The sequence below is a fragment of the Hyphomicrobiales bacterium genome (assembly GCA_016710435.1).
Classification (GTDB): domain Bacteria; phylum Pseudomonadota; class Alphaproteobacteria; order Rhizobiales; family Aestuariivirgaceae; genus Aestuariivirga.
Genome location: JADJVV010000001.1, coordinates 1464274 through 1577343, shown reverse-complemented (window position 1 = coordinate 1577343; position 113070 = coordinate 1464274). Strand labels below are relative to the sequence as shown.

Sequence of the window (113070 nt, the reverse complement as noted above, 5' to 3'; positions counted from 1 at the left end):
TGAGGTGCTGGAGCGAATCTATATCGGTCGACGGTTCAAGAATGACACCGAGCGGCTCGAAAAGCTGTTCGAGCTTTACACCAAGATGGCTGCGACACCGAACAAAGCCACCAAAGCTCGCAAGGTGGCGACAGCATGAGCGACTATGTGCTGTTTCAGATGTGGGGGCCATTTCGCAAATCGCTGATTGCCGGCCACATGTTCTATGTCGAACAGGCGCGGAAGCGGTTGCTCTCTCAGTTTGAAGACATCGAGGCGGAAGCCGACAAGGCAGCCGAGGACTGGCTCCAGAAAAGCAGTGGCAGGTTCGATCCTGAGCGGCACGATCCTGGCGATTTCTATGAAGCTGCCAACGAAGCGGGCATCGAGTTTTATACCCTTCTCAGCGACATGCGTGATCAGACGCGCCTCAGCGTCGTCGCCGGCATGTTCCACGAGTGGGACAAGCAAGTGCGCGATTGGCTAGTTCGGGAAATTCAGCACTGGCACCATGGCGATGCGGCGGCATTGAAGGTGTGGTCGGCAGATTTTCCGCAAATCGCTGAACTACTGGAAAGCCTCGGCTGGCCGATAAGTAGCGCTGAATACTTCCAGCGACTTGATGCCTGCCGCTTGGTGGTCAACGTCTACAAACACGGCAAAGGCAAATCTCTCGACGACTTGAAGCTGAAATATCCCGAGTATCTGCACGACCCGTTCAGCGGCGCTGGCGGTGGGTTCTCCAGCCTAGAATATCGCGATCACACGCATCTGAAAATCAGTGACGCGCAGTTTCAGGCATTTTCAGATGCCATCGTTTTGTTCTGGCAGGGGGTGCCGGAAAACATATTTGAGTCAGAGGTCAAAGACGTGCCCGACTGGTTTGGCAAGGCCATCCTGAAAGACCGCACCGGCCAAAAACAGGCAAGCAAACAATGAGCGACAACAATCCAAAATCCGTCCCCTCTGTTTCAGTCCGATATGCCTCGAACGGCAGCTCGACCAAGGCCAACGAGTTCGGGATGCGGCCGATGCAGGAGCGCGCCTTTGAAAAGCGCGGTGAGCAATATCTGCTGATAAAATCGCCACCGGCCTCGGGCAAAAGCCGCGCGCTGATGTTCATCGCGCTCGACAAGCTGGCCAATCAGGGCGTGAAGCAGGCCATCATCGTCGTGCCGGAAAAGTCCATCGGCGCCAGCTTCCATGACGAACCGCTTGGCAAGCATGGCTTTTGGGCTGACTGGCACGTCGAGCCGAAATGGAACCTGTGTGACGCACCCGGCAACGACAATGGCGGCAAGGTCAATTCGCTCGGCGCGTTTCTAGAAAGCGCCGACAAAGTGCTGGTCTGCACCCATGCGACGTTCCGCTTCGCCATCGACAAATTCGGGGTTGCGGCTTTTGACGACCGGCTGATCGCTGTGGATGAGTTCCACCACGTCTCCGCCAATCCCGACAACAAACTCGGCATCCATCTGGGTGATTTCATCACCCGCGACCGCGTACATATCGTCGCAATGACCGGGTCCTATTTCAGGGGCGACGCCGAGGCGGTGCTGGCGCCGCAGGACGAAGGCAAGTTCGAGAGTGTTACCTACACCTACTATGAGCAGCTCAATGGCTATCAATATCTGAAGCAGCTCGACATCGGTTACTTTTTCTATTCGGACTCCTACGCCGACGACATTTTGAAGGTACTGAACCCGGCCGAGAAGACGATCATCCACATCCCCAACGTCAATTCGCGCGAGAGCACGAAGGACAAGATCAAGGAGGTGGAGCACATCATCGAGACGCTAGGCGCCTGGCAAGGGACCGATCCCGCCACGGGCTTCCAATTGGTCAAGGCTGCCGACGGGCGGATTTTGCGCATCGCCGATCTGGTCGATGACGATCCGGCCAAGCGGGACCGTGTGTCCGCCGCGCTGAAAGATTCGGCGCAGAAAAACAATCGTGACCACGTCGACATCATCATCGCGCTGGGCATGGCGAAGGAAGGCTTTGATTGGATCTGGTGCGAACATGCGCTGACAGTGGGCTACCGCTCTAGCCTCACTGAAATCGTGCAAATCATCGGTCGAGCAACCCGCGATGCGCCGGGCAAGACCCGCGCCCGCTTCTCGAACCTGATCGCCGAACCTGCCGCCGCCGATGACATCGTGACCGAGGCTGTCAACGATACGTTGAAAGCCATCGCCGCCAGCCTGCTCATGGAGCAGGTGCTGGCGCCGCGCTTCGAGTTCAAGCCGAAGAACCCGCAGAACGGGCCGACACCGGGTTTCGACTATGGCGAGGGCGGCTACGATCCGAACAAGTGCAACGTCGGCTTCAACGAGGAATCCGGTAAGTTCCAGATCGAGATCAAGGGTCTGGCTACGCCCAAGAGCGAGGAAGCGACGCGGATCTGCCAGGAGGATCTGAACGAGGTGATCGCTGCCTTTGTGCAGGACAAGACCACAATCGAGCGTGGCCTGTTCGACGAGGAGCTGGTGCCCGAGGAACTGACCCAGGTGCGCATGGGCAAGATCATCAAGGACAAGTTCCCACAGCTCGACGCCGAGGATCAGGAAGCCGTTCGCCAGCACGCCGTCGCGGCGCTTAACCTGACCCAGAAGGCGAAGGAAGTGGCGTCCGGCAGTTCGCTTGGCGAGGAGAGCGCCAATACGGCGTTTGTCGATGGCGTCCGCAAGTTCGCGATGGACGTGCGGGAGCTGGACATCGACCTGATCGACCGGGTCAATCCATTCGGCGAAGCCTATGCGATCCTCGCCAAGACGATGAGCGAGGAGAGCCTGAAGCAGGTTGCCGCAGCGATCGCCGCCAAGCGCACCAGCCTGACGCCAGAAGAGGCCAAGGTGATCGCCAAGCGCGCCGTAGAGTTTAAGCGCGAGCGCGGAAGGCTGCCGTCGATCAGTTCCGCCGATGCCTGGGAAAAGCACCTGGCTGAGGGAGCCGCCGCATTCGTCCGCTTCAAGGATGAGGGCCGCTATGAGTGACTTCGATCTTGACGAACTGCGCGACGAACTGGCGGATTTCGCCCAACCGGAAAAGAAGGGTGGCCGTTCGCCCCGCGAGGAACGCATCATCGCGGGCTTCGAGGAAATTCAGCGGTTCGTCGAAAAGAACGGCCATGCGCCCCGACATGGCGAGGACGGCGACATTTTCGAGCGGCTCTACGCCGTGCGGCTCGACCGCCTGCGCGCGCTGGACGATTGCCGGTCCCTGCTCACGCCGTTTGATCATCAGGGATTGCTGACGGGCGCGCCTGCGGCGTCCGTCGCGCCTGCGGACTCGATGGACGAGGATGAACTACTCGCCGAACTGGAAGGTGCGGCGGGTTCATCTGACATCACCCAACTGCGCCACGTGCGCACCAGCGCGGAAAAGCGCGAAGCCGAGGAAATCGCGAGCCGGGAAAAATGCCTTGATTTCGAGACGTTCAAGCCCCTGTTCCAACAGGTGCAAAGCGACCTTGAAAGCGGGCTTCGCACGACAAGGCGCTTTGTCAAAGATGCGGGCTTCCTCAAAGCCGATATTCAAATCGGCCAGTTTTTCATCCTTGGCGGTCAGACTGCCTATGTCGCCGAGGTCGGCGATCCGATAAAGGCGCCGAACGGGGAAACCGACGCGCGGCTCCGGGTGATCTATTCCAACGGCACCGAGAGCGATCTGCTGCTGCGGTCGCTCCAGCGTGCCCTTTACAAGGATGATGCCGGTCGGCGGATCACAGAGCCCAGCGCCGGGCCGCTTTTCGACGACCAGACCGGTGACGGCGATCAGGCCAGCGGCACGATCTACGTGTTGCGTAGCAAATCTGACCATCCGTTGGTGGTCGCCAACCGGGAAATTCTGCACAAGATCGGCGTGACAGGCGGCAGTGTGGAACGCCGCATCGCCAATGCGCGCCTCGACCCCACCTATCTCATGGCCGATGTCGAGATCGTCGCCACCTATGAACTCTTCAACGTCAATCGGGCGAAGCTCGAATCCTTGATCCATAAGGTCTTTGGCGCGGCGCGCCTTGATGTCGAAATCAAGGATCGCTTCGGCCAACCGATCGTGCCCAAGGAATGGTTTCTAGCTCCACTTTTCGCCGTCGATGAGGCGGTCAGCCGAATCAGGGACGGGACGATAACCGGATACGTCTACGACCCGAAGACAGCGAAACTGGCGCTCGCCTCGGCGCTTGATCGGTGAGGCCATCAGTTTGCCGGTACAAGTCCGCCACATCCAATATGTGATTGCTGCGGCAGACCATGGCAGCTTTCGGCGCGCTGCCGCAGTTTTGGGCGTTCAAGAATCGGCGATCAGCCGCCGCATCCGCGAGCTGGAGGACCGGCTTGGGACGGCGTTCTTCATCCGCTCTCCAAGCGGCGTCATGCTCACGCATGCCGGGAAACAGTTCGTCCAACGCGGCCGCAAGGCTCTGATGGAAATCGGCCTCGCAAAGGCCGAGGCGACGGCGATCGGCCGCGGTGAAGACGGTCACGTTCATATCGGAATATTCTCGTCACTGGCGTCGGGATTTCTATCCGACCTGATCGAATCGTTTGGCGCCCGCCACGCCGCCGTCAAACTCACGTTCATCGACGGCAATCCCGCAGATCATGTGGCCGCCATCCGGAAGCACCAACTCGATGTCGCGTTCATAACCGGGGAGGCGGATTGGCCTGGCTGCGATGGCCTACAACTCTGGACAGAACGCATCTACGTCGTACTGCCGACAGGGCATCGACTCGGCGGCGACGGGGAAGTCGATTTCGCTGAACTTGCCGGCGAACCCTTCATCGTCAGTGAGAGCGCGCCCGGCGAGGAAATTCACGACTACCTTGTGAAGCGGCTGGCCGATCTTGGCCGCCACCCTGAAATCCACCATCAGGCCGTCGGCCGGGACAACCTGATGCGCCTCGTGGCGCTCGGCCGCGGTTTGACGGTCACGAGCGAAGCGACAACGGCCGCGCAATTTCCGGGTGTCATGTTCCGACCCATCGTCGGCGAACTCCTGCCCTTTTGCGCGGTTTGGTCGCCGCAAAACGACAACCCGGCGTTGCATCGACTTCTTGAGATGGCGAGGTACATGGCTGGTATCGGGAAATCGCAGGAGATCAGCGAGTTTCCCCGTGAACTGGCCGTCCCTGCTTTGCTTTCGCAAAACCCCGATCCGTCGCAATGAATCGCGCCAGCATGGGAACGATCAGTCGAACCGGATCAGTCTTCGGATGGCCGGATTCACGGCCAAGGATCTCCGCGTAGGCGATGAGATCGCGATGCAGGCTGGTCGGCAGTTCGACAACGACCTTCACGGGCTTGTCGTCGGCAATGGGAGATAGTTTCAGCTTCGCCATTTCAGCCTCCATAGGGTTCGAGCACGAGATCGCGCGTAACGATGACGCGAACCGGAAATCCGGGCCGGACCGTCAATGTCGGCGCGATATTGAGCTGGCGGCTGACTATTTGCTGGCCAGTCTGGCTAATGCTGTTGGATGCGCCTGAGCGCAGCGCCTGAACGAGGCTGTTTTCGTTCTGGCTGGTCCCGGCCTCGGCCCCGACGCTGAGGAGCGTTGAAAGGGCGGCCGCCTTGAAGAGTTCCCCCCAATGATAATCGACGCCGTCTTCAAGTCCGGCGTAACCCTCGGCGTCCGCGCCGGGTTGGCGTTCCAGCACTATGGATCGGCCATTGGGAAACATCAGCCGGTTCCAGACGAGGAGGACGCGGCGCTGTCCGAAGCCGACGCCTGCGTCATACTGACCGATAACCCGCGTGCCCTGCGGGATGAGTAGGATCTTGCCCGTCGGGCTGTCGTAGATGTTCTCCGTCACCTGCGCGGTGATCTGGCCGGGCAGATCGGAACGGATGCCGGTGATCAGCGCAGCGGAAATCACCGCGCCCGCCTGAAGCACATTGGCCGATGCCGGCGCCGCAACACGATCCGGCGAGACCGTGCGCTTGTCGGGCGTCTGGTTGAGGAAAGCGAGCTGGCGATCCTGGGCGGAAGGCGTCGACGGCTGCGGCGCCAGGCCGAGGCTGGCAAGGTCTGTCGCGGACGGCGCTGTCGTCGCGGCGGGCGCTGTCGTTGCAGTATTGCCTGGCCGCGTTTCCGTGGGGGCAAACAGCCGAGCAGTTCGCGCCGATTCCAGCTCCTGCGCCCGCCGCTGTTCTTCCGGGCTGGGACCGGAGACCGTGGCGATCCCAGGCGCCGCACCAGCTTGGCTGCCGTTCGGTCCATTGAGAATCGGCCGGCCGAGATCGCCTGGTAGCGCCGGGCCGAGCTTGGGCACGCCGCTATAGTCCTTCGGCAGGCCCGACAGTCCGTCCGGAGTCGTGCGGTTGTCGGTGGAAAAGAGTTCCTGGCCTTGATTGCCTAAGTGCCGGGTCTGGAGCGCGTAGATCAGCGCACCGCCGACACCCAGACTGGCCGCCAGGCCGAGACCGGCAAGAACTTTGCGTGACAGGCGGGTGACTCGCGGCGGTTCAGGGCGCAGCCGCATCGGCGCCACTGGCTCGCCGGTGAGGGGACGAGAGTCATCCTCTGCCGTTTCGGGTGGCGATGCCGCTTCAGGCCTCACCCCTGCTTCGTTCTCGGGATCACGTTCGGTGCTCACGACGCGGGCCTCCCATCAGTGCGGGAGATGCGAACGCGCTTCTGGTTCTTATCTGCTCCGAAGCGCAGTTCCGCGGCCGCAAACAAGCGGTCGACGATCATGTAATTGCCGCGCACGCGATAGTTGACCAGTTCCGAGGTATTGCCCTCTGGACCGACGACGAACAGCGGCGGCATCTCGCCCTGGCCGATGCCGCGCGGAAACTCGATGAACACCTGTTGTCCATCGTCGAAGGCGCGCAGTGGCCGCCAGGGTGCGCGGTCGCCGGCCACCTCATACCGGAAATTGACGCGAGACAGGTCAATGCCGTTGGCGACCGGCTGTTGTGCTTCGGCTTGGCTGTTCTGGCGGCGCAGCGCGATGAGCTGGTCCTGCGGATATTGCCACGAGACAGAGGCCATATAGGTCGAGGGCGTCGAGCGCAGTTCCATATGATAGGTGCGCCGGTCGGTGTTGATGACGAGATTGGTCATCAGTTCGGCGCGGGTCGGCTTGACGAGAATATGGATTTGTTTCGTCGCGCCGATGCCGCTTTCGGTATCGCCGATGATCCAGCGCACGGTGTCGCCGGCGGCGACGGGACCGGAGCCGACGAGTTGTTCGCCCGGCTGGAGGCTTATGTCGGTTATCTGTCCCGGCGAAGCATAGACCTGATAGAGCGCGCTATCGACGAAGGGATAGACCTGCATCGAATTGATGAATCCGTTACGCACCGGCTGCATCCGGGCCGCGGCGTTCGCCTGATTGACGCGCACGGTCGGATCGGCGGCTTCAGGTTCGGGTTTGCCGTCCTTTCCCACCGGCTTCAACTGACCAGGAAGCGGCAGCGGTTGCGGCAGCGCGACCACCCTGACCGGCGCGGGCGGATCGACTGTCTGCACAGCAGGCGCGGCATCGTCATAGGAAATTTCAGGTGGGGGTATGTGACCGGCGCACCCGGCAAGCGCGGATGCGGAAAACAGCAGAGCCGCGAGTGAGGCATTACGGAAAGCCGGCTTCCCGGCTGTGCGGAAGGTCGGCGTCATTGTCCAAGCTCCTTCGACCAGTTGATTGCGTTGATGTAGATTCCGAGCGGGTTCTTGCGCAGCGTGTCTGCGTCGCGCGGCGGCTGCACGGCAACAGTGAGGATGGCGGACCAGCGCGCCGTTTCGGCGAGGCTGCCGTCCTGATAGCGGCGCTCGATCCAGGCGACGCGGAAGCTCGTCGGCGACGCCCGGATCACGCTGGAGACTTCTACTGCGATCTGTTGCTTGCCGACCTTGGCGAATGGGTCGTTGGCGCGGGCATAGTCGTTGAGAGCCAGCGCGCCGCCCTGCGTGGTGAAGTCATAGGCGCGCAACCAGTTCTGCCGCACGATGATCGCATCGGCGGGGATGGACCGGACCTGTTCGATGAAGCGCGCGAGGTAGAAGGCGATCTGCGCGTCATTGGGCTGATAGTCGGCGGTTGCGGGTGCAACGGCTTGCGCCTGGCCCAACCGATCGACCTGCACCACCCACGGCACGATCGAACCGTTCATCGACTGCCAGAACAACCCCGCCGACAAACCGGCAGACAGCGCCAGAGAACCAAATGCCATCAATCGCCAGTTCCGCGCCTGCACGCGGGACGAACCGATGCGCTCGTCCCAGATTTGCGCGGCGCGTTGATAAGGCGTCTCGGGCTGCGGGGATTTGCCGTAGTGGGTGGAAGGTCGTTTGAACATGGTCAGTCGCTTTCGGAGAGGTTGACGGAAGAGCCGCCGCCGTGGCTGTCGCCGCTGCGCACCGCATGGGCGGCGGCCTGAACGCCGTGGGTCATTTGCTGCGAGCGTTTCATGCGCTTGGCCCAGGCGGGCGGGCCGTCGGTGGCGGCTGATGCGGCAGGTGCCGACGCGGTGTCAGCAGCATCGCCGCCGATAGTTCCTGCGGTCGACGATCCGCCCGACACCTCAAACGCTGCACGCGCACCGGACTGGTAGCTCTGCTTCATACTGTCGGCTGCGCGGCTGGCTGCGCGCTTCAGGGGTGAGACGGCCGCCTGTGCGCCTGTGCTAGCGACATTGCCGAGACCAGAGGCGACGCCCGATGCGCCGCTCTGACCGGCAGCACCAAGGCTGTAGGCAGTCGACGCGCCACCGGCGAGCGCCGCACCGCCACGTGCTGCCGCTGCGGCGCCACCCACGAGGGCAGCGCCACCGGACGCGACAGCGCCAACCGTCGCCGCACCCGCTGCCACCATGCCGCCGGCGGCGAGACCCGTGCCGATCGCCGCGCCTGCGCCGAGTTGCGGACCACCGGAAACGAGACCGTTGGCAATGCCGGGACCGAAGATGCCGAGGCCCAGGAGCGTCAGCGCCGCGAGAACGATGGCCATCGCATCGTCGATCGACGGCGTGGCTCCGCCGAAACCAGCGGTGAACTCGGAGAAGAGTGTCGAGCCGATACCGATAATGACGGCCAGCACCATGACCTTGATGCCCGATGAGATGACATTGCCGAGCACCCGTTCGGCCATGAAAGCGGATTTGCCGAACAGGCCGAACGGAATGAGGACGAAACCGGCGAGTGTCGAAAGCTTGAACTCGATCAGCGTCACGAAGAGCTGGATGGCGAGCACGAAGAAAGCGAGGAGCACGAGCGCCCAGGCGAACAGCATGCAGGCGATCTGGATGAAATTCTCGAAGAAGGACCAGTAGCCCATCAGGTTCGAGATGGATTCGAGCAGTGGGTGCCCGGCATCGAGTCCGGTCTGCGCGACCTTGCCCGGGCGCAGGAGATCGGAGACGGTGAAGCCGGTGCCGGAGGCCTTCAGGCCGAGACCAGCGAAGCTCTCGAAGATGATGCGGGCAAGGTTGTTCCAGTTGCCGATGATGTAAGCGAAGACGCCGACGAACAGCGTTTTCTTGACCAAGCGAGCGATGATGTCGTCGTCTGCCCCCCACGACCAGAATAGCGCGGCCAGGGTCACGTCGATGACGATCAACGTGGTGGCGATAAACGCCACCTCGCCCTGCAACAGGCCGAAGCCGCCGTCGATGTAGCGGGTGAAGACCTCAAGGAAATGGTCGATGACGCCGGTGCCCTGCATAGTCAGCGTCCTTCCCGGTCGGGGCCGAGAAACCGGCGGCGGTTGTCAGCCCAGGCTTTCAGGCAGGACGGATCGCGCGCGCCGGCCTCACCGATCCCGCTGCACCGGGTGAGTTCCGCATCCAGCGGATCTCGCTCCGTGACAGGACGCGCCTGTGTCGCAACATTATCCGGCGCAACCTCATGGCGGTTCATCTCGATCGTAGTCGCGGTGATCGCAACCGCGACGAAGATGACGGCGCCGATGCGCGCGAGGCTCTTGCCGTCCATCGCCCGTTCCTCAGTTGCCGCTGCTGGGGAACATCCGGGCATTGCCCGGCTGATAGCCCGCACCGGGTGTCAGGAATCGGCGGCGTTGTTCGCGCCCCTGTTCGGCGGCGGCTGCCTGTTCGGCATCTCGCAGCGCCTGCGCTCGCCCGTTGGCGGCGACGACAGCGGTGAGGTCGGCGAGCTGCTGGGCCTGCAACGCGAGAAGCTGGTTGCCGGCCTGCGTTGCCTGCAATGCCCCCGTCGCCGATTGGCTCGATCCGACCAACGCCGACATCTGCGTGCGGTTGGTGTCGATGTTGCCGACCACGGTGGCTTGCACGCGCATGGCATCCTGCAAGCTGCCGACCGTGTTCTGCCAGCGGGTCTTGGCATCGGCGATCAGTTGCGTGTCCGACGCTGACATCGACACGTTGGCGTATTTGCTCTGGAACACCTGATCGATCTGCTGAACATTATAAGCGATGTTCTGCGCCTGACTGAGAAGCTGCTGCGTCCGCTGAACGGACTGCTGGAGCTGTTGCAGTGAGGAATAAGGCAGGCTCGCGAGATTGCGGGCCTGGTTGATGAGCGACTGCGCCTGGTTTTGCAGGCTGGTGATCTGATTGTTGATCTGCTGGAGCGACCGCGCCGCAGTCAGCAGGTTCTGCGCGTAGTTGGACGGATCAAACACGGTCCATTGCGCCTGCGCGGGCGTCGCCAGCATCGGGGCGATGGCGAACGGAGCGATGAGCAGCGCGGCAGCGAGCCGCGCCGCACGAGTGCGGCGTAGTTTCATTTCAGTTTCTCCAGGTTGGTCAGGTTGGGAATGAGATCGGCGGCCCAGTCGACGCCGCGAAGACGCAGCCATGCGTCGAGGAAGCCTTCGGGTCCGTGTTCCGCGATAATGTTGGCGATCGCGGTCTGGTCGGTCTTCGCCGAGGCAGCGCACAGCGCCAGCGCCACTTGGCTGAGACCCAGCTCGAACAGGCGGTTGCCACGCCGCGACTGGCAGTAGTAATCGCGCTTGGGCATGGCCCGCGCGACGATCTCGATCTGCCGGTCGTTGAGGCCGAAGCGGCGATAGATGGCGGTGATCTGGGGTTCGATCGCCCGCTCGTTCGGGAGCAGAATCCGGGTCTGGCAGCTTTCGATGATGGCGGGAGCGATCGCCGAGCCGTCGATGTCGGACAGGCTTTGCGTGGCGAAGATGACGCTCGCGTTCTTCTTGCGCAGCGTCTTTAGCCATTCGCGGAGTTGGCCGGCGAAGCCCTCGTCGTCGAGCGCGAGCCATCCTTCATCGACGATGATGAGCGTGGGGGATCCGTCGAGCCGATCTTCGATCCGGTGGAACAGATAGGCGAGCACGGCGGGTGCAGCTTCCGTGCCGATCAGCCCCTCGGTCTCGAAAGCTTGGACTGTCGCCGTGCCGAGATGTTCGCTCTCCGCGTCGAGCAACCGCCCCCATGCCCCGCCGATGCAATAGGGTCGCAATGCCTGCTTGAGGTCGTTGGACTGCAAGAGGACACATAGGCCCGTGATCGTGCGTTCCTCGATCGGCGCAGACGCCAGTGAGGTCAGCGCCGTCCAGAGGTGCTCTTTCACCTCTGGCGTGAGCGCGACGCTCTCACGGGACAGGATCGCGGCGAGCCAGTCGGCCGCCCATGCCCGTTCGGCGGGGTCATCGACGCGGGCGAGTGGCTGAAGCGATACGCTGTCGGCGCTGCCTTCGGTGAGACCGCCACCCAGATCATGCCAGTCGCCCCGCATGGCGAGTGCGGCAGCGCGGATCGAGCCGCCGAAATCGAAGGCGAACACCTGCGCGCCGGCATAGCGCCGGAACTGCATCGCTATCAGAGCCAGCAGGACGGACTTGCCCGCACCGGTCGGCCCGACGATCAGCGTGTGGCCGACATCGCCGACGTGCAGGGAAAACCGGAACGGGGTCGAGCCTTCAGTCTTTCCGAAGAGCAGCGGGGGCGCTGCGAGATGCTCGTCCCGTTCCGGCCCCGCCCACACGGCGCTCAGGGGAATCATGTGGGCGAGGTTGAGCGTGGAGATCGGCGGTTGCCGGACGTTGGCATAGACATGCCCCGGCAGTGATCCGAGCCAGGCGTCCACGGCATTGATGGTCTCGGCCATCGCCGTGAAGTCACGGCCCTGAATGACCTTCTCGACGAGGCGCAGTTTTTCGTCGGCGGTACGCGGATCGGCGTCCCACACCGTCACCGTCGCGGTGACGTAGGCGATCCCGGCATAGTCGGCGCCGAGTTCCTGCAACGCGAGGTCAGCGTCTGCCGCCTTGTTCGAGGCGTCCGTATCGACCAGCGCCGACGCTTCATTGGTCATCACTTCCTTGAGGATCGCGGCGATCGACTTGCGCTTTGCGAACCACTGGCGGCGGATCTTGGTGAGGAGCTTCGTCGCGTCAGTCTTGTCGAGCAGGATCGCGCGCGTGCTCCAGCGATAGGGGAACGCCATCCGGTTCAACTCGTCGAGTAGGCCGGGCGTCGTCGCGGTCGGAAAGCCGGTGATGGTCAGCACACGGATGTGCTGGTTGCCGAGCATTGGTTCGAGGCCGCCAGTCAGCGGCTGATCGGCGAGTAGAGCGTCGAGATACATCGGCGTTTCTGGCACGCGAACCCGGTGCCGCTTGGTCGAGACGCAAGCGTGCAGATAGGTCAGTGTCTCGGCATCATCGAGCCAGACACATTCCGGCATGAAGGCTTCGACGAGACGCAGGATGCGATCGATACGGTCGGCGAAGCCGGTCAGCGCCTCGTGCGGATCGACGCCCGACCGGTCGCGGCCTTCGTAAAGCCAGGTCTCGGCGCGGGCTGCGTCTTCCGCCGGCGGCAGATAACAGAAGGTCAGGAAGTAGCTGGACTCGAAATGTGCGCCGGCTTCCTCGAAGTCGGCCTTGCGCTCGGCTTCGACCAGCGCCGACGCCGAATCCGGGAATATGCTTTTGGGATAGCGGTTCGAGACATGCCGCTGCGCTTCGACGAAGATCGCCCAGCCTGAGCCGAGACGGCGGAAGGCGTTGTTGAGGCGGCCGGCGACAGCGACCAATTCGGCGGGCACGGCGCTGTCGAGGTCCGGCCCACGGAACTGCGCCGTCCGCTGAAAACTGCCGTCCTTGTTGAGGACGATGCCTTCACCGATCAGCGCCACCCACGGCAGGAAGTCGGCGAGGCGACCATTCTTGTTGCGATATTCGGCGAGGTTCATCACGGCCAGGTCCTCGCTCAAACCGAAAGGTGCGCGGGAATGCGCAGATGGCGGCGCACGACATCGACGAAGAGCGGATCGCGCTTGGCGGCCCATACCGCCGCGAAATGACCAATCGCCCAGATGGCAAGGCCGACCAGCCAGAGGCGAAGTCCCAAGCCGACAGCGCCCGCGAGCGTGCCGTTCATGATCGCGATGGCGCGCGGTGCGCCGCCGAGCAAGATCGGTTCGGACAGCGCCCGGTGCAGCGGGACCGTGTAGCCGGGAACTTCCCCGCCCTGATCGACGACGCCCGCCATCAAACCAGCGCTCCGCCGCCGAACGAGAAGAACGACAGGAAGAAACTCGACGCGGCGAAGGCGATGCTAAGGCCGAACACGATCTGGATGAGGCGGCGGAAGCCGCCCGACGTATCGCCGAACGCCAGCGCCAGGCCGGTAGAGATGATGACGATGACGGCGATGATCTTGGCGACCGGGCCTTCGATCGACTGGAGGATCGATTGCAGTGGGGCTTCCCACGGCATGGACGAGCCGGAGGCGTAGGCGGGCGCAGCCATCACCACACTGAGCGTCGCGACCGATACGGTCATGGCGAGACGGTGGCGCAGGTGGGATAGGCGCATAGTGCGCAGGCGTTGGATCACAGGTTTTCTCCTTCGTGGCTAGGGTTGAGAGTGGCAGGGTCGCCGCCGTCACCCTCGAAAACCGGGGTGCTGATGGCGGGTGTGACGCGGTAATCGCCGTCGGGGCCGAGGCCCTCGACGCGGGCGAGTTCGCCGAGCCGGCGTGCAGAACCGCGGCCCGACAGCACGGCGACGAGATCGATCGTGTCGGCGATCAGCGGGCGCGGAACCGTGACCACGGCTTCCTGAATGAGCTGCTCCATGCGACGCAGCGCGCCGATCGCCGAACCGGCGTGGATCGTGCCGACGCCGCCTGGATGGCCGGTGCCCCATGCCTTGAGGAGGTCCAGCGCTTCCGCCCCTCGCACCTCACCAATCGGGATACGGTCAGGGCGTAGGCGCAGCGACGAGCGGACGAGATCGGACAACGAGGCGACGCCATCCTTTGTGCGCATGGCGACGAGATTGGGCGCAGCGCATTGCAGCTCGCGCGTATCCTCGATGATGACGACGCGATCGGAGGTCTTCGCCACCTCGGCGAGCAGCGCATTGGTCAGCGTGGTCTTACCGGTCGAGGTGCCGCCGGCGACGAGGATGTTGGCGCGAGACGCAACGCCTTGGCGAAGCGCCTCGGCCTGTCCCCCTAACATGATCCCGGCCGCGACATAATCGTCGAGCGTGAACACCGCCACGGCGGGCTTACGGATCGCAAAGGCTGGCGCGGCGACTACGGGGGGAAGAAGCCCCTCGAACCGCTCTCCCGTCTCGGGCAGTTCTGCCGAGACGCGCGGCGCGTCGGCATGAACCTCGGCGCCGACATGGTGCGCGACCAGGCGCACGATCCGTTCGCCATCGGCGGGCGATAGCCGCTCACCCGTATCGGACAATCCTTCGGACAGCCGGTCGATCCAGATGCGCCCGTCCGGGTTCAGCATCACCTCGACGACGGTGGCGTCTTCCAGAAACCGCGCGATGGCCGGGCCGAGCGCCGTGCGCAGCATCCGTGCGCCGCGCGCCAAGCCTTCCGAATTATGATGTGAAGCCTTCATGTCGCCCCGAGTTCAGCGGGGATCGACAGACCTTCCCCTTGCGGGGTTGAGTAAAAGAGCCTGATTTAGGGCGGATTCAACAAGGATTTATCGGCGTAGTAGTGTGGCGTGCAAATACAGGAGATCGGCGGCACCGGCCTTATCTTGAATGACGTCGTCCGATGATTATTCGTCCCGCGCGTGGGAATCATCGCCGTTTGGGACGCCTACATCCTCCGCGATCTCCTGCCGCAGCTTTGGCCCCTTGGCGAGACGTCGCCCAAGCGCAGTCACGAAGGCACCATAGCGTTCGGCCGTCTTCGCATGGGCGGCTTTCGCGACGGGTTCGGACAGCGTGGGCGTGGTGGCGAGCCAAAAGCGGACGAACACCGCCAGCATCTCGACGGAAATCCCGACATCGCGCTCAAGCCGAACCATGCGTCGGTCGAACTGGTCGAGCCGCTTGGTGAGGGCGGCTTCCTGTCGCTCGGCCGCGTCGGGCGACAGGAAGGATTCGATGGCAGCCTCCGCGATCAGCGATCGGGAATGATCCCGCCGCGCGGCATGATCGGCGAGACGGGTCATCACGGCGGGATCGAGATAGACGGACAGACGCTGCTTGCGGGCGGGTTTGCTCATCGCGGCCTCACATATCCATGTCATCGGCGGGATCGAGTGACGCCTGACGGGCGACGCTTTGCATGAGCCGGTTCATGCGGCTGTTGCGGGCAGCGTCATCCTCGTCGTCTTCGTTGAGGCCGATCTCGAACTCATTCTCAATCGTCTCCTTCTTCTCGACCGGCTGCGCGCGGTTGAGTTCGGGCTGACGGCGGCGCTCGGATTCGGTCGGATCGTCGTCCTCGGCTCCCGGCGCGGACTTCTGTGGCGCGATCTGCGGGCGCGGCGGCACAGGCAGCGATGTCCAGTCGTCGGGGCGACCCTGCGCCGCCTTCAAAGTCGGCGGCGGCAGGATGCGCTCCTGCAAACGCCGATCCTCGAAGTAGCGTGCCTTCTTCGCCCGGATCGGCGGCGTGCCAGCGATCATGACGATCTCGTCGGTCGCGGGAAGCTGCATCACCTCGCCCGGTGTGAGCAGCGGCCGGGCGGTTTCAGAGCGCGACACCATCAGATGCCCGAGCCAGGGGGACAACCGGCTCCCGGCATAGTTCTTCATCGCCTTCATTTCGGTCGCGGTGCCGAGCGCGTCCGACACACGCTTGGCGGTGCGCTCGTCGTTGGTGGCGAAGCTGACGCGCACATGGCAGTTGTCGAGGATCGAGTTGTTGGCGCCGTAGGCTTTCTCGATCTGATTCAGCGACTGCGCGATCAGGAAGGACTTCAGCCCGTAGCCGGCCATGAAGGCGAGCGCCGACTCGAAGAAGTCGAGCCGTCCCAGCGCCGGAAACTCGTCCAGCATGAGCAGCAGCCGGTGGCGCCCGGCCTTGGCCTGCAAATCCTCGGTCAGGCGACGACCGACCTGATTGAGGATCAGGCGGATCAACGGCTTGGTGCGGTTGATGTCGGAGGGCGGGACGACGAGGTAGAGCGTCGTCGGCTGTTTGCCCTCTACGATGTCAGTGATGCGCCAATCGCAGCGGCGCGTCACCTCGGCTACAACGGGATCGCGATAGAGGCCGAGGAACGACATGGCGGTGGAGAGTACGCCCGAGCGTTCGTTGTCGGATTTGTTGAGCAGCTCGCGGGCAGCGCTGGCGATGACGGGATGCGGCCCGGCATCGCCGAGATGTGCAGTTTTCATCATGGCGTTGAGCGTCGACTCGATCGGGCGCTTCGGATCTGAGAGGAAAGCGGCGACGCCGGCCAGCGTCTTGTCCGCCTCGGCGTAGAGGACATGCAGGATCGCACCGACCAGCAGGGCGTGACTGGTCTTCTCCCAATGGCTGCGCTTTTCGAGGCTGCCCTCGGGATCGACCAGGATGTCGGCGATGTTCTGGACGTCGCGGACTTCCCACTCGCCGCGCCGCACTTCGAGCAGCGGATTGTAGGCGGAGGACCTCGCGTTGGTCGGGTCGAACAGCAGGACGCGGCCGTGCCGGGCGCGGAAACCGGCGGTGAGCTGCCAGTTCTCGCCCTTGATGTCGTGGACGATGGCCGAGCCCGGCCAGGTCAGCAGCGAGGGGATGACGAGGCCGACGCCCTTGCCCGAGCGGGTCGGCGCGAAGCACAGCACATGCTCCGGCCCGTCGTGGCGAAGATAGTCGTGGGTAAAACGACCGAGCACCACCCCATTGGGACCAAGCAGCCCGGCAGCCTTCACTTCCGCCGTATCGGCCCAGCGCGCCGAACCATAGGTCTCGACCTTCTTGGCTTCGCGCGCCCGCCAGACCGACATGCCGATCGCCACGGCGGCGGCGATCAGACCGCCTGATGCCGCGATATAGGCGCCCTCAATGAAGATCGACGGGGCGTAGGCATCATACCCATACCACCACCAGAAGAAGGACGGCGGATAGTAGAAGGGGAAGCCCAGTAAAGTGAACCAGGGGTGTCCGAGTTCGGGCTGGAAGGCGAGCCGCCACGCAACCCATTCGGTAGCGCCCCAGATGCAAAGAAAGACGATGGTGAAGACGGCGAGGATCTGGCCCCAGAGGATTTTGGTCGCGGACATAGGCAATTCCTTTTTGGGCAAAGGGTCTTGGAGAAAATCAGAGGCCCAGGCCGCGCTTGCGCCCGAAGCTCCAGTCGATGCCGCCGTCATCGCGGGCGACGCCGGAGACATGACGGCCGAGCTGCTTTTCGAGGGACGGCGTCCACGGCACGAGCTGGAAGCCAAGGCCGTCGTCGATCATGGCGAAGCGGCCGGAGGCGAGCGTGATGCGCTGGCGATAGGAGCCGGCGACATATTCGCCGTTGCCCGCGCGGTTGAAGGGTTGGCCAGTCTCGGCAGCGAGCTTCTCGCCGAGCGCGTCCAGTTCTCGGCGGCGCAGCGTATCGATCAGGTTGCGGCCAAAAGTGACTCGCTGACCGTGCCGTTCGCCGAAGCCCTGTTCGACCAGATGGGCGGCGCGGGCGCTCATGGCGTGGCGCACCTCGGCGCCGAAGCCGCCTTCCGATAGCGCCACCGACTCGCGGGAAATATTCTGCCGGTCGAGCCAGGTCGCGCCTGTCGCGGTAATCTGGCGGTCGATGTCAAGATCGGAACGGACAGCGAGCGCGACGCGACGCTCGCCCTTGGCGTCCTCGAACCTGCGAAGCTCGACGATTGATCCTGTCACGCTGTCGCCGGCGGCGTCGAGATCGCGCAGCCTGACGTGGTGGGTGCGGCCGTCGACGCCATCGATCACAGCGTAGGCCGTGCCCTTCAGCTCATCGTCGAGACCACGATCGACCAGCCGGCCGATGATCGGCGTATCGAGATTTTCAGCGGCGAGGACATAGCCCGCCGAACTTCGCTCGATGCCGCGTTCGGTCAGCGCGCGGTGCATCCGCTTGATGATGTCGCCGCGCTCGCCCATCTCGCGCAGCGTCGGCTCGGCATCATCGGCGATAATCCATTGGCCGGGGCCGACCTGATCGGCGAGGCCGAGCGATTCCAGCTTGCGAAGACGGCCAACCTTCAAGGCATGATATTCGTCGGGCGTGGCGTGGCGGTCGGGCGCTATGTCGATGACGCCGGTGTCGTGTCCGTCGCGCACGAGTTGGCGGTCGAGTTGGGTCCAGCGCTCGGCCTCGACCTGCCGGTCTAGATTGCGGCGGATGTCGAGATCGGTGCGCGGCCCGAGATCCTGCGTGACGAGATCGGCGGCGCGGGCGCGCATTCCCTCCTTGATGTAGTCGCGGGCGATGACGAGATCCTGGCCATCGTCGGTGCGGCCGCGCACGATGATGTGGACGTGGGGATTGTCGGTGTTCCAGTGATCGACGCCGGCCCAATCGAGCTTCGTGCCAAGATCGCTTTCCATCTGGCTCATCAGTTCGCGGGTGAAGCCACGGAGGTCGGTCATCTCCACGGCGTCCTCCGGCGAGACGATGAAGCGGAAATGATGCCGATCCTCCTCGCAGTGCTCCGCGAAAGCCCGGCCATCCACGTCGTCACTACCCGGCCCGAATAGCAGGGCCTTCTCCCCGTCACGGGTCACGCCCTCGCGGCGCAGATAGTTGAGGTGGGCCTTGAGCGGCGTTGCGTGCTGATGGTGGCGCACTACCCGCGTCTTGATGACGACGATGCGGGAACGGCCTGTCAGGAGGCGATTGGCGCGAACGCTCGCCGTGCGGCCACGGCCGAAGGTCGAGCGATTGCCGGAGGTGATGCGGCCCGAGCGCGATATGCGCGCGCCAGCCTTCTGCGCGGCGGCGAGCGCCTGCGCGATGAAGGGGCGCGCGGCTTGTTTGCCGGATGAGCGGATGCGGCCTGGGCGGACGCGAAAATCGCTGTCGCCGGTCATGGCCGAGACCCCGCACATCGCGTCAGGCCACGGAAATCATGGAGAAATGCGGGTTTCCGCGAGGTGCGGGGAAAATCCGCACCTCGCGAAATCGCTCCATAACCCCTTGAAACCAAACGACCGCCAACCGCCGCACCTCGCGGCTTTTTATCTCGCCATCCTTCGGTCGTGTTGCCCGTGCTCCCCCTTCGCGCCCCCCATGACACGCTGGAATGCGCTATCGTGCGAACAGGAACCCGCGCGCTCATTGCGCCGTTCCGCCGTTTGCCCGCGCGACGAACAGGCCATTCGACTGCGGCACGATGGCGGAGACATCGCGCACGATGGGCGTCGCCGAAGCATCGCTCGACGGACGCTCGGCCGACACGGACTCGGCAGCCGGTCTGCGATCGGGCTGCCGATCAGAAACGAGCACGAACAATGAGGAGCGGGTCCAGGCCAGTGGATCTACCGACGCGACGACGGTGATGCCGGGATCGCCGGCACTGTCGAGATTGGGCGCGACGGTGGCGACATAGGCGCGCGTTTCGGACGGTAGCGGGCGCCCCTTCAGCGACGCCTCGTAGCGGCCCGGTCCGGCGTTGTAGGCGGCAATCCAGCCGGGCGATCCGTAGCGGTCATAAAGCAGCCGGATGTAGGCCGCGCCCGCGATGATGCTGTCGTGCGGATCGTAGGGATCGCTGCCGAGACGATGGCGGATGCGCAGATCACTCCATGTCGCGGGCATGATCTGCATCAGGCCCATCGCGCCTTTGGGCGATAGGGCACGCGCATCGCCGTTGCTTTCGGCGGCAAGGATGGCGCGTATCCATGCGGCGGGAAGTTGGAAACGCTGCGCCGCCTCGGCGATGTAGTCGCCATAGGGATCGCGCGGCGACGGGCGGATGACGCCTGGCGCTTGTGCGAAGGCCGGCCCCGAAACCCCGCAAGCGAGCGAGATGCCGGAAAGGAGAAGGAAGGCGGCGCAGCGCATGGCGTCACTCCTTTCCGTCGTGCTTGGGCTGACGGCTCCAGTGCAGCGACCAGGCATTGCCGGTCTCGTCGTCACGGAACAGGTTGGCGCGGATCGGCTGCGGCAGCGCCGGATCGTCGATGACCAGCGCGAGGTATTCGCCCGCGCGCTCGCCGGTGCGCCTCCAGGCCGCGCCGATCTCTGCGCCCGGCTCGCCGGTCTCACCGTCGACGATGTGGACGCGATACTGCGGCGTGTTGTCGGTTTCCGATGGTTCGGCCGTGACGATGAGCACGTCCTGGGCCATCATCAATGTCGTCAGATGTCCGACGAAGCCTGCTTCATCGCGAGTGAATGTGCCGATCTGTGGCATGGCGGTTCCTTGGCGGTGGCGTTGAAGGAATCATCGGCGAGCACCGCTCCCGCCGATGGGGAAGCGGTCAGCGCGTGGCGGCGCGCCAGATGAAGCGGCCATCGCCGGCTTCGTCTGTGTAGAGGGGCGTCGCCTTGCCGATGACGTCGCGTCCGGGAAGCGGGCCGAAATAGCGACCGTCGAGGCTGTCGGGCACGGATGGGTTCATCAGGAAGATCTCGCCGTTCGCGATGCGACGGCAGCCCTGCCAGACGGGCAGCGGACGGCCGCGCCTGTCATGGTCGAGCGCGTCGCCGAAGGGCACCGCATCGACCGTCACGGCGTTGCCGGTGCGGCAGACTTCCTGCCCCGGCAGCGCGGCGATGTGCTTGAGCAGCGGCACGCCGCGCCCGATATAGCCGCGCCCGACCATGAAGTCGGCGAGCGGCATGTCGGGCATGACCGCGACCAGATCGCCAACCTGGAGAGGACTTGGACGTTCCAGATCATAGAAGCCGATGGGCACGCTGGCCGAAGCGTTCCAGAGCAGCTTTACCGGCAGGGAAACGCAGGAACCGATGGCAATGGCCATCAACGAAAAATACGTCACCATGACATAGCCGAAGCGGGTCATCCTTCGACCCTCCGCCGCTTGAGCCATGCCTGATGACGTTCCATCGTGTAGGCGCGCGGCTCCTGGCCGGCGCTCAGACGGTGATGAACGTGGCGCCAGTGATCGGGACAAACCTCGCAGGCGTCAATGTCTGCGGCTTCCACCGCGTCGACGTGACGGAACACCTGTTCAACGTTGGGCCAGCCTTCGATCTTCAGCAGGATTTCGCCGCCGGGGCTCACAAAGGGCAGCGTCTGATAGGACTCGCCCGGCATCACCGCGCGCACGATGTCCATGCGCGAGATGATCGTGCCGAAGTCGTTGGCCGCCCAACGAACGAAGGCGAAGACGCTGCCGGGGAGATATGAAAAGACACGACGGCGGCGATCGAGCACATGCTCGCGCGCTTCGCGGCCGAACCTGATCCAGTTCTCGATGCGCTTCTCCACCCAGGTCAGTTCGACATGGGTGAGATTGTCGGACGCTTGCGTGATCGGCACGGCCGCGCCGCGCACGCGGAGGGCCGCGTTGCCGGTCATGATGGGTCTCCAGAGGTTGCGGGAAATTCGCGCGCGAGGAGATCGCGCAGCATGTCGGCGACGGTGACGCCGCGCTTGAACGCGGCGATCTTGATCCGGCCGCGCAGATCCGGCGTCACGTCGATGGTCAGCCGCGCGGTGAAACCAGCGGCCTCGCCATTACGCGGCGGAGCGTCAGCCGCCTTGATCCAGTGTTCGGGATCGGCGGGCCGGGCGGCGAAGCCGCGGCGGATCGGGCGCTGGCTCATAGCGCGGCCCTCCCGATGCCCAGGTGTTCGATTTCGTCGGCCAGCGCCGCGATTTCGCGTGCGGCGGGCGTTTCGCCATCCAGTTCGGACACCAGTCGGCCAGATTGCGCCGCTGCCGCAAAGGCGATGCGCTGGCCGATGGTGGCGGCGAGCACCGGCGGGTCATGGTCCGCCAGGTTCTCGGCCGTCTCGCGGGCCAGCACGGTGCGCGCGGCGCAACGGTTGAGCACGAAGCGCGCAACGAGATCGGGTCGATAGATGCGCGCTTCGGCGACGAGCGCCAGCATTTCGGCTGAGGCCCAGCCATCGAGCGGTGATGGCTGGACGGGGATCAGCACGAGGTCGGCGGCAAGAAGCGCCGAGCGCATCAGCGCGGCGACACGCGGCGGCCCGTCGATGACGACGTGATCGGCATCACGGGCAAGCTCGGGGGCTTCTCGGTGCAGCGTATTGCGCGCCAGGCCGACGACGCCGAACAGGCGCGTCAGGCCTTCGCGGCTGCGCTGCTGCGACCAGTCGAGCGCCGAAGCTTGCGGGTCCGCGTCGATCAGCGTGACCCGCTTTCCCTTACCGGCCCATTCGCCAGCAAGATTCAGCGCCAGCGTCGTCTTGCCGACGCCGCCCTTCTGGTTGAGGAACGCCACGATCATGGCCTGCCTCCCGAGCGACTGGCGAAGGGAAGCTGAGGGACGTCGGACGCGGCTTGCGGGGAGCGGTTTCGGCGCGTTTTCGCGGTCGAACCGAGGGCGTCGGCGGCCTCCCGAATGAGGTTCTCCACCTCGCGCGCGCGCGCTAAAAAGTTAGATTCTTTGTTAGACTCTAAGTTAAGGGCAGGATTTTTCGTTTTGGCATATGGGGTTACACCCCGTTTGGGTTCCTGCTGGCACGATAGGGCGGTTCCCGATAGCACGGGCCTGAGGGTTCCCGATGGCACGAGGCCATCCACAGGTTTTCCACAGGGCGGAAAAGGCTCGAAGGCAAGCAGCGTTCGGCCACCGATCTCGACCTCCAGAAACAGCCTGTAGCCGGGCAAAGGCTGGCGACGGATGATGTCGCGCAGCTCGAAGGCGAAGCGCTTGAACGGGGACAGCGCGCCGGATTTCTGGTGCAGATGGCGAAAGTCGAAGCGCCAGCCCTTGCGCTGGCTACCACCATGCTTGCGCACGATGCGGTAGAGCCAGCGTTCGAGGCCGCCCGCGAGATTGAAATAGGCGCGGTCGATGGTGAGGATGAGCGCGTCATCGAGCACCGCCTGGTAGAACCAGTCGGGCAGGATCATCTCGATGCCGTCCGGCCTGCCGTTGCGGTCGGTGCGCTCCTTCCACTCGTTGATCCACGAGAAGCGGTGACGACGACCCTCGGCGGGCTGGCGGATCGATGTGCAGACGGTCGTGGACTGAAGCCGGTCCAGCGCCGCCTTCAGGCGCTGATAGTCGCGCAAAGACGTGCCGCGACCGATGAAGCGCAGGATTTCGTAGGGAGTGGCCGCCATCAGACGCGAGGTGCGAAGGCCCGCGTCACGAGCCTCGACGATCTGGCTCGCGGCCCAGATCAGGATGTCGGCATCCCAGATCGTCGCCATGCCGTGATCGGGCACGGACTCGACGCGGATCGTCACTGCGCCGCCGATGAAATCGATCGGCGCGACGCGATGGGATTTGGAGAGGGAGAAAAACGGATAGGCCATGAGATCCTGCGCATCTCGAACGGCGAACTCACCCGGCAGCGCCCGGAACAGGTCGAGTTGTCCGCGCTCTGAGGAAGAATGTTGCCGCGTCGCCATTGGTGACCCGCCCGCGATCAGCGTGCGAAGCGGCCGGACTGCGCCGCTACCGCAAGGGGCTGGCGTTTGGCGGGCAAGACCATGCCACGCGGATCGGAGGTGGAGGTGACCGCGCCGCGCTCGGCCCAGGCTTGCAGGTCATCGACGGCGTAAACGACGCGGCCACCGAGTTTCTTGTAAGCTGGCCCCGTCCCGTAGGTGCGGTGCTTTTCGAGCGTGCGAGCCGATAGGCTGAGGAAATCGGCGGCTTCCTTGGTGCGCAGAAAGCGCGGCGGCAAAACGGCGAGATCGGGGCGCATGGGTCGGCCTTTCGTGGGTTGCTTGCGGCTGCCGATGATCGGCGGCGGGCAATGGCCACGATGGCGAAGGACAAGATGCGAGTTGCAGGGCGAAGTTGGGGGGTATCAAAATCGCCCACCAGCGGGGTGATGCGGAATGATCAGGGGCGTCGGTGATGTCCGAGCAAACCGCGGTAGCCGCCCGCAATCATGGCGCGGGCGTCGCGCAGCATTGATTTGATTGCATGACGGGCGCTGGAAGCCTGCCACTCGTCGCGAGCCAAATGGCCTGTACGGAAAAGGGTCTGCGCGATGTCCTGCTGGGTGGCGCCATCGCGAACGCCGTCGAAAGCGCGCAGCATGCGTCGCATGCGCACCCGTTGCTGCTGAGTTATGCGGGTGTCCGGCGGCACGGCGCGGCCGTGAATGGCGGCGAGCAGGCGATAAACAGCGTCGAGCCTGCTGAACCCCTCGCGGTCGAGCGGCACTACGGCGGCAATGGGCGCAGCGCCGATGGCGAGAATTTGCATCTGCGCGCCATCGCGGAGCGCAACCATGGCATGGGCGCCCTGTCCATCGATCTTCTCGCTCGTGCGTTCGAGCCTATCGGGCTGATCGCCGGAATGAACGAGGACGGCCGGCGCGGAGGTCAGGACGACGACGCTGGTGTCATCCTGAGGCAGCCAGAAGACGGGTTCGATCTGGGGTTCGATCTCTGGATTTGCCGGGAAATCGCAACCTCCAGCGCTGACGGATTTCCGCCGTGAGCGCGGCCTGGTCCGCGCCGGGCGCGGCATAGGCCTCGAAATCCTGATCATAGGCTTCGTTGCGGCGCAGCCATTCCCATGCGAGCCCGGACGCTGTCAGCTTCTCGACATGATCATAGCGCGCCGACGAGCGCCAAACGGACGCATCTGGCAACATTGCTATCCTCCCCATATCAATCGATTGCGGGAGAAGCAGGATTCCCGGATGGGTTGATCGATGGAAGCCGGAATCTCGGCAACGGGTGATGCCGCCGTGGCATCACGGCGTTACCCGGATTTGCCTCCGCTGAGCAATTGGCGGTAGCCCTGCTCGGTCATCCACCGGGCGCGCGCCAGATGCGCGTCATGAATTTTGCGGCAACGCGCTGGGTCATGTTCCGGGTCGAGGTCAAACAGGATTTGCACGGCTTCGCGCCAGTCGGCGTGATCGCGTTCAGCATCCAGGAGCCGCAGATAGAGGGTCATATGCTCACGATCATAGGGCGTGAGCGTCGGGCCTTGCGGCGGTTCCTCCATAAATGTCGGTGTAGAATGCCTCATCACCGATGACCTTATTCCTCTTCGCCAATCCTGTTAACCAATTCCGGTTTTGTCATTGATCCATGACATACCGGCCTGGAAGCACGGGAAGAGAAGCGGCGGTGATCGCAGCTGCTAAAGCTTGCCTTGCCGATCGTTCGGCTCGTGAAGTCGCAGAACACCTTCGCCCTTTTCCGTGGACAAGAGGACGATACCGGCTGCTTCCAAGGCTCTGCGTATCTGATCGCGCGTGGTCTCGTACACATCGAGTCGGCTCTCGGACTCAAGGCGCTTGAGCGCGGTCAGCGATACTCTGGCCCTGTCAGCGAGCGTCTCCTGTGTCCATCCCAGCAACGCGCGTGCGGCCCGCGATTGTCGAGCGGTGATCATGCATGATCACCTCCCACCGGCACAAACGCGCACGCCAGAACTACGACTATATTAGTCGTCCTTGGACGCAATGCCACTGAAAATCTATCCGGCGTCTCCCTTTGGGACCGTGATCGGGTGGCGCTGCGGGTCGAACTGATTCGGTCGCCGGACGATGAAGGCCCCGGCCGTTGTGGCCGGGGCCTTGCTCCGGGGCCTCAGTCCCCCCGGCGTCCGTTGGGGCGGGACCAGATGAGCGAGAAGCCCTCGCCATCCTCGTCGTCGAAGAGGTTAGCGTAGATGGGGGCGTTGAAACTCGGATCGTCGAGCTTGAGGCCCAGATAGTCGCGGCCCTCATTGGAGCGCTTGGACCAGGCGGCGCCGATCTCGGCGCGGCCAACCAACACGCGGTGGCTGGGGGCGTTTTCGCCGGTGGAGCGCAGGTCGGGGACGATGCGCACGCCCTTGGCCAGGACGCTGAGGGTGACGATGTCGCCGGTGAACTCGTTCGAGCCGGTCTTCTTGAAGGTGCCGATGGTCGCCATGACTAAATCTCCGTTTTTCGTGTTCGAGCCCGCACCATGCGGCCTCGATGGCGATCGACGGGCCGGAGGCGACCGACGGCGCATCGCTTGCGACCGAAGCAAAGCGGAGGACGGCGCAGGCGCGGCTTTCTTGCCTCGCGAGGAATGGGTGAAACCCAGGGGAAGAAAGTCGTGACGCGCCGTTGCGGCATAGGCGGTCGAGGCTTCAGCCGTCCTTCGGTCAGATCAGCCCATTGAAGAGGCCGTTTGGAGCGCTCGCTCACAGATAGGGAACGGAGACAATGGCGGCCCTCCTAAACCAAAAAAGACGTGTGCCGATGAACCGCCGACTTGGTTGTCCCTCCCTCCCGGCTGGCCTGCGTATGCTTCGCCACCGCATTCTTCACCACCGGAACGCCCTCTACCGTGTGCTGCCCGGCCCAGTGACAGGTCATTCAGCCGCAGTGTCAGACGCTCTGCCGGGGACGCCGATCGGGATTCTGCTCGATCCGCCTTCATCGCCCCTTCGACATCCCGTTGACGATGAGACTGACGCAGACATCGCCCTGTCTCCACCCGCCGACGGAGATCACGAACGTCAGGCCCGAGCAAGCCTCTGGCCCGCAGGGGCGGCGGCCGCCATCGCCGCCACGCGCATGAAGGCCGTGGCGCCGACCGCAACAGCGCCGATGATCGAGAACACGATCTGCCAGGGTTCGGAGGGCATGGTGTGTTTCACGATGCCATGAGTGGCGTGATAGCCGGCAAGTGCAGCGGGCGCGACGAAGGCGAGCGTGATCAGCATCCGCGCCCATAGCGGTTGCACGACGATCAGAAGGAATTGCCCGATGCCGAGGGTGAGCGCCGCGCAGACGAGTCCGACGATGATGGCTCCGAGCCAGCCTGCGCCAGTGTGATAGGCCCATAGGCCCGCACTGACGCCGGCAAAGAACGGTAGCGCGAAGACGGCGAGCGTGAAGAGCAGCCAGCAGAAGAAGCCGATGACTGCGAATGACAGAAGAATGCCGAGGATGATCATGGTGGTTCCTTCCGAGAGAATGCTCTGACGGTCGCGCCACCACCACCACCACGGCGCGGCTACGAGCATAGCAAAAGATGAAGTGCGACGGGAGTGGAAACCGGCAAGGTTTCCAGCCCGTGCGCGATGATCTTCGCCCTGTCACGAGGCGAAGGGATCGATTTCGACGACAACCGCAGACGGCTCGCCGTCGTATTCGTTGGCGGGAGAAACCGACAACGTGCCGTCGCCGGCGCGGAAAATGACGATGACGGCCATCAGCGTGGTGGCGAGGCTGAAAGCGAAGGCGTGAGCGTCGTTGAGGGACATCGATCCGGCTCCTGTTTCGAGCGGAGGATCATCCCCCGCTGACAGGCGCCCGATGTGTTCGGCCGAGGGCCGCAATCACCGTGAAGGCGAAGCCGCAGCGGCGGCACGCGCATGCGTAGTCCGACCCTTTACGGGTTGATGGCGTCAGGCCCTGGGCTGGACCAAGGATCAGCGTCTTGAAGTGGGGGTGGTCGTCCGGTCAGGAGCCGACATGCTCGATTGTCACGACGGTCATTTCCGTCAGCCTATCCGATCCAACCCGAGGCAGTTCGTCAGCGCCCGGCTTTCCAGGGATCGATCACTTCGACGCCCGCAGCATCGAATGCGCTGGTGTCGCGCGTGGCGACGACGAACCCCTTGGAGGCCGCGATCGCCGCGATGTAGCCGTCGGGTGTCGGAAAACCCTTGCCTGCGGCGCGGGCTTTGACGGCGAGGTCGGCGTAGTGTCGCGCGGCATCGATGTCGAACGGCAGGACGCGATCAGCGAACAACTCCATCACGCCGTCCAGAGCGCTGGCGAGCTTGTCCTTGCGCTTGCCCTTGGGAAGCGCGCCAATGCCGAACATCAACTCGGCGATGGTGACACTCGATAGGTAGAGCGTTTCCGCCGCTTGCTCGTCGAGCCACCCTCGCACGGCATCGTCGGGGACGGGTTTCATCGCCTCCGACACGACATTGGTGTCGAGGAGGATCATTCGAAGCTCATCGGCTTGGCCGGGGCCTGGTCGCGAGCCTGTTCGAGGGCTGCAACGTCCTCATTGGTCAGGCCGAGCTTGCGGCTGCGTTCCGCGAGCGCGCTGCCGAGCCGGAGGCGCGTGTCGGGACGGACAGCCGTTTCGAGGATGTCGCGCATTTCGGCCTCGGCGCTGCGGCCGTGCTGGGCCGCCCGCACCTTGAGGGCGCGGTGCGTCGCGTCAGGCAGGTTTCGGATCGTCACTGCGGGCATGATAGCGCCTCCATCAAATCTGATAGCGATGATGGCATAATACGGAAAATGCCATCATTTTTCAAGAGGGCAGTTCGGCGGCGCTTACGCGCCGCCTTTATCGAACCGATAGACCGGGATGCCCATCTTGCGGGCCTTGTCGCCGAGATTGTCCTGAATGCCGGTGCCGGGGAAGATGATGACGCCGATCGGCATGACGGCCAGCATCTGGTCGTTGCGTTTGAAGGGCGCGGCCTTGGCGTGTTTTGTCCAATCCGGCTTGAAGGCGATCTGCGGCACCTTGCGGGTATCGGCCCAACGCGCTGCGATCTTCTCGGCGCCTTTGGGCGAACCGCCGTGCATCAGCACCATGTCGCGGTGCTTGGCGTGGATCTGATCGAGCTTGGCCCAGATGAGCTTGTGGTCGGTGCTGTCGCCGCCGGAGAAGGCGATCTTTGGTCCTGCCGGCAGCATGATTTCGGTCTCAGCGCGGCGCTTGGCGGCGATGAAGTCGCGGCTGTCGATCATCGCGGCGGTCATATTGCGGTGGTTGACCTTCGAGCCGCTGCGCGGTTTCCAGCTCGATCCGGTCTGGCGCTCGAAGTGATCGACGGCCTGGTCGCGCATCAGCTCGAAGGCGTCGCGGCGTTCGATCAGGGTCTGGCCTTCGGCGAGGAGGCGCTCCAGTTCGACGGATTTGACCTCGCTGCCATCCTGTTCGCGCTGAAGGCGGCGCTGCCCCTGCTCATTGTCGTCTAGTTCGCGTTCGATCCGCTCAGTGGCGCGATGAAAGAGGTTGACGGTCGACCAGAGGAGATCGTCGAGGTCGGGTTCGAGGCGCGTGTCCTCCATCGTCGAGACCAGGGCGTCAAAGATGTCGGCGATGGCGCCGGCGACGCGGTCGCCCTCGGGGAGTGGCCGGGGATCGGGTTCGTCCTCGAAGGGACGATAGCCGTAGAGCTGAAGCTCCTGCAAAACGTGATCGGTCGGGGAAGAATCGTGGTGAGGCTCAAAGTCGTCATGCCCGCTCATGGGATGCTCCGTCGTTTGGACCGCGACCATCGCGGCCTTCTGGCGATGAAAGCCCACGGGCGGCGTGGCCCTGCACCCGGAGCAAGGCGCAGGGCCGAAGCGCAGCGGAGGATGGCGAAGACCGGCTATTTTGCTTCGCGATGGAAAGCGGCCCAGAGGGACGCGCCGGAAAATAGCCGGACGCAGCCATTGCCGGGACGGGTCGTTCGTGGGCCGATCGCCCTCTCGAAGGCCGTGGTGCGGTCCTTTTTCGACGGATGAACGCATCTGGGCATGATGATGAGCGGTGCTCACCGCCTTTCCCGTTGTCGGCTATGTCGCCCGAGCCATGAAGCGGGCGACGTCCTGCGGAGCGAGCTGGACCCGGACAATCGCCCGGAGCGCGTCGATGCCGAGCTGCCGGAGATCCTCGTTGAAGTCCCCGAACGTCGGCGAGAGCGCTATCGCCTCGATCCCGGCCGCATTCGCCCGTTCGATCAGGCTGTCCCGCGCGCCGTCACCGGCCGGATCGTTGTCGCGGACGATGTAGAGCCGCCGCAGCGCGTCTGGGAACAGGATGGCGGCGAGATGTGGCGCCGACAATGCGGCTGCCGTCGCCATGCCCGGAATGATCTCACGCACCGACAGGACGCTTTCGATGCCTTCGCCTGCCGCCATCACGTCGCCAGGGGTGCCGAAGCGGACCGCGTGCCCGAGCAGGTCGCCCATCGCCTTGCGCTGTATGTCGATCGGCGCCTTGTCGGAGCCGTCTGGCGCGAGCCAGGTGCGGTGTGCGCCGGTGATCTTGCTATTCAGATCGGTGACGGCGGCAATCAACGCCGGCCATTTCTCGGTCGGGCTGTGCTCATCAGGCCGATAATAGCAGCGGGGATGAAAGCGGAGATTTCCGGTTCCGTGCAAAGACATGATGCCGCGTCTGCGCAAATACGTTTCCGCGATCGTGCCACCGATCGGCTGCGACATGGCGAACAGCCGCCGCGCCGCTTCTGAAGAGCCGAGTTGCGCCGGTGTGCTGGCGTGCTTCTTTGGCGGCGGCTCAGGTTCGGGATGCGGCAAGCTGAGAAAGCGCCGAGCTTCTTCGGCCACATCTTTGAAGTCGACGAGGCCGAGAGATTCGCGGATTACGTCGAGCAGATCGCCATGCTCACCCGTCGCGGCGTCGGTGAACTTGCCGGCCTGGCCTTTGGGCGTATCCCTCAGCCGCACGAACATCGAGCGGCCGGGCGTGTTGCGCACGTCGCCGACCTGCCAGTAATTGCCCTGGCGACGGCCGGCGTCGAGATAATGACGGCACACCGCCTCGGCCTGTCGGCCGAGACGCTGCGCCAGATCGGAAGCGTCGAGACGCGCCATCATGCCGCCTCCCGATCCGAGATGCGCGTCAACGCATAGGTGTCGAGCAGCTTGCCGAGGACGGTGGGACCGGCGGCGTCGATGGGGACGAAGAAGCGCAATTTCCACGAGATGATCTCGGTAAAGAGGCCATAGGCGCGCAGCCGCTCGCGCATTGCTTCGGTGAAACCGGAGAGTTCGATGCGGTTGGCGCCCATGACGCGGACGCGGCGAAGCTGGAGACCCTCGGTGAGATCGAGAATGGTCCGCCCGTCGATCAGCGCGGCATAGGCGTCTTCGGCAGACAGCTTCGCCGTGCCGGTGGTCGATGCTGCATTCGCCGCCCATGCCGGCGACACACGCCGCCCGATGATGCGCTCGCCGTCATCGGTCTGGAGCCGATAGACCCGCGTCGACTCGTTCGGCAGGCGCTTCCAGACCGGCAGGAGCAAGCCAGCGACGATGTGCAGCGTGCTTTCCGTAAAGGCCGGCACGTCATCCAGTTCACTGCTCCAGGCCAGTGCGAAGGTCTGGCGGTCGGCGTCCTCCCAATGGCTGTCCGCCATCATCTGGAACGAGGCGTGATGGTGCTCCATCGGCCGGATCAACCGTACTCGGCGTTCGATCTCGCCATCGTCGAGCATCAGCGAGGGTGCTGCAACCTGCACGGCGGCGCGGCCCGATTTGGCGTTCACCAGCAGCTTGCCCTGACCATCGGCGAGCCAGGCCAGCGCATCGTCGAGCATCATCGGTCGGTTGCGGCGCTGCTCGGCGACGGTCAGCAGCCGCGTCTCTGCGCCGGTCGCCGAATGTGTGTAGATCGTCTTGCGCTCGGTGACTTTGAGGCTCTCCGCCGTCAGCGTTTCCAGCCCGACGTCATAGACGCCGCTGGCGATGGCGCCCTGCACCTTGGCGTCGAGCAACTGCTCGAAGGCGGTGAACAGGATGCCCTGAAGTTCGATGGTCAGCGCCAGCAAGCGGTTGAGGAAGGTTGTGATCGGCGGCAACTCGTCCTTGATGCCGTTCGTGTCCATCAGCTTGAGGCCGGTAGCGCTCTCGAAGCGGGTGAGCGAGCAGCCGTCGATCTTGCCACGCACGATCAGCAGATAGAGCTGCCGCAAGGCGGCGCGAGCATAGGGGCTTTCGAGGTTGTCCTCGGGCCGGAATAGTCCTTGCCCGCCGGTCTGGCGTTGCCCTCGCGTGATGGCGCCGAGCGTGTCGAGCCGCCGGGCGATGGTCGAGAGGAAGCGTTTCTCGGCCTTCACATCGGTGGCGATCGGTCGGAATAGCGGCGGCTGCGCCTGATTGGTGCGGTTGGTCCGGCCAAGGCCTTGAATGGCGGCATCGGCTTTCCAGCCCGGTTCGAGCAGGTAGTGGATACGCAGGCGCTGGTTCTTCACCGACAGGTCCGCATGATAGCTGCGGCCGGTGCCACCGGCGTCGGAGAAGACGAGGATGCGCTTTGCGTCATCCATGAAGGCGGCGGTCTCGGCGAGGTTTGCGGAGGGTGCGCGGTTCTCGACAGCTAGGCGGTCGCCGCTGCCTCCCGCGCCGAGTTTGCGCACGATACGACGCGATCGGCCCGTGACCTCGGCCACCATATCCGTGCCGAAGCGCTGCACGATCTGGTCGAGCGCGCCGGGGACCGGCGGCAAGGACGCGAGCCGTTCGATCAGCTCATCACGGCGGGCGACAGCGTCGCGGCTTTCGACCGGCTGACCATCGCGGAAGACCGGCCGCGACGACAGGTTGCCCTCGCTGTCGGTGAAGGGCTCATAGAGCTGCACCGGGAAGGAATGGGCGAGGTAGTCAAGCACGTATTCGCGCGGCGTGATGTCGACGCGGATGTCGTTCCACTCTTCGGTGGGGATGTCGGCGAGCCGCCGTTCCATCAGCGCTTCGCCGGTGGAAACGATCTGCACCACGGCGGCGTGGCCGTCCGCCAGATCACGGTCGATCGAGCGGATCAGCGTCGGCGTCTTCATGCTGGTGAGCAGATGGCCGAAGAAGCGCTGCTTGGTCGACTCGAAGGCTGAACGCGCGGCGGACTTGGCCTGACGGTTCAGCGTCCCGTCGCTGCCGGTAATGTTGGCGGCTTCCATCGCCGCGTCGAGATGGTTGTGAATGATCGAGAACGCCCCGGCATAGGCGTCGTAGATGCGGCGCTGTTCATCGGTTAACGCGTGCTCGACCAGCTCGTATTCCACGCCGTCATAGGAGAGCGAGCGCGAAGTATAGAGGCCGAGGGAGCGCAGATCGCGCGCCAGCACCTCCATCGCCGCGACGCCGCCATCCTCGATCGCTTCGACGAACTCGGCGCGGGTGGCGAAGGGGAAATCCTCGCCGCCCCACAAGCCTAGCCGCTGGGCATAGGCGAGATTGTGGACGCTCGTTGCGCCGGTCGCCGAGACATAGACAATGCGGGCGTCGGGTAGCGCATGTTGCAGGCGCAGACCGGCGCGCCCCTGTTGCGAGGGAGCAACGTCACCGCGGTCGCTCTTGCCGCCACCGGCATTCTGCATGGCATGGCTTTCGTCGAAAATGATCACCCCGTTGAAATCGGAGCCTAACCAATCAACGATTTGCCGGACCCGCGAAACCTTCTCTCCACGCTCGTCGGAGCGCAGCGTGGCGTAGGTTGCAAATAGGACGCCTTCCGACAGTGTGATCGGCTTGCCCTGGGCGAAGCGCGACAGTGGCGTCACCAGCAGGCGCTCCATGCCGAGCGCCGACCAGTCCCGCTGCGCATCCTCGATCAGCTTGTCGGATTTACTGATCCAGATCGCCTTGCGGCGGCCCTGCATCCAGTTGTCGAGGATGATCCCGGCTGACTGGCGGCCCTTTCCCGCGCCGGTGCCATCGCCGAGCATGAAGCCGCGCCGGAAGCGGACGGCGTTCGCCGCGTCGGTAGGCGCTGCGCTCACGTTGTCAAAAGTCTCGTCGACCGTCCACGATCCGGCGAGAAGATCGCCATGCGCTTCGCCGGCGTAGATGACGGTCTCCAACTGGGCGTCGGAAAGAAGCGCGGTGATGTTCGCTGGCAGCATTGGCCGATAGCTGGGCTTGGGCGGCGAGACGCTCGCCATCGCCGCCGATTGCACCAGCTTGGTCGGATGGGCCTGAGAGCCGGGAATACGGATCGACTGCAATCCGTATTCCTCATAGATCGCCTCGGTCAGGCGTGCGCCCTCAGGCGGCGACCAGTCCACGATGTCATAGGCCAGCGGGATGCCTTCGGGATCGATGCTGGCAGGGGCATCGGGGCGAGTGGTTGTCGTGCGCGTGAGATAGCCGCTCACGGTCTTCAGTGGCGCCGAGATCGGCACGGATATTGCGGGCAGCGTGACCGGCAACCGGGGCGGCACATGCGTGCCGATCCAGTCGAGCAGCGTAGTGGCGTCGGGCGCCATGCCCGGCGAGGCCGGGAACAGTGTCGGATCGTCGGCGGGCAGCTTGTCGATGACCGTCAGCCGCGTTGGAAAGGTCGTGCCGTGTTTGGCATAGACCGCGCCGGCAATCGCGGCGCTGAACACGACGCGGCCGGACGCCTGCAAGCGGACGAAGGCCTCGCGCCAGTCGGGCATATCAGGGCCGACGTTCGCGCCGGTGATGGCGACGAGACGCCCGCCGGGCGCGAGCCGGTTCAGCGCTGAAGCGATGTGGCGAAAGCCTGCGTCAGCCGAGCGCCCCGCAACATGCGCCAGTGCCGAGAAGGGCGGGTTCATTAACGCCACGGAGGGCACGGCGGTGGCGTCCAGATAATCGTCGATCTGCGCGGCGTCGAAACGGGTGACGGGGGTTGCCGGAAAGAGCGATGCCAGCAATTCGACACGGGTCTCGGCCAGTTCATTGAGGATCAGCGCGCCGCTTGCCGTTGCCGCGAGGATGGCGAGCAGGCCGGTGCCTGCCGACGGCTCCAGCACACGGTCAGCCGGCGTGATCGCCGCCGCTGTCAGTGCCGCAAGCCCCAATGGCAGCGGCGTCGAAAATTGCTGGAATGCCTCGCTTTCCTCGGATCGGCGCGTGTGCGTCGGCAACAGAGCCGCGATCTTCGCCAGCACGGAAAGACGTGTAGCGGGAGAGGCGGCTTTGCGGAAAAGTGCTTTTCCGTATTTGTGCAGGAACAGGACGGTCGCGACCTCGCACGCCTCGTAGGCTGCTTTCCAGTCCCAGGCGCCGGCGGCGTCGGACGCGCCGAACGCGGTTTCCATGGCGCGGCGCAGGATAGCGGCGTCGATCTGATTGCCACGTTCGAGATGGGTGAGCAGCACATTGGCGGCGGCGAGAATGGCTGCCGACGGGGCGAGCGGAAGCGGCGCGGCCGATGCGGCGGTAACGGAAGACAGAATGTTCATGGGTGAAACCTCGAAAGAGCGTGACGGGACGAGCCCGCGCGGCGCTCTCTCTCGACCGCCCGGACTCAATCCCGTCCCGGCGGACCTCTTCCTCTCAAGGGCCTGGCATGAAAAAAGCGCCCAACCTTGAGGCGGGCGCTTTCGTTCAGCCGAAACGGCGGCCAGCGTCTGTGAAGGTGTAGGCTTTCGCGGCTATGGCCTCATCGACGCATTCATCGGAGATTTGATAGCGCATTCATCAGGGGCTCCTTGTTGCGGCCGGCTACAGAATGCCTAGCGCGCGTTCCGGCGGGATGAAACCATCTGGCCGGAAAGAACGCGCGCCAGTGTTAAAGCCGATGCGTGTTCTTAACGCTAGGGCAGTTTCTGCTTTGGCTGAATATGCACGAGGCGGCGGCAATCACCCCTGCATGATGGCCAGCGCCTCGTCGAGAAGGGGGCGCGAACCGGCGGTGACGACATTGCCGCCCTTGGCGAGGTCGCCGCCCGTCCATTCGGCCGCGAAGCCGCCCGCCCCGGTGACGATGGGCAACAGCGGCGTGATATCATAGGGCTGGAGGCCGCAATCCATGGCGATGTCGATATGGCCCGCCGCCATCAGGCAGAAGAAATAGGCGTCGCCGCCATAGCGGGTGAGTTGGGCCGCGGCGCGGAGCTTCTGGAAGCGCTGCTGATTCTCCGCACTGCGATAGAGTTCCGGCGCCGTGGTGCCGACCGTGGCGCGGGCCAGCGGGATGCCGGAGCGGGCGCGAATCGGCTGGAGATTGCCGCGATGGTCATGCCAGGCCCCGGCCGGGTTGCCGAGGAACATGTCGCCCACCACCGGCTGGTTCATGACGCCGACCACCGGGCGGCCCTCGTAGCTCAGCCCGATGAGGGTGGCCCAGGTGGGCATGCCGCAGACGAAGGAGCGGGTGCCGTCCACCGGGTCCAGCACCCAGGTGAAGGGTGAACGGCTGTCCTTGATGCCGTATTCCTCGCCGTGGATGCCATGGTCCGGATAGTGTTCTTCAATGAGTTTCCGGATGGCGCGCTCGCCGGCGCGGTCGCCTTCCGTCACCGGGTCCCAAACCGGCCCATCCTTTACGTCAACTTCCGCATTCCGCCGGAAGTAGGGGAGAATGGCGCGTGCCGCGTCGTCCGCGAGCAGGCGTGCAAAACGGGTGAGTTCAGTCCAGTCCGGAGCGGCCATTGATCGGTTCCCTCTGCACATCCTTCCTATTTGACCCGACATTCCCCAAGTGGCCTGCCGCTTGACTTCAAGATCGCCTGATTTTGCTCGCTGGGCAAGCGTTTTTCGCCCCGAGCGGTGTCTGTCGTCGCGCAAACGGCCGAAGTCGGGTGGATCAAGCCTCGAACCCGCAGCATTCTGGCCCGGCAGAGCCGCTTTTCCGCGCGGCAGACGGACCTGTCCTGCCGCTTTCGTTCAGCTTGGGCATGGATCGTGGTCATGCGCATGACGGAGGCGTTCGAAGACGGCGGATGGCGGCAAGGACGGCCCGCACCATCGGGCCGGTGACGGCGACCTCGGCCAACTGGAAGGTAATGGCGCGGGCGTGGCGGACGACGCGGGCGCCGATCTTGATCAGCTTGAGTTGCAGGCTGGTCAACGACCAGTCCGCCATGGCCTCGGGCAGTTCGATGCAGCGCAGGAAGGTTGCCAGGTTGTAGGCCAGCGCGTGCAGTTGCAGCCGCACCTCGTTGTGCCGGAACTTCCGGCATGACAGCCGCGTCCAGCGAAAGGCATATTTGCCTTCCTTGATGTGCTGCTCTGCGGTGCCGCGCTGGTTGTAGAACCTCACCACCCAGTCTGGCTCCATCGGCAGGTTGGTGACGATGAAGCCGACTTTGGGGAACAGCTCGCCCGGATGCCATTCGATCTTGGCGATGACGCGGCGCGGCTTGTCCCAGGACGCCGCCTGATACTCGAAGTCCTCGAAGAACCGTTTGACCTTGGTCAGCGAAGGCCGTCCCACGGGCCGTGTCAGCCGATGCGCGATCTTCTCGCGCAAGACGGCGTTGGCGGGCAGACGGATGGCGTAGAAGAACCTGGCTTCTTCCAGCCGCATATAGATCGCGGGGATCGCGTAGGCAGCGTCGGCCCGGAAGAAGCGTCCACCAAGGTCGCGGCCAGCATATCGGGCAATGACGGGATCAAGGACATCCCGCCAGCCATCGGCGCTGTGGACATTGCCGTTACGCAGGGCGCAGCGCTCCAGCATGCCAAACTGGTTGAACAAGAAGATGGGGTGATAGCAGGTGCAGTCGAAATGCCCGTTCCAGGCAGCACCTTCCTGATCGCCGTGGGTGGGGCTGACCGAGCTGTCCATGTCCAGCACGATGTATTTCAACCCGTTGCGGTCATGAAACCGGTCGATCCATTGGCCGTTCAGATCGGCCAGCGCCGCCCGGTTCGCGGCCAGAGCCAGCGTCTCGGTCTCGAACCGTCCCATCTGCGATGCCGAAGCAGCTTGCGCCTCGACGGCCCTGCCGCCAACGACCTGACGCATCACGGGATCGAGGGCCAAGCGGTCGGCATCGTTCACATCCTCGTATCCGGCCAGTCGTCCGAACACCGATTGCCGGAACAATCCGTCAAGCCGATGGAGCGTGTTCTTCCCGGTGCGGCTGTCTCGCAGCGCCTCCGACGCCAGATTGGACAGGCCGAGCACGTCATCAAGCTCGCGCATCACCAGCAGGCCACCGTCTGAACTGATCTGCGCACCACGGAACTCCAGACGCACACGGCGGTCGAAATCAACCCGATCTCCCCGCGCCAAGCCCGCACCCTCCAGGTGATCCATGAAACGCGCCCCTCGCAGCCGTCAACGCCATGATTTATATGCGAAATATCACGATTACGACAGCGAAATCAGCGACTTACTTGGAGAATGTGGGGTGAATTGTTTTTTCCTCATCGCGGAATGCCTGACCATGCCGATGCATTGGCGAGTGGGCCGAGAAGATATCTACCGGGGAAATTCGGTGGCACCGCCTGCTCCATGAGGCACTGGCACGCTCTAGGGCCAGCTTTTCGTCGCATCGATGGGGGGCGCCATCTCGCGCTTGCGGCTTGGTCGGCCTCCCTCCCTCCCCCCCCCCCCCCTCGCCGCCCCCGCTCTGAATCAAAAAACACCAACATGATATTGTTATTTCCACAATCATGTTGTTAATTCCACAAGCATGCGACCGATCCCGGTCAGGCGCATGCAGAAATGAGACCGGTGGAGCTGCCATGTCGAAGGAATTGCCGAAGCACAGCCAAATCGTTGTCATTGGCGGAGGAATCCTGGGCTGTTCGACGGCCTATCACCTCGTCCGCCGGGGATGGCAGGATGTCGTGCTCCTCGAAAAGGCCCAGCTCACATCCGGCACCAGCTGGCATGCGGCCGGCTCCATCGGCCAGCTGCGCAGCAGCGCGGGCATCACGGAGATGATCGGCTATTCCACGCGACTCTACGGCACGCTGGAAGCCGAGACCGGACAGCCCACTGGCTGGCGGCAGTGCGGCTCGATCCGGCTGGCCTGCACGCCGGAGCGCAAGGACGAGCTCGAGCGCTCGGTCATCATCGGCCGTTCCTTTGGCCTCGAAATCAAGATGATCCCGCTCGACGAGGTAAAGGCGCGGATTCCGGTCATCTCGCTTGAGGGCGTGCTTGCCGCCGCCCATATTCCAACCGATGGCATGATCAATCCGAGCGATGTGACGATGTCGCTCGCCAAGGGGGCCCGGATGAAGGGCGCCAGGATCTTCGAGGATACCAAGGTCACCGGTTTCGTCCGCAACGATGGCAGGGTGACGGCGATCGAAACATCGCGCGGCACCATCACCTGCGACAAGATCGTGCTGTGCGCCGGCGTTTGGGCTCGCGAGCTGGGGCGGCTTGCCGGTGTCAATGTCCCGCTGCAGCCCAACTACAATCAGTATGCGATTACCGATGTCATCCCCGGCCTGCCGCGCGATACGCCGGATCTCCGCGATCCCGACAACTACGTCTACTTCAAGGAGGAAGTCGGCGGCTATGCCTATGGCAATTACGATCAGAATCCGAAAGCCTATGAGGTGTCGCCCATTCCGGAGAGCAATGTCTTCCACCTCTTCGAGCCCGATCTCGACGGTTTTGCGGTAACAGTGGAAGATGCCGTCCGGCGCATCCCTGCCATGGCGGAGGTCGGCATCAAGCGCTTCATTCACGGCCTGGAATCCTTCACCGAGGATGGCATGCCGATCATGGGCGAGGCGCCGCAGCTCAAGGACTTCTATGTGGCCTGCGGGTTCAACGGCTTCGGCATCGCCTCGGGCGGCGGTGCTGGCAAAGCCATGGCCGACTGGGTGACCGATGGCCAGCCGCCCTATGATCTCAGCGCCGCCGACATCCGCCGCTTCGGTCCCCACCACGGGTCGGACCGCATGGTGAAGGCGCTGGCGATCGACGGCCAGCGCCGCCACTATGCGCTGGCGCGGCCCGGCGACGAGGCACGCGTGGCGCGGATGCTGCGGCGCGGCCCTGTCCATTCCCGCCTTGCCGCGGCGGGCGCGCATTTCTCTCCCGTCATCGGCTGGGAAATAGCCGATTATTTCCGCCTGACGGACAGCGCATCACCAGCCGACATTGCCGCCGCCGAATATGCCGCCGCCAAAAATACAGCGGTCCTTGCCGATGACAGTGCACGCGCCAAGATGTCGGTTGCCGGCCCGGAGGCCGAAGCCGCCCTGCGCAGCATCTGCGCGGGCTTCAACGGCATGCCTTCCGATCAGTATACCCCGGCCTTCCTTCTCAACACGGCAGGCGGTATCGATTGCCCGGTGACGATCCAGAAATACGGCGAGTTCAATTTTCTTCTGGCCGCTCCGGCGGCACGCGCCGCCTATCTTCATACGCACCTTCAACACGGTCTGGCGAAATTCCCCGGTGTTCAACTGCTCGACGTTACGGCCGCGGGCGCGGTGTTCATCCTCGCGGGCCCGAATGCCCGGAAAATCCTGGCATCCGATTTCGAGGGTGAGCTCGCCGCACCGGATGGGCACATCGCGCCGGGATATCTGGCCGGCGCGCCGGTCCGGATCATCGGCACGACATCCTTCGGCAGCGGATTTGAAATTCACGTCAGCACGGAATATGCCGCCCATATCTTCGAGACCCTTGAACAATCCGGAGCCTCGCATGGGCTTCGCCTTGCGGGGGCGCTGGCGCTCGATATGCTGCGCATCGAAAACGGCATTCCGGCCATCGGCCGCGAGATGAGCGCAAAAACGAAACCGCAGGAGATTGTTGCGGCAGCGGGTGGCACGAGCCGGCTGAAACAGCTCTTCGTGCGCGGCAGCGCCATCCGTCCCAGGGGCCATGAAAGCGTGCTGTGCCGGGGGAAGCGCGTGGGGACCGTCACCAGCTCGACCTATTCGCCGGTCGCGGACGGCAGCTTCCTCCTCGCCTTCATGGATTCCGCTGCGCCTGCGGCCGATCTTGAAATCGAAGCCCATACGGGCGTGGCCCCCGCGCTCGTCTGCGAGCGCATTCATTCCGAGGCATGAGACGATGACGGGGGACGCACGCCGATCCAAATGGATGACCTGGCGCTCGCAACAGGTCTTCATTGCGGTTTGCCTTGTGCCGGTTCTCCTGTTTCTGTTTCTGACGTCGGTGCTTCCAACCATCGTGGCGCTGGGCGACAGCCTCACCAACTGGAACCTTACGGGCTTCGCCAACCGGCCGCGCATCATCGGCCTTGCCAACTATCAGGAACTGCTCCGGAAGGACCCGCAATTCTGGAGCGCCCTTGGCCGGACGGTGCTGTTTGTGATCATCGTCGTCCCTGTCGAACTGGTGCTCGGGCTGGGAGCTGCCCTGTGTTTCGACCGCATGTTTACCGGGCGGCGGCTTGCCATGACATTGGTGATGATCCCCACCATGATCGCCCCCGTCGTGGTTGCGATGATCTGGCGTTTCATTCTCGCCCCCAGCTTTGGCGCGGGAACCTATCTCCTGCAGGGCATGGGCCTGTTTGTGGATGTTCCTGTCTTCTCCGATCCGATCACGGCCTGGGCCGCGATCATGCTGATCGACATCTGGGAATGGACGCCCTTCATGATGCTGATCATGATCGCCGGATTGTCCAGCCTGCCGTCAGAGCCGATCGAGGCTGCGTGGATCGACGGTGCCAGGCCGGCTCAGATTCTGTGGCATGTGCAGATTCCCATGCTCAAGCCGCTGATCATCGTGGCCGTCCTGTTCCGCACCGTCGACGCCTCCAAGCTGTTCGATTCCATCTATGTTCTGACTGGCGGCGGGCCGGGCGCCGATGCTACCTCGACCATCACGTTCTTCGCCAACAAGGCGATCTTCGGATCATGGCGGCTCGGCTATGGATCCGCCATCTGCATGGTGCTGGGCCTTCTCTCGCTCATTGCCGCCGCGGCCTTCCACAAATTCATCTCGACGCAGAAGGAAGTCTGATGAGCCAGGTTACAGTTCAGCTCCGCCGCCGGCGCACGGTCAGGCACTGGCTGCGCACCGCGTCCTGGGTCGTTCCGCTTCTCCTCCTCCTCGCGGTGGCACTGCTTCCCTATCTGTGGATCCTGCTGACCAGCTTCAAGCCGAAGGACCAGATCTTCGTAACACCCCCCAGCCTGTTCTTCGATCCGGCGTTCGACAGCTACAGGTCGGTTTTCATCAACAAGGGATTCGGGCGCTATCTACTGAACTCGGTGGTGATCGGGCTGTCGAGCACGCTCCTTGCCGTCACCATCGGAACGCTGGCCGCCTATGCGCTGGCGCGGCACAAGATTCCGGGCTCCAATCACCTGCTGTTCTTCATCCTGTCGACCAGGCTAGGCCCGCCGGTGGCTTTCGCGCTTCCCATGTATCTGATCTTCTACAAGCTCGGCATGCTCGATCTCGGTGTCGCGGTGGTGCTTGCACATGCGAGCTTCAACCTGGTTCTCGTGGTCTGGATGATGAAATCCTTCTTCGAGGACGTCCCGCGCGAAGTGGAGGAGGCAGCCTATCTTGATGGCTGCAGCCATTTTGGCGTATTTTTCCGTATCAGCCTGCGGATGGCATGGCCCGGAGTCGTGACGGTCGCGATCTTCGTTCTCCTGTTTTCGTGGAACGAACTGCTGTTTTCGCTCATCCTGTCCGCCGGGCAGTGGCGGACGATGACGGTCATGATCCCGACGCTTGTCGTCCAGACAAGCACTCTCTGGGGCGAGGTTGCTGCGGCCTGCGTGGTGCAAAGCATCCCCGTCATCATATTTACATTCCTGGGGCAAAAGCATTTGGTACGGGGACTGACCTTCGGCGCGGTGAAGGGCTAACATGGGCCGGGAGACACGTGCGTGAGCGACGATGCGGCAGAAAGCGAAGGTGGACGGCGTCTGGATCGCGAGGGCCGTCTGAACGCCTATACGGCGAACTATCTCGGAACGGCGCAGGGAGCATTCAACAACGTCGTCAAATATCTTCAATCGAAACCGGACCTGCTGGAAGATGATACCGTCTGCATGATGGTCTACGAGATGGATTCGGCCCTGCAGGCGGCACGCACATCACTGTGGTATGCCTGCTGGCTGTGGGAACAGAAAGACTACGCCGCAGCCGAGCTGGCAGCATTGCGCGTCAACAGCAGCGCCAAGCAGGCCGCCCTGATGGTCACCAACAAGGCGTTCGAAGTCTGTGGCGCACGTTCCGCCTTTCGCGACATGCCGTTTGAGCGTGCGTGGCGCGACGCACGCATGTTCAGCCTTCATACCCGCGAATCGAAGAACGCCCGGCTGCATGCGAAAGCCATCGTCACAGGGGATTTCCACGCCAAGCGGGAATACTCCAAATCAGCCGAGCGTCGCCGCTGGGAGGACTACGGCGTTACGCCCCCAGCCTCGCACCAGTGACGGCGCCTCTCTGCGCCGTTCAAAGCGGGCGTTTCATTGCACACAGACGAGAGTGCGAACTTCGCGGTGAGCAATCCGGCAATTGCTATCATCGGCACGATAGGCGAAGCGGCCGAATTCAAATACAGGCGCCAGAGATAGATCTGCTCCGACCATCCCGCCGTCGAGAGACAAACTATTGCAGCCGGTTGCCGTCGCCATCGAAGATGTGATGGTGTTTGAGAGGGGCCGCGACGGAGAGCTGGTCGCCGTCGTGCAGTCCATCGGTGCGCGGAATGCGAGCGGTTACAAGCGGCCCGGAGGTCTGAAGCTCGATGATGGTTTCAGCCCCAAGATGCTCCACGACTCCCACCGTGCCCGCAATCGCGCCCTCGGATTCCGGCGGCACGATGCGCAGATGCTCCGGCCTTATGCCGAGATGCACCGTTCCCGAAGCCACAACCGGACATGCGATCGCGATGTCATTCACCCGGAACATGCCGTCGGTGACCACGCCCTTGATGATATTCATGCTGGGCGAACCGATGAACGTTGCGACGAACAGATTGGCTGGCGTATCGTAAACCTCGAGCGGGGTGCCGATCTGCTGGGCGATGCCGCCATGCATGACCACGATCCGGTCTCCCATCGTCATCGCCTCCACCTGATCATGGGTCACATAGATCATCGTAGCCTTGAGCGATTTGTGGAGCCTGATGATTTCATTGCGCATCACGGTGCGCAGCTTGGCATCAAGGTTGGACAAGGGTTCATCGAACAGGAATACGTCCGGCTCGCGGATGATGGCGCGCCCCAATGCCACGCGCTGGCGCTGGCCGCCCGACAGGGTACGCGGCTTGGCGCCGAGATAGCGCTCGATATCGAGGGTGGCGGCCACGGAAGATACCCGATGCTTGATCTCGTCCCTGGAAACGCCCGCCAGCTTGAGCGCGAAGCCCAGATTCTCGGCGATCGTCATGTGCGGATAGAGGGCGTAGGACTGAAAAACCATGGCGATCTTCCGGTCGGGAGGATCGAGATCGGTCACGTCGCGATCGCCGATCATGATGGTGCCGCCGCTCGGCATCTCGAGGCCGGCGATCATGCGGAGCGTGGTCGTCTTGCCGCATCCAGATGGGCCGACGAGCACAATGAATTCGCCTTCGGCGACCTCAAGGTCAATGCCCTGCACAACAGTATAGCCGGCAAACCGCTTGCTGAGGTTCTGCAAGCTGACACTCTTCATTGCATGGCTCCGAGATAGATCATTTCAGCGACGAGGAAGATGACCATTCCCCAGAATCCGACTTCCCCGCTGTCGAATAGATGGCGCCTGTTGTTCCACCAGCCCAGCGCGAGCTGCAACGGAAACACGGCAAAGACAATGATGAGATGCGGTATCATCGGGGCTCAGTACCGAGGCGCCTGGCAAGCCAGAGAACGAGTGAAGCTAGCCCCGGCAGAACCACCAGTCCCGCCGCCGCCACGGCATAGCGCGAGATGCCGAACTGGAGGGCTGCAGGCGAGATTACCACGACCATGAGGCCATAGAGGAAGGCCCACAGGCTGCCCCGGAAACTGTCATTGGATAGGCTGAAGAAGCGGTTCTGCATGGCGCCTGCCTGTGGAAGATAAGCGGGTCCGTGAAAGCCAGCTCACGCCGGCTCCCACGGACCGGCGGTCACTGTTGCTGCAGAACTTCGTTGAAGCCGTCCTGCAGGTTTTTCAGCGTCGTATCCGCATCCTGCTGATCGGCACCGGCGGCACTCAGCTGATCGAGAACGATGGGTTGCAGTTCAACCCATTGCGGCAAGGTCGGACGGGGATAGACAAGGTTCGGGTCGGCCAGCAATTTCCGGAACGCCATTGTGGCACCGTCATTGTCAAGCGAGGGGTCGGAAAGAACGTCCTTGCGAAAGCTGAGGCATCCCAGCGGATGGCAGCGTTTCTGCACGTCGAACGAACCGAGGAACTGGGCCAGCAGGAAGGCTGCTTCCTTGTTCTTTGACTTGGCGGGGATCACCCATGATGATCCATCCGAAACGGTGTGCGGACCGGGGTGAAGAAAATAGCCGATCTTGCCGGCGACGGCCGGGCACTCCTCCGGCTTTTCTTCCATTGCCGTCGAGTCGGCCCAGCCCGGCGTCGAGAAGAGCTTGCCGGTGCAGAAATCCGAATATTCCTCGTCCCAAGTATATTCCCTATAGGACGGCGGTGCGAATTTTCGCCAGCCGAGGAAATAGTCGAGCGCCTTCTTGGCTTCCGGCTTGTCGAACTGGGGAACACCCTTGTCGTCGATCATGACGCCGCCCATGCCCAGCAGGATGCGCTCATAGTCATAGAACACGGTAACATGCCGCTTGAACGCAGTGGCCGTGCCCCACAAATTGTTTTCAAGCACCTGGCCGCCAGCCTTCTCGCCCTTCTTGCGATTGTAGAACTCGGCAACATCCAGCCACTTCTGCCAGCTGTCGACGGTGATCCACTTGTCGCCGTTGAACGGCGTATCGTAGCCGTACTTCGCCTTGAAAGCGGCCTGCTCTGCCGGGTCAGCGGCGATATCCTTGCGATAGATGCCGAAGGGGGAATTCAGCATATAGGGCAAGCCGAGCAACTCACCCTTGTAGGTGCCGGTGCTGGCGATCACGCCGGGCGCCATATCTTCCAGCTTGTAGCCAGGATCGCGCAGGGCCGGATTATCAAGGAGAGGCTGAATGGGCGTGGCGAAGCCGTGCTCGCCCCAGGCGCCGATAACGAGATTGGTTGTCTGCACCAGATCGTAGACCTGAGTCCCGGTCAGTGCATCGGTCATGGTCAGCTGCTGAAGCTGTCCCAGATCGCCGGCCTCCACTGTTACCTTGATGCCGGTGCGCTGCTCGAATTCGGGGATGAATTTCTGAAACGCGATGCAGGGCGCGTAGGCTTCGCAGGCGAGGTGTATAGTCTGGTCCTTGTAGGGGGCGGCGGCCTCCTCCAATGTCCAGGCGGCGGCGGGACCACCGGCGGCAGCAAACAGGCCAAGGGCCGCGGCCGCCGCTAGGGTTGTTCGATGTGTACCCTTCCATAACTTCATGTTGGTTCCTCCTTCTCAGCGCGTTTGAAAAAGCGCATCCAGCCGGCGCAGATCAGCTGGGACGCTTCAAGCCCGTATTTCGATCGCCCCGAAAATGTCGACGTGTTCGGCGAGTACAGTTCTGAACCGGCCGCCGTTGAGTTCGCTGTAACCTTCATATGACGGGGCATAAGCGCCATAGGTCGAGGCCATCGACGCGGCGACGGTGTCCTGCGGCAGATCGGAGACGATTTCCTGAACCGGAGCCCACAGATATTCCATGAGCGAGACGATCACGCAGAAAAGCGAGAACAGTTTTTTCTCGGCGGCATCCGGAGCCTGCCCTGAATAGGCGAAGAGAATGTCGTCCCATTGCGCGCGCGGGATGTCGCCGTTAACCGCCATGCTGGCGAGGTCAGCCATCGGATGGCCGATCCCCGAATAGTCCCAGTCGATGAGTTTGAGCGATCCATCAGAATCGCGCACAAAATTCTGTGGCAGCACGTCGGTGTGCGCGATGGTCGGAATGAAAGGGGGTACCTGAACTTCGATCGCCTGGCAGAGTCCCTCATATTCCGGAATCTCGGCGGCGATCCTGCTCCCGGCGCTTTTCAGGAAAGCACAATACCGGCTGACCTTTTGAAACGGATAGCTGTACCGCAACGGTCCGGGGAGATTGCTTCCCAGCGCATGCAGCCGCTTGAGAAGGTGAACGCTTGCGGTCAGCAATGCGGGATCGGAAAACAGGCCGGCGCGGAGCGCTCCTCCCGGCGCGAAATCCATGACGGTGATAGCACCGTTCATGTAATGCAGGCGCGGCGAAATGCCGGCAGCGGCGGCGGCGGCCATCGCCGTCGCAACATGGCTCTGATAGATGTCATGCACCGGATTGTCGAACGCAACGCGCGTCACATAGACACCGGCATCGTCACGGACCGTGAAGTTGAGATTGGTCAGGCCGCCGATCAGGGGTTCGACCCGCGGCGTTCCGCGCCACAGGTCGAGCGAGGCGATATGCGCCATGACGCGATCGGTTCCCCAGGTCTTTTCAATCACTCCCCGGTTTCCTTGTTGTTTTTTACAACGTAAGTTTTGTATTTTACACAGCTTTGCACATAAATTCCAATATGTGAAGCGACACGCCCCAGGACTCGCGCATGACTTATGTCGTCACCGAAAACTGCATCCGCTGCAAATACATGGATTGCGTGAACGTCTGCCCCGTCGACTGCTTCTACGAGGGTGAGAACATGCTCGTTATTCATCCCGACGAATGTATCGACTGCGGTGTCTGCGAGCCGGAATGTCCGGCCGAAGCCATCGTGCCCGACAGCGATCCCGCCGCCAGCGACTGGATCGGCCTCAATGAGCGCTATGCCGCTCTGTGGCCAAACATTTCGGTTGCAAAGCCGCCCCCGACCGATGCTGCGGCGATGGATGGGGCGCCTGACAAGCGGCGTCTCTATTTTTCCGAACGGCCGGGAGAAGGCGATGTCTGAGCCGACATTCCCCAAGTGGCCTGCCGCTTGACTTCAAGATCGCCTGATTTTGCTCGCTGGGCAAGCGTTTTTCGCCCCGAGCGGTGTCTGTCGTCGCGCAAACGGCCGAAGTCGGGTGGATCAAGCCTCGAACCCGCAGCATTCTGGCCCGGCAGAGCCGCTTTTCCGCGCGGCAGACGGACCTGTCCTGCCGCTTTCGTTCAGCTTGGGCATGGATCGTGGTCATGCGCATGACGGAGGCGTTCGAAGACGGCGGATGGCGGCAAGGACGGCCCGCACCATCGGGCCGGTGACGGCGACCTCGGCCAACTGGAAGGTAATGGCGCGGGCGTGGCGGACGACGCGGGCGCCGATCTTGATCAGCTTGAGTTGCAGGCTGGTCAACGACCAGTCCGCCATGGCCTCGGGCAGTTCGATGCAGCGCAGGAAGGTTGCCAGGTTGTAGGCCAGCGCGTGCAGTTGCAGCCGCACCTCGTTGTGCCGGAACTTCCGGCATGACAGCCGCGTCCAGCGAAAGGCATATTTGCCTTCCTTGATGTGCTGCTCTGCGGTGCCGCGCTGGTTGTAGAACCTCACCACCCAGCCTGGCTCCATCGGCAGGTTGGTGACGATGAAGCCGACTTTGGGGAACAGCTCGCCCGGATGCCATTCGATCTTGGCGATGACGCGGCGCGGCTTGTCCCAGGACGCCGCCTGATACTCGAAGTCCTCGAAGAACCGTTTGACCTTGGTCAGCGAAGGCCGTCCCACGGGCCGTGTCAGCCGATGCGCGATCTTCTCGCGCAAGACGGCGTTGGCGGGCAGACGGATGGCGTAGAAGAACCTGGCTTCTTCCAGCCGCATATAGATCGCGGGGATCGCGTAGGCAGCGTCGGCCCGGAAGAAGCGTCCACCAAGGTCGCGGCCAGCATATCGGGCAATGACGGGATCAAGGACATCCCGCCAGCCATCGGCGCTGTGGACATTGCCGTTACGCAGGGCGCAGCGCTCCAGCATGCCAAACTGGTTGAACAAGAAGATGGGGTGATAGCAGGTGCAGTCGAAATGCCCGTTCCAGGCAGCACCTTCCTGATCGCCGTGGGTGGGGCTGACCGAGCTGTCCATGTCCAGCACGATGTATTTCAACCCGTTGCGGTCATGAAACCGGTCGATCCATTGGCCGTTCAGATCGGCCAGCGCCGCCCGGTTCGCGGCCAGAGCCAGCGTCTCGGTCTCGAACCGTCCCATCTGCGATGCCGAAGCAGCTTGCGCCTCGACGGCCCTGCCGCCAACGACCTGACGCATCACGGGATCGAGGGCCAAGCGGTCGGCATCGTTCACATCCTCGTATCCGGCCAGTCGTCCGAACACCGATTGCCGGAACAATCCGTCAAGCCGATGGAGCGTGTTCTTCCCGGTGCGGCTGTCTCGCAGCGCCTCCGACGCCAGATTGGACAGGCCGAGCACGTCATCAAGCTCGCGCATCACCAGCAGGCCACCGTCTGAACTGATCTGCGCACCACGGAACTCCAGACGCACACGGCGGTCGAAATCAACCCGATCTCCCCGCGCCAAGCCCGCACCCTCCAGGTGATCCATGAAACGCGCCCCTCGCAGCCGTCAACGCCATGATTTATATGCGAAATATCACGATTACGACAGCGAAATCAGCGACTTACTTGGGGGATTTGATGTTTAAATTAGTCGCGTTCGAGCTGCCGGTAGAGCCATCGGGCCAGTTCGCGCAGGGCTTCAGCGACAATGTTGTCAGCATCACGCGTCATGTCCTGCATGGTGGGGCTGTCGCGCTCGACCGCTATTTCCATGCAATATTCGTGGGTATAGCGCCTACGGTGGCGAATATCGGCGCGAAGCTGGTAGAAATTTCGTCGCTGAATGGCCTGCAAGGCATCCGCGATCTCGTGCAGATCCGTGTCCATCGGCGCGTATTGCCTGATCTTCGCGGCGGCGTGACGCCCGTGAGCGTATTGGCCCTCGAAGCAGGCGCCATCGCCCTGACTCCAGAATCCACGAAAATAGATACATGGCTCCGAACGTGATCCCCCGCCCATGAGCCGGACGGCATTGGTTCGCAACGTCACGCCGAGGATGGCGCAGATGCTTTCAAAATCGACATAGACGGCGTCGTGCCAGTCGTGGTCGAAGGCGCCGTCACGATACCAGGCGCGCGCCTTGTCCTTGGCGTCGCCCGATAATTCCTCAAGCCGATAGACGGTGGTTTCGATGATCTCAGGCATCGCCGTCACCTCCGTCGAGAACCGAAGCCAGCCAGCCATCGGTATAGATCCAGCCAACGGTCTCGCCGGTGGCGAGGTCGAGCACATGCGCGCCGCCGCCAAAACCATCGAGCCGCGGTTTCGAGCAGGTGTTGGCGTATTGAAATCCCCATAGGCCGCTCAAATGAAATGCAGTGGCGCAGCGTTTGACGAACTGGATGACGCGCTCGGGATCGCCAGCGCCATCGTCGCGCATCCACAGATTCGTGCCGCCGTGCTCCGGCTGGATCGACAGCAGGAACCCTTCGGAAGGTGGGTCTTCTGATGCACCTTCTGCGGAAAGAGCGTTGTAGAGGTCGAGCGCAAGAGCGGCTTTCTCGGGTGCGCCGACATCGAGCAGGCACGAGAAGTGGGTGAAATAGTCGGCCATATCAGGCTCCTGAAACAAAAATGCCCGGCGCGAGGCCGGGCAAGTACGGGAATGTAGGTGAGATTGGCGGGGAGCGTCGCGCCACTCCCCGCCGGGATCGCTCACTCGGCGGCGATCATGCTTTCCTCGTCCTCCTCAGTGTCGGCGTGATCTTCCTCGTCGTCCTCTTCGGTAAGGAAAGCGGGAAGCGCTTCATCGCCGCCGGCCTGATCGGCAGGTGCGGCAGCGCTGTCGCCATCGGCACCGGCCAGGCGCAGCGGCTCGGGCAACCAGCCGGTGTCGGCCAGCAGACGTTCGGCCTCCTTGGCCATGTCGCCCTTCTTCATGTGGTCGATGAGCTGCGCGGCCCGCTCGCCGGCGGCCTCGCGGACGGCCTCCACGATGCGGGTCTTGGTGACGCGGCCGAGATAATTGCCGACCGTCGGCCGCCATCCGACTTGCGCCATGTCGAGGCCCGTCGCCCGCGCCAGTCGGTCGGCCTGTGCGAGGCGGACCTTCAGCCCGTGCTCGCTGACACCGGAGCCGCTATAGGGATTGGGCCGTTCGTAGAGCGCGTTGATGCCATAGCTGACGCAATGGGCGAGCAACTCCATGCGATTGTCGTCGTCGAGCGCGACGAGCCAATCCCACAGCGCCTCGTCATCGGCCGGAACATGGTCGCCCCAGCGATCATGCCGGTCGGTGACGGATTTTGCCGAAGGGCTGTCTTTCAACTCCTCGGCCTGTGCGGCGAAGTGAACCTCCCGGACATTGGCTTCCAGCGCGCCCGTCGCCGGGCGGTGCAGGAAGGTGTCCGAGACCAGCTTGTGCAGCAGCGCGGTCATGGCGATATGCGGGTGGTCCGCCACGGCGTCGCGCAGGGCGAGCGTGCGATGCGCCGTCAGTTCAGTGACGAGGCGCTCGGGCAGCGGCTTGATGCCATCCTCCTCGTCTTCCTCCGCCGCTGCCGGGGCAGGCTGGCCGCCGATGGTGATGGCGGCACGCTGGATGGCAGGAGCTTTCCCGGTCTCATGATCGCCGCCCTCCTGGACATCGTCACCTTCCAGCTGGGCGGGTCGTTCGTCCTCCGGGCGGACATAGCCGCGATCGACGACCAGCTTGCCTTTGGCGTCGAGGGTTGCGAAGACGCCGGCAATGGCGATCTCGGCGGGATCGTAGTGGACGGGCCGATTGTCGAGTTCCTCCATCGCCGCCTCGATCTCGCCAAGGCGTTGATCGATCTCGTCCGGCAGCTCGTCGGCATCTTCATATTCAGCGACCAAGCGATCAAATTCCACCTGCAAGGCGTCGCGCGTTGCCTGTTCCGCCTCGCTCATATCGAGCGGCGTCCCGGCAATCTCCCGCATTCCGTGGGTGACACCGTAGGGAATGCTCAACGCGGCCTCGACCCATTTCCAGCCCTCAGTAGCGATCTCGTCGGCGATGACCTTGAGCTTCTCGGCAACCAGGCGATCGAGCAGGCCGACATCCTGAAGCCATCCGCCGTCGTCGGACTGGAAGAGGTCGCGCAGCATCATGCCGCCGGCCGCCTCGTAGGCGTCGATGCCGACGAACACGGCGCGCTTGTCGGACGCGCGCACGGTGGTTTCGGTCAGCATCCGCCGGATCTGCCACGGCTCCTTCTGCCAACCGGCGCTGATCGCCTCCCAGACCTGTTTCTGCCGAGCGTGATCGGCCGACACGGTGAAGGCCATCAGCATTTCGAGCGTCATGTCGTCCTCGGCATAGATGTCGAGCAGCGTGGGCGAGACCGACGCCAGGCGCAGGCGCTGCTTCACCACGTTGACGCCGACGAAGAAGGCGGCGGCGATCGCTTCCTCGGTCATGCCCTTGTCGCGCATGGCCTGGAACGCCCGGAACTGGTCGAGCGGATGCAGCGGCGCCCGGTCGATGTTCTCGACCAGCGAGATTTCGTCGATCAGGATACCGCTGGCGGCGTCGCCGACGACGCATGGGACGGGCGTGGTTTTGGCGAGGCGCTTCTGCTTGGCGAGCAGTTCGAGCGCGCGATAGCGCCGACCGCCGGCGGGCACCTCGAACATGCCAGTCTCTACGCCCTCGGCGTCGAGGACGGGGCGAACATGCAGGGACTGGATGAGGCCGCGCCGGGCGATGGACTCGGCCAGCTCGTCGATCGACACGCCGGATTTCACGCGCCGGACGTTGGCCTGGCTGAGCACCAGCTTGTTGAAGGGAATGTCGCGCGACGACGAGAGGGTGATTTTCTGGATGGCAGTTGCCATTGTCATTACTCCGCGACGGGCAGCCGGGAGACTCTCTCTCGACCTCCAACCCGTCACGAAGCGAAGCGCCGCCCTCTTCCTCTGAAGGGGCAGCGCACGAGTACAGTGATCGGTAAGGGGAAACGGAACGCCGATTCCCAATCAGCGGGCTTCTGACTCCCAATCAGCCGGACTCGCGGCCGAGGGTGAAAGCCGGAAATACGGCAAACCGCATCTCCGGCTTTGATGAGATCAGGCAGCCCGATCGAGCAGCTTCTTCGCCTTGGCTTCCATGTCGAGGCGGGCGTCCTGATGCGGCTTTTCGCGCGCGACCGCGGTGATGCCCTGCACGAAATCGAAGATGCTCTCGGGCGGGCGACCTTCCTCGACCAGCACCGCGTCGATGATCTTTCCGGTCTCGGCCTTGGAGAAGCCCCGCTTGCGCAGGAAATCGCTGCGGTCCTCATCCGTGCGCGCCACTATCCGCTCACGCGCCGTCTTGATCCCGTTGATGAACGGCAGCGGTGACGAGTTGGCGAAATTCAGCAGCGCCGGTTCGGCTTCATGGGCGAAGCGCGACGCGGCATATTTGCTGTGGCGGATGCTGATCTCCTCGAAATCCTCCACGCCCCACAGATTGCGGTTCTGGCACACAGCGCGCAGATAGAAGCTCGCCATGCCGAGCGTCTTGGCGCCGACCTCCGAGTTCCAGGCGTAGAAGCCGCGGAAGAACAGGTCGGGTGAGCCGTCCGGCAGGCGACCGGCCTCGATGGGGTTCATATCATCGACGAGGAACACGAACACGTCGCGATCGCTGGCGTAGAGCGTCGTCGTGTCCTTCGAGATGTCGACGCGGGGATTGTAGATCCCGGTCGACCAGTCGAGCACGCCCGGCACCTTCCAGCGCGTGTCTCCCGTGCCGTTGCCGGCGATGCGTTGCACAGCCTCGATCAGTTCGTGGTCGTAGATGCGGCCATAGTCCGGGCCGGTGACGGCGCGCAGTTCAACGCGGCCGTTCTCGGTTTCCAGCGTTTTGATCTGCTCGGCGCGGTTCGAGGTCAGGCCGTATTGCAGATTGATGCCGGCGAGCGCCGCCGGAAGATTGCGCAGATAGGCAGCGGGAGCGCCGACCTGGCTCGCCAACTGGCCGAAGCTCCAGTGTGTAGGAGCCACAGGCGCCTCGGCGCCGGGCAGGATCAGCGACAGCCGCTCGGGATCTGTGCGGCTTGCCTCGACATGGATCAGCGCGGTTTCCACCACGCGGGTCCGGCTGCGCTCGGACCGATCGCGCACCGAGCGGGCCAGCTCGCCGAGTGACAGGAAGCGCTCATCGTCGGGCCGCGAGAACCACTCCGATGACACCCGGCCGACGCGCTCGCCGCGCGTGACATCCACCTTGTAGCCGCCGCTGAGATCGCGGCGCGCATCGAGTACCTGCATGTTCATGGGAAAAACTCCATGACGGGCGCCGAAAGCCTCTCTCTCGGCACTTTACCCGTCACGGAAATCCCTTCCGCCCTCTCACTCTAAAGGGGGTGTTGCGGGGGCTCCCCGCAGAAGGGGTCGGCCGAGACCGTGGCTCGGACGCAGGGGAAGACCTTCCCCGTATCGGCCTCGCCCACACGACTTCCTTGAAAACTGTCAGAAAATCGCGTATGTTTCTAACAGGAGAATGACATGACTCGCCTGACCGAACAGATTTTGATGCATGCAACGGGCTTGCCTGAAGGTGTGCCGTTGTCTGCCAAAGGGTTGCTGCATCTCGGAAATCGGGCGGCGGTAGATCAGGCATTGTCGCGTTTGGCCGAGCGCGGACAGCTCATTCGCGCGGGCCGTGGCGTCTATTTGCGGCCCATCACCAGCCGGTTCGGTACGCGCACGCCTTCGGTCGAACAGGCTGTCGAGGCCCTTGCGAGCCAAAAGGGAGAGATCATCGTCTCGAACGGCGCCGCTGCCGCGAACGCCCTTGGCTTGACGACGCAAGTGCCCGTCCGTTCGGTTTATCTGACCTCCGGGCGCAGCCGAAAGATGCACCTCGGCAAGCAGGTCGTAGAATTGAAGCACGCCCCGCGTTGGCAATTGGCCTTGGCCCACCGCCCGGCTGGGGAAGCTGTGCGTGCGCTGGCCTGGCTCGGCCCGGAAAAGGCGGAAACCGCACTCAAGACGCTAAAGCGTAAGATGCCACCTGGCGCTTTCGGCGAACTGGTCGCCGCCGCGTCGCAACTTCCGACATGGCTCGCGCAAAGCGTCGGAAAGGCAGCCTATGGCTGACATCTTTCTCAAGCTTTCCGACCAGGATCGGCGCGACGCGCTGGGCGTCGCCGCCGATCGTTCGGGTCGTCCTACCCATCTTCTTGAAAAAGATGTGTGGGTGGTATGGGCGCTGGCGACCCTTTACGCTGCGCCGCTCGGCGAACATCTGGTTTTCAAGGGCGGCACGTCGCTGTCGAAAGCCTATCAGGTCATTCGCCGGTTTTCCGAGGACGTGGATCTGACCTACGACATTCGGGCGATTGCGCCCGATCTGGTCGGGGACAATGGCGAGGGGTTGCCCAAAACCCGAAGCGAGGAAAAGCGCTGGTCCAGTGAGGTGCGTCGGCGGCTGCCTGCGTGGGTCGCGGAAACGGTGCAGCCGGTCATCGCGACCGCACTGGCAGCCGAAGGTCTGGCGGCGACCATCCGCATCGAGGATGAGAAGCTCTTTATCGACTACGAGGCGACTGCGGCCGGGTCCGGCTATGTCGCACCCAGCGTCATGCTGGAGTTTGGCGCTCGCTCGACAGGCGAGCCAGCGAGCCTGCGCGAAGTCGCCTGCGATGCAGATAGCCTGATCGACGGGCTGATATTTCCGACCGCGCGACCGCGCGTCATGCACGCGGAGCGAACCTTTTGGGAGAAGGCGACCGCCATTCACGTCTTTTGCCTTCAGGATCGGCTGCGCGGCGATCGCTTCGCGCGACACTGGCACGATGTTGTAAGGCTGGATGAAGCCGGCTTCGCAGAAGCTGCTTTCGCCGATCGCGAACTGGCCAACGCTGTCGCCCGGCACAAGTCGATGTTCTTCGCGGAAAAGGCCGCCGACCGCACGCCGGTCGACTACGCAGCGGCGGTCAACGGAGGCTTGCAACTCGTGCCGGTGGGGGATGTCGCGAAGGCCCTCGAAGACGACTATGCCCGCATGGTCGAGGACGGACTGCTATTCGACGACGCGGAACCGTTTAATGCGCTCATGGCGCGATGCGCAGACATAGCGGCGCAGGCCAATCGAACGTCGGAATATTCGCGATGATGTTGGTTGAAGTTGGGCAGCACCTTGGCGCGGTGCGGCAGGAAGGATGGAGGGGCAATTGGTAACTCCACTCAGAAAAAAGAGGCTCCGCACGGAAGAACTCTATACGCGCATTCCGGAGGTCGAAGCCAAACTGGCCGAGCTGGAGGGCTTATCAGGGGATGATCTCTTGGCTCGCGTTCAAATTCGCCGCCGGGATGATCTCGGTTATGTACCAAGCGAATGTCTGGTCTATTTAGTGCGGGCCAGTCGCGCGGACAATTCCGCTGCCGGGTTCGACCGGCTGTACAAGGTTTTAGCCGAGCGGGTTTTGCGATCTCTGCCGAGGGCCGAGAGTGCGGACGGCACGACAACGTCACTGACCAACAGCGTTATTCGTGACAGGGTGTTCGGGCGATTTATTGAGCTTTTGTCGGCTGACCGCGGCGAATATTCTGAAAAACTGGACTATTTTGAAGTGCGCTTCGATGGCGCGCTGGCAAGCTTGCGACGCGATGCCCAGGAGCAGGCCTGGCGCGATGAAAACCGCTCAACTTCGCTGGATTTCGACGAAGAGACAGGTGAGCCTTCTGAAGAGGTTGAGAGGGCGGCTGGCAGCTTCGATTGGTCCTCGGATTTGGAAATCGACGGTGCGGATTACCGGTTTCGTCTGGATGCGGCGATTGATGCTCTACCACCAGAACAAATGAGGATCATCGAAATGTTGCGAAAGGGCGTCCCCATCGACTCGAAGGAGGCTGATGCTGTCACTATCGCCAAGGCGCTCGGCAAATCGGAGAAAACCATCCGGACACATAGGGACAAGGCCTTTGCGGCAATACGAGCGGCCATGTCAGGAGAAGAGCCATGAACCCCAACGCTCATCAACCATCGCGGGAAGATGTGCTCGACGCCTTTGCGGTCGAACCCAGCCATGGCCGCGAAATCCTTGAGCGCTACCTGCGTGAGTACCCGCATTTTTCGAACGAGTTAGTGGACTTGTCGAGAGAGCTATCTCGCGTTCCTGATGGAGCCGAGAGGCCGATGTCTCTCCAAGAGCAGGCCATGATTGACGCGGCATGGCAGCAGCATATGCCGATCGAAACGAAATCTGCAAAAGACCCTCTGGCAGATTTGTCGGTTTCCCAACTTCGCGAGATCGCCGTGCAATTGGATGTGCCCCGGCAAGTGGTGACAGCCTTTCGGGAGCGTCGCATTGTGGCAACTTCTGTCCCAAGGCGCTTCCTCACGCGCATGGCAGCCGCTCTGAATTGTACGGTTGATTTGTTGGTGAGCACGCTCACCCTGCCATCAGGGCCCGTGCTTGCGCGCAGCTACAAATCAGACGGAAAGCCGTCGGCGGAAACTGCCGCAACATTTGAGCGGCTGCTGATCGACGCTGGAGTGTCTGAAGAAAAGCGGACGGCCCTGCTGGTGGACGACAACTAGGATGGACGCGGTCGAGCTGGCGAGACAGATTGCAGCCGACCTTCACCGGCAGGCCGTTGCGAAGGGCCATGATCCTTGGCGACCTTATGAGTTTGCCGTTACCGAAGCTCAGCGGCGCGGGTTGGATGTCGAGCCGACCGCGGCAGGCTCGGTGATGCTCGACGGTGGCCGCGCAACCGTCGTTGCCGCAGACAGCCTCATCTTGCACGAAAATATTGGGACGGTGTTCGAGCAGGCATTTCTCGTCGCCCATGAAATAGGTCACATCGAACTTGGTGACGACGTTGCCGATGAGCCGGCGCGCGACATCGATCTGGCAAGGGCGGCAGAACCTTCGCCCGTCGGCGTTGATCGGGTTGTTGACTACGGACGCCGGCAGAGGCGCGAGGTCCAGATGGATCTGTTCGCGCGCGAGTTTCTTCTGCCGCGCGGACTCGTCCGCAAACTTCACCTTGAAGATGGTCAGACCGCGACCGAGATTGCAGCGCGGTTTGGGGCGCCGTTCGATCTGGTTGCCCAGCAACTCTTCGATGCTCTCTTGCTGCCGGAAATAGTGGCTGCGGTCGAAGCTGAAACCATCGAACGTCCCCTGAATCCGCTTCAGGCAACCGCAGCCGCGCATCGTGGCGAGGCATTTCTGCTTGAAGCAGGACCCGGCACCGGCAAGACCCAGACGCTGACGGCCCGTGTCGAGGGGCTCCTGGCGGAAGGCGTCGATCCGCGACGGATATTGCTCCTCACTTTCTCCAACAAGGCCGCTGGTGAGATGGCGGAACGGATCGGCCGCAGGCACAAAGCTGCCGCCGCAGCGATGTGGATCGGCACGTTTCATGCTTTCGGTCTCGATGTCATCCGACGGTTTCACATCGAACTGGGTCTGCCGAAAGATCCCCGGATGATGGATAGGACCGAGGCGGTCGAGCTTCTTGAAGCCGAATTCCCGCGTCTTGGCCTCAACCATTATCGCAACCTTTATGATCCGACGCAGATCATCGCCGACATGCTGGCGGCAATCTCCCGCGCCAAGGACGAGGTAGTCAACGAAGCACGCTATGCCGAACTGGCGGAAGCGATGCTTGTGAGCGCCGCAACGCCAGACGAACGCGTGGCGGCGGAGCGGGCGGCGGAGGTTGCCCGCGTCTACGCGGCCTATGAGGAATTAAAGCGGCAGGCGCATTGTGTCGATTTTGGCGACCTTGTCTCGATGCCCGTGCGTTTGCTCGAAGGGAATCTCGAGATCCGCACGCATCTTCAGGCGCAATATGACCATGTTCTGGTCGATGAATATCAGGACGTGAACCGTAGCAGCGTCCGCCTGATTACGGCCCTGCGAAGCAATGGGCGCAATCTCTGGGTGGTCGGAGATGCCAAGCAGTCGATTTATCGGTTTCGGGGTGCGTCATCGTTCAACATGACTCGCTTCGGAACGTCCGATTTTTCCGGTGGTGCGCGTGGCCGCCTGAAGCGTAATTATCGATCGGTCGATGAAGTGGTGCAGGCCTTCTCAGCCTTCGCCATTCGCATGAAGGCTGGAGACCAAGATAGCGGCCTCGAATCAGAGCGTGGCCGGTGCGGGGCATCTCCTCAACTCCGCACGGTCGACCAATCGCCACAGCAGACGGTGGCGCTTGCCGATGCAATCGAGGAAATGCGCCAGGCCGGGCACAACTATCGTGACCAGGCTGTGCTGTGCACTGGAAATGAAAAGCTCTCAGAGCTTGGGCAGGATTTGGAACGCCTTGGCGTTCCGGTTCTTTTTCTGGGCAGTCTTTTTGAGCGGCCAGAAATCAAAGAGCTTTTGTCGTTGCTGACAATTCTCACCGATCGGCGAGCAATGGGATTGGTTCGTGCGGCGTGCATGTCGGAGTTCGAGATGCCGATCTCTGACGTCGATGCGATATTTAGTCACCTGCGCGCGTCGGACTCTATACCGGGGGCGTGGCTGGGCGAATTAGGTGCGATCACCGGCCTGTCTGAGCCTGGTGGCGCGGCATTGAGGGCTGTTGCGGCTGCAATGCGTGGCTTCGACCAGAGCGACGCACCCTGGACGGTGTTGGCAACGTTGTTGCTCGATCGAACCCGTATCGCAGCACGCATCGGTGGTTCGAGTGACATCGCCGAGCGCACCCGTGGCCTCGCGATCTGGCAGTTCATGAATTTCCTGCGTGTGCAGCCGGGCGGTAAGGGGCTCCCCATTGTTCGGCTCCTTGATCGGGTGCGCCGACTTGTTCGGTTAGGCGATGATCGTGATCTGCGGCAACTGCCTGCCGCCGCGCAGGGGCTCGATGCCGTGCGGCTGATGACCATTCACGGGGCAAAGGGACTTGAGTTTCCCGTCGTGCATGTGCCGGGTCTCAATGGCGACACCATTCCCAGGACGCCACAAGCACCGCCGTGCCCGCCGCCAGATGGGATGGTCGAAGGAGCTCAGGGCCGTGCGCTTGATGTGTTCCGCGCAGGTCATGCCGAGGAACAGGAATGTTTGTTCTATGTCGCGCTGTCTCGCGCCCGCGACCGCCTGTTTCTGTACGCGCCAACCCAGAAATCAAATGGCCATAACCGGCCGCTGTCGAGTTTCCTCGACCGGTTAGGATCGGGGCTGACGCGAACGAAGATCAACCCAACCAGAACCTTGCCGCCCGCACCTGAGGCCGGTGACATCACGCTCGTCGTCGACGGTGCCCTTCGATTTACCGGGGCGCAGATTGCGCTCTACGAACGCTGTCCGAGACGATTCTTTTACACTCACATCCTCCAGGTCGGCGGGCGTCGGACGGCAACGGCCTTCATGCAGATGCACGAAGCGGTCAGAACCGTCTTCCAGGCGGTGATTGCTGACGCGCGCATCATCGGCGGAGCAAGCGACTTGGAAGGGCAGATCGCCAACGCGTTTGCTGCGCATGGACTGGCGGATCACGGCTATGTCTCGGAGTATAAGGGGTTCGCCACCTCAATGATCCAGTATTTCCTCGCGGCGCGCGAAGGCCTCACGCCAGAGACGCCTGCGGCTCTCAGCATTGCGTTTGGCGCCGAGGAAATTATCGTGCGCCCAGATGAGGTTCTGGTGCGATCTGATGGCAGCCGCACGCTTCGGCGGGTTCAAACAGGACATTTTCGCACCGCGGAAATGGATGACGTGGGCGTTGCTGCCTTCCTCCTGGCGGCACAAAGGGCTTTTCCCGGCGCCAGCGTCGAACTCGTCCATCTATCCGACCAGACCATTCGCCCCCTCGATCTAACGGCCAAGAAGCTTCAGAATCGGCAGGAGAAGCTCGCAGGATTTCTGGGGCGAATTCGTGCTGGTAATTTCCCGGCCGCCCCCTCGGCCCGGACATGCCAGGGTTGCCCGGCATTTTTCATATGCGGCCCAACGCCGACGGGTACTCTCAGAAAAAATTTCGGCTGACCTTACCGGTCGGCCATTGTCGCACCGATTGATCCCTTAGAGGCCGGCGCCGCCGGTCCAACCTCTAAGGAATAACGACAATGAATACCGAAGAACCTCTCGATTTTGACGATCTGGGCGAGGCCCTGCGCGAAGGCCGGGCGCTGCGCCCGGCGCGGGGCTATCGCATCCGCTTCGCACAGGACGACCTCAACTTCCGCGACCTCGATGTTGCCGACCCCGTGCCGCTGGGCCGTCAGATTTTGACTGCCGCCGGGCGCGATCCGCATGATGGCTACAGTCTTTTTGCCATCCTGCCGTCCGGCGATTTCGAGGATGTCCGGCTTGATGAGCCGTTTGATCTGCGCGAGCGGGGTGCCGAACGGTTCGTCGCCTTCCAGACCGACCGCGACTTCAAACTGACGCTGAACGATCATCAGCTCGCGTGGGGCAAGCCGGCGATCCGTGGTGCCACTCTCTATGCGCTGGCGAATATCGGCGACGATGAAGCGGTCTTCCTGGAGGTGCGTGGGGGCGAAGATCTGCTGATCGAGCCCGCCGATGTCATTGACCTCACCGCTCCTGGCGTCGAACGGTTCATTACCGCACCCCGGCCTCCCAAGACGTTCGAGATCATCGTCAATTCGCGACCCCGCGAAGTCGACCAGAAGCAGGTTACGTTTGAGCAGGTCGTTCAGTTGGCCTTTCCCGGTCCACACGAAACCAACGTCGTTTTTTCGATGACTTACCGCCACGCCGCCTCGACACCGCACGCCGGCGAACTTGGTGCCGGGGGCAGTGTTGAAGTGAAAAAGAAGGGAACCGTGTTCAATGTCACCCGCACCGTTCAGTCGTAACGCCGACCTCAAGCGTCTTCGTGACGAGGGCTACTTCGTGCAGATCCGGGGCGGGTTCCTCGTGATGCGCGAGGTGCCTTACGTCAATGCTCAACGGGAAGTGCGAACCGGGACTCTCATCTCCAGCCTAACAATGGCTGGAGATGAAACCCGCACGCCCGATACCCATGTGATGCATTTTGACGGTGACTTTCCCTGCCGTGCCGATGGGACGCCCATCCAGCAGATTTCGCACCAGACTGGCGACTTCAACCTCGGGCATGGTCTGAAGGCGAAGCACTCGTTTTCGAGCAAGCCAGAAGGCGGGTACACGGATTATTTTCACAAGATGACCACCTACGCGGCAATCTTGTCGGGGCCGGCTGAGGTTCTGAAGCCCGGGTTGTCGCCGCGAACTTTCAGAACGCCAGAGGCGGAGGAGGAAAGTGTCTTTAACTACACGGAGACAGCATCAGATCGCGCGGGCATCGGCGCTCTGACAGAAAAGCTGGAGCACGAGATTGTAGCGATTATCGGCCTCGGCGGCACAGGTTCGTACATTCTGGATTTTGTCGCTAAGACACCGGCTCGTGAGATTCGGCTAATCGACGGCGACGAATTCCTGCAACACAACGCATTCAGAGCCCCTGGCGCGCCTGGTATCGAGGAACTCCGGGAAGCCCCAAAAAAGGTCGATTACCTGAAGGGCATCTATTCCCGGATGCGCCGTGGCGTTGTCGCCTATGCTGAGGCGCTGTCTGCCGATAATTTACATTTACTGGATGGGATCACTTTTGCCTTCCTCAGCATGGACGCAGGTGACGAGAAGCGCTTGGTCGTCGAAAAGCTGGAGGCCTTGGGCGTGCCCTTTGTGGACGTGGGTATGGGCCTGGAACTGGATGAAGGTTCGTTGGGTGGCATTCTACGAGTCACCACCAGCACGCCGGAAAAGCGTGATCACGTTCATCAGGGCCGCATTTCCTTCGCTGGCGGCGGCGAGAAGGATATTTATGCGTCGAACATTCAGGTTGCCGACTTGAATGCACTCAATGCCGTGTTGGCTGTGATCAAGTGGAAGAAGCTGCGCGGATTCTACCGCGACCTGGAACGGGAGCATCACTGCACCTATACGACTGACGGCAATATGCTGCTCAATGGTGACCTCCCATGATGCGGCATAGCCATCTCGCACATCGGTTCGTGCAACACATTCCAGATAAGCTTGAACCCGGCGTGCTCTATATTTCGATGGAATATGGCACGGCCGCCCACGGATGCTGTTGCGGGTGCGGCGAGGAGGTGGTGACACCCTTCACGCCGACCGATTGGAATATGACGTTTGACGGCGAAACTGTGTCGCTCAATCCGTCCATCGGAAATTGGACGCTCGCTTGCCGCTCCCACTATGTGATCAAGCAAGGGCGGGTGATTGAGGCCGGGCCATGGACTGACAAGCAAATCGAAGACGAACGCCACCGGGATCGTGCGGCCAAAGCGCGCTTCTATGGCGTGACCAAGCCAGATGCACCAACTGCCACATCCCTTGAAGAAGAGCGCCCCACCAAAGCACCAGAAGGCATTTTGGGTCGCTTAGTACGCTGGCTTACCGGAAGCTGAAGTTGACGATGTGGAGGAAATAACTTCGGAATTTACCCAGAATTCTGAGGTTATTTGCTACTCATCCCGATAATCGATAAATTTCATGCTGAAATGCGCTCATCGTTATTTCCGTCGACCGCCCGCGCGAGGAACTGCTTCAACGCCGCTTGCCTGGAATTGAGGTCCAAGGCGTAAGCAGTCTGCTTGAATTCTACACCGTCGAGTAGTCCTTGGATGTAACCGGCGATGGTGTCTGCGGCCATGATGAGCGCCGTGTCGAGCGTATGAATATAACTGCTCGTCATCGTGCCTTTAGAATGGCCGATGAGCGCGGCAATAGTGATTTCGGTAAATCCAAGATCGTTCGAAATGCTGGCAAAGCTGTGCCGCAGGACGTGTGGCGTCACATCGGCAAGTGGCGACTTTCTGAAAATCTGTTCCCAATGGTTCGGAAAGCTTCCGAACGCCGCGCCATTCCGCTCGCCTGGAAACACGTAGCCTTCGCCTTCCTCTTTTCGTCGTTCCTCCAGACACTCCACCACGGGCAAGCCTATTGGACGGACAGAATCGCCTTCCTTGCTATCGATGAGACGAAGACAACTGGAACTGAGGTCAACCTCTCCCCACTTCAAGCCGATGATCTCGCTGCGGCGGCAACCGGTGAGCGCGATCAGGCGAATGATCTCGACCGTCATGGCGTATTTCTCGGTCTTCGCCGCTTCCCGCAGCATGTTGCCGAGCGTGCGATATTCCGCCTCGGTAAGGCGGCGGGTCCGGACGGCATACTTTGGCTTCTTCAATCCGTGTGTGGGATTGCTGTCGATGATTCCTGCGTCGATAGCATAGGTAAGGATGCCGCCGAGCAGCCCGATGGTGCGCGTCGCCGTACCAGGTCCACCTCGAACGATGGCCCTACCGCGCAACTTTTTCGTTTTGACTGACACTCGCGTCTTACCCGCAATGATGTCCTTCATGAGCTTGTTCACGTCGGCTTTGGTCAGATCCTTGACGCGCCAAGAGCCAACTAGGGGAATGATATGGCGCTCGATGCGGCCGGTATCTGTGACAATCGTGGTCGACTTTTTTGGGCGCCCGCCCTTGCCTAGGATGAGACCCGCATTCAGGTCCGCAACGTAGAGAGCGCAAAGCTCTTTGATTGTGATGGCTTTGTGGTCGAGCTGGCGTTCCTCGGCGGGGTTGTCGCCAGCCGCGATACGGCCGAGCTGAACTTTGGCTTCCTGACGCGCGGTTTCGGGCGTCCAGATGCCATGTAGGCCGATAGTGTAGCGCCTAGACCGACGTCCGGCGCGGTATTGGACGAGATAGCTGCGCTTGCCAGACGCGAAGACGCGGAGTCCGAAACCGGGCAGTTCATCGTCCCAAAGGAAATAGTCTTTCGCTTCGGCCTTCGCGGCATCCACGGTCCGTTTTGTGAGCTTCACCATCATCCCATCCTTCGCTATCGGGCTGCTTCCGCGGAAGCACCACGGAAGCAGCCAAGAGGAAATCGCAGCGAAATTGCGGATATGGTTTCGGCGTGGATTTGATAAACATCTAGTAGTTTCAGATGTTTATCGTACCATAGCGGGCCCTATCGCATTTTTCGGATGCATGGGCTAAATTGCTCCGAAGGCAGAGGTCACAGGTTCGAATCCTGTCGGGTGCGCCAAATTCATTCATATAAATCAAGATTGTGAAACCCTAACAAAGCCAACTCGTCTGTTTTGTTCGCTTATTGTTCTCTTTTTAAAAGCTTTACAAAATCATTGTCGCCTGTTGTAGAGAAACCGATACTCACGGTTCTACTCTTTTCAACAGAAGCCGAGGCAGCATTCCGCCATCGCGAAGCAAGTTGACAGAAGTCTTAACCGCTTCATTCATCTTGGTCGGTCTACCAATCTTATTGCCTTGTGCCCTTTCGCGCCTCTGAGCGAAGAAGCCCGTGCCGCGTTACGCTGGCAATTTCCAATTCCGCTGAACGACAAACGCGCCCGCCTGACTTGGCATCGGGCCAATCCTTTCTCGCTCGCGGTGTAACCAAACCGATTCCGGCGAGCGCTCTGGCTTTCGACAAGAAATTTGTAAAAGTTCTTGCATCTGGGGAGAATCTTTCGACATATTGATTGTCGAAAGGAGAATTCATGAAGTTGAGGGACCTCATAGACGCGACGGGGACCACCGAACGGCAGGTCCGTTACCTCATCTCCGAAGGCTTTGTTCCGTCACCAAGGGGAGGACGCTCAAATGCCGACTATGGGGACGACCACGTTGAAGCAATCCAGCGCTATACCCGGCTCCGCGATCTTGGCTTCCCTCCCGCCGCCATCAAACTGATGCTCGATGCAAAGGAAGGAGCGCCATTCCCGGTCGCTCCCGGAGTGACCTTGACGGTTGATCCCGCCCTTCTGGGCAGCGGCCATGATCCCCAACCAATTGTTCGCAGCATCGATACCCTCCTCACCGACATATTGAAAAGGACGTGAAGATGAACCTCGCCACGCAGACATCACGCAATCCTCTCCACGTGTTCCTCACCAGCAAGGGAGCGGGGCGATCTGAACACCCGGTCCCGCTGATCAGTTGCGATCACGACGTCAACATCGAAGCGGGTCTCGCAGTCGTCACCAACCGCCGGGTGTTCCGGAATGCCGAAGACCAAAGCATCGAAGCCATGATCACCTTCCCCGTTCCCGTCCATGCCACGGTTTTTGAACTGCGGGCTAAGGTAGGCGAGCGATCTCTCGTCGCCAAGGCCACAAAGAAAGGGGCGGCCCGTGCGACATACGAGGATGCGATTGATCGCGGCAAGACCGCCGTCCTTCACGAAGAGGTGCTGCGCGGAATCCACATGCTGTCCGTGGCCCACATTCCGCCCGGCGCCACGATCGAGGTGACCTGCATCTGGGCCATCACCCTCACCGTCATCAAGGGGGAAGGCCACCTGTGCATTCCACTGACCGTCGGCGATGTCTATGGCCGTTCGCCGCTTGCCGACGTCGACGACCTCATCACAGGTGGAAAGAGCCAGATGGGCAAAGTGACGGTGAAGTCCCCGGACGCCTCAGTCAGACTGGTGGAAGGCACACTTTCGAACGGCCAAGCAACGGTTCCATTGAACCGCCCGATTGATCTTGTCGTGGGTGAATGGCTGCCTCGCCCGCTCACGGGGGTGACTGCAAGAGGCGACCGGATTTCCATGCGGATCCAGCCCCATTTGAAGAGTGAAGAAGGGCTGAACCTTGCCGTGCTGGTGGACCATTCCGGGTCGATGAATGAGGCTGTCCGCGCTGCTGCAGGTGCGCGCACCAAGCATGCCGAGGTGAAGGCAGCATTGTTGGCCCTTTCGAAGAGACTTGAACACAAAGACATCATCGAACTCTGGGAATTCGATCATACCTCAAAGCTGGTTGGGTCTACGACCGAAGGCAAGGGCCTGATCGATGTCATCCTCCCCCGATCTCCCGGGAAACGCCTGGAGAACCTCGTTCACCGCCTTTCTGGTCCGGCTGGTGGCACAGAAATCGGCCTGGCAATCTCCTCCACCCTTCAACAGTCTACCGTTCAGGACATTCTGGTCATTACCGATGGCAAGAGCCACGCCCTGGATGTTCAAGGCCTCGCGAGAAAGGGCAGGCGCATATCCGTGCTGCTCGTGGGCGAGGACAGCCTCGAAGCCAACATCGGCCATTTGGCTGCCTTGACCGGCGGCGAAATTCTTGTGAGCGGCGGGGCCGATCTGGTGGATTGCTTCTCGGCCGCCGTTGCCACCCAGAGAACGACAGGGCGCGATGAAAACAAATCTCAGGAGCAAGGTGAAGCCGCACGTGCTTACGGACGCGGCGGAGCAAAGATCACCTTCGATATCAGCGAACGCCGGGTGACTCCAGAGCTGTCGACCCTGGAAAGGGCGGTTGCAGCCGTGTGGGCAGGGTTCCTGTTGCCCAGGCTCAGTGACGTTGACGCCGCAGAACTGGCCGAAGCCGAGGGCTTGGTGACGCATCTCACAAGCCTGGTCCTGGTCGACGAGGCCTCGGAAAGCCAGGGTGGCCTTCCTGCTCAACGCAAGGTCCCGCTGCCGGAGCCAGCTACGTCTCGATGGCTCATGGATTCGTTCGCTGAAAAAGAAATTCCCCATCTCAATGCAGCGACCTTCTCTGATCCAGCGTATCCTAAGGACATCAACTTATCGCAATGGTCCCAACCCAGGCTGCAGCAGCAGCAACTTTTCCGCACGGAAAAGGCGTCACCGCTGCCTTCTTCATGGGAGGTCGCAGATGGGATTGATTGGTCGAGGTTGGCATCTGCGCTGGCGGCCGGGGACATCAGCGGCCTGCCGGCTGAAATTCAAACCCGCCTCCACCAGTTTGCGGAGATTGAAGAGATCAAGCTCGCTGCCCTGCAAACGGGCATGGCACCCCTGGTACTCGTGATTTCTCTCATTGCCTGCCTTGCCGGGCCGCATGCCAACCGGCAGGCAGACCGTCTTGCGCGCCTGGCCAAGAACAAGATCGACAAGGCGATGCATGCCCACCTCATCTCATTGATTGAAAGCTGCGGGAGATGATCAAAACGAAATGCGAGCGCACGACCGTTCAATTTCTTGCTGCCCCCAAGGGAAAAGCGAAGCGCGCTGCCCCTTCAAACTCCGCTGAACAGACGGTCATGGGTTACCATTCGCTTCGGAAGAAGGTTGCAGAGCCTTGAAATGAGTGTCCCCAGATCTGCACCATAGCTGGAGCTGCGTGTAGGCCAGCTTGAACCCGTCGGCACAAGGCAGAACTCGTACGCATCCGAAGCGCTTCCGAGGCGGCGATTGATGCGCTGGAGAGGTTCATGCTCACGATACCCGTGCTGCCCGTCTTTTTTGAGTCACAGTATGCCTCTGCAACTCATGGCCGGTCGCCCCTCATCAACCTGCCCTAATCATGTCCGCGGCCTTCTCTGCGATCATGATGGTTGGGGCGTTTGTGTTGGCGCCGACGAGGAGGGGCATGATGGAGGCATCGACAACGCGGATTCCTTCCAGGCCGTGGATGCGCAATCTGGAATCGACGACGGCATTGTCGTCCTGTCCCATCTTGCAGGTGCCCACGGGATGATAATGCGATGAGACAAACTTGCTCATGAAGGCATCGATATCCGCATCTGTCGTGCAAGCGGGGCCGGGGTCCAGCTCCTCGCCGCGGAATTCATCGAAGGCACTTTGGGCATGCAATTCGCGCGCGAGGCGGAAGGCGTAGCGGTTGAGGGCCTTGTCTCCCTTGGTTGAAAGATAGTTGTGCACGATCCGTGGCGCGTCGAGCGGGTTCGATGACCTGAGGCCCACCGATCCCCGTGACTCCGGGCGCAGCCCACACCAATGAATGTTGTAGCCGTGAAACTCCGGCAGATAGGTTGCCGAGCCATTCGGATTCATGGCGTTGGGCACGAGGTAATACTGGATGTCGGGACGCTCGAGCGCGGCATCGCTGCGCAGAAACGCCATGGCATTCATCGGGAACACCGACAAGGGGCCTCGCCCCGCCAACGCATATTGTGCGGCGGCAACAGCCAGCTTCAGCGGGTTGCGCATGTTGTAGTAGGTGACAGGCTTGAGGCAGCGGTGCTGAACGTAGGAACCAATATGATCCTGCAGGTTCTTGCCAACGCCGGGCAAGGCGTGGCGGAGGGCAATGTGGTGCGTGGCAAGCTCAGCGGGATCGCCGATGCCCGACAGCATGAGAAGATGCGGTGACTGATAGGCGCCCGCAGACAGGATGAGTTCGCGATTACAACGGATGGTGAGACGTTCGCCTTGCCGGTCGACCTCCGCGCCGATTGCGCGCTTGCCGTCGAACAGGAGTTTCAGGGCACGCGATTTCGTCCAGATGGTGAGGTTCTTGCGTTTCCGCGTGGGCCACAGATAGGCCCGCGACGCTGAACAGCGCATGGGAAATTTATGGGTGTGGGTGTACTGGGTGTAGACAAACCCTTCCTGCTCAGCCCCGTTGTAGTCAGGGTTGAAGGGGTAGCCCGCACTGCGGCCGGCCTCAATGAACGCCTTGAACAGGCCGTTGTTGTAGCGCCCGAAGGTGGTGCGCAGGGGGCCGTTGCCGCCTCTGAGTTCGCTTGCGCCGCCCTTCCAGTTTTCGGCCTTCCTGAAGTGGGGCAGCACCGTCTCCCAATCCCAGCCTTCATTGCCGAGTTGGCGCCACTCATCGTAGTCGCGATGATGGCCACGGCAATAGACCTGTCCGTTGATGGAGGAACTGCCGCCCAGCACACGGCCCCGCGGCAGGGGAACCTGGTAGCCACCAAGCTGGGCTTCGGGTTCGGATTTGAATTGCCAGTCGGCGCTGCTGCCCACCATGAAGATCTCGCCGGTCGGCATGTGGATCATCGGGTTCCAGTCGCGTGGTCCGACCTCGATCAGCAACACCTTGTTCTCCGGCACCTCGCTGAGCCGCGCGGCCATTACGCTCCCGGCTGATCCGCCACCGACGACGATATAGTCAAATTGAGAGTCTGATCCGGGAGACATGATCCACCTGATTGTTTGAAGAGAGTGTTTGAGGGTCAGGCTGCTGACGCTAGCGCCTTGTGTACTTCTGCATGAAGGTTGTGCTGGATCCTTCGCTTGAGGTCGATGAATGCCGGCTCGGTTGAAAGTTCGTAACTGCGCGGGTGGGGGAAATCGACGGAGATGGTGTCGATGATGCGCCCCGGCCGGGCGGACATCACGTAAACCTTCTCGCCGAGGTAGAGCGCCTCGTCGATATCGTGGGTGACGAAGAGGATTGTCTTGTGTTCCTTCTCCCAGATGCCCAGCAGCAACTGCTGCATGACAACGCGGGTCTGGCTGTCGAGCGCGCCAAAAGGTTCATCCATCAGAATGACCTCCGGGTCATTGGCAAGCGAACGTGCAATCGCGACGCGCTGCTTCATGCCACCCGACAACTGATTGGGATAGGCCGTCTCGAAGTTGGAGAGGCCCACGGCATTGACGTAGTGCCGCGCCCTCTCCGTTGCTTCCTTCGCGGGTTTGCCTTGCAGCGAGAGTCCGAACTCGACGTTCTTGATCACCGTGAGCCAGGGAAAGAGCGAATAGTTCTGGAAGACCATGCCGCGCTCCTTGGCGGGGCCATGGATGGTCTGGCCGTCCAGCTTGCACTTGCCGCCCGTCGGCTCACGCAAGCCTGCGATGATGTCGAGCAGGCTGGATTTGCCGCAACCCGACGGCCCGACGATGACCGCGAACTGCTTGTCCGGAATGCTCATCGACAGGTTGTTGAGGGCAATGACCGGTGATGCGCCGCGTGCATTGAAATGGAGGGAGAGATTTTCGACTGTTACGGTTCCCATGACATCACCTCGCGCGGGCCCAGGGCAGAAGCGCATGCTTCAGCCGTTTGAACAGTTCATCGGTGACAAGCCCCAGGAAGCCGATGGCCAGAATGGCGACGAAAATGACGTCGGCATGAAGCCCCCGCATCGCCTGCATGCTCATGTATCCAAGGCCCGAACTGGAGGCCACGAGTTCCGCCACGACCAGATAGGTCCACGCCCAACCCATGGTGACACGCAGTGTGTCGATGATGCCGGGAAGTGTCGCGGGGAGAAGCACGCGCATCACGATCTGCTTCTTGCTCGCGCCAAGCGTATATGCCGCATTGAACAGTTCGTTGGGAACCTGCCCCGAGACATCCGCGAACATCACAAGCTGCTGGAAGAATGTACCGATGAAGATGACGGCGATCTTCTCCTCGATGCCGATGCCGATCCACAGGATGAGCAGCGGGATCATGGATGTGACGGGCAGGTAGCGCGTGAAATTGACCACGGGCTCAAGCGCTGCCTGCACCACGCGGTAGCTTCCCATCATGATGCCCAAGGGTACGGCGATGATGGAGGACAGGAAGAACCCCAGGTTGATAACGACGAGACTTGCCCAAGCATTGCGCACCAATGAGCCATCTTGCAGCGAACGCCAGAAGGCGGCGGCAACCTGGTGCGGCGGCGGGCAGAAGGTTGTGTCCACAAGCCCGCCGTAGGTGATCACGCACCACAGCAGCAGAATGGTGGCGGTCACAATCGTGCTTACACCGAGCCCCAGCGACCGCGAGATTTCGCGGCGTGGTGTGGCAAGCCTTGTGAACAGGCTGTGGCCGCCCGTCATGGCACTAGCCTCCGACATAGTCATAGCTGATGATGTCGGACGGCTTCACATCCACCTGGATGCGGCCGAAGGACTTCCACACATCAAGTGCCGTGCCCAGGGTCTTGGTGATCTGCCCCGGCGCATCCGTTGTGCCGAAGAAGGCGACGTTCTTGTCCTTGTCGAGATACTCGATGCCGGTCAGCGTTTCGGCAAAGACCTTGGGATCACTCAGCCAGCCGCCCACGCCGGCGGCCATGATGGCATTTGCTTCATCCGGATTGGCCTTGGCAAATTCCAGCGCCTTGTACCAGGCGCGCACGAAGCCCTTCACATCGGCAGACTTGTCCTTGAGCGTGGCATCCGTTGCGGCAACCACGTCGGTGATGAGGCCCGGCTTGTCGGCACTCGACAGCAGGAGGTGGCCATGTTCCGACTTTGCGCCCTGGCTGAGGGCAGGTTCCCATGTCACTGCGGCATCCACCTGCTTTGCGGCAAAAGCCACACCTGCATCTGTTGCCGCCATGTTGACCGGCTCGATGTCGGCCTGGCTCATGCCTGCGTCCTTGAGCAGCGCGTTCAGGAAGAACTGCGAGACGGAGCCTTCCTCGAAGGCCACCTTCTTGCCCTTGAGATCTTCGATCTTGGCAATGTCCTTGTTGGCGGCAATGCCATCACCGCCCTTGGAATTGTCAACGGCGAGCACGTAGTGAACGCCGATGCCGGGCTTCATGTAGACCGGGAATTCGTCGACCGTGGAGGCCACGAGATCAAGCTGGCCCGCCATGAGTGCGCCCATCTTGATGGGCGTGTCTTCCATGATGACGAGTTCGACATCGACGCCCTCTTCCTTGAAGAAGCCCTTGTCGCGGGCGATGTAGAAGGGGCCATAGCCCACCCAGGTGGAATGCCCGAGCTTCAGGCTGCCCGCTTCGGCGATGGAGGCCATCGCCATCAGGGACGCTGCCATCACACTGAATTTCAGATAGTTCTTCATGGTTGTTCCTCCTTGGTGTTCTTATTTCTGATCGCGTTGATGCATGATGCGGCCGATGAAGTTGAGCAGCACCTGGGCCGCAAGAATGGCGGTCGTTCCGGTGTGGTCATAATCCGGGGCAACCTCCACGAGGTCGACACCCACCACGGGGCCCCGTTTCACAAGGCCCGCCAGCAGTTCAAGGATTTCGTAGTAGAGGAAGCCGCCGTGGCTGGGCGTGCCCGTGCCGGGAGCAATCGACGGATCAAAGCCGTCAATATCGATCGTCACATAGTAGCGCTTGCCCGCGGGAATGCGGGCCAGCACCTGTTCGACGCCGAGTTTGCGGAACTGGCGGACGGAGAGGATGTCCGAACCCATGCGGCGCGCATCCTCATAACCCTCGCGCGCGGTTGACGAGACATTGCGAATGCCAACCTGCGTCATGCCTTCGACGTATGATTTCTCGGCTGCACGGCGCAGCGGGTTGCCGTGCCCGAAGCGCACGCCGTGGCGCTCGTCGACGAAGTCGAGGTGGGCATCCACCTGCACGATGTGAATGGGCTCCTCATTGCTGAAGGCATTGATGCAGGGAATGTTGATCGAGTGATCGCCACCGAGGACAATGGGCAGGGCCTTGGCTGCCAGGATCTTGCGCACGCCGAGTTCAATGTTGGCGTGGCTCTTCAGCGTGTCGGTGTGAACGATGTCGGCATCGCCAATATCAACCATGCGCACCTTGTCGGCGGGAAGATAGGTCACATCGTCTTCATGGTCATAGGCACCGGCATGACCGAAGGAGAAAAGTGTGGAGGCTTCGCGGATGGCACGTGGCCCGAAGCGGGCGCCGGAGCGCCATTGCGTGCCGAAGTCGTAGGGCGCACCCATGACGGCGACATCCGCATCAATCTGCTCCCAGTCGAGGCAGAGTGGGGATTTGCCGAATGTCGATATGCCGACGAATGGCAGGTTCAGGCGGCCAGACTGGTATCCGTGAGCGCTCATCGCAATCCTCCTGAAGAAGGGAGGCTATGGTGCGGGATACCCGTGAAAAATATCTTTGTTTCGTGCGACACTATGATATTCTTCAGCGTATGGGGTCGAAATCCTGGCAATTCAACTTCTCTCCCACCGACTTGCGCCTCCTTCGTGTGTTTCAGGCGGTGGTCCGGCATGAGGGCTTTGCGGCGGCGCAGGATGCACTTGGCCTGTCGCCCGGGACCATCAGCAATCACATCACGCATCTCGAAGCCCGCTTCGGAGTCAGGCTCTGCGAGCGAGGCCGCAAGGGTTTCTCGCTGACGCCGGATGGCGTGCGCATTCACGAAGCAGCCGAGAACCTGCTGCGCTCGGTTGAACATTTCTCGGGCACCATCGGCTCAGTGCGGGGTGAGCTTACGGGCACCGTCCACCTCGGCACGGTCGATGCCATGTATACGAACGGCGAAGCCTCTCTCGACAAGGCCATCGCACGCTTCAACACGCTGGCGCCCAAGGTGGTGCTGCATGTGGAGATCGCCTCGCCGCAGGATCTGATGCAGCGGCTGCTCGATGGCCGGCACTCCCTCATCATCACGCCGATCGAAGCCATCCATCCCTCGATTCTGGCGCAGCCTCTGTTCGAGGAGGAGCAGCGGCTCTATTGCGGCCAAGGTCATCCGCTGTTTGACACGCAGGACACGATCACGCTCGAAACCGCAAGCCGCTATTCCTATGCCGGGCGAACCTACATGCAATCGGGCAATCATTTGCGCGACCAGAGTTTTGATTGGGGTGCCATGACCTCGCACATGGAAGCACTCGCCATCCTCATCAAGTCTGGCCGCTTCCTCGGTTTCCTGCCGGAGCATTTCGCCCGCTCGTTCGTGGAGCGGGGCGAGATGAAGAACCTGTTGCCACCGGATGCGACCTATTTTGACCGCTTCTACCTTGCCTGCCGGAAGGATGAGCGCAACCGCGCAGCACTCGCCCTTTCAGCGTGTCTCGTGGAGGCCCTGTCCGCCTCCGTCAGCAAGAAGTGACGTGACACCTCAGGCCTTGCGGGCCTTTCCCACCATGTCTGCCATCACGCAAAGCAGCTCGAACATCATGGTGGCGCCCGCCAGGGCTGTCATGCCGCCCACATCAAAGGGTGGTGCGACTTCCACAACATCGGCCCCCACGATATTCACGCCCTTGAGCAGACGCACCATCTCCTGCGCCTCGCGGGTGGTAAAGCCGCCAATCTCCGGTGTGCCCGTACCCGGCGCCATGGAGGGGTCGATGCTGTCGATATCGAAAGTCACATAGGTTGGCTCGTTGCCGACAATGGATCGCGCCTCTTCCATCACAGATGAGGCGCCGCGCTTCACGAACTCTTCCATGTAGATGATGCGAATGCCCTGGGCGCGGGCCCAGCCGTGCTCGTCCGGATCATAGACCGAGCCCCGGATGCCGATCTGCACGACGCGCCTGGGGTCAAGCAGCCCCTCCTCGATGGCACGGCGGAACGGCGTACCGTGGGTATAAGGGTTGTCACCGAAATAGGTGTCGTTGGTATCGGAATGCGCATCAAAATGGATCATCCCCAGCGGGGCCTTGCCGCGAAGTGCGCGCAGCACCGGCAGCGTGGTCAAATGATCGCCACCGACCGAAAGCGGCAATGCGCCAGCGGCAATGATCCGGCCCATGCCATTTTCAATGCGCTCAAGCCCATTCAGCAGATTGATGGGATTGACCGACAGGTCGCCAACATCGGCGATGTTGGCCATGTCAAACGGCACAACGCCGGAGACGTGGTGCGCCCGCCGCATCAGGCTGGACTGGCTTCGCACCTCGCGGGGACCATGCCGGGCGCCGGCCCTGTTGGTCGTGCCGCCATCCCAGGGAATGCCGATCAACGCGATGTCGAGGCCCTCGGCTGATGTGACGGCGGGCAGGCGCATGAATGTGGGGTGTCCCGCAAAGCGCGGAACCTCGGCGGCATCCACAGGCTGATTGAAGTGGTTGTTCATGAGAGTTTTCCGAAGAATTCACGGTTGACGATCTGGACGATGCCCTCCTCACAATCGCGGAGGAGCCATTCACCCTTTTCAGCTGACGCGCCTGCCGTCAGCGACAGCACCCCGGATCGGGGCACCTCATCCGGCTGTTTGGGATAGCGGTCATATGGCAGGAAGGCGGCCGGGCCATCATTCAGCGCCTCACCGAGGTTCACCAGTTCGGGCCGGAGTGCCAGCATCATCGATGTTTCGAGCACACTCGCATGCTCCAGTTCAATTCCGGGGTAACCATCGGGAAAGACGCGATCCAGTGTCTCCTTGCGGATCATGTCCCAATGATCGATGCGGAGAATGGTGAGGCCCTTGGACTCCTCACGGCCGATCACATCAAGGGCCAGTTCAATGCCCTCAATCGTGGGCCAGAGGTTCTCATAGTGTCCGTTCACAGTGACGATGCGCCGGACATTCTGGCGATAGAGATCGCAGATCACATCACGCACAATGAGAGAGAAGGTATGGGCGGTGATGTTCAAGGTCCCCGGAAAGGCACGGCCTCCTCCGGTTTTCGGTTGCGAACGATTGCCATAGGCTATGGCCGGCAGGACAAGTCCTCCGACGCGGGCGGCGGCCCGTGCGGCAATCGCAGTTGGCAGAACGACATCGACATTGAGAGCCATATGCCGCCCATGCTGCTCGGTTGCGCCGAGCGGCAGGAAGACCGGCGCTCCATCCTTCACCCGGCGTTCTGCAACGGGCCAGGGGAGTTCGGCGTAAAAGACGGATTGGTTCATGACTTTTCAGCTCACGCCATGGCGGCGCCGCCATTGGCGCCGAGGCATTGTCCGGTGAAGAAGGTTGCCGTGGGACCGGCAAGAAACACGACTGCCGCAGCCACTTCCTCGGGCTTGCCGATGCGGCCCATCGGGTTTGCGGTTTCGAGGGCCTTCTGTTCGGCGTTCATGGCCGCATAACCGAGGAGCGGTGTGTCCGTGGGACCGGGCGCCACGGCGTTCACCAGAATGCGCGGTGAAAGCTCCCGCGCCCATGACCGCGTGAGGCCGAGGACAGCCGCTTTCGTGGCGCAATAGACCGAGGCTCCTTGCCTGCCGAGATAGGCAAGCTCGGAAGCGATGTTGATGATGCGGCCTCCTTCCGGCAGATGCGGCAGGGCCTCACGCGCAACGAGGAGGAAGCCCCGCACATTGACCGCGAGCATGCGATCAATATGGGCCACGGTAACGTCCGCGAGTGGCACTTCCTGCAGGATGCCGGCGTTGTTGACGAGAATATCAATGCCTCCCAACTGCTCCGCGGCCTTGCGCACGGCACTGATCACCTGCTCTTCGCGCGTGACATCGCACGCCAGGATCGGAAAGCCCTTGTCGCCGGATTCCAGATCCAGGCCCACAACATCTGCACCGGCGTCACGGAGCGCCACCGCGCAGGCGTGGCCAATTCCGCTTGCCGCACCCGTGACGATCGCACGCTTGCCGGTCAGTGGTTTCACCATGGTACTTCTCCGCGATCGATGCCCAGGGATTGGCCGGTCACATTCGCCGCAAGGTCGGAGGCAAGGAACAGATAAGCCCCCGCCACATCCGGCGGCTCCATCAAACCCGGCAGCGCTTGCGCGCCGACGATGCGCTCAAGCAGTAGATCTTCCGGCAGCCCCTCTTCGGCTGACATGCGTTTCAATGAGCGCATGGAGGCCTCGGTGCGCACCCAACCGGGGCAGACGGCATTGACCCGGATGCCGCGCGGGCCAAGTTCCTTGGCCCAGGTCTTGGTCAGGCCCATCACAGCATGCTTTGACGCCACATATGCCCCGAAGCGCCCTTCGGCAACGCGGCCCCAAATCGACGCCGTGTTGATGATCGACGCGCCGGACTTCATCACCTGCAACGCCCGTGATGTGACGAGTGACGTGCCGATCACGTTGATTTCGATGATGCGGCGAAATGTGTTGCTGTTCTCATCGCCATCGTCGGTGACCGGCGTCAGCAACTCAAGCCCGGCATTGTTGATGAGGACATCGATGTGTTGAAGCCCCTTCAATGCGGTGGCAACCTGTGACTTGTCTGCAATATCGGCCACACACGCCGTTGCTCCCAGCTCGCCCGCGCGCTGGTGAACAGCATCATCGTTGGCGATGAGATGCAGCGCGGCACCCGCCTTGGCAAAGGCCTGCGCAATGCCCAGGCCGATGCCGCGGCTCGACCCGGTGATCACCACGGACTTTCCCTTGATGGACTGGATCACAGGTCCCGCTCCGTCTCGTTTCTGATCTTATGCAGGATGTCGTTGCGCAGATTGAAAAAGGCCTGCGTCTCCCGTGATTCCAGGGTCCGTTCATTGCCCAGCACGGCTGTCACGTCGATGTCGTGGAGGACACGGGCGGGCCGCGCCGAGAACAGAATGATGCGGTCCGCCAGGAAGACCGCTTCCTCGACATCGTGCGTCACGAAGATGATCGTCTTGGCCTCTTCGGCCTGGATCTGGCGCAACTCGACCTGCAGGCGTTCGCGGGTCAATGCGTCCAGTGCGCCAAAGGGTTCATCCATGAGAAGCACATCGGGCCCTGCCGCAAGGCTGCGCGCGATTGCAACGCGCTGGCGCATGCCGCCGGAAATGCGGTTCGGGTAGGACTTCGCAAATTCCTCCAGCCTGATGAGGCGGAGATAGTGTTGCACGCGTTCCGCCTTCTGGCTGGCCGTCAGATCGCGGCGATAGTGCATGCCAAAGGCAATGTTGCCCTCCACCGTGAGCCACGGAAACGAGGAATAGGATTGGAAAACCATGCCGCGGCGCCGGTCTGGCCCCGATACGGTCTCGCCATCCAGGGTAATCGTCCCGGTCGTCGGCAGGTCGAGCCCACCCACCATTCTCATCAATGTGGTTTTGCCGCAGCCGGAGGGTCCGAGGAAAACGACCAGCGAGTTGCGGGCAATGGACATCGTCGTCGTTGAGACAACGGCTGTCTCGGCGAAACGCTTGGTGATGCCCTGGAGGGTGAGATAAGGAGAGGTCATGGCGTCAAAGATACTTGAACATGCGCCGGTGCAGCATGCGCAGCAGCTGGTCCGTCACAATACCGATGATGCCGATCACCACCACACCCGCCATGACTTCCGGCGTTTTCACATAGCGGCGTGCTGACCAGATCACAAAACCCAATCCGGAGTCGGCCGCGACGATTTCGGCCAGGACGAGATAGGTCCAGCACCAGCCCAGCGTGATGCGGAGATTGTCCACCAGAGTCGGGCCCATGGCGCGCAGCGCCACATCCTTCAGCACGGAATGCGGCTTGGCACCGAGCGTGAAGGCAACTTCGACGTATTCGTGCGGCACGCGGCGCATGTCATCGGCGACCAGCAATACCAGCTGGAAGAATGTACCGAGCCAGAGCAGAAAGATCTTCGTTGTCTCGCCGACGCCAAACCAGATGATCGACAGCGGTACCAGTGCCGGAACGGGGAGATAGCGGATGAAATCGATCGTCGGTTCCAGTGAGGCCCCTACAATACGATAGCTGCTCATCAGGATGCCAATCGGGATGGCCATGGCCGCAGCGATCGCAAAGGCCAGCAACACGCGCGACGTGGACACCATGGCATGCCAGAGAAGCGATTGGCTCACCGTCATGGTCCACATGGCCTTGAGCACGGCGCTGGGTGAAGGCAGGAACTGGGGCGCGACCAGCCCCGCGCGTGCAATCAGCTCCCAGAACAAGAGAAGCGCTGCTGCAACAAGGCTGCCGAGAAGAAGATCTGCCGTGCCAGAACTTCTTCCCCTGAATCTGAGCAGGTCGGCCCACATCTCTACAGCATGCTCCCGCGCTTAGGGTGCCACGGTGTTGATGACCGAATTGTCGATCTGCTGGTTTGAATCCAGCTTGTTGTCAGCCGCACCATTGTCGAGGTTCAACTGCATCACTTCATCGAAAATATCATGAAGTTTCCCGCGCTCCCCGGCCTTGCCCAGATAGCCCTGCGCATCGGCCAGCGGCGTATAGGCCAGGCTGGTGGCGAGTGTGTCCTTCACATCGGCCACGGTCAGGCCGAAGTGGGGTGCCGCGAGTTCGGCAAATTTATCGGGCTCGGCCTTGCTGTAGTCGACAGCCTTGTAGATACACTTCAGGAAGCTCGCGTATTTCTTCGGGTTGGCGGCAAGATCGTCTTTCCGCGCGGTAATCACATCGATGATGATGCCACGGTAATCCTTGGACGACAGGAGCACCTTGGCGCCCGCCCGCGTCGAACTTTTCACGGCTTGTGTCATGAACGGTTCATAGGTTGCGACGGCCGCGATCGAACTGTCCGCGAACACGGCGCCGGTATCGGCGGTCGCAATGTCCTTGATCTGGAGATCGGACAGTTTGAGACCCTGCTTCTTCAATTCGAGCTGGAGCAGGAGGCGGGCCGGGATGTTGGGTTCGGCGGCGACAGTCTTGCCCTTGAGATCGGCAACCGACTTGATCGCGTCATCGGCGATGACGCCATCACCGCCCACGGACTCGTCAATGGTTCCAATGATGACACCCGGAGTATCGGGGTCACGCGGGCGGCCCTGATGCTCACCGACCGTCCGCATATCCACTTCGATGTCGCCACGGGTGTAAGCGGCAAGAACGTTGGTGCGGTCATCCTCGAATTTGTAGTCGACCTCGAGGCCTTCGTCCTTGAAGCAGCCGAGGTCATTGGCGACATGGACCGGCGCGAAGCCGAGCCAGGTAGGAGCCAGCATGCGGATCGTCTCCGCCGATTGGGCCGGAGCCACACATCCGGCGGCGGCCAACACCATGGCGGTGCCGCCGAACAGGTTGCGGCGCAACAACGGCATGAGCTTCGCATTCTTGTTGAATGTCATGGACGTTTCCCTTCACGTGATGTTTATTTTTCCCGAACAGTGATACTTTTCTACATCGACTTCCATCTCCATTTTTGGATTGATACATTGAAATTCGTCAATGTATCAGAACGGGTGAAAACTCCCAACCATGCGCCGTCTCGACAATATCGACCTTCGCTTGCTCCGGGTCTTCGTCGTGCTGGCGGATGCCGGCGGCTTCTCGGAAGCCCAGATCACACTCAACCTTTCACAGTCGACCCTCAGCACGCACCTTGCAGAACTGGAAAAGCGCGTCGGCGCAAAGCTCTGCCTGCGCGGCCGTCATAAATTCCGCCTCACCGATGTCGGTCAGGCCACCTATGATGCGGCGCGCAAGCTCTTTGCCGATATTGACGACTTCCAGGCCCGCATCTCATCGGTGAGCGGCGGTGTGACGGGCAGGCTGAAGATCGGGGCATCCGAAGGGACATTCACGAGTTCTCAGCTTGGCCTGCAGAAGATCATCGCCCGGTTGATGAAGCCCGATTTCGATATCTTTGTTGACGTGTTTCTGGGAACTCCGTCGGAACTGGAACAGCGCCTGTCAGACGGCGACCGGGATATCATCCTTGGTCCGCTCACCCAGAAAATTGCCGGCATGGTCTATCAGCCCTACTACAATGAGCCCCACTATCTGTACTGCGGCAAGGGGCATCCCCTGTTTGCGCGCCGTGACAGCACGATCACGCAAGACGTCATTGACGCAACGCGCTTCTCCGTGAGGGCCTACCGGCAATTTGACGACCTCTACCGGGTGGGGCATCCCCGTGCAGCGGCCTCGATCATGCAGATGGAGGCTCAGCTGATGATGATCCTCTCTGGCGAGTTCATCGGTTTTCTTCCAGATCACTATGCCGACAAATGGGTGAAGGACGGCATGCTGCGGTCCATCAGGCCGCGCACATATACATTCAAGTCGCTGCACAATATTGCGTATCGTGAAAGTGACGCAGAGAGACCGGTGATCAAGGCGTTTCGGCAATGCCTGCCGAAACTGGTGCTGCAATGACAACAAGTGGAGATGTCAGACCATGATTAGGAACCCCGTACCCTGGCCGAACGGTGCAAAGGTCGCCTGTGCCATCACGTTCGACATGGATGCCGACAGCCTGGTGCATCTCGAACACCCGAAGGATTCCTTCCGCCGCGTGTCCACCATATCGATGCTGAAGTACGGTCCTGAAGTGGGCGTGCCCCGGATTCTTGAGGCGTACCGGCGCTATGGATTGAAGCAGACATTCTTCGTGCCGGCCTGGTGCATCGAGCACTATCCCGCTGCCGTCGAAGCCATGGTGAGGGACGGTCATGAAGTCGCCTTCCATGGCTATATCCACGAGGCACCCAATTCATTGTCGCGAAAAGACGAACAGTATTGGATGCAGCGGTCCATTGAAACGATCGTGAAGCACACGGGACAGCGGCCCCGCGGAAACCGCTCGCCGCTCTATAACTTCTCGGACAACACGGCGGACCTGCTCATCGAAGAGGGCTTTCTCTATGACTCGTCGCTGATGGGCGATGATGTTCCCTACATTCTTCAGACGGCAAATGGTGAGCTGGTCGAACTGCCAGCGAATTGGGCGACGGATGATTGGCCGCCCTATGTTCACTCCATCGATCTGAACTATGTCATGCAGATCATGGCGCCGGAGAGGGCCATGGAAGGTTTCCTCGCCGAGTTTGAAGCGATGCGCAGTGCCGGCGGCGGCCTGTGGATCGGTATCTGGCACCCGTTCGTCAGCGGCCGGCTGTCGCGGTGGCTCCGCGTCGAAAAGATGATCGAATACATGCTGGGGACCGGCGATGTCTGGTTTGCAACGATGGAAGAAATTGCGCTTCACATCAACCGCTGCCGGAAGGACGGGACCTATGTGCCGCGCGTGGATCATCTGCCCTACTACAAGGGCGAAGTCTCAGCGCGCTGACTCTATCAGCGCTGGTCCGCAGCGATAGGCTTGATGGCGGAGCCGTCTTCGATTTCATCGGAGGGGTGCAGGACGACAACATCGCCTGCCGCAAGGCCCGAGAGCACTTCCGCGTAAGCATCATTGCGCCGCCCAAGCGACACCTCCTGATGTTTCGCCTTGCCGTTGTCGTCGCGATACACGGCCCATGTATCTCCCTGGCGGAACAGGGCGGCAACCGGGACAGCCAGGACGTTCTTGCCCTGCCATACCGTGATGCTGATGACGACGCGGAATCCGTCACCGAGGCCTTGCGGAGATTGGGGTTCGGCCAGATCGAGGATCACGGGAACGCGCTGCTCCTCGATTCCCAAGGCAGACGTTTTTGTGATGGCAGAGGGCTCGATGCGGCGCACCGTGGCCCTGAGCGGAGGGCCGCCCCAATTTTCAACCTGCGCCTCCGCCCCCGGCCTGATTTCGGTGACATCGCGGGAGAGAAGATCTGCGGTGATTTCCACATCAGACGGATTGCCGATGGTGAGGAGCGGTGTTCCCGCCTGAACGACCTGCTCGCTCTCGGCCAGCACGCGGAGGATCCGACCGTCAACGGGTGACTTGATGTCGGTGCAGCATGTGTCGTCACTCGCCGCCGTTTCGATGAGGGCGGCTTCCGCCTTTTCCAACTCGCGCTCACGGACGCTGAGCGAGGCTTTCACGCTGTCAAGATTGGCCGCGCTTGTGTCAACGGCAAGCCGTGCCTTGTCGCGGGCGCTTTCTGAAATCGTGCCCTGCTTCGCCAGCCGTTCGGCGCGGGACAGTTCGGTGCGAAGATATGCCAGTTGGGCTTCCGCCTGCTTCACGTCCGCCGCCGCAAGGTCAACGCCGGCCCGGGCCGATGCGGCAGTGGCCTCGGCGGCCCGGCGCAGACGCACATCCAGCAAGCCCGGCGCAACGGGGCGGATGGAGACAACCGCTTCACCCGCGCGCACGTCATCACCAGCGTGGCGGCCGATGCGCAGCGTCTGCCCGGCGATGGGCGACGACACGGTATAGACTTCGCGGATGCGGGCCTTGCCCTCTTCCTCCACGGTGACGGCGATGTCGTGGCTGGCGATCACCGCCGTCTCGACCTCCAGCGGCCGCGGCCACAGCGCCCAGGCAAATGCCGCACCGGTGAGCAAGACGATCAGTATGGTGGCGATCCGGCGAAGCATGTCATTCCCTCGTCTTCAAGACTTCTATCATGTCCAGCCTGTCGACGCGCCTCCGGACGATGAGACCCGATATGGCTGTTGCGGCGAATACGATCAGGCTTGCCCAGGCGTAGACATTGCGGTTGACCACAAGCGGTACCCGGTAAAGCTCGGTTCTGAAGCCTTCTGTCATGACATAGGCAAAGACATAGCCGAGGCCCCAGCCCAAGGGCTGTGCCAAGAGGACGACGATTGCCAATTCACCCAGGAGGAGGGCCGAGATCTCCGCCTTGGTGAAGCCCAGGACGCGCAGGCTGGCCATCTCGCGCCCCTGTTCCGAGAGGGAGATGCGCGCGAAATTGTAAACGACGCCAAAGGCAATGATCGCGGCCAGCGTGGCATAGACGCTGATCATGATGTTGACATTCTGCGCCAGCGTTTCCCGGAATTTCTGCAGGGCGATGTATTGCAGCGAAATGAAACTTGCCGCCGGCGTGGCCTTCAGTGTCGAGAACAGCTCATCGTGCTTGCTGGCATCCAGCGCCAGATAGGTGCCGCTGATGACCGGGCCTTCTTCCAAAAGCCTGTTCATGGCCTCGATGTCCATGTAGGCCGTGAGGCCGATGAAGCCGGTGACGATGGCCGAGACCGGGACCAGATGGGTTTTCCGGCGGCCTTCGAGGACCGACACAGTCACCATGTCGCCGGTGCGAAGCCGGAGCAGGTGGGCAAGGCTGTCTGAAATGACGACACCGCGCTCCGGCAGCGTGACGGGACGAAGATCGCCATCCAGCACGCGCGCGAGCCCTGCACCGTGTTCGCGGCCCACCAGCGAGACACGCCGCTCCACTGCACCATTGCTGAATTTGACGGCAACGGCGCGGAAGGGTTCCGCCCGCATGACGCCGGGGAGCCGCCGCACATCGTACAGGGCGGATTGCGGGCGAACCTCCGTGAAGGTGATCGCGGCATCCTGCCGGTCGCTCCGCCGGAAGGTAATATCGATCATGTGGTCGATGGAGCCGAAGGACCACAGCGAGCCCACGAGGATCGCAACGGAGAGAGCAACACCCAGAATGCTGGTCGTCGTACGGAAGGGCCAATGGGTGAGGTGCCGCGTGACCATCACGGTCGATTGGCGGAAGTGCAGGTGAAGGCGGGGCATGAAGGAAAGCAGCTTGCGGTAGTGCTGGGGTGCGGGAGGGGCCATTGCCACTGCGGGTGAAAGCCAGGCGACCTCGCGAACCGCGTTCACCGCGCCGAACAATGCTGCCGCATAGGTGGCTCCGGCCGCAATGCCGTAGACGGCGGGATCGCGCGTGAAGACCAGAAACGGGAAGCTGAAGAACCGGGCATAGAGTTTGGCCAAACCGACACCGAGCCACACCCCGGCACCAAGGCCGATCACGATGCCGCCCAGTGCAATCACCGTCACGAAGCCGCCATAGTGGCGCACGACCGCGAAGGAGGAATACCCCATGGCCTTGAGCAGGCCGATCTGTTCGCGTTCGAGCGAGATGAGACGCGAGAGCGTCATGTTCACAAGGAAAGCCGATACGAGGAGGAAGATGGGCGGCAGGATGCGGCTCATGGCCTGAAGCTGTTGCAGCTCGGCATCAAGGAAGGCGTGCGATTGCTGGTCCTTTCGCGGGTAGGCGCCCTGGCCGCCATAACGGTCCAGAAGCCTGTCGATGGAGGCGATCACGGTTTCGGGGTTCACCCCCCGCACAAGGCTCACCGCAAGCGCGTTGAACGCACCGTCGAGATTGTAGGCAGGGGCCAGAACCGTGTCGGGCAGCCACAGGATGCCGAAGCGCCGTTCGTCGGGCATCAGGGCTCCTGGACCGAGCGTGTAGATGAATTCGGGCGAAAGCGCCGTTCCGACAATGCGAATGCCCCGCTGACGGCCATTGATCAGTACACGGATCACACCGCCCTCGGCAAGACCATGGGCCTTGGCAAAGCCAACACTTGCAACGGCCTCGTCCGTCTGCGGTTCGGGCAAGCGGCCGCTTCTGAGGTAGACGCGGTTCAGCACCTGGCGGCCGGTTTCGGGCAGCGAGACAAGCAACACGGATGCAGGCTCAGACATGTCCGGAAGATCCGCGAGGGCAACCTTCTCGACCCGCGTTTCAACTGCCGCGACGCCATTGATCGCCTCAATGTCGCGCTTCAGCAACAGCGGGGCCCGCGTGAGGCTGGCAAAGGCGTCGGCAAAATGATTGGATTCATAATAGTGCTCCCGCGTCGCCGAGAGGGATTGATATGCGCCAACGCCCAGAACCAGTGTGGCAACGCCTGCCGCCATGACGAGCGCGATGGCCAGAGCCTGCGGCCACAGGCGGCGGAGATCGCGCAGCATCTTCCTGTCCAACGCGCGGATCACCAGCTCACCTCCGAAGGTTGCTTGCGGCTGGCGTTCTTTAGTTCCCTGGCGATTGTGCCATTGGCAAAATGCACCACACGATCGGCAATCTCGGCGATGGCGGCATTGTGGGTGATCACCAGCGTCGTTGCGCCAGTCTGGGCATTGGCACGCGTCAACGCTTCCAGCACCCGGATCCCGGTCCTTGAATCGAGCGCGCCTGTCGGCTCGTCACAGAGCAGCACGTCGGGCTGCTTTGCGATGGCCCGGGCGATGGCCACGCGCTGCTGCTCGCCGCCCGAAAGCTGGGCCGGAAAATGATCCATCCGGTCTTCCAGCCCGACCAGCGCAAGTGCCGCCTCCGGCTTCATCGGCCTGCTGGCGATCTCTGTCACAAGCCGGACGTTCTCAAGCGCGGTCAGGCTGGGCACCAGATTGTAGAACTGGAAAATGAAGCCAACGTGATCCCGCCGGTAACGGGTGAGTGCGCCCTCGCTTGCCCCGGTCAGGTCATGGTCGCGGAAGCGGGCCTCGCCCGATGTCGCCCGGTCGAGGCCGCCGATGATATTGAGGAAGGTGGATTTGCCGGAGCCTGAGGGACCGAGGATGACAATGAACTCGCCCGCCTTCGCCGCAAAGTCCACGCCGCGCAAGGCATGCACTTCAACCTCCCCGGTCCGGTAGGCCTTGCACAGGCCACTGACGCGAAAGACAGGAGCAGAGCCGCTATCCATGCTCGGGAGCATAGCGGCAAGGCTATCAGCCGCTTTGACAAGCGTCAAAGTTGATAGGTTCACCCCCGCTGCCGGCCGGGTCTCTGAAACGCTGCCCGAACGGCCAATGCGGGCGCTCCCGGCCGGGTTTCCCGCAGTGCACAGGCGTCAACTTTCCAATTGGTCAAAAAACTGCTTAGGTCGCTCCCAATCCGGTTTCACGGATTGTATCAGGGAGATAAAACATGACATCACGAAACCTCCTCCGGATTGCCCTGCTGGCATCTTCGATGCTGGCCGCGGCAGCGGCGGCCAATGCCAAGTCGCTGGTCTATTGTTCGGAAGGTTCGCCGGAAAACTTCAGCCCGTCGATGAACACGACGGGTACGTCGCTCGATGCGGCGCGTCCGGTCTACAACAAGCTCGTCCAGTTTGCCCCCGGCACCACGGAGCCCAAGCCCGCGCTTGCTGAATCCTACGACATCACCGACGGCGGCAAGACCATCACCTTCCACCTTCGCAAGGGCGTGAAGTTCCACTCCGGCGTCAACGGCTTCACGCCGAGCCGCGACCTCAATGCCGATGACGTGATCTGGTCGTTCGAGCGCATGTGGAAGGCCGAGCACCCCTATGCAAAGGTCTCGGGCGGCGCCTATGACTACTTCAACGACATGGGCATGCCGGACCTGCTCGACTCCATCACCAAGTCCGATGACCTCACGGTGGTGATGAAGCTCAAGGAGCCGAACGCTCCGATCATCGCCAACCTCGCCATGGACTTCGCCACCATCCACTCGGCCGAATACGCCAAGTTCCTGATGGACAAGGGCACGCCGGAACAGTTCGACCAAATTCCGGTTGGAACAGGCTCGTTCTCCTTCGTCGACTACCAGAAGGACGCCGTCATCCGCTACAAGGCCTTCGAGGGCTGGGCGGGCAAGCCCAAGGTCGATGACCTGATCTTCGCGATCACGCCCGACCCGACGGCCCGCTACGCCAAGCTCAAGGCCAATGAATGCCAGATCATGATCGCGCCGAACCCGGCCGATCTTGAAGCCATGGGCAAGGACGCCGACGTCAACCTCATGCAGCAGGCCGGCCTCAACATCGGCTACCTCTCCATGAACACGACGAAGCCGCCCTTCGACAAGCTGGAAGTGCGCCAGGCGCTGGCCATGGCCATCGACCGCGATTCCATCCTGAAGGAAGTCTACCAGGGCGCTGGCCAGAAGGCGAAGAACCCGATCCCGCCGACGATGTGGTCTTATGACGACTCGACGGTGGACTTCGAGTACAATCCCGAAAAGGCCAAGGAAATGCTGGCAGCCGCCGGCGTGAAGGACCTGCAGACGGACCTGTGGTGGATGCCGGTGCAGCGCCCCTACAACCCCAATGCCAAGCGCATGGCGGAAATGATGCAGGCGGACCTCGCGAAGGTCGGCATCACGGCCACGCTCGTGTCCTACGAGTGGGGTGAATACCGCAAGCGCCTGCAGGCCGGTGAACACCAGCTCGGCCTTCTCGGCTGGACGGGCGACAACGGCGATCCGGACAACTTCTTCTTCCTTGCCGGTTGCGACAAGGACGGGAAGCCCGCTGCCCAGAACCTTGGCAAGCTCTGCGATGCCAAGTTCAACGAAGACATGATGAAGGCACGCTCGATCACCGATACGGCCGAGCGCACCAAGATCTACCAGGAAATGCAGAAGATCCATCATGACCAGGTCATGTGGCTCAACATTGCACATTCCACCGTGTTCGAACCGGCGCGCAAGTCGGTCTCGGGTTACAAGATCAGCCCGTTCGGAGCCCATGAGTTCCAGGACGTGGACGTGGCTGAATAAACACTCTAAGGCTGGGGCGGACCTTCGGGTCCGCCCCTTTTTTCTTGATCCGGCCTCATGTTCCGCTTCCTTCTCAAGCGCCTCGCGCTCACCATTCCCACCTTCCTGGCGCTGATGTTCATCACCTTCGTGATGATCCGTCTGGTGCCCGGTGATCCCGTGGAAGCCCGCCGCGGCGAACGTGGCATCTCGCCCGAGCGCCACGCCCAGCTCCTGCACGAGATGGGCCTCGACCAGCCGGTATGGAAACAGTTCGTGGATTACGCCGGCAATATCGCCCAAGGCGATTTCGGCACCTCGATCATTTCCAAGACGCCGGTGCTGCACGAATTCCTGACACTCTTTCCGGCGACGCTGGAGCTCACGCTCTGCGCCATGCTGTTTGCCTCGCTGATCGGCATTCCGGCAGGCGTCTTTGCGGCGGCCCGACGAGGCGGTGTCTATGACCAGACGCTGATGGGCGTTGCCCTCACCGGCTATTCCATGCCGATTTTCTGGTGGGGCCTCATCCTCATTCTCGTGATGTCGAACACGCTCGGCCTCACGCCCGTGTCGGGCCGCGTCGATCTCATCAAGTTCTATTACCAGCCGGTCACGGGCTTTGCCCTCATCGATTCCCTGCTCTCGGGCCAGAAGGGCGCCTTCTGGGATGCGGTGCGCCATCTCATTCTGCCCTCGATCGTTCTCGGCACCGTGCCGCTTGCCGTCATCGCGCGCATGACCCGTTCGGCGATGCTGGAAGTGCTGGAAGAAGACTACGTGCGCACCGCCCGCGCCAAGGGCCTGTCAATGCGGCGCGTGATCGGGCTTCATGCGCTGCGCAATGCGCTGATCCCGGTCATCACCTCGATTGGCCTGCAGGTCGGCACGCTGCTCGCCGGCGCCGTGCTCACGGAAACGATCTTCTCGTGGCCGGGGGTGGGCAAGTGGCTGATTGAATCCATCGGGCGGCGCGATTATCCCGCGCTCCAGGGCGGCATCATGCTGATTGCGGCCTGCGTCATCATCGTCAACCTCGGCGTGGACATGCTCTACGGCCTCATCAATCCGCGGATCCGCCATGGCAAGTGAAACACTCATCGCCCCGGCGCGGAAACCACCGGGGGCGCTGCGCGCCTTCTGGTCGGCCTTCTCGGAGAACCGCGGTGCGGTGATCGGCCTGACGGTCGTCTGTTTCGTCGTTCTGCTGGCGCTCTTCGCGCCGCTGCTGGCGCCCTACAATCCCGTCGAACAGTTCAAGGGCTCCACCAAGCTGCCGCCGTTCTGGTCGGAGGGCCATGACCCGCGCTTCTGGCTCGGCACCGATGCGGTGGGCCGCGACATGCTCTCGCGCCTGATGTTCGGGGCGCGCATCTCGCTCTTCATCGGCCTCTCGGTGATGATGGTGTCCATGGCCGTGGGGGTCGCCCTGGGGCTTGCTGCCGCATGGTTCGGCGGCCTTGTCGATGTCGTCATCATCCGCATCATGGACCTGATCATGGCGATCCCGTCGCTGGTGCTTGCCATCCTCATCATCGCCATCATCGGGCCTTCCCTCACCAACACGATCATCGCCGTCACCATCGTCTACCTGCCACGCTATGTGCGCCTGGTGCGCGCCTCGGCGCTGGCGGAACTGACCAAGGACTACGTGACGGCGGCGAAAGTTGCAGGTGTCCGGCCCTTCCGACTGATGACGGCAACAGTTCTGCCCAACTGCCTGGCACCGCTCATCGTGCAGGCGGCGCTGGGCGTCTCGGATGCAATCCTTGAGGCGGCGGGCCTCGGCTTCCTCGGGCTTGGCGCGCAACCGCCAACGCCGGAATGGGGCGCCATGCTGGCCGATACGCGCGACCTCATGCTGTCACACCCCTGGGTCATGGCGCTTCCGGGCTTGTGCATTCTCATCACCGTCATGGCCATCAACCTGATGGGCGACGGGCTCCGCGATGCCCTCGACCCGCGCCTGAGGAAGAGCTGACGCCATGGCGCTTCTCGACATCCAGAATCTCGTCGTCGAATTCCGCACCTCCTCCGGGTGGTTCCGCGCCGTCGACGGTGTGACGCTCTCCGTCGAACAGGGGCAGATCCACGCGATCGTGGGCGAATCCGGCTCAGGCAAGTCGGTGGCCATGCTCGCCGTCATGGGCCTGCTGCCCAAGACCGCGCGGGTGACGGCCGACCGCATCACCTTCGACGGCCGCGACTTCCTCACCATCAGCGGCGAAGAGCGCCGCAAGATCATCGGCAAGGACATGACGATGATCTTCCAGGAGCCGATGACGAGCCTCAATCCGTGCTTCACGGTGGGCTTCCAGCTGGGCGAGGCGCTGCAGACCCATCTCGGCATGGACAAGGCGCAACGCCGCGCCCGCAGCATCGCGTTGCTGGATGCCGTCGGTATCCCCGCGCCGGAATCGCGCCTCAATGCCTACCCGCACCAGTTCTCCGGCGGCATGGCGCAGCGCGTGATGATCGCCATGGCGCTGGCCTGCAAACCCAAGCTCATCATCGCCGATGAACCGACCACGGCACTCGACGTCACCATCCAGGCGCAGATCCTCGACCTGCTCACCAGCTTGCAGAAGGAAACGGGCACGGCCCTCATCCTCATCACCCATTCCATGGGCGTTGTTGCCGAAACCGCCGAGAAGGTGAGCGTGCATTACGCCGGACAGAAGGTGGAAGAACAGCCGGTGAAAGCGCTCTTCGCCCGGCCGCGCCATCCCTACACGGCGGCGTTGCTCGCATCGCTGCCGGAACGCGCCACGGGCCGCAGGCTTCCCTCGATTGCCGGCATGGTGCCGGGCCAGTTCGACCGTCCTCCGGGCTGCCTCTTCGCGCCGCGCTGCTCGCTGGCGCAACCCGTGTGCCAGACGCCGCCGCCACTCAAAGACGGCGTGCTGTGCTATTTCCCGCTCAACATCAACACCACGGCGAAGGTGCCGGGAGGTGCGGCATGAGCATCGTTCTCGAAGCCCGCGATCTCCGCCGCCACTATTCCGTCAGCAAGGGCTTGTTCGCGGACCCCGCCACGCTGAAGGCGCTGGACGGTGCGAGCTTCTCGCTGGCACGCGGCAAGACACTGGCCGTGGTCGGTGAATCGGGCTGCGGCAAGTCCACGCTTGCCCGCATCCTGACCATGATCGAGGAGCCCACATCCGGTTCCTTCCGCGTCGGCGACACCGAAGTGGTGGGGGCCACCGTGGCGGCCCGCAAGGCGCTCCGGCCCAAGGTGCAGATCGTCTTCCAGAACCCCTATGGTTCGCTCAACCTGCGCCAGAAGATCGGTCATGCACTGGAGGAGCCGCTGCTGGTGAACGGCCGCTTCAGCGGAGCCGAGCGCACCGCCAAGGCGCGCGAGATGATGGCCCTTGTGGGCCTTCGCCCCGAGCACTACGACCGCTATCCGCACATGTTCTCCGGCGGCCAGCGCCAGCGCATCGCCATTGCCCGCGCCCTCATGCTGGAGCCCGACATCCTCGTCCTTGACGAACCTGTCTCGGCGCTGGATCTGTCGATCCAGGCGCAGGTGTTGAACCTCCTCGCCGACCTGCAGGAGCGGTTGCAACTGGCCTATGTCTTCATCAGCCACGATCTCTCCGTGGTGCGCCACATCGCCGACGACGTGATGGTGATGTACCTGGGCAAGGTGGTTGAACAGGGTCCGCGCGACCAGATCTTCAAGAATCCCAAGCATCCCTATACGCGCGCCCTGCTCTCGGCGACGCCTGTTGCGGACCCCGGGCGCAAGAAGGAACGCATTGTCCTCAAGGGCGAACTGCCCTCGCCGCTCAATCCGCCCTCGGGTTGTCCCTTCCGCACGCGCTGTCCGCTGGTGCAGGACATCTGCGCGAAGAAGATGCCGCCGCTTGAACAGAAGGGCGGGCAGCTCGTGGCCTGCCACATGGTCTGACGGCATTCCCGTGAGGAAGCTGTTTCCTCTGCCCGCGATTTTCGCTAAGGCGGCGGCATGACACTGAGACTTGCCATCGCCGGGGCCGGGGGCCGCATGGGCCGGGAACTCGCCCGCATCGTTCACGCCACGGAGGGCTGCACGCTTGCCGGTGGCCTCGAAGCCAAGGGTTCACCTGCCGTCGGCCACGACTACGGCGAGATGATCGGTCTTGGAAAACTGGGTGTCAGCATCAGCGATTCACCCGAAGCGGTGCTCGCGGCCTGTGACGGCATCATCGATTTCACCGTACCCAAGGCGACGCTGGCGCTGGTGCCGCTCACCGCGGCCCAGCAGAAGATTCACGTGATCGGCACAACCGGTATCGATGCCGCCGGTGATGACGCGATCCGCGCTGCTGCGGCGAAGACCTGCATCATCAAGACCGGCAATTTCTCGCTCGGCGTCAACCTGCTGGCGGCGCTGGTGAAGAAGGCGGCGGCGGCTTTGGGCGAAGACTTCGACATCGAGGTGCTGGAGATGCACCACCGCATGAAGATCGATGCGCCATCAGGCACGGCCCTCCTCCTCGGCAAGGCGGCCGCCGATGGCCGCGCGGTTTCGCTCAAGGAAAAATCCGTGCGCGTGCGTGATGGCCACACCGGGGCCCGCAATGCGGGCGACATCGGCTTTGCCACGTTGCGCGGCGGCACGGTGGTCGGTGATCATACCGTGATCTTCGCAGGCAACGGCGAGCGGCTGGAACTCCGCCACGTGGCCGAGAGCCGCGAACTGTTTGCCCGCGGCGCCGTGAAGGCGGCGCTGTGGGGCAAGGGCCAGACGCCCGGACTTTATTCAATGATGGATGTATTGGGATTGAACTGACATGAGTGGAACACTTGTGCTTGTCCGTCACGGGCAAAGCGATTGGAACCTGAAGAACCTCTTCACCGGCTGGAAGGACGTGCCGCTCACCGACAAAGGTGTGGCTGAAGCACGCGCCGCCGGGCAGCGCCTCAAGGCCAAGGGCCTGAAGTTCGACCTGTGCTTCACCTCGGCACTGTCGCGGGCGCAGAACACGCTCAAGCTGATCCTTGAGGAACTGGGCCAGACGGGCCTTCCTGAAACACGCGACCAGGCCCTGAACGAGCGTCACTACGGCGATCTCACCGGCCTCAACAAGGATGACGCGCGCAAGAAGTTCGGCGAGGAGCAGGTGCACATCTGGCGGCGCAGCTTCGACGTGCCGCCGCCCGGGGGTGAAAGCCTGAAGGACACGCTGGCCCGTTCGCTGCCTTACTACATGCACATGATCCAGCCCCATGTGCTGGACGGCAAGACGGTGCTCGTGGCCGCCCACGGCAACTCGCTGCGTTCGCTCATCATGGCGATCGAGGGATTGACGCCCGAACAGATCCTCAAGCGCGAACTCGAAACGGGCGTGCCGGTGGTCTACAAGCTCAAGGCCAACTCGCTGCCCGCCTCGATCGACGTGCTGCACGCGTAAGCTCAGCCCGCGATTTTTCCGGCTTCCCAACCGAGGATGGCGCGTTTTCGGGTGAGGCCCCAGTGATAGCCGGTGAGGTCGCCGGACTTTCCCAGCACACGGTGGCACGGCACCACGAAGGAGATGGGATTGCGCCCGACGGCGGCACCCACGGCGCGGGCGGCCTTGGGTGAGCCCACGGCTGCGGCAATATCGCCATAGGTGGTGGCCTTGCCAGTCGGGATTTTCAGCAGCGTTTCCCAGACGCGGATTTCAAAGTCGGTGCCGATCATGGTGACCCGCAAGGGCTGGCCGTCGCGCCACGCGCCGGGTGCAAAGATGCGCGCCGCATAGGGAGCCGTAGCGGCGGAATTCTCCGTGTACTGAGCATTGGGCCAGCGGCCAGTCATGTCTGCGAGCACGGTCTTCTCTTCGCCCCGGTCAGCAAAGGCCAGGCCGCAGAGGCCGAAGGGGGTTGCCATCACGAGCGCCAATCCGAAGGGTGAAGGGTGAAAGCCGTAGGCAATATCAAGGCCCGCGCCCTTTTCCTTGTAGGCACCGGGCGGCATGCCTTCGTGGGTCACAAAGAGGTCATGCAGGCGGCCCGGCCCGGAAAGGCCCACATCGAGGGCCGTATCAAGAATGCTGGCACGGTCCTGCAGCATGGCGCGGGCGTGGTCAAGCGTCAGCGCCTGCAGGAAGGCCTTCGGCGTGAGCCCGGCCCACCGGGTGAAGAGGCGCTGCAACCCGTCCGGCGACATGCGGGCGCGCGCGGCCAGCACATCGAGCGGTGGCTGGTCGCGCCAGTTTTCCGTGAGGAAGGCGAGAACGTCGCGGACGCGGGCGTAGTCGTCGAGTTGCGAGATGTGATCGTGTGTCATGGCCATCACGCTAGGCTCCGCTTGCCGGCACGGCCACCCGAAAACCGGAGCGCATCATCACCTTCAGATGGCGCGGCGCAGCGCCCGGGCCAGCGACAGCCGCTCGTCGGCCCCGAGAAAGCTCGCGATCTCGTGGGACTCGCCGTGCGAACGCAGGAACAACTTGCCGGTCAATTCGCGCGCCTCGTCCTGTTCCAGGTCCACCTTCACCCAGCGGCGGTTGAAGGTCACTTCGCTGGGCGCGCGCCCTTCGGCGAGGCGGTGGAGATGCAGCTTGCTGTCCTCGGCAATGATCCGCTCCGCGCAGGCGCTATCGGCGAAATTGCGCCGGAAGGCCCAGTACATGATCAGCACGTCCAGCCCGCAGAACCCCACCACCGGCCAGGCGCCGATGGCGAAGAACACGCTGCCGGCAATGAGGTTGAGGACGGCAATCAAGGCCATGACGGCAATGAAACCCTGCCGCGTGAGGGACCGGTGCGGCGTGAGAGTGATGCTCCAGTTGCGGTGATCACTGTTGCTCATGACTGTTGTTTACGCAAAAGAAGGACGGCAGACCAGCGGCAGACATTTCCATGGCAAAAAATCCTCCCGGCAAGACCACATCAGGCAAACCTGCCAAGGCCCGGCGGGTTCCGCGCCTTGCGCCGGAAAATGTGAAGGCCATGTTCTTTCGCTTCCACGCTGCCAATCCGGAACCCAAGGGAGAGCTGACCTCGCTCAATCCCTTCACCTTTCTGGTGGCTGTCGTCCTGTCGGCGCAAGCCACGGATGAGAGCGTGAACCGCGCCACGGGGCCGCTGTTCCAGGTGGCGGATACGCCGGAGAAAATGCTGGCGCTGGGCGAGGCCACGCTCACCGACTACATCAAGACCATCGGCCTGTTTCGCGGCAAGGCGAAGAACGTGATCGCACTTTCAAAGATGCTGGTGGAGCGGCATGGCTCGCAGGTGCCCCATGACCGCGCCGCGCTGGAGGCCCTGCCGGGTGTCGGCCGCAAGACCGCCAACGTGGTGCTCAACGCCGTCTTCGGCGAACCCACGATCGCTGTCGATACGCATCTGTTCCGGCTGGGCAACAGGCTCGGACTCGCAACTGGTGCCACGCCGCTGGAGGTGGAGGAGAAACTGCTGAAAACGGTGCCCGCGCCCTATCTCCAGCATGCGCACCACTGGCTGATCCTGCACGGGCGCTACGTCTGCAAGGCGCGCAAGCCGGAGTGCTGGCGCTGCCTCATTGCCGATCTCTGTCCGTTTACGCCGAAGACCCCCGCACCGACCTGAAGAGGTGCACGAAATAGGACGTGGCAAAGAGCGGCACGACGAGGTTCAGCACGGGCACAAGCGCCAGCAACGCCGGGATGAGCCCGGCCACGAACACATCCAGCGCGTGGGCCTTGCGAAATTCGCGGGCGTCATCCACCGCCATCACACGCATCGCCGCCATCTCGAAATATTCGCGGCTGAGCAGGTAGGCGTTCACCAGCACCAGCGCGATGGCACCAAAGCCCGTGAAGATGAGCGGCAAGGCGAGCACGTTCACCAGCAAGACGAGAAGACCGAACTGCACCGCAAGCAGGATGCTCTTCAACGCCGGTTGGGCCTTGCCGGGCGGGGCCAGCGGATAATGCTTGCGCTCAACCTTCTCCGCCACGGTATCGAGATAAAGGCCTGCGAACATGGCGGTCACGGGGGCCATGAGAAAGAAGAACGCCACCAGCAGGCCCAGCCCCGCGCCCAACGCCAGGATTGTTTCAAGCCAGGGCCAGGGCACGAAGGTCAGGAACCAGAACAGTGCCTCGACGCCGGCGAGGATCAGCACGAAGAGCAGCAGGGCAAGGCCGATCGCCTTCCACAGGATGCTGCGGAATTCCGGCGACGTCACATCGCCCAGGGCCCTGAATGCGGCTTTGATCATGGGGTCACACCTACAGCGTTTTGACGGATCGCAGAAACATCAAAATCGCCATGTGTTCCTGTTGTCGCGCAATTTTCCTGCACTCTCCGGATTCCGTCAAAGTCCGGGTTCATCTGGGGATTGCGGCTTGTTTGCGCAAGTGATCCGGGCTAGCGAGCGGACATGCATGACATTCGCTTCGACGTGTTGACCATCGGCAATGCCATCGTGGACGTGATCGCCCGCGTGGATGATGCCTTCATTGCCCGGGAAAAACTCGTGAAGGGCTCCATGAACCTGATCGATGAGTCGCGTGCCGAGCAGCTCTATGGCGTCATGGGTCCGGCCCGGGAAGTGTCGGGCGGGTCGGCTGGCAATACCGCGGCGGGCGTTGCCTCCTTCGGCGGACGCGCCGCCTATTTCGGCAAGGTGAAGAAGGACCAACTGGGTGACATCTACCGTCACGACATGCGGTCGCAAGGGGTGCAGTTCAACTCCGCTGCCGCTACGGAAGGTCCGGCCACGGCGCGTTCCTTCATTCTGGTGACACCTGATTCAGAGCGCACCATGAACACCTATCTCGGCGCCTGCGTGAACCTGACCACCGCCGACATCGACGAGGCCACCGTGCAGGGATCGCGTGTTACCTACATGGAAGGCTATCTCTACGATCGCCCGGAGGCCAAGGATGCCTTCCGCCGCGCCTCCGACATTGCCCGCGCCGCCAACCGTCTCACCTCGGTCACGTTGTCGGATTCATTCTGCGTGGAGCGGCACCGTGCCGACTTCCTGCATCTCATCCGTTCACGGATCGACATCGTCTTCGCCAACGAGACCGAGATCAAGTCGCTCTACCAGACGCAGAACTTCAACGGCGCGCTGGAAGCGATCCGCAAGGATTGCAGCGTCGCGGTGCTGACGCGCTCGGAAAAGGGCAGCGTCATCGTGCGCGGCGGGGAAACCGTCGAGGTGCCGGCGCGCGCCATCGACAGCGTGGTGGATGTGACGGGTGCCGGCGATCTCTATGCCGCAGGCTTTCTCTTCGGCTTCACCCGCGAGATGCCCCTGAAGCGCTGCGCCGAACTGGGCGGTCTCGCGGCAGCCGAGGTGATCTCCCATGTGGGCGCCAGGCCCGAGGTGAACCTCCGCGACTACGCCAAAGGTGCCGGGCTCCTGTAGTCAGCCGCCTGCTGCAATCAGTCCTTGTCGCCCGCCGTTTCATCGGCGGGCGTGGATGCGCCCGTGAGGTGGATTTTCACCTTCTTCACCCGGCGCGGATCACTGTCGATGATCTCGAACTCCATGCCCGACGCATGGGTGATGATCTCGCCCTTGGAGGGCACGCGACCCTTCATCTCAAAAATGAGTCCGCCCAGCGTGTCGGCCTCATCCTCCTCCTCCGCCGGAAGGAGATCGACCTTGAACATCTGATCGAGGGTGGAGATGGAGATGCGGGCATCGGCAATCCACGTGTCGGCGCCCTGCTTCTTGATCATCGCCACCTGGTCGTCATCGTCATGCTCATCGGCGATGTCGCCGACGATCGCTTCCACGAGGTCCTCGAAGGACACAAGCCCGTCGCTGCCGCCATATTCGTCGACGACAATCGCCATGTGGATGTGCGAGGTCTTCATCTTCACCAGCAGGTCGGAGGCCGGCATGGACGGCGGCACATAAAGCACATCGCGGAGCAGCGAGGGGTGGCCCTTGATCGGCGTCGCCAGTTCTTCGGACGGCAGCGACAGGCCGGATACCTTGCCCTTCACCTTCTTGGTGCGCCCCTTGTGGGAAAGCCAGTGCAGGTAGTCCTTCACGTGGATCATCCCCGTCACGTCATCCAGTGTCTCGCGGTAGATGGGCAGGCGGGAGTGGTTGGCGTCGGTGAACTTCTCCAGAAGTTCCCGCATGGTGCAGGTTTCTTCGAGCGCGGTGATGTCGGCGCGGGGCACCATCAGGTCATCGACGCGCAGGTTGGAAAAACCCAGGAGATTGCCCAGCATGGAACGGGCGTCCTCGGCCATGGCGCGGCCGCCGGAGTGTTCGGCATGGTTCTCGATGACCGTCTCAAGGCTTTCGCGCAGGTCGGCGGTGTGGAGGAAACGGCGCCGCAATTTCTGCAGGATGCCGGGTTTGGATTCGAATGGTTTGTCGTTCGTCATGATTCATATGGATCGGCGATGCCGAGACGGGCGAGGATCTTGCGTTCCTCGTTTTCCATGTCCTCGGCTTCGCCATCGGTTTCGTGATCATAGCCCAAAAGATGAAGCGTGCCATGCACGATCAGATGGGTGGTGTGGTCGGCCAGGGGCTTGCCTTGTTCCGCGGCCTCGCGGCTCACGGTCTCGCAGGCCAGCGCAATATCGCCGAGCGGCGTTGCCTCGCCCTCCGGCACGGGCATGGCGGGTGCCGGGAAGGACAGCACGTTGGTGGGCTTGTCCTTGCCGCGCCAGTCGCGGTTCAACACCTGCATCTCCGCATCGGAGGTGAAGAGCAGGGTCACGGCTCCGGTTTCGCCGCGGTCTTCAAGGGCCGCCGCAACGGCGCGTTCCGCCAGAGCAGCAAGGCCCGGGAGCGCTTCCCAGGCCTCGTGTTCAATTTCGATGGAGAGGGTCATTTCGCCGGCCGGGGACTCCGCGCCTTCTGGGCGGCCTTGTCGTAGGCGCCGACGATGCGGCCCACCAGCTGGTGGCGGACGATGTCGCTGGTCTTGAATTCCACCTGCGAGATGCCCTTCACGCCCTTGAGCACGCCCAGCGCGTCGGCCAGGCCGGAGGTGGCGTTGTTGGGCAGGTCCACCTGCGTCGGATCGCCCGTCACCACCATGCGGCTGCCTTCGCCCAGGCGGGTGAGGAACATCTTCATCTGCTGCGGCGTGGTGTTCTGCGCTTCGTCGAGAATGATGAAGGCGGACGACAGCGTGCGGCCGCGCATGAAGGCCAGGGGGGCGATCTCGATCTGGTTTTCGGCAAGGCCCTTGGCGACCAGCGCCTGGGGCATCATGTCGTAGAGCGCATCGTAGAGCGGGCGGAGATAGGGATCGACCTTTTCCTTCATGTCGCCGGGGAGAAAGCCCAGGCGTTCGCCCGCTTCGACGGCGGGACGCGACAACACGATGCGGTCCACCTCGCCATTCATCAGCGCTTCCGCCGCGCAGGCAACCGCGAGATAGGTCTTGCCGGTGCCGGCGGGGCCGATGCCGAAGACGAGTTCGTTCTTGCGGATGGCGTTGATGTATTCACCCTGCGTCGGGGTGCGGGCGATCACGGCCTTGCGGCGGGTGCGGACAGCGCCTTCCGTCACGTCCTTCTCGGACTGGGCCTTGGCCATGCGGACTGCACCATCCACTTCGCCGCGCGTGATCTCCTGTCCGCGCGTGGCGCGGCCGTAAAGGGCGAGCAGCACGGCGCGGGCGTTTTCGACATTGGCCGCCTCGCCACGGATGGCCACGCGGTTGCCGCGGGGCGTGATGGCGACCGCAAGGCGGTGTTCGATCAGGGCGAGATGTTCATCGTGCTCACCGAACAGCACGGACAACAGCCGGTTGTCCTCGAAGGTGAGCGTGAAGGTCTTGTCGTCGGGCGGATGACCGTGAGGCGAGGTTTGAGTCGAAGGCGTCGCTTGGCTGCGCATGGGATGAAGGGCGCTGATCGTCTGGCTCAAAGGTCTCTGTCTCCATTCCTCTCGAGGGGTCCGGGAATCACGCAAGGACACCGGCATATTGGCCCGAAAGGCTGTTCGGGCCAACACCCAGTATTTGCGTCTCCACAATGTTGCCGATGTGGGGTCCGTCCGGCGGAATGTCCATATGGACACTTTGCAGATAGGGCGACCGGCCAATCACCTGGCCTTCGTTCCGGCCCGGCTTTTCAATCAGAACGGGCAGGCGGCGGCCCACGCAGGCGGCATTGAAGGACTTCTGCTGGCTGGCGATCAGGGCCTGCAGGCGGTGCAGGCGGTCCAGCTTCACGTCTTCATCCACCTGGTCGTCGCGCTCGGCGGCAGGTGTGCCGGGGCGCGGGGAATACTTGAAGGTATAGGCCGAGGCGTAGCCGACGCTCTCGACCAGCGCGAGCGTTTCGCCGAACTCCGCTTCCGTCTCGCCCGGGAAACCGACGATGAAGTCACCGGAGAGGGCGATGTCGGGTCTTGCGGCGCGGACGCGCGCCACCAAGTCCACATAGCTCCCGGCAGTGTGGCCGCGGTTCATGGCCTTGAGGATGCGGTTGCTGCCAGCCTGCACGGGAAGATGCAAATAGGGCATGAGCTTCTGGTTTTCGGCATGGGCAGCAATGAGGTCGTCGGTCATGTCACGGGGATGGCTGGTCGTGTACCTGATGCGTTCAATGCCCGGTATTGACGAAAGTTCCGTGACAAGGCTTGCGAGGCTGGCGAGGCCCTTGCCCTCAGGCCCGCGATAGGCATTGACGTTCTGGCCGAGCAGCGTCACCTCGCGCACGCCCTTGGCGGCGAGATCGCGCGCTTCCGCCAGCACCTGCTGCAGGGGCCGCGAGAATTCGGAACCGCGCGTATAGGGCACCACACAGAAACTGCAGAACTTGTCGCAACCCTCCTGCACGGTGAGGAAGGCCGCCACGCCTGCGCCCGTTGCAGCGCGTGAGGCGAGCGCGCCGAATTTCTCTTCCGCCGGGAATTCCGTCTCCACCACCGTGCGGCCCGTGGCGCGGTGGCGCGCCAGATAATCGGGCAGGCGATGGAACGTCTGCGGCCCGAAGACCAGATCAACGCCCTTGGCGCGCCGGGCGATCTCCTCGCCTTCGGCCTGCGCCACGCAGCCCGCCACGGCAATCACCATGTCCTTGCCTGCATCGGCGCGCGCCCGCTTCATGGCGCGCACCTTGCCCAGTTCGGAATAGACCTTTTCCGCCGCCTTCTCGCGGATGTGGCAGGTGTTGAGGATGACGAGGTCCGCTTCTTCCGGGGCTGTTGCAGCCACGTAGCCCTCGCCCGTCAGGATCGCTTCCATGCGGGTCGAGTCGTAGACGTTCATCTGGCAGCCATAGGTGCGGATGAAGACCTTCTTTTCAGCCGTCACGGGTGGGGCCGCGCCGGGGGTCTGGGGCATATCGTTCATGGGCGGGAATTAGCCGTTTTTGACCGGCCCGTGAAGCGCGTCCACCAGACCGTGGCGGATGGTGCGCTCGGCATGGGCGGCGAGGCGTTTCCTGTCCCTGGCATGGGCCATGGTTTCGGGCTCATGGAATATGACCTCCACCGTGAGCGGCCCTTCGGCAACAGCGTTCCACAGATGCGGCGGCAGGTCCATGTCGCCATACCAGGCATAGCGGGGCACCTCGCGCTGCAACAGCGGAAGCCCCCAGCGCGCGGTGTAGGCCAGCGTCACGGGGATCACGGGAATGTCGGGATCATGGACGGCGGCGAAATAGGAGGAGCGGAACGGCAATATCTCGCGTCCCGTGTGCGAGGTTCCCTCAGGGAAAAGCACGATCATGCCGCCTTCCTTCAGGCGCTCGCTGATCTCGTCGCGCTCCTTGCCGGTGGAGTGGCGGCGTTCGCGGTCGATGTAGACAGTGCGTTGCAGTCGCGACAGCGTTCCGAAGAAGGGCCATTTCGCCACCTCCTTCTTGGCGACGAAACTCACCGGTGCCGCCGCCGAGAGCACGATGATGTCGAGCCAGGAAACATGGTTGGCCACGATGAAGGCCGGACCGCCTGCGGGCCTCTGCCCGGAGATGACGATCCTGATGCCAAGGAGGCGGGCGACGTTGCGGTGATACCAGTGGGGAAAGCGGGCGGCGGCGGCGGGCCAGGCCCAGAGCAGCAGTTGCTGCACCGGCATCAGGGGCAGTGTGAAGGCGGCGAACCCGAACAGCAGCAGGGCCGGCCGGATATGACGCAACGTATCGCCGCTCATGGCGTCCGCGTCATCAGAATGGCATCGCAGGGTGTTGCGTGGTGGCGGGCATAGTAGCCCTTGCGCCGTCCCGTCTCGCGAAAGCCGTGGCTGCCGTAGAGGGCGATGGCCGCTCCGTTGTCGGCGGCGACCTCCAGATGCCAGGCCAGAACATTCTGTGCACGGAGCATCTCCAGCGCGGCCTCCAGCAGCTTTCCGGCCAGGGCGCGGCGGCGCCAATGGGGGGCGGTGCAGAGCGTCAGGATCTCGGCTTCGCCTGCAACACTGCGCAACACGAGGAAGGCACGCGGTGCTCCATCGCGTTCCGCCAGAACGGCCGTGACGCCGGGACTGGAGAGTGTTTCGCCAAGGCTCCCGTCGCTCCAGCCGGCCTCGAAGCACATGCGGTGCAGGCGGGCCAGTGCGGGAATGTCGGCGAGCGTGGCGAGGCGGATTGTCTCCGCCGCAAAGGCCGGCTGTGGCCTGGCGTCCGGTTCGCGGAGATAGAGCGGCTGCGGAAGTGCATCCGTTGCGGGACGTGTTGCGGCAAGACGGGCAAAGCCGGACGCGGCAGGAAGGTCAAAGCCCGTGAGGCGCCTGAGCACCGTTGGCGCCAGGGCCACAATGTCATCTGCGCCTGTGCCGATCACGGAGGGCGTGCCATTCTCCGCCAGGGCCAGAACGGCATCCTGTCCATCAAACAGCAGCGGGCCTGTGACGCCGTTCACGAGCCGGGCGGCATAGAATTGTCCGGTGGCGCCCGCCTTGTGCACCACCAGGAGATCAGGCTCCGCCGCCAGCAGCGGCGCTGCCGTGGCGGTCAGTGTGTCGATCCCCACGGCGGGGCAATGAAGGGCCGTCGCCATGCCATGCGCGAGCGAGAGGCCGATGCGCAATCCCGTGAAGGTGCCGGGTCCTGTCGTCACGGCGATGCAGGTGACATCGTGCGGTAACAGTCCCGCCGCCGCCAGCACGCGCTGGACCATGGGGGCGATTGCCTCGGCATGGCCCTTGTCCATCGCCTGCTGTTCAGCCGCCAGGATGCGGTCTTCCGCCGGGCTGTAGAGAGCCGCGGAGCAGGAGGCGAGAGCCGTATCGATGGCAAGGAGGATCATGCTCGCAGGCGTTAAGCCGATGGCGGGGCGGGCTGCAAGGGCGGCGTGCGCGCCGTGGATCCGTTCAGGCCGCATCCTTGAAGAGCACGTCGCGGTCGGCCATGAAATTCGCGAAAAGCGGCAGGCTGGCAGCGCCCATGGCACGGGCATCAATGCCGATGGCGCCCTCCTCGATGGCAAAGGGCGTGATGCCATCCTTGTTGACGAGCCGGGCCTCGGCCCGCGTTGCCTCCACCAGCCGCTGGCGCACGGCAGGCGGTACGGCTCCGTCAATGATGATGGCGGGGCAATCGACGACGCTCGCAATGCTGGCCACGGCGGAGGCGAGACCCCTCGCGGCGTGGGAAATCCAGGCGGTCATCTCGGGTTCGGCCTCGGACCAGTCTTCGCCACGGCGCCACATGAGGGCCGGCGATTTTCCCGCCGCATGGAGAGCGCGTTCCAGCACATAGAGCGAGGCGAAGTGGATGAGCTGCTCGCTGCCGCCGCCGGGCCGGGGCACGGGCAGTGATCCGAAGGCCGCGGCATTGCCGGTTGGGCCTTGATAAAGCTGACCGTTGATGACGAGTCCGCCCCCAGCGAAATAGCCGACGTAGAGATAGGCGAAGTCGCGGTACCTGCGGCCGGTGCCGTGCAGAAGTTCCGCTGCGCAGGCCGCGGTCGCATCGTTGCAGGAGATGACCGGCCAGTCGCAGAGCTTCATGACCTCGTTGGTGAGATTGAAGTCCTTCCAGGCTTCCATCACGTCATGGGGCGCGCCGATTTCCTCTTCCCACTTCCACAATTCGAAAGGGGCGGCGATGCCCAGCCCCGCCACACGGCGCATCTGCTCACGGCCCAGCTTGGCCGCGATCTCCTTCAATCCCTTGCGAGCGAATCCCAGGAAGTCTTCCGGCGTCGGAAAATGATAGGGCATGTGCACCTCGTGGCGCTTGCGCCCCGCGAGGTCGATGAGCACCAGGTCGCCGGAGCGGCGGCCCACCTTGAGACCGAGCGAAAAGGCACCATCGGGATTGAGCGAGTAAGGCTGCGAGGGCTGGCCCACGCGGCCTTTCACGGAGGCTCCCTTGCGCACGAGATTGTCGCGTTCGAGGCCGCGCACGATCACCGAAACGGTTTGTGCGGAGAGGCCCGTGAGGCGCGCAATCTCGGCCTTCGACAGGCTGCCATGGGTGCGGATGAGGGAGAGGGCCAGCCGCTCGTGATAGATGCGCACGCCGGTCTGGGTGGTGCCGCGCCCTGCCCGTCCGGCATCGGCCACGCCTTCGGAATCCTCCGCCTGGGGGCGCAGGCGTTCAGCCTTGGCGATGTCGGCCGGCAATGCCATGTCCCGTCCCTGCCTCATTGATTGAATTCATGCGAAGGGCGCAGACTTTGCCGTGCCGTATGCAAAGTCAATAAATAAATCACTCTGATTTACTTATTGACAGTCCGCGGATTTCGATTCCATGATTGATGCCGTGCAAGTCCAGGCTGGATTTCGAAAACGGGTCCGGCAATGCTGGTTTTGCGCGAAATCACGACGTTCGCCCGCACGCTTGCGGGTCATCATGGGAGGTATTGAACGTGAAATCATTTCTCAAGACTGCACTGCTGAGCGCGGGCCTTCTGGCCATGGCTTCGTCGGCACAGGCCGCCGGCGTCGGCGCCTGCCTGATCACCAAGACGGACACCAACCCCTTCTTCGTGAAGATGAAGGAAGGCGCGCTTGCCAAGGCCGCCGAACTGGGCGTCGATCTCAAGACCTATGCCGGCAAGGTTGACGGTGATCATGACAGCCAGGTGGCTGCCATCGAGTCCTGCATCGCCGACGGTGCCAAGGGCATCCTCATTGCCGCCTCCGACACCAAGGCCATCGTGGACTCGGTGAAGAAGGCCCAGGCCGCAGGCCTCGTGGTCATCGCCCTCGACACGCCGCTCGATCCGGCAGACGCTGCTGACGCGACCTTCGCCACCGACAACCTGGAAGCCGGCAAGCTGATCGGCGCCTGGGCTGCCGCCACGCTCGGCGACAAGGCCAAGGATGCGGTCATCGGCTTCCTCGACCTCACGCCGTCGCAGCCGACGGTCGACGTTCTCCGCGACCAGGGCTTCATGATGGGCTTCGGCATCGACACCAAGGATGCCAACAAGATCGGTGACGAAGACGATGCCCGCATCGCCGGCCATGACGTCACCAACGGCAACGAAGAAGGCGGCCGCAAGGCCATGGAAAACCTTCTCCAGAAGAACCCCAACATCAACGTGATCCACACGATCAACGAGCCGGCTGCTGTCGGCGCCTATCAGGCGCTCAAGGCCGTGGGCAAGGAAAAGGACGTGCTGATCGTCTCGGTTGACGGCGGCTGCCCCGGCGTCAAGTCGGTTGCGGAAGGCGTGATCGGCGCCACCTCGCAGCAGTATCCGCTGATGATGGCGGCCTATGGCGTGGAAGCGATCAAGAAGTGGGCCGACTCGGGCGAGAAGCCCAAGCCCACGGAAGGCAAGAGCTTCTTCGACACGGGCGTGAACCTCGTGACCGACAAGCCGGCCAATGGCGTCAAGTCCATCGACACCAAGGAAGGCACGGCGAAGTGCTGGGGTTGATCCCCGCCGCATTTCGTTCAATGATCTGACCAGAGAGAGGGGCGGCTCACGAGCCGCCCTTCCACTATCGGGAGTGCGAATGCACCCCAACACACAAGGGAAGGGAGGGCTGTGCAAATGAGTCAGGCGCAGGAGTTCGAGAAGGTTCTGGACAAGAGCGACACAAGCGTCGCCTCTTTTGATGAACACGCCGGCGGCCTTCGCCGCATGCAGCACTTCCTCCATGGCAGCCCTGCCGCCGTCCCGCTGATCGTCCTGATCGGCCTCATCCTGTTCTTCGGCATCGCCATCGGCGGAAAATTCTTCTCCGCCTTCACGCTCACGCTCATCCTCCAGCAGGTGGCTGTGGTCGGCATCCTCGCCGCCGCGCAGACGCTGGTCATCCTCACCGCCGGCATCGACCTTTCGATCGGCGTCATCATGGTGTTCAGCTTCGTGCTGATGGGCAACGGCGTCATCGCCTATGGTCTCCCCGGCCCCATCGCCCTGCTGCTGGGCTTCGCGATTGCCGGCCTGTGCGGCGTCGCCAACGGCTTCCTCGTCAGCCGCGTGAAGCTGCCGCCGTTCATCGTGACGCTCGGCACGTGGAACATCATCATGGCGGCGTGCCTCATCTATTCCGCCAACGAGACCTTGCGCGAAGCCGACGTGACGGCCGCAACCTCCTGGCTGCATTTCTTCGGCACCAGCTTCAAGATCGGCTCGGCGGCCATCACACTCGGCGTGCTGCTGATGATCGCGATCTATTTCGTGCTCTGGTACGTGCTGAACTACACGGCCTGGGGCCGTCATCTCTATGCGGTGGGCGATGATCCCGATGCCGCGCAACTATCCGGTATCCGCGTCGACCGCGTGCTGCTCTCGACCTATGGGCTTGCCGGCATCATCGCGGCCATCGCGGCCTGGGTCTCGATCGGGCGCAACGGCTCGATCTCGCCTTCCACGGTCGTCACCGACTACAACCTGCAGGCCATCACTGCTGCCGTGATCGGTGGCATCTCGCTCTTCGGCGGACGCGGCTCCATCCTCGGCACCTTGTTCGGCGCCGTGATCGTGGGCGTGATGAGCATGGGCCTCAACATGATGAACGCCGATCCGCAATGGAAAGTGCTGCTCACCGGTGCGCTCATCATCGGCGCCGTGACAGTCGACCAGTGGATCCGCAAGGTTTCGGGCTGAAGGAGAACATGACCATGAGCAAGGAACCCATTCTCCAGGCCCGCAAGCTGGTGAAGCGCTATGGCCGCGTCACCGCCCTCGACAATGCCGATTTCGACCTCTACCCCGGCGAGATCCTCGCCGTGATCGGCGACAACGGCGCGGGCAAGTCCACCCTCATCAAGGCGCTGTGCGGCGCGGTCACGCCGGATGAAGGCGAGATCACGCTGGAAGGCAAGCCCGTGCACTTCTCCGATCCGATGAAGGCGCGCGATGCCGGCATCGAAACGGTCTACCAGAACCTCGCGCTGTCGCCGGCACTCTCGATCGGCGACAACATGTTCCTCGGCCGGGAAATCCGCAAACCCGGCGCCCTGGGATCGCTGCTGCGCATGCTCGACCGCAAGGCCATGGAAAAGATCGCGCGGCAGAAATTGTCCGAGCTCGGCCTGATGACCATCCAGAACATTTCTCAGGCGGTGGAAACGCTCTCGGGCGGACAGCGTCAGGGCGTGGCCGTGGCGCGGGCCGCGGCCTTCGGTTCCAAGGTCGTGATCATGGACGAACCGACGGCGGCGCTTGGCGTCAAGGAATCGCGGCGCGTGCTGGAACTCATCCTCGACGTGAAGAAGCGCGGCCTCCCCATCGTGCTCATCTCGCACAACATGCCACATGTGTTCGAAGTGTCGGACCGCATCCACATCCACCGCCTCGGGCGGCGGCTGTGCACCATCAATCCGAAGGACTTCACCATGTCGGATGCGGTGGCCTTCATGACCGGCGCCAAGACACCCCCCGCCGAGATGATGGGCTGACGGTTGCAGCCGGTTCTGGTTCAGGCCGCGGCGAGATCCTTGAAGCGCACGTCATAGGCGCGGCCGAAGCCCGCGACGATGTGGGCTGTTTCCGCTTCCAGACACCAATAGGCGAAGTCGCCAAAGCCCGCATAAAGCTCCGCATAGGGATGGCGCGCCAGGAACGCCTTCGCCGCCACTTCCCTCCCGGCGTCAGGCACCTTCACGAAACTGCCCGAGAGGGTGACGCGCATCGCCGTCTGTGGATCGCCCTCGGGAAAGTTCTCGTGCAGCATCAGGCTGGCGCGCGCATCGGCCTGAAGGCAGCGGGTGTGCAGCGACAACGCCGAGATGAGGATCAAGGGCCGCAATCCTCCATCCACGGCTGTGTTGACCATGGTGACGAGGGGTGCGCCGCCGGCGTCCAGCACCGCCAGTGCCGCCGTTCCACCCGCCTGAAAGAGGCGTTTGGCCGCTTCCATGGCGTCGCGCTTGGGGGATTTCGGCTCGCTTTGGGGCATCTCGGGCCTCGCAATCACAGGGAGAAGGTCCTATATCAGATGCCACATTTTGTTCCACTTTCATACCTATGCGACAGGAGGAAACGAAAGGATGAACAAGAAGATGCCGACGATTGCCCTGGTCGATGATGACCGCAACATCCTCACGTCCGTGGGCATGACCATGGAGGCGGAAGGTTATTCCGTCCAGAAATACAACGACGGTGCCGCAGCGCTGCAAGGCCTGCAGGACAATCCGCCGGATGTCGCGATCTTCGACATCAAGATGCCGCGCATGGACGGCATGGAACTGCTTCGCCGCATCCGCCAGAAGACCGACCTTCCCGTCATCTTCCTCACCTCCAAGGACGATGAGATCGACGAACTCTTCGGATTGAAGATGGGTGCCGACGACTTCATCAAGAAGCCCTTCTCGCAGCGTCTTCTGGTGGAGCGCGTGAAGGCCGTCCTGCGCCGCGCCGGCGCGCGCGATGGTGTGGTGATGCCGCAGGAAGCCAACAAGGTGATCGAGCGCGGCAAGCTCGCCATGGATCCCGACCGCCATTCCTGCACCTGGGACGGACGCCCGGTGACGCTCACCGTCACCGAATTCCTCATCCTCCAGTCGCTGGCCCAGCGCCCCGGCATCGTGAAGAGCCGCGATGCCCTGATGGATGCCGCCTATGATGACCAGGTCTATGTGGACGACCGCACCATCGACAGCCACATCAAGCGCCTGCGCAAGAAGTTCAACCAGGTCGACGAGGCCTTCGATGGCATCGAGACGCTGTATGGCGTCGGCTACCGCTTCAAGGAGCAGTGATCCGGCCGCTGTGACCGGCCACAGGCCACCCCATGCTGGACAAGCCCAAGGACATCGAGACTGAGCGTGCCGATGCGGACGAGACGCTGGAAAGCGACCACGCCGCAGCCGCAGCCGTGCGGCCGCCGCTGCTTTCGCGCCTTGCACCGTCCAGCCTTTCGGCGCGTATTGCCCTCATCAACATCCTGGGCCTGCTCGTCCTCGCCATCGGCATCCTCTACTTCAACCAGTTCCGCCAGGGGCTGATCGATGCGCGGGTGCAAAGCCTCACCACGCAGGCGCAGATCATCGCGGGTGCGATCGCGGGTTCTGCGTCCGCCGACACCGGCAACATCGTCATCAATCCTGATTCCCTCGATGACTTCTCGGAGAACGCCCAGAGCGACATCGATCCGGTGGAGGGGCTCGATTTTCCAATCGATCCGGAAAAGGCGGGACCTGTATTGCGGCGCCTCCTCGCCAACACCAACAACCGGGCGCGCATCATCGATACCGGCGGCAACCTGATCGTGGACAGCCGCTTTCTCCTGGGTGGCGGCGATCTCATCGAATCGGAGACGCCCAGTACCACACCGCCCCCCAACGCCATCGCCCGCTGGTGGAACAGCCTGTTCGACTGGATCTTCGGTTACGACTATCCGGTGCACCAGGAATACAACGTGGATGGCAACAAGGATGCGCCCGAGGTGGCCGCGGCTCTCAACGGCGCATCGGTGAGCATCGTCCGCCTCAATGAGCGCGGCGAGATCATCGTGCTGGTGTCCGTTCCGGTGCAGCGCTTCCGCGCCGTGCTGGGGGCGCTGGTGCTGTCCAACAAGGGTGGCGAGATCGACAACGTGGTCTGGGCCGAGCGCCGCATCGTGCTTTTGACCTTCGGTTTTGCGACACTGGTGGCACTGCTTCTTTCGGTGGCGCTTGCCTCCACCATCGCCAAGCCGATCCGCCTGCTCTCGGCGGCGGCGCAGAAGGTGCGGCGCGGCGTCAACACACGCGTCGAGATCCCGGACTTCACCCGGCGGCGGGACGAGATCGGCCATCTCTCCGGTTCGCTCCGCGACATGACGGGCGCACTCTACAAGCGCATCGATGCGATCGAGGCCTTTGCCGCCGATGTGAGCCACGAACTGAAGAACCCGCTGACCTCGCTGCGGAGCGCCGTCGAGACCCTGGGCTACGTCAAGACCGACGAGCAGCGCCAGCGCCTGTTCGACATCGTCAAGCATGACGTGAAGCGCATGGACCGGCTCATCACCGATATTTCCGATGCCTCGCGGCTGGATGCGGAATTGTCGCGGAGCGAGTCGGCTCCGGTTGACGTGGCAAAACTTCTCGGCGCCATCGTGTTGCTTTCCAATGAAACCGCCAAGGCGGATGATGCCGAGACGCTGCTACACGTGCAGCCGCCAGGCCCCGGCCAGACGCAGGACACCGCCTACCGCATTCTGGGGCAGGACTCGCGGCTCTCGCAGGTGTTCCGCAATCTCATCGACAACGCCCGCTCCTTCACAGCACCGCAAACAAAGATCCTCGTGCGGCTGCGGCGCGTCAGCGGCGACCTCGAAGTGCGTGTCGAAGACTCCGGCCCCGGCATCCGCCCCGAAAATCTGGAGCGGGTGTTCGAACGCTTCTACACCGACCGTCCCGAACAGAGCTTCGGCAAGAACTCCGGGCTTGGCCTCGCCATCTCGCGGCAGATCGTGGACGCCCACAAGGGCCGCATCTGGGCCGAGAACCGCGAGGGCCGCGCCGGACCGGACGGCACGCGGCCCATCCTGGGTGCGCGCTTCATCGTGCGCATTCCCCTGCTTGCGGCGGACTGGGCGCCGCCCTCTCGCGCATGACGCCCTTCAACATCCATGGCACCACGGTGGCCTTCACCGATGCGGCGGGGGGCCGGCATGGCGTCCTCATCCGCGGGCGGCCGGGGAGCGGAAAGTCGGAACTGGCGCTGCGTCTCATTGACGCCGAGGGCTTCGGCGCGGGCGACCGGCCCTTGCGGGCCCAACTCGTCTCCGACGACCAGACCCTGCTGGTGCGCGGCGGGGCGGTTCTCATTGCCTCCCCTCCCGCGGCGCTGGCGGGACTGATCGAATTGCGCGGACAGGGCATCCTCCACATGCCGCACCTGCCATCGGTGGAACTGCGGCTGGTGGTGGACCTCCGGGAGGCGCACGAAATCGAACGCCTGCCGGAGCAGCGGCTCCTCACCACGGAAATCGCGGGCCTCAGCCTGCCCCGCATCGTCCTCGACCAGGCCCAGCCCGTGGGCCCCGCCATCATCCGCACGATCCTCACAGCCCGACTGTGGGCATTGCCGGATGGGGGGCATTCAGCGTAAAGAGCGGCACTTTCTCGCGGTTTCCAGGCGGAGCAGTATGATTCACTTGAAAAGGCATTGCGCGGCATGATCGGACTTGTGCTCGTCACCCACGGGCGACTTGCCTCGGAATTCATCCACGCCGTTGAGCATGTGGTGGGCAAGCAGGAGCAGATCGAGGCGATCTGCATCGGACCCGACGACAAGATGGATGCCCGCCGGGCCGACATCGCCGCCGCTGCCAAGCGCAGCGATACCGGCGAAGGCGTCATCATCCTCACCGACATGTTTGGCGGCACGCCCTCCAACCTTGCGATCTCGCTCCTCGAAGAGGGAAAGATCGAGGTGGTGGCTGGTCTCAATCTGCCCATGCTGGTGAAGCTCGCCCGCGTGCGGCGCGACTGCAACCTGCACAAGGCGGCGGCTGCCGCGCAGGATGCGGGCCGCAAATACATCAACATCGCCAGCCAGGTTCTGGGGGACTGACGCGCGGCATGGCAACACTCTCGCGGGACATGGCAATCACCAACCAGCGCGGGCTTCATGCCCGGGCCTCGGCGAAGTTCGTGAAATGCGCCGAAGGCTTCAACGCCGACATCACCGTGTCCAAGGACGGCCAATCCGTGCCCGCCACCTCGATCATGGGACTGATGATGCTCGCCGCCTCGATCGGCACATCGATCCGCGTCGACGCTTCAGGCCCCGATGCGGCGGTGGCCATTGATGCGCTGGCGGCGCTCGTCGAATCGAAATTCGACGAGGAATGACCTAGCGGCCGCGCTGGCCCAGCAGGTTTTCGGTCGCGAATGCTTCTGCCAGTTGTTCCGCTGTCATCAGCTTTTCCGCCAGCACCACTTCGCGGATGCTGCTGCGTGTTTTCAGCGCCTGCTTCGCCACGCGGCTTGCCTCGTCATACCCGATGTAGGGATTGAGCGCCGTCACTGCGACCAGCGAGTGGTCGAGCAGTTCGCGGCAGCGCTCTTCATCGGCCTCGATGCCCATGATGCATTTGTCGCGCAGGGCCGTCATTCCGCGGCTCAGCATGCGCATGGATTGCAGGATGTTGAAGACGATGACGGGCTCCATGGCGTTGAGCTGCAATTGCCCCGCCTCGGCGCCCAGCGTGACGGTGAGGTCATTGCCGATCACCTGGTAGGCAATCTGGTTCACCACTTCGGGAATCACGGGATTGACCTTGCCCGGCATGATGGATGAGCCGGCCTGCACGGCGGGCAGGCGGATTTCACCGAGACCGGCGCGGGGGCCGCTGTTGAGCAGGCGGAGATCATTGCAGATTTTCGACAGCTTCACGGCAATGCGCTTCAGCACGCCCGAGAAGGTGACGAAGGCGCCCATGTCGGACGTCGCCTCGATCAGGTCTCCGGCGGGAACCAGCGGCACGCCGGAAATGGCGGCGAGCCTGTTGATGACGATGCGGGAATAGTCGCGCGGCGTGTTGATGCCGGTGCCGATGGCCGTGCCGCCGAGGTTCACCTCGCGCAGCAGCGAGGCAAACTCGCGGAGGCGGTCAATATCCTCGCCCACGGTCACGGCGAAGGCCTTGAACTCGGAGCCGAGCCGCATGGGCACGGCATCCATCAACTGGGTGCGCCCGACCTTGATGATGTGATGGAAGGCCTGGGCACGCTCCTCCAGCGCCGACTTCAGGAATTCCTGGGCCGAGATCAGGGCCGGAACTTCGCGCAGCATGGTGAGGCGGACGGCGGTGGGGTACACATCGTTGGTGGACTGCGAGAGATTGACGTGGTCGTTCGGGTTGACGATGTCGTAGCGGCCCCGGGCCTCGCCCAGTTCGCGGAGCGCCA

General features: G+C 62.7%; 113 protein-coding genes and 1 pseudogene (2 of these 114 cut by a window edge). 41 read left to right on the top strand and 73 right to left on the bottom strand.

The annotated features are described in order from the left end of the window. The 5 genes in view from IPM06_07675 to IPM06_07655 are tightly spaced (at most 4 nt apart) and all read left to right on the top strand, a layout consistent with a single transcriptional unit that may run on beyond the window. Positions 1-139: the 3' portion of a class I SAM-dependent DNA methyltransferase gene (locus IPM06_07675; protein MBK8770295.1), read on the top strand. It extends 2624 nt beyond the left edge of the window; only the last 139 of its 2763 coding nucleotides appear in the window; its start codon lies beyond the left edge, outside the window; its stop codon occupies positions 137-139. Further along, complete coding sequence (locus IPM06_07670) at positions 136-918, top strand: hypothetical protein (GenBank protein MBK8770294.1); 783 nt, start codon at positions 136-138, stop codon at positions 916-918. The genes IPM06_07675 and IPM06_07670 overlap by 4 nt, the downstream gene beginning before the upstream one ends. After that, entirely contained in the window at positions 915-2975 is a 2061-nt protein-coding gene (locus IPM06_07665) for a DEAD/DEAH box helicase (protein ID MBK8770293.1), read from the top strand. The genes IPM06_07670 and IPM06_07665 overlap by 4 nt, the downstream gene beginning before the upstream one ends. After that, positions 2968-4176 carry a GIY-YIG nuclease family protein gene (locus IPM06_07660; protein MBK8770292.1) on the top strand — a complete coding sequence of 403 codons (1209 nt, stop codon included), beginning with the start codon at positions 2968-2970 and terminating at the stop codon, positions 4174-4176. The genes IPM06_07665 and IPM06_07660 overlap by 8 nt, the downstream gene beginning before the upstream one ends. Positions 4177-4180: 4 nt before the next feature. Beyond that, positions 4181-5152: a LysR family transcriptional regulator gene (locus tag IPM06_07655; GenBank protein MBK8770291.1), complete on the top strand. Its 972-nt coding sequence runs from the start codon at positions 4181-4183 to the stop codon at positions 5150-5152. On the opposite strand, the gene IPM06_07650 is transcribed toward IPM06_07655, so the two are convergent. The 35 genes from IPM06_07650 to IPM06_07480 all read right to left on the bottom strand — a co-directional run bounded on the left by IPM06_07650 (position 5085) and on the right by IPM06_07480 (position 37926). Further along, on the bottom strand, positions 5085-5324 hold the full coding sequence (locus IPM06_07650) for a DUF2274 domain-containing protein (protein MBK8770290.1): 240 nt from the start codon (positions 5322-5324) through the stop codon (positions 5085-5087). The two genes, IPM06_07655 and IPM06_07650, sit on opposite strands and share 68 nt — an antisense overlap. A 1-nt stretch (position 5325) precedes the next feature. After that, positions 5326-6582: a TrbI/VirB10 family protein gene (locus tag IPM06_07645; protein ID MBK8770289.1), complete on the bottom strand. Its 1257-nt coding sequence runs from the start codon at positions 6580-6582 to the stop codon at positions 5326-5328. After that, positions 6579-7607: a P-type conjugative transfer protein TrbG gene (trbG, locus tag IPM06_07640; protein MBK8770288.1), complete on the bottom strand. Its 1029-nt coding sequence runs from the start codon at positions 7605-7607 to the stop codon at positions 6579-6581. Before trbG ends, IPM06_07645 begins: the two co-directional genes overlap by 4 nt. Then, the gene (locus tag IPM06_07635) at positions 7604-8287 is read right to left on the bottom strand and encodes a conjugal transfer protein TrbF (protein MBK8770287.1); all 684 of its coding nucleotides are present in this window, start codon (positions 8285-8287) and stop codon (positions 7604-7606) included. The genes trbG and IPM06_07635 overlap by 4 nt, the downstream gene beginning before the upstream one ends. A 2-nt stretch (positions 8288-8289) precedes the next feature. Continuing rightward, a complete protein-coding gene (gene trbL / locus IPM06_07630) occupies positions 8290-9651 on the bottom strand; it encodes a P-type conjugative transfer protein TrbL (protein ID MBK8770286.1) in 1362 nt (453 codons plus the stop codon). A 2-nt stretch (positions 9652-9653) separates the two neighbouring features. Next, positions 9654-9920, bottom strand: a complete 267-nt coding sequence (gene trbK-alt, locus IPM06_07625) for a putative entry exclusion protein TrbK-alt (GenBank protein MBK8770285.1) — start codon at positions 9918-9920, stop codon at positions 9654-9656. A 10-nt stretch (positions 9921-9930) separates the two neighbouring features. After that, positions 9931-10695: a P-type conjugative transfer protein TrbJ gene (gene trbJ, locus IPM06_07620; protein ID MBK8770284.1), complete on the bottom strand. Its 765-nt coding sequence runs from the start codon at positions 10693-10695 to the stop codon at positions 9931-9933. Continuing rightward, a complete protein-coding gene (locus IPM06_07615; protein ID MBK8770283.1) occupies positions 10692-13130 on the bottom strand; it encodes a conjugal transfer protein TrbE in 2439 nt (812 codons plus the stop codon). Before IPM06_07615 ends, trbJ begins: the two co-directional genes overlap by 4 nt. Before the next feature lie 14 nt (positions 13131-13144). Beyond that, entirely contained in the window at positions 13145-13426 is a 282-nt protein-coding gene (locus IPM06_07610) for a VirB3 family type IV secretion system protein (protein MBK8770282.1), read from the bottom strand. Beyond that, complete coding sequence (locus IPM06_07605) at positions 13426-13752, bottom strand: TrbC/VirB2 family protein (protein ID MBK8770281.1); 327 nt, start codon at positions 13750-13752, stop codon at positions 13426-13428. The genes IPM06_07610 and IPM06_07605 overlap by 1 nt, the downstream gene beginning before the upstream one ends. Before the next feature lie 17 nt (positions 13753-13769). Then, complete coding sequence (gene trbB / locus IPM06_07600) at positions 13770-14753, bottom strand: P-type conjugative transfer ATPase TrbB (GenBank protein MBK8770280.1); 984 nt, start codon at positions 14751-14753, stop codon at positions 13770-13772. Positions 14754-14966: 213 nt separating this feature from the next. After that, entirely contained in the window at positions 14967-15419 is a 453-nt protein-coding gene (locus IPM06_07595; protein MBK8770279.1) for a CopG family transcriptional regulator, read from the bottom strand. Between the two features lie 7 nt (positions 15420-15426). Beyond that, positions 15427-17409: a conjugal transfer protein TraG gene (locus IPM06_07590; protein ID MBK8770278.1), complete on the bottom strand. Its 1983-nt coding sequence runs from the start codon at positions 17407-17409 to the stop codon at positions 15427-15429. Between the two features lie 37 nt (positions 17410-17446). Then, positions 17447-19186: a DUF3363 domain-containing protein gene (locus IPM06_07585; GenBank protein MBK8770277.1), complete on the bottom strand. Its 1740-nt coding sequence runs from the start codon at positions 19184-19186 to the stop codon at positions 17447-17449. 244 nt (positions 19187-19430) lie between these two features. Further along, a complete protein-coding gene (locus IPM06_07580) occupies positions 19431-20159 on the bottom strand; it encodes a lytic transglycosylase domain-containing protein (GenBank protein ID MBK8770276.1) in 729 nt (242 codons plus the stop codon). Positions 20160-20163: 4 nt separating this feature from the next. Beyond that, positions 20164-20511: a DUF736 domain-containing protein gene (locus IPM06_07575; protein ID MBK8770275.1), complete on the bottom strand. Its 348-nt coding sequence runs from the start codon at positions 20509-20511 to the stop codon at positions 20164-20166. Positions 20512-20578: 67 nt separating this feature from the next. Beyond that, a complete protein-coding gene (locus IPM06_07570) occupies positions 20579-21124 on the bottom strand; it encodes a S26 family signal peptidase (GenBank protein MBK8770274.1) in 546 nt (181 codons plus the stop codon). Beyond that, positions 21121-21642, bottom strand: a complete 522-nt coding sequence (locus IPM06_07565) for a DUF2840 domain-containing protein (GenBank protein MBK8770273.1) — start codon at positions 21640-21642, stop codon at positions 21121-21123. The genes IPM06_07570 and IPM06_07565 overlap by 4 nt, the downstream gene beginning before the upstream one ends. Continuing rightward, complete coding sequence (locus tag IPM06_07560; protein ID MBK8770272.1) at positions 21639-21890, bottom strand: hypothetical protein; 252 nt, start codon at positions 21888-21890, stop codon at positions 21639-21641. Before IPM06_07560 ends, IPM06_07565 begins: the two co-directional genes overlap by 4 nt. Next, positions 21887-22540: an AAA family ATPase gene (locus IPM06_07555; GenBank protein ID MBK8770271.1), complete on the bottom strand. Its 654-nt coding sequence runs from the start codon at positions 22538-22540 to the stop codon at positions 21887-21889. Before IPM06_07555 ends, IPM06_07560 begins: the two co-directional genes overlap by 4 nt. Then, positions 22537-23673 carry a replication initiator protein A gene (locus tag IPM06_07550; GenBank protein ID MBK8770270.1) on the bottom strand — a complete coding sequence of 379 codons (1137 nt, stop codon included), beginning with the start codon at positions 23671-23673 and terminating at the stop codon, positions 22537-22539. Before IPM06_07550 ends, IPM06_07555 begins: the two co-directional genes overlap by 4 nt. A gap of 17 nt (positions 23674-23690) precedes the next feature. After that, complete coding sequence (locus IPM06_07545) at positions 23691-23972, bottom strand: helix-turn-helix domain-containing protein (GenBank protein MBK8770269.1); 282 nt, start codon at positions 23970-23972, stop codon at positions 23691-23693. A 140-nt stretch (positions 23973-24112) separates the two neighbouring features. After that, positions 24113-24748 (bottom strand): DUF2285 domain-containing protein, encoded by a 636-nt coding sequence (locus IPM06_07540; protein MBK8770268.1) that lies wholly within the window; start codon positions 24746-24748, stop codon positions 24113-24115. Between the two features lie 237 nt (positions 24749-24985). After that, a complete protein-coding gene (locus tag IPM06_07535; protein MBK8770267.1) occupies positions 24986-25258 on the bottom strand; it encodes a DUF2285 domain-containing protein in 273 nt (90 codons plus the stop codon). Between the two features lie 114 nt (positions 25259-25372). Continuing rightward, on the bottom strand, positions 25373-25627 hold the full coding sequence (locus IPM06_07530) for a helix-turn-helix transcriptional regulator (protein ID MBK8770266.1): 255 nt from the start codon (positions 25625-25627) through the stop codon (positions 25373-25375). Between the two features lie 197 nt (positions 25628-25824). Continuing rightward, positions 25825-26151, bottom strand: a complete 327-nt coding sequence (locus IPM06_07525) for a DUF736 domain-containing protein (protein MBK8770265.1) — start codon at positions 26149-26151, stop codon at positions 25825-25827. A gap of 577 nt (positions 26152-26728) precedes the next feature. After that, the gene (locus IPM06_07520; protein MBK8770264.1) at positions 26729-27169 is read right to left on the bottom strand and encodes a hypothetical protein; all 441 of its coding nucleotides are present in this window, start codon (positions 27167-27169) and stop codon (positions 26729-26731) included. A 141-nt stretch (positions 27170-27310) separates the two neighbouring features. Next, complete coding sequence (locus IPM06_07515) at positions 27311-27478, bottom strand: hypothetical protein (protein MBK8770263.1); 168 nt, start codon at positions 27476-27478, stop codon at positions 27311-27313. Between the two features lie 272 nt (positions 27479-27750). Further along, positions 27751-28173, bottom strand: coding sequence for a type II toxin-antitoxin system VapC family toxin (locus IPM06_07510; protein ID MBK8770262.1), 423 nt, complete (start codon positions 28171-28173; stop codon positions 27751-27753). After that, positions 28170-28424 (bottom strand): plasmid stabilization protein, encoded by a 255-nt coding sequence (locus IPM06_07505; GenBank protein MBK8770261.1) that lies wholly within the window; start codon positions 28422-28424, stop codon positions 28170-28172. The genes IPM06_07510 and IPM06_07505 overlap by 4 nt, the downstream gene beginning before the upstream one ends. Before the next feature lie 84 nt (positions 28425-28508). Beyond that, positions 28509-29435 carry a DUF2493 domain-containing protein gene (locus tag IPM06_07500; protein ID MBK8770260.1) on the bottom strand — a complete coding sequence of 309 codons (927 nt, stop codon included), beginning with the start codon at positions 29433-29435 and terminating at the stop codon, positions 28509-28511. A 312-nt stretch (positions 29436-29747) separates the two neighbouring features. Beyond that, positions 29748-30788, bottom strand: coding sequence for a toprim domain-containing protein (locus tag IPM06_07495; protein MBK8770259.1), 1041 nt, complete (start codon positions 30786-30788; stop codon positions 29748-29750). Continuing rightward, positions 30788-35122 carry a strawberry notch family protein gene (locus tag IPM06_07490; GenBank protein ID MBK8770258.1) on the bottom strand — a complete coding sequence of 1445 codons (4335 nt, stop codon included), beginning with the start codon at positions 35120-35122 and terminating at the stop codon, positions 30788-30790. The genes IPM06_07495 and IPM06_07490 overlap by 1 nt, the downstream gene beginning before the upstream one ends. Before the next feature lie 400 nt (positions 35123-35522). After that, the gene (locus tag IPM06_07485; protein ID MBK8770257.1) at positions 35523-36314 is read right to left on the bottom strand and encodes an inositol monophosphatase family protein; all 792 of its coding nucleotides are present in this window, start codon (positions 36312-36314) and stop codon (positions 35523-35525) included. Between the two features lie 256 nt (positions 36315-36570). Then, positions 36571-37926 carry an IS1380-like element ISPme1 family transposase gene (locus tag IPM06_07480; GenBank protein ID MBK8770256.1) on the bottom strand — a complete coding sequence of 452 codons (1356 nt, stop codon included), beginning with the start codon at positions 37924-37926 and terminating at the stop codon, positions 36571-36573. On the opposite strand from IPM06_07480, the gene IPM06_07475 reads away from it, so the two are divergent. The 5 genes from IPM06_07475 to IPM06_07455 all read left to right on the top strand — a co-directional run bounded on the left by IPM06_07475 (position 37925) and on the right by IPM06_07455 (position 43010). Continuing rightward, entirely contained in the window at positions 37925-38128 is a 204-nt protein-coding gene (locus IPM06_07475; protein ID MBK8770255.1) for a hypothetical protein, read from the top strand. The two genes, IPM06_07480 and IPM06_07475, sit on opposite strands and share 2 nt — an antisense overlap. A gap of 229 nt (positions 38129-38357) precedes the next feature. Further along, a complete protein-coding gene (locus IPM06_07470) occupies positions 38358-40655 on the top strand; it encodes an FAD-dependent oxidoreductase (protein MBK8770254.1) in 2298 nt (765 codons plus the stop codon). Between the two features lie 4 nt (positions 40656-40659). Next, on the top strand, positions 40660-41577 hold the full coding sequence (locus IPM06_07465) for a sugar ABC transporter permease (protein MBK8770253.1): 918 nt from the start codon (positions 40660-40662) through the stop codon (positions 41575-41577). Further along, positions 41577-42437 (top strand): carbohydrate ABC transporter permease, encoded by an 861-nt coding sequence (locus IPM06_07460; protein ID MBK8770252.1) that lies wholly within the window; start codon positions 41577-41579, stop codon positions 42435-42437. Before IPM06_07465 ends, IPM06_07460 begins: the two co-directional genes overlap by 1 nt. A 21-nt stretch (positions 42438-42458) precedes the next feature. After that, complete coding sequence (locus tag IPM06_07455; protein ID MBK8770251.1) at positions 42459-43010, top strand: hypothetical protein; 552 nt, start codon at positions 42459-42461, stop codon at positions 43008-43010. 175 nt (positions 43011-43185) lie between these two features. On the opposite strand, the gene IPM06_07450 is transcribed toward IPM06_07455, so the two are convergent. The 5 genes from IPM06_07450 to IPM06_07430 form a co-directional block, all read right to left on the bottom strand. Next, positions 43186-44235 (bottom strand): ABC transporter ATP-binding protein, encoded by a 1050-nt coding sequence (locus IPM06_07450; protein ID MBK8770250.1) that lies wholly within the window; start codon positions 44233-44235, stop codon positions 43186-43188. Further along, the gene (locus IPM06_07445; protein ID MBK8770249.1) at positions 44232-44393 is read right to left on the bottom strand and encodes a hypothetical protein; all 162 of its coding nucleotides are present in this window, start codon (positions 44391-44393) and stop codon (positions 44232-44234) included. The genes IPM06_07450 and IPM06_07445 overlap by 4 nt, the downstream gene beginning before the upstream one ends. Further along, entirely contained in the window at positions 44390-44602 is a 213-nt protein-coding gene (locus IPM06_07440) for a hypothetical protein (GenBank protein MBK8770248.1), read from the bottom strand. The genes IPM06_07445 and IPM06_07440 overlap by 4 nt, the downstream gene beginning before the upstream one ends. 68 nt (positions 44603-44670) lie before the next feature. After that, positions 44671-46062 (bottom strand): extracellular solute-binding protein, encoded by a 1392-nt coding sequence (locus tag IPM06_07435; GenBank protein MBK8770247.1) that lies wholly within the window; start codon positions 46060-46062, stop codon positions 44671-44673. A gap of 66 nt (positions 46063-46128) precedes the next feature. Next, complete coding sequence (locus IPM06_07430) at positions 46129-47097, bottom strand: phosphotransferase (GenBank protein ID MBK8770246.1); 969 nt, start codon at positions 47095-47097, stop codon at positions 46129-46131. 101 nt (positions 47098-47198) lie between these two features. On the opposite strand from IPM06_07430, the gene IPM06_07425 reads away from it, so the two are divergent. Then, complete coding sequence (locus tag IPM06_07425; protein MBK8770245.1) at positions 47199-47540, top strand: ferredoxin family protein; 342 nt, start codon at positions 47199-47201, stop codon at positions 47538-47540. A 222-nt stretch (positions 47541-47762) separates the two neighbouring features. Here the strand turns inward: IPM06_07425 and IPM06_07420 are convergent, their stop codons facing one another. From IPM06_07420 to IPM06_07400, 5 genes and pseudogenes are all read right to left on the bottom strand, one after another. Next, positions 47763-49118 (bottom strand): IS1380-like element ISPme1 family transposase, encoded by a 1356-nt coding sequence (locus IPM06_07420; protein MBK8770244.1) that lies wholly within the window; start codon positions 49116-49118, stop codon positions 47763-47765. A gap of 104 nt (positions 49119-49222) precedes the next feature. Next, a pseudogene (locus IPM06_07415) lies at positions 49223-49777 on the bottom strand (antitoxin of toxin-antitoxin stability system). Then, positions 49770-50186: a hypothetical protein gene (locus IPM06_07410; protein ID MBK8770243.1), complete on the bottom strand. Its 417-nt coding sequence runs from the start codon at positions 50184-50186 to the stop codon at positions 49770-49772. The pseudogene IPM06_07415 and the gene IPM06_07410 overlap by 8 nt, the downstream one beginning before the upstream one ends. Positions 50187-50287: 101 nt before the next feature. After that, entirely contained in the window at positions 50288-52429 is a 2142-nt protein-coding gene (locus tag IPM06_07405; protein MBK8770242.1) for a ParB N-terminal domain-containing protein, read from the bottom strand. 231 nt (positions 52430-52660) lie between these two features. Continuing rightward, entirely contained in the window at positions 52661-53854 is a 1194-nt protein-coding gene (locus IPM06_07400) for a DUF932 domain-containing protein (GenBank protein ID MBK8770241.1), read from the bottom strand. A gap of 231 nt (positions 53855-54085) precedes the next feature. On the opposite strand from IPM06_07400, the gene IPM06_07395 reads away from it, so the two are divergent. The 8 genes from IPM06_07395 to IPM06_07360 all read left to right on the top strand — a co-directional run bounded on the left by IPM06_07395 (position 54086) and on the right by IPM06_07360 (position 62963). Then, on the top strand, positions 54086-54679 hold the full coding sequence (locus IPM06_07395; protein MBK8770240.1) for a type IV toxin-antitoxin system AbiEi family antitoxin domain-containing protein: 594 nt from the start codon (positions 54086-54088) through the stop codon (positions 54677-54679). Further along, on the top strand, positions 54672-55697 hold the full coding sequence (locus tag IPM06_07390; GenBank protein ID MBK8770239.1) for a nucleotidyl transferase AbiEii/AbiGii toxin family protein: 1026 nt from the start codon (positions 54672-54674) through the stop codon (positions 55695-55697). Before IPM06_07395 ends, IPM06_07390 begins: the two co-directional genes overlap by 8 nt. Positions 55698-55743: 46 nt before the next feature. Then, positions 55744-56547 (top strand): DNA-binding response regulator, encoded by an 804-nt coding sequence (locus tag IPM06_07385; GenBank protein ID MBK8770238.1) that lies wholly within the window; start codon positions 55744-55746, stop codon positions 56545-56547. Continuing rightward, complete coding sequence (locus tag IPM06_07380) at positions 56544-57125, top strand: hypothetical protein (GenBank protein ID MBK8770237.1); 582 nt, start codon at positions 56544-56546, stop codon at positions 57123-57125. Before IPM06_07385 ends, IPM06_07380 begins: the two co-directional genes overlap by 4 nt. A gap of 1 nt (position 57126) precedes the next feature. Further along, positions 57127-60531, top strand: coding sequence for a UvrD-helicase domain-containing protein (locus IPM06_07375; protein ID MBK8770236.1), 3405 nt, complete (start codon positions 57127-57129; stop codon positions 60529-60531). An 80-nt stretch (positions 60532-60611) separates the two neighbouring features. After that, positions 60612-61367 carry a multiubiquitin domain-containing protein gene (locus IPM06_07370; protein ID MBK8770235.1) on the top strand — a complete coding sequence of 252 codons (756 nt, stop codon included), beginning with the start codon at positions 60612-60614 and terminating at the stop codon, positions 61365-61367. Beyond that, entirely contained in the window at positions 61342-62517 is a 1176-nt protein-coding gene (locus tag IPM06_07365) for a ThiF family adenylyltransferase (protein ID MBK8770234.1), read from the top strand. Before IPM06_07370 ends, IPM06_07365 begins: the two co-directional genes overlap by 26 nt. Next, complete coding sequence (locus IPM06_07360; protein ID MBK8770233.1) at positions 62514-62963, top strand: hypothetical protein; 450 nt, start codon at positions 62514-62516, stop codon at positions 62961-62963. Before IPM06_07365 ends, IPM06_07360 begins: the two co-directional genes overlap by 4 nt. Positions 62964-63046: 83 nt before the next feature. Here the strand turns inward: IPM06_07360 and IPM06_07355 are convergent, their stop codons facing one another. Continuing rightward, entirely contained in the window at positions 63047-64390 is a 1344-nt protein-coding gene (locus IPM06_07355) for a tyrosine-type recombinase/integrase (protein ID MBK8770232.1), read from the bottom strand. Between the two features lie 696 nt (positions 64391-65086). Between IPM06_07355 and IPM06_07350 the strand changes: the two genes are divergently transcribed. Beyond that, entirely contained in the window at positions 65087-65428 is a 342-nt protein-coding gene (locus IPM06_07350; GenBank protein MBK8770231.1) for a MerR family transcriptional regulator, read from the top strand. 2 nt (positions 65429-65430) lie between these two features. Continuing rightward, positions 65431-67509 carry a hypothetical protein gene (locus tag IPM06_07345; GenBank protein MBK8770230.1) on the top strand — a complete coding sequence of 693 codons (2079 nt, stop codon included), beginning with the start codon at positions 65431-65433 and terminating at the stop codon, positions 67507-67509. Between the two features lie 345 nt (positions 67510-67854). Here IPM06_07345 and IPM06_07340 read toward each other — a convergent pair whose 3' ends face one another. The 5 genes from IPM06_07340 to speB (IPM06_07320) are packed head-to-tail and all read right to left on the bottom strand — an operon-like array spanning position 67855 to position 73060. Further along, on the bottom strand, positions 67855-69465 hold the full coding sequence (locus tag IPM06_07340) for a choline dehydrogenase (GenBank protein ID MBK8770229.1): 1611 nt from the start codon (positions 69463-69465) through the stop codon (positions 67855-67857). Between the two features lie 35 nt (positions 69466-69500). Beyond that, positions 69501-70286 carry an ABC transporter ATP-binding protein gene (locus tag IPM06_07335; protein MBK8770228.1) on the bottom strand — a complete coding sequence of 262 codons (786 nt, stop codon included), beginning with the start codon at positions 70284-70286 and terminating at the stop codon, positions 69501-69503. 4 nt (positions 70287-70290) lie between these two features. Next, positions 70291-71100, bottom strand: a complete 810-nt coding sequence (locus tag IPM06_07330) for an ABC transporter permease (protein ID MBK8770227.1) — start codon at positions 71098-71100, stop codon at positions 70291-70293. A 4-nt stretch (positions 71101-71104) separates the two neighbouring features. Further along, on the bottom strand, positions 71105-72076 hold the full coding sequence (locus tag IPM06_07325; GenBank protein ID MBK8770226.1) for an ABC transporter substrate-binding protein: 972 nt from the start codon (positions 72074-72076) through the stop codon (positions 71105-71107). Between the two features lie 21 nt (positions 72077-72097). Beyond that, positions 72098-73060, bottom strand: a complete 963-nt coding sequence (gene speB, locus IPM06_07320; protein ID MBK8770225.1) for an agmatinase — start codon at positions 73058-73060, stop codon at positions 72098-72100. 89 nt (positions 73061-73149) lie between these two features. Here speB (IPM06_07320) and IPM06_07315 point away from each other — a divergent pair, with 89 nt between their 5' ends. Then, the gene (locus IPM06_07315; protein MBK8770224.1) at positions 73150-74076 is read left to right on the top strand and encodes a LysR family transcriptional regulator; all 927 of its coding nucleotides are present in this window, start codon (positions 73150-73152) and stop codon (positions 74074-74076) included. Positions 74077-74085: 9 nt separating this feature from the next. Here IPM06_07315 and speB (IPM06_07310) read toward each other — a convergent pair whose 3' ends face one another. The 7 genes from speB (IPM06_07310) to IPM06_07280 are packed head-to-tail and all read right to left on the bottom strand — an operon-like array spanning position 74086 to position 79836. Further along, positions 74086-75048, bottom strand: coding sequence for an agmatinase (speB, locus tag IPM06_07310; protein ID MBK8770223.1), 963 nt, complete (start codon positions 75046-75048; stop codon positions 74086-74088). Then, a complete protein-coding gene (locus IPM06_07305) occupies positions 75045-75827 on the bottom strand; it encodes a creatininase (protein MBK8770222.1) in 783 nt (260 codons plus the stop codon). The genes speB (IPM06_07310) and IPM06_07305 overlap by 4 nt, the downstream gene beginning before the upstream one ends. A gap of 11 nt (positions 75828-75838) precedes the next feature. Further along, the gene (locus tag IPM06_07300; GenBank protein MBK8770221.1) at positions 75839-76546 is read right to left on the bottom strand and encodes an SDR family oxidoreductase; all 708 of its coding nucleotides are present in this window, start codon (positions 76544-76546) and stop codon (positions 75839-75841) included. After that, complete coding sequence (locus tag IPM06_07295) at positions 76540-77295, bottom strand: SDR family oxidoreductase (protein MBK8770220.1); 756 nt, start codon at positions 77293-77295, stop codon at positions 76540-76542. The genes IPM06_07300 and IPM06_07295 overlap by 7 nt, the downstream gene beginning before the upstream one ends. After that, the gene (locus IPM06_07290; protein MBK8770219.1) at positions 77292-78065 is read right to left on the bottom strand and encodes an ABC transporter ATP-binding protein; all 774 of its coding nucleotides are present in this window, start codon (positions 78063-78065) and stop codon (positions 77292-77294) included. The genes IPM06_07295 and IPM06_07290 overlap by 4 nt, the downstream gene beginning before the upstream one ends. Positions 78066-78069: 4 nt before the next feature. Then, a complete protein-coding gene (locus tag IPM06_07285; GenBank protein MBK8770218.1) occupies positions 78070-78852 on the bottom strand; it encodes an ABC transporter permease in 783 nt (260 codons plus the stop codon). 21 nt (positions 78853-78873) lie between these two features. Next, positions 78874-79836, bottom strand: a complete 963-nt coding sequence (locus IPM06_07280; GenBank protein ID MBK8770217.1) for an ABC transporter substrate-binding protein — start codon at positions 79834-79836, stop codon at positions 78874-78876. Positions 79837-80032: 196 nt separating this feature from the next. On the opposite strand from IPM06_07280, the gene IPM06_07275 reads away from it, so the two are divergent. Together IPM06_07275 and IPM06_07270 are read left to right on the top strand one after the other, a co-directional pair. Then, entirely contained in the window at positions 80033-80932 is a 900-nt protein-coding gene (locus IPM06_07275; GenBank protein MBK8770216.1) for a LysR family transcriptional regulator, read from the top strand. 22 nt (positions 80933-80954) lie between these two features. After that, entirely contained in the window at positions 80955-81848 is an 894-nt protein-coding gene (locus IPM06_07270) for a polysaccharide deacetylase (protein ID MBK8770215.1), read from the top strand. A 5-nt stretch (positions 81849-81853) separates the two neighbouring features. On the opposite strand, the gene IPM06_07265 is transcribed toward IPM06_07270, so the two are convergent. From IPM06_07265 to IPM06_07255, 3 genes are read right to left on the bottom strand one after another with little or no spacing between them, the layout of a single operon-like run. Next, entirely contained in the window at positions 81854-83041 is a 1188-nt protein-coding gene (locus IPM06_07265; protein ID MBK8770214.1) for an efflux RND transporter periplasmic adaptor subunit, read from the bottom strand. Between the two features lies 1 nt (position 83042). Then, positions 83043-85403: an FtsX-like permease family protein gene (locus tag IPM06_07260; GenBank protein MBK8770213.1), complete on the bottom strand. Its 2361-nt coding sequence runs from the start codon at positions 85401-85403 to the stop codon at positions 83043-83045. Next, the gene (locus tag IPM06_07255; protein MBK8770212.1) at positions 85403-86131 is read right to left on the bottom strand and encodes an ABC transporter ATP-binding protein; all 729 of its coding nucleotides are present in this window, start codon (positions 86129-86131) and stop codon (positions 85403-85405) included. The genes IPM06_07260 and IPM06_07255 overlap by 1 nt, the downstream gene beginning before the upstream one ends. Before the next feature lie 257 nt (positions 86132-86388). On the opposite strand from IPM06_07255, the gene IPM06_07250 reads away from it, so the two are divergent. Genes IPM06_07250 through IPM06_07220 form a run of 7 tightly spaced genes read left to right on the top strand, consistent with a single transcriptional unit; the run spans position 86389 to position 93323 of the window. Continuing rightward, entirely contained in the window at positions 86389-87942 is a 1554-nt protein-coding gene (locus IPM06_07250) for an ABC transporter substrate-binding protein (protein MBK8770211.1), read from the top strand. Between the two features lie 57 nt (positions 87943-87999). Further along, a complete protein-coding gene (locus tag IPM06_07245; protein ID MBK8770210.1) occupies positions 88000-89013 on the top strand; it encodes an ABC transporter permease subunit in 1014 nt (337 codons plus the stop codon). Next, a complete protein-coding gene (locus IPM06_07240) occupies positions 89003-89902 on the top strand; it encodes an ABC transporter permease subunit (GenBank protein MBK8770209.1) in 900 nt (299 codons plus the stop codon). Before IPM06_07245 ends, IPM06_07240 begins: the two co-directional genes overlap by 11 nt. 4 nt (positions 89903-89906) lie before the next feature. Next, positions 89907-90884, top strand: coding sequence for an ABC transporter ATP-binding protein (locus IPM06_07235; protein MBK8770208.1), 978 nt, complete (start codon positions 89907-89909; stop codon positions 90882-90884). After that, complete coding sequence (locus IPM06_07230) at positions 90881-91837, top strand: dipeptide ABC transporter ATP-binding protein (protein ID MBK8770207.1); 957 nt, start codon at positions 90881-90883, stop codon at positions 91835-91837. The genes IPM06_07235 and IPM06_07230 overlap by 4 nt, the downstream gene beginning before the upstream one ends. A 57-nt stretch (positions 91838-91894) precedes the next feature. Beyond that, on the top strand, positions 91895-92701 hold the full coding sequence (locus IPM06_07225) for a 4-hydroxy-tetrahydrodipicolinate reductase (protein MBK8770206.1): 807 nt from the start codon (positions 91895-91897) through the stop codon (positions 92699-92701). Between the two features lies 1 nt (position 92702). Continuing rightward, the gene (locus tag IPM06_07220) at positions 92703-93323 is read left to right on the top strand and encodes a 2,3-bisphosphoglycerate-dependent phosphoglycerate mutase (GenBank protein ID MBK8770205.1); all 621 of its coding nucleotides are present in this window, start codon (positions 92703-92705) and stop codon (positions 93321-93323) included. A gap of 2 nt (positions 93324-93325) precedes the next feature. Here IPM06_07220 and IPM06_07215 read toward each other — a convergent pair whose 3' ends face one another. After that, positions 93326-94189 carry a bifunctional helix-turn-helix domain-containing protein/methylated-DNA--[protein]-cysteine S-methyltransferase gene (locus IPM06_07215; protein MBK8770204.1) on the bottom strand — a complete coding sequence of 288 codons (864 nt, stop codon included), beginning with the start codon at positions 94187-94189 and terminating at the stop codon, positions 93326-93328. Between the two features lie 57 nt (positions 94190-94246). Continuing rightward, positions 94247-94708 (bottom strand): DUF2244 domain-containing protein, encoded by a 462-nt coding sequence (locus IPM06_07210; GenBank protein MBK8770203.1) that lies wholly within the window; start codon positions 94706-94708, stop codon positions 94247-94249. Positions 94709-94758: 50 nt separating this feature from the next. Here IPM06_07210 and nth point away from each other — a divergent pair, with 50 nt between their 5' ends. Continuing rightward, a complete protein-coding gene (gene nth / locus IPM06_07205; GenBank protein MBK8770202.1) occupies positions 94759-95466 on the top strand; it encodes an endonuclease III in 708 nt (235 codons plus the stop codon). On the opposite strand, the gene IPM06_07200 is transcribed toward nth, so the two are convergent. Beyond that, entirely contained in the window at positions 95438-96100 is a 663-nt protein-coding gene (locus IPM06_07200) for a sulfate transporter family protein (GenBank protein ID MBK8770201.1), read from the bottom strand. The genes nth and IPM06_07200 overlap by 29 nt on opposite strands. A 162-nt stretch (positions 96101-96262) precedes the next feature. Between IPM06_07200 and IPM06_07195 the strand changes: the two genes are divergently transcribed. Beyond that, positions 96263-97258: an adenosine kinase gene (locus IPM06_07195; GenBank protein MBK8770200.1), complete on the top strand. Its 996-nt coding sequence runs from the start codon at positions 96263-96265 to the stop codon at positions 97256-97258. A 17-nt stretch (positions 97259-97275) separates the two neighbouring features. Here IPM06_07195 and IPM06_07190 read toward each other — a convergent pair whose 3' ends face one another. The 7 genes from IPM06_07190 to IPM06_07160 all read right to left on the bottom strand — a co-directional run bounded on the left by IPM06_07190 (position 97276) and on the right by IPM06_07160 (position 104393). Then, the gene (locus tag IPM06_07190; protein ID MBK8770199.1) at positions 97276-98238 is read right to left on the bottom strand and encodes an HlyC/CorC family transporter; all 963 of its coding nucleotides are present in this window, start codon (positions 98236-98238) and stop codon (positions 97276-97278) included. After that, complete coding sequence (gene ybeY / locus IPM06_07185; GenBank protein MBK8770198.1) at positions 98235-98693, bottom strand: rRNA maturation RNase YbeY; 459 nt, start codon at positions 98691-98693, stop codon at positions 98235-98237. The genes IPM06_07190 and ybeY overlap by 4 nt, the downstream gene beginning before the upstream one ends. After that, positions 98690-99709: a PhoH family protein gene (locus IPM06_07180; GenBank protein ID MBK8770197.1), complete on the bottom strand. Its 1020-nt coding sequence runs from the start codon at positions 99707-99709 to the stop codon at positions 98690-98692. The genes ybeY and IPM06_07180 overlap by 4 nt, the downstream gene beginning before the upstream one ends. A gap of 67 nt (positions 99710-99776) precedes the next feature. Then, positions 99777-101162 (bottom strand): tRNA (N6-isopentenyl adenosine(37)-C2)-methylthiotransferase MiaB, encoded by a 1386-nt coding sequence (gene miaB / locus IPM06_07175; GenBank protein MBK8770196.1) that lies wholly within the window; start codon positions 101160-101162, stop codon positions 99777-99779. 18 nt (positions 101163-101180) lie between these two features. Then, positions 101181-101972 (bottom strand): 1-acyl-sn-glycerol-3-phosphate acyltransferase, encoded by a 792-nt coding sequence (locus IPM06_07170; protein MBK8770195.1) that lies wholly within the window; start codon positions 101970-101972, stop codon positions 101181-101183. Continuing rightward, the gene (gene tsaB, locus IPM06_07165) at positions 101969-103066 is read right to left on the bottom strand and encodes a tRNA (adenosine(37)-N6)-threonylcarbamoyltransferase complex dimerization subunit type 1 TsaB (GenBank protein ID MBK8770194.1); all 1098 of its coding nucleotides are present in this window, start codon (positions 103064-103066) and stop codon (positions 101969-101971) included. The genes IPM06_07170 and tsaB overlap by 4 nt, the downstream gene beginning before the upstream one ends. 64 nt (positions 103067-103130) lie before the next feature. Further along, the gene (locus IPM06_07160) at positions 103131-104393 is read right to left on the bottom strand and encodes an ROK family transcriptional regulator (protein MBK8770193.1); all 1263 of its coding nucleotides are present in this window, start codon (positions 104391-104393) and stop codon (positions 103131-103133) included. A gap of 287 nt (positions 104394-104680) precedes the next feature. On the opposite strand from IPM06_07160, the gene IPM06_07155 reads away from it, so the two are divergent. From IPM06_07155 to IPM06_07145, 3 genes are all read left to right on the top strand, one after another. Further along, positions 104681-105652: a sugar ABC transporter substrate-binding protein gene (locus IPM06_07155; protein ID MBK8770192.1), complete on the top strand. Its 972-nt coding sequence runs from the start codon at positions 104681-104683 to the stop codon at positions 105650-105652. A gap of 117 nt (positions 105653-105769) precedes the next feature. Further along, complete coding sequence (locus IPM06_07150) at positions 105770-106831, top strand: ABC transporter permease (GenBank protein MBK8770191.1); 1062 nt, start codon at positions 105770-105772, stop codon at positions 106829-106831. Between the two features lie 14 nt (positions 106832-106845). Then, complete coding sequence (locus IPM06_07145; protein ID MBK8770190.1) at positions 106846-107625, top strand: sugar ABC transporter ATP-binding protein; 780 nt, start codon at positions 106846-106848, stop codon at positions 107623-107625. A 20-nt stretch (positions 107626-107645) separates the two neighbouring features. Here the strand turns inward: IPM06_07145 and IPM06_07140 are convergent, their stop codons facing one another. Next, the gene (locus IPM06_07140) at positions 107646-108125 is read right to left on the bottom strand and encodes a pyridoxamine 5'-phosphate oxidase family protein (protein MBK8770189.1); all 480 of its coding nucleotides are present in this window, start codon (positions 108123-108125) and stop codon (positions 107646-107648) included. Between the two features lie 103 nt (positions 108126-108228). Between IPM06_07140 and IPM06_07135 the strand changes: the two genes are divergently transcribed. The 5 genes from IPM06_07135 (at position 108229) to IPM06_07115 (ending at position 112011) form a co-directional block, all read left to right on the top strand. Then, a complete protein-coding gene (locus IPM06_07135; GenBank protein MBK8770188.1) occupies positions 108229-108927 on the top strand; it encodes a response regulator transcription factor in 699 nt (232 codons plus the stop codon). A 32-nt stretch (positions 108928-108959) separates the two neighbouring features. Beyond that, entirely contained in the window at positions 108960-110768 is a 1809-nt protein-coding gene (locus IPM06_07130; GenBank protein ID MBK8770187.1) for a sensor histidine kinase, read from the top strand. After that, entirely contained in the window at positions 110765-111265 is a 501-nt protein-coding gene (locus IPM06_07125; protein MBK8770186.1) for a hypothetical protein, read from the top strand. Before IPM06_07130 ends, IPM06_07125 begins: the two co-directional genes overlap by 4 nt. A gap of 66 nt (positions 111266-111331) precedes the next feature. Then, positions 111332-111730, top strand: a complete 399-nt coding sequence (locus tag IPM06_07120) for a PTS sugar transporter subunit IIA (protein ID MBK8770185.1) — start codon at positions 111332-111334, stop codon at positions 111728-111730. An 8-nt stretch (positions 111731-111738) separates the two neighbouring features. Next, positions 111739-112011, top strand: coding sequence for an HPr family phosphocarrier protein (locus IPM06_07115; protein ID MBK8770184.1), 273 nt, complete (start codon positions 111739-111741; stop codon positions 112009-112011). Position 112012: 1 nt separating this feature from the next. On the opposite strand, the gene IPM06_07110 is transcribed toward IPM06_07115, so the two are convergent. Continuing rightward, positions 112013-113070 carry the 3' portion of an aspartate ammonia-lyase gene (locus IPM06_07110; GenBank protein ID MBK8770183.1) on the bottom strand. Its footprint extends 340 nt past the window's final position, so only the last 1058 of its 1398 coding nucleotides appear in the window; the start codon falls outside the window, past its right edge — the gene reads right to left on this strand; it ends in the stop codon at positions 112013-112015.

Bases quoted from the DNA above. Each gene is read 5' to 3' on its own strand.
- IPM06_07265 (MBK8770214.1), bottom strand. From the start codon at position 83,041: ATGCTTCGCCGGATCGCCACCATACTGATCGTCTTGCTCACCGGTGCG.
- IPM06_07670 (MBK8770294.1), top strand. From the start codon at position 136: ATGAGCGACTATGTGCTGTTTCAGATGTGGGGGCCATTTCGCAAATCG.
- IPM06_07565 (MBK8770273.1), bottom strand. From the start codon at position 21,642: ATGACCGGCAACGCGGCCCTCCGCGTGCGCGGCGCGGCCGTGCCGATC.
- IPM06_07470 (MBK8770254.1), top strand. From the start codon at position 38,358: ATGTCGAAGGAATTGCCGAAGCACAGCCAAATCGTTGTCATTGGCGGA.
- IPM06_07365 (MBK8770234.1), top strand. From the start codon at position 61,342: ATGTCACCCGCACCGTTCAGTCGTAACGCCGACCTCAAGCGTCTTCGT.
- IPM06_07180 (MBK8770197.1), bottom strand. From the start codon at position 99,709: ATGCGCAGCCAAGCGACGCCTTCGACTCAAACCTCGCCTCACGGTCAT.
- IPM06_07450 (MBK8770250.1), bottom strand. From the start codon at position 44,235: ATGAAGAGTGTCAGCTTGCAGAACCTCAGCAAGCGGTTTGCCGGCTAT.
- trbK-alt (MBK8770285.1), bottom strand. From the start codon at position 9,920: ATGGACGGCAAGAGCCTCGCGCGCATCGGCGCCGTCATCTTCGTCGCG.
- IPM06_07330 (MBK8770227.1), bottom strand. From the start codon at position 71,100: ATGACGGGCGGCCACAGCCTGTTCACAAGGCTTGCCACACCACGCCGC.
- IPM06_07540 (MBK8770268.1), bottom strand. From the start codon at position 24,748: ATGCCGCGCCCGGCGCGGACCAGGCCGCGCTCACGGCGGAAATCCGTC.
- IPM06_07660 (MBK8770292.1), top strand. From the start codon at position 2,968: ATGAGTGACTTCGATCTTGACGAACTGCGCGACGAACTGGCGGATTTC.
- IPM06_07510 (MBK8770262.1), bottom strand. From the start codon at position 28,173: ATGATCCTCCTCGACACCAATGTCGTGTCGGAGGCGATGAAACCCGTC.
- ybeY (MBK8770198.1), bottom strand. From the start codon at position 98,693: ATGACCCTCTCCATCGAAATTGAACACGAGGCCTGGGAAGCGCTCCCG.
- IPM06_07335 (MBK8770228.1), bottom strand. From the start codon at position 70,286: ATGGGAACCGTAACAGTCGAAAATCTCTCCCTCCATTTCAATGCACGC.
- IPM06_07420 (MBK8770244.1), bottom strand. From the start codon at position 49,118: ATGGATCACCTGGAGGGTGCGGGCTTGGCGCGGGGAGATCGGGTTGAT.
- IPM06_07285 (MBK8770218.1), bottom strand. From the start codon at position 78,852: ATGTGGGCCGACCTGCTCAGATTCAGGGGAAGAAGTTCTGGCACGGCA.
- IPM06_07475 (MBK8770255.1), top strand. From the start codon at position 37,925: ATGAAACGCGCCCCTCGCAGCCGTCAACGCCATGATTTATATGCGAAA.
- IPM06_07230 (MBK8770207.1), top strand. From the start codon at position 90,881: ATGAGCATCGTTCTCGAAGCCCGCGATCTCCGCCGCCACTATTCCGTC.
- IPM06_07290 (MBK8770219.1), bottom strand. From the start codon at position 78,065: ATGACCTCTCCTTATCTCACCCTCCAGGGCATCACCAAGCGTTTCGCC.
- IPM06_07145 (MBK8770190.1), top strand. From the start codon at position 106,846: ATGAGCAAGGAACCCATTCTCCAGGCCCGCAAGCTGGTGAAGCGCTAT.
- IPM06_07575 (MBK8770275.1), bottom strand. From the start codon at position 20,511: ATGCCACAGATCGGCACATTCACTCGCGATGAAGCAGGCTTCGTCGGA.
- IPM06_07385 (MBK8770238.1), top strand. From the start codon at position 55,744: ATGGAGGGGCAATTGGTAACTCCACTCAGAAAAAAGAGGCTCCGCACG.
- IPM06_07125 (MBK8770186.1), top strand. From the start codon at position 110,765: ATGACGCCCTTCAACATCCATGGCACCACGGTGGCCTTCACCGATGCG.
- IPM06_07580 (MBK8770276.1), bottom strand. From the start codon at position 20,159: ATGCGCTGCGCCGCCTTCCTTCTCCTTTCCGGCATCTCGCTCGCTTGC.
- speB (MBK8770225.1), bottom strand. From the start codon at position 73,060: ATGAGCGCTCACGGATACCAGTCTGGCCGCCTGAACCTGCCATTCGTC.
- IPM06_07555 (MBK8770271.1), bottom strand. From the start codon at position 22,540: ATGATCGTGGCGTTCCTCAACCAGAAGGGCGGCGTCGGCAAGACGACG.
- IPM06_07190 (MBK8770199.1), bottom strand. From the start codon at position 98,238: ATGACGAACGACAAACCATTCGAATCCAAACCCGGCATCCTGCAGAAA.
- IPM06_07360 (MBK8770233.1), top strand. From the start codon at position 62,514: ATGATGCGGCATAGCCATCTCGCACATCGGTTCGTGCAACACATTCCA.
- IPM06_07300 (MBK8770221.1), bottom strand. From the start codon at position 76,546: ATGGTGAAACCACTGACCGGCAAGCGTGCGATCGTCACGGGTGCGGCA.
- IPM06_07275 (MBK8770216.1), top strand. From the start codon at position 80,033: ATGCGCCGTCTCGACAATATCGACCTTCGCTTGCTCCGGGTCTTCGTC.
- IPM06_07665 (MBK8770293.1), top strand. From the start codon at position 915: ATGAGCGACAACAATCCAAAATCCGTCCCCTCTGTTTCAGTCCGATAT.
- IPM06_07245 (MBK8770210.1), top strand. From the start codon at position 88,000: ATGTTCCGCTTCCTTCTCAAGCGCCTCGCGCTCACCATTCCCACCTTC.
- IPM06_07480 (MBK8770256.1), bottom strand. From the start codon at position 37,926: ATGGATCACCTGGAGGGTGCGGGCTTGGCGCGGGGAGATCGGGTTGAT.
- IPM06_07225 (MBK8770206.1), top strand. From the start codon at position 91,895: ATGACACTGAGACTTGCCATCGCCGGGGCCGGGGGCCGCATGGGCCGG.
- IPM06_07425 (MBK8770245.1), top strand. From the start codon at position 47,199: ATGACTTATGTCGTCACCGAAAACTGCATCCGCTGCAAATACATGGAT.
- IPM06_07370 (MBK8770235.1), top strand. From the start codon at position 60,612: ATGAATACCGAAGAACCTCTCGATTTTGACGATCTGGGCGAGGCCCTG.
- IPM06_07465 (MBK8770253.1), top strand. From the start codon at position 40,660: ATGACGGGGGACGCACGCCGATCCAAATGGATGACCTGGCGCTCGCAA.
- IPM06_07435 (MBK8770247.1), bottom strand. From the start codon at position 46,062: ATGAAGTTATGGAAGGGTACACATCGAACAACCCTAGCGGCGGCCGCG.
- IPM06_07495 (MBK8770259.1), bottom strand. From the start codon at position 30,788: ATGGCGCGTCTCGACGCTTCCGATCTGGCGCAGCGTCTCGGCCGACAG.
- IPM06_07140 (MBK8770189.1), bottom strand. From the start codon at position 108,125: ATGCCCCAAAGCGAGCCGAAATCCCCCAAGCGCGACGCCATGGAAGCG.
- IPM06_07345 (MBK8770230.1), top strand. From the start codon at position 65,431: ATGAACCTCGCCACGCAGACATCACGCAATCCTCTCCACGTGTTCCTC.
- IPM06_07410 (MBK8770243.1), bottom strand. From the start codon at position 50,186: ATGGCCGACTATTTCACCCACTTCTCGTGCCTGCTCGATGTCGGCGCA.
- IPM06_07135 (MBK8770188.1), top strand. From the start codon at position 108,229: ATGCCGACGATTGCCCTGGTCGATGATGACCGCAACATCCTCACGTCC.
- IPM06_07550 (MBK8770270.1), bottom strand. From the start codon at position 23,673: ATGGCGACGCGGCAACATTCTTCCTCAGAGCGCGGACAACTCGACCTG.
- IPM06_07610 (MBK8770282.1), bottom strand. From the start codon at position 13,426: ATGGCGGGCGTCGTCGATCAGGGCGGGGAAGTTCCCGGCTACACGGTC.
- speB (MBK8770223.1), bottom strand. From the start codon at position 75,048: ATGAACAACCACTTCAATCAGCCTGTGGATGCCGCCGAGGTTCCGCGC.
- IPM06_07535 (MBK8770267.1), bottom strand. From the start codon at position 25,258: ATGAGGCATTCTACACCGACATTTATGGAGGAACCGCCGCAAGGCCCG.
- IPM06_07355 (MBK8770232.1), bottom strand. From the start codon at position 64,390: ATGGTGAAGCTCACAAAACGGACCGTGGATGCCGCGAAGGCCGAAGCG.
- IPM06_07150 (MBK8770191.1), top strand. From the start codon at position 105,770: ATGAGTCAGGCGCAGGAGTTCGAGAAGGTTCTGGACAAGAGCGACACA.
- IPM06_07490 (MBK8770258.1), bottom strand. From the start codon at position 35,122: ATGAACATTCTGTCTTCCGTTACCGCCGCATCGGCCGCGCCGCTTCCG.
- IPM06_07220 (MBK8770205.1), top strand. From the start codon at position 92,703: ATGAGTGGAACACTTGTGCTTGTCCGTCACGGGCAAAGCGATTGGAAC.
- IPM06_07325 (MBK8770226.1), bottom strand. From the start codon at position 72,076: ATGAAGAACTATCTGAAATTCAGTGTGATGGCAGCGTCCCTGATGGCG.
- IPM06_07280 (MBK8770217.1), bottom strand. From the start codon at position 79,836: ATGGTGTTGGCCGCCGCCGGATGTGTGGCTCCGGCCCAATCGGCGGAG.
- IPM06_07590 (MBK8770278.1), bottom strand. From the start codon at position 17,409: ATGTCCGCGACCAAAATCCTCTGGGGCCAGATCCTCGCCGTCTTCACC.
- IPM06_07585 (MBK8770277.1), bottom strand. From the start codon at position 19,186: ATGACCGGCGACAGCGATTTTCGCGTCCGCCCAGGCCGCATCCGCTCA.
- IPM06_07160 (MBK8770193.1), bottom strand. From the start codon at position 104,393: ATGGCATTGCCGGCCGACATCGCCAAGGCTGAACGCCTGCGCCCCCAG.
- IPM06_07440 (MBK8770248.1), bottom strand. From the start codon at position 44,602: ATGCAGAACCGCTTCTTCAGCCTATCCAATGACAGTTTCCGGGGCAGC.
- IPM06_07170 (MBK8770195.1), bottom strand. From the start codon at position 101,972: ATGAGCGGCGATACGTTGCGTCATATCCGGCCGGCCCTGCTGCTGTTC.
- IPM06_07235 (MBK8770208.1), top strand. From the start codon at position 89,907: ATGGCGCTTCTCGACATCCAGAATCTCGTCGTCGAATTCCGCACCTCC.
- IPM06_07350 (MBK8770231.1), top strand. From the start codon at position 65,087: ATGAAGTTGAGGGACCTCATAGACGCGACGGGGACCACCGAACGGCAG.
- IPM06_07520 (MBK8770264.1), bottom strand. From the start codon at position 27,169: ATGATCATCCTCGGCATTCTTCTGTCATTCGCAGTCATCGGCTTCTTC.
- IPM06_07650 (MBK8770290.1), bottom strand. From the start codon at position 5,324: ATGGCGAAGCTGAAACTATCTCCCATTGCCGACGACAAGCCCGTGAAG.
- IPM06_07120 (MBK8770185.1), top strand. From the start codon at position 111,332: ATGATCGGACTTGTGCTCGTCACCCACGGGCGACTTGCCTCGGAATTC.
- IPM06_07500 (MBK8770260.1), bottom strand. From the start codon at position 29,435: ATGAGCGGGCATGACGACTTTGAGCCTCACCACGATTCTTCCCCGACC.
- tsaB (MBK8770194.1), bottom strand. From the start codon at position 103,066: ATGATCCTCCTTGCCATCGATACGGCTCTCGCCTCCTGCTCCGCGGCT.
- IPM06_07155 (MBK8770192.1), top strand. From the start codon at position 104,681: ATGGCTTCGTCGGCACAGGCCGCCGGCGTCGGCGCCTGCCTGATCACC.
- IPM06_07635 (MBK8770287.1), bottom strand. From the start codon at position 8,287: ATGTTCAAACGACCTTCCACCCACTACGGCAAATCCCCGCAGCCCGAG.
- IPM06_07525 (MBK8770265.1), bottom strand. From the start codon at position 26,151: ATGGCGACCATCGGCACCTTCAAGAAGACCGGCTCGAACGAGTTCACC.
- IPM06_07530 (MBK8770266.1), bottom strand. From the start codon at position 25,627: ATGATCACCGCTCGACAATCGCGGGCCGCACGCGCGTTGCTGGGATGG.
- IPM06_07375 (MBK8770236.1), top strand. From the start codon at position 57,127: ATGGACGCGGTCGAGCTGGCGAGACAGATTGCAGCCGACCTTCACCGG.
- IPM06_07130 (MBK8770187.1), top strand. From the start codon at position 108,960: ATGCTGGACAAGCCCAAGGACATCGAGACTGAGCGTGCCGATGCGGAC.
- IPM06_07545 (MBK8770269.1), bottom strand. From the start codon at position 23,972: ATGCGCCCCGATCTCGCCGTTTTGCCGCCGCGCTTTCTGCGCACCAAG.
- IPM06_07595 (MBK8770279.1), bottom strand. From the start codon at position 15,419: ATGAGCAAACCCGCCCGCAAGCAGCGTCTGTCCGTCTATCTCGATCCC.
- IPM06_07515 (MBK8770263.1), bottom strand. From the start codon at position 27,478: ATGTCCCTCAACGACGCTCACGCCTTCGCTTTCAGCCTCGCCACCACG.
- IPM06_07560 (MBK8770272.1), bottom strand. From the start codon at position 21,890: ATGAGCCAGCGCCCGATCCGCCGCGGCTTCGCCGCCCGGCCCGCCGAT.
- IPM06_07605 (MBK8770281.1), bottom strand. From the start codon at position 13,752: ATGCGCCTATCCCACCTGCGCCACCGTCTCGCCATGACCGTATCGGTC.
- IPM06_07305 (MBK8770222.1), bottom strand. From the start codon at position 75,827: ATGAACCAATCCGTCTTTTACGCCGAACTCCCCTGGCCCGTTGCAGAA.
- trbB (MBK8770280.1), bottom strand. From the start codon at position 14,753: ATGCTGCGCACGGCGCTCGGCCCGGCCATCGCGCGGTTTCTGGAAGAC.
- IPM06_07315 (MBK8770224.1), top strand. From the start codon at position 73,150: ATGGGGTCGAAATCCTGGCAATTCAACTTCTCTCCCACCGACTTGCGC.
- IPM06_07210 (MBK8770203.1), bottom strand. From the start codon at position 94,708: ATGAGCAACAGTGATCACCGCAACTGGAGCATCACTCTCACGCCGCAC.
- IPM06_07390 (MBK8770239.1), top strand. From the start codon at position 54,672: ATGGCTGACATCTTTCTCAAGCTTTCCGACCAGGATCGGCGCGACGCG.
- IPM06_07460 (MBK8770252.1), top strand. From the start codon at position 41,577: ATGAGCCAGGTTACAGTTCAGCTCCGCCGCCGGCGCACGGTCAGGCAC.
- IPM06_07240 (MBK8770209.1), top strand. From the start codon at position 89,003: ATGGCAAGTGAAACACTCATCGCCCCGGCGCGGAAACCACCGGGGGCG.
- miaB (MBK8770196.1), bottom strand. From the start codon at position 101,162: ATGCCCCAGACCCCCGGCGCGGCCCCACCCGTGACGGCTGAAAAGAAG.
- IPM06_07400 (MBK8770241.1), bottom strand. From the start codon at position 53,854: ATGAACATGCAGGTACTCGATGCGCGCCGCGATCTCAGCGGCGGCTAC.
- nth (MBK8770202.1), top strand. From the start codon at position 94,759: ATGGCAAAAAATCCTCCCGGCAAGACCACATCAGGCAAACCTGCCAAG.
- IPM06_07255 (MBK8770212.1), bottom strand. From the start codon at position 86,131: ATGCTCCCGAGCATGGATAGCGGCTCTGCTCCTGTCTTTCGCGTCAGT.
- IPM06_07115 (MBK8770184.1), top strand. From the start codon at position 111,739: ATGGCAACACTCTCGCGGGACATGGCAATCACCAACCAGCGCGGGCTT.
- trbJ (MBK8770284.1), bottom strand. From the start codon at position 10,695: ATGAAACTACGCCGCACTCGTGCGGCGCGGCTCGCTGCCGCGCTGCTC.
- IPM06_07200 (MBK8770201.1), bottom strand. From the start codon at position 96,100: ATGATCAAAGCCGCATTCAGGGCCCTGGGCGATGTGACGTCGCCGGAA.
- IPM06_07340 (MBK8770229.1), bottom strand. From the start codon at position 69,465: ATGTCTCCCGGATCAGACTCTCAATTTGACTATATCGTCGTCGGTGGC.
- IPM06_07395 (MBK8770240.1), top strand. From the start codon at position 54,086: ATGACTCGCCTGACCGAACAGATTTTGATGCATGCAACGGGCTTGCCT.
- trbG (MBK8770288.1), bottom strand. From the start codon at position 7,607: ATGACGCCGACCTTCCGCACAGCCGGGAAGCCGGCTTTCCGTAATGCC.
- IPM06_07250 (MBK8770211.1), top strand. From the start codon at position 86,389: ATGCTGGCCGCGGCAGCGGCGGCCAATGCCAAGTCGCTGGTCTATTGT.
- trbL (MBK8770286.1), bottom strand. From the start codon at position 9,651: ATGCAGGGCACCGGCGTCATCGACCATTTCCTTGAGGTCTTCACCCGC.
- IPM06_07445 (MBK8770249.1), bottom strand. From the start codon at position 44,393: ATGATACCGCATCTCATCATTGTCTTTGCCGTGTTTCCGTTGCAGCTC.
- IPM06_07570 (MBK8770274.1), bottom strand. From the start codon at position 21,124: ATGACCCGCTTCGGCTATGTCATGGTGACGTATTTTTCGTTGATGGCC.
- IPM06_07505 (MBK8770261.1), bottom strand. From the start codon at position 28,424: ATGCCCGCAGTGACGATCCGAAACCTGCCTGACGCGACGCACCGCGCC.
- IPM06_07215 (MBK8770204.1), bottom strand. From the start codon at position 94,189: ATGGCCATGACACACGATCACATCTCGCAACTCGACGACTACGCCCGC.
- IPM06_07380 (MBK8770237.1), top strand. From the start codon at position 56,544: ATGAACCCCAACGCTCATCAACCATCGCGGGAAGATGTGCTCGACGCC.
- IPM06_07270 (MBK8770215.1), top strand. From the start codon at position 80,955: ATGATTAGGAACCCCGTACCCTGGCCGAACGGTGCAAAGGTCGCCTGT.
- IPM06_07405 (MBK8770242.1), bottom strand. From the start codon at position 52,429: ATGGCAACTGCCATCCAGAAAATCACCCTCTCGTCGTCGCGCGACATT.
- IPM06_07195 (MBK8770200.1), top strand. From the start codon at position 96,263: ATGCATGACATTCGCTTCGACGTGTTGACCATCGGCAATGCCATCGTG.
- IPM06_07485 (MBK8770257.1), bottom strand. From the start codon at position 36,314: ATGGCCGCTCCGGACTGGACTGAACTCACCCGTTTTGCACGCCTGCTC.